Below are 115,343 nucleotides of genomic sequence, written 5' to 3'. Positions count from 1 at the left end.
TTGAATGGCGGTCTCGACGACACCGAGTGTATGGATGAAACGTTTTTCAGGCAATGTTTCCTTAATGATTCGTTTCGCTTCTTCAAGTCGCATAGAGGTTCCACTCCTCGATTAATTGTCGGACCGGTTCCGGAACGAGATAACGAATACTGCGTCCTCTCGCCACCCGTTGCCGGATATCGGTCGAAGAGACTTCAAGCAACGGCATATCGACTGCTGTGACACGCGCACCTTCCGGAATCAGATAACGACTGCCCGGACGTGCGACTGCCCCGAACTCGATTTCCTTGTACAACTCTTCCGACCGGTGCCATGTCCCTAAACTGACTAATGAATCCGCACCAATCAGGAAAAAGAATGCATGCTCGGGATAACGTCTCTTCAGTTCCCGGATTGTATCAAACGTGTACGATTTCGTTTCCCGTTCGAACTCAATCTCCGATACTGAAAAATCCTGATTGTCCCGGACGGCTGCTCGGACAAGTTCCAGACGTTTCGCCGCACTCGTCACGGTCGATTGTTTGTGCGGAGGCAGTTTTGCCGGCAAAAACCAGACCGCATCCAGTTGAAGTTGCTCTTTCGCTTGTTCGGCAATCAGCAGATGACCGATATGGGGTGGATCAAACGTTCCGCCCATCAAACCAATCTTCATCGCGGTAATTGAAGTGTCTTATTCTCTTTCGATTCCTTGTAGAGAACGATGACTTTTCCGATGACTTGAACGAGTTCTGCATTCGTTCCGTCAACGAGCTCAGCCGCGACATCTTTCGGAGCGTCGGCACAGTTTTGAAGCACTTGTACTTTCAAAAGTTCACGTTTTTCGAGTGCATCCATCAAGTCTGCACACATCGCTTCACCAACACCGTTTTTTCCGACTTGGAAAATCGGGCTTAAGTCGTGAGCCGTTGCGCGTAAATACCGTTTTTGTTTACCTGTTAACATATTATGATTCCTCCAATTGCTTTCTAATCACCTGCTCGCCGAGAGCGATGTCAGGTTTATGACCGGTGAAGCGTTCAAATGCTTCAGCCGCTTGTAGTACAAACATTAAAACACCATCAAGTGTATCAAGCCCGTTTGCGGTCGCTTCCCGCAAAAGACGGGTCGGGGTCGGTCGATAAATAATATCACAAATCAAGGCTGTCGTCGCTGTCAATTCAATTGGTGTCTGATCGATGGCAGGAGCCATTCCGACAGAAGTCGTATTGATGATGACATCATATGGCGTCAAATCAAGCGTCCTTGACCACGGAACAGCAGATTGTCCGAATTCAGCAGCCACCTGTTCAGCCGTCTGATTCGTCCGGTTCATGACAGTAACATGACCGGGAAGCATCGGAATAATTCCGCGGGCTGCTCCGCCTGCTCCAATCACTAAACTGTTTTTCGCATTCGTTCGTGTCGCAAGGGCACGGGCAAATCCGGTTCCGTCCGTATTGGCACCGACCAGTTCCTCCCCGTCCCAGTAGACGGTATTGACGGCACCGGCGCGAGCTGCTGCCGGCTCCAGACGATCAAGAAAAGGAATGATGGCCGACTTATGTGGAATCGTCACATTGATTCCATCAAACTGCCGTTTTCTTACCTTCTGAACGAACGCTTCCAGCCCGTCCCCTTCGACATCTAACGTGGTATAACAACCGAAAAGCCCAGCCGCCTTCAGCCATGTTTCGTGCAACATGGGTGAAAGCGAATGGGCAATCGGATGACCGATGACAGCAAATTGCATCAGACGAGCGCCTCACGTAATGAGACAGCGACACCTTTTGGTGCATAGGCAGCGACTCGGCCGCCTTTTCCGTGAACCGCAACCCAACCGAGTCCACTGAAAACGATATCCGTTTTCATATTGTCGCGTAGACTGAACTCGTGTCGAACGAGCGGCGGAAGCATCTCAAGCGTCTTCTCATTCGGCGGAGATAACAACTCTCCGTTATGATTCGCATACAGATCGTCTGCTTTATCGAGCTTCGTCCGGTGTACTTTTAAGTCATTTGACATATAGATGACGAATGACCGTTTATTACCCTCCATGTAGTCAAGACGTGCAAGACCACCGAAGAATAACGTTTGTTGCGGATGAATTTGGAAGACTTGCGGCTTGATTTCTTTTTTCGGCGTAATCAATTTCAAGTCTCTTGCATCCACATAATGTGCCATTTGGTGATGATTGATGATTCCCGGTGTGTCGTACAGATTACAGTTATCGTCGAGCGGAATATCAATCAAATCAAGTGTCGTTCCCGGGAAGTGGCTGACTGTGATGACAGCTTCTTCTTCTTCACCGAAACGTTTGATGACTTGGTTAATCAATGTCGATTTACCGACGTTCGTACAGCCGACGACGTAAACGTCGCGTCCTTTACGGTAATAATCGATTTTTTCCGCCAACTCATCCACACCGTGTCCTTTTTTCGCACTGATCAGATGGACATCGACCGGACGCAGACCAAGTTCTTTTGATGTTTGGCGCATCCAGTTCATCAGACGATTCGGATTAAGTGATTTCGGGAGCAGGTCGGCTTTATTTCCGACGAGCAACACATCATTTTTTCCGACAAACCGGTGTAATCCAGGTAACCAACTTCCGTTAAAATCAAAAATATCGACAATTTTAACGACTAATGCATCTTTTTGACCGATTCCATCTAAGATTTTGACAAAATCATCGTCCGTTAATGCGACGTCTTGAATTTGGTTGTAATGTTTTAGTTTAAAACAACGTTGGCAAATGACCATTTCACGGTCAAGTGCAGATTTAGGCGCATAACCAGGTGCTTTTGGATCCTCTGTTTGGATCGCGACACCACAGCCTGCGCAATTGATTTCTTCCATGTGTGTGTTGAGCCGCATCGGGACTTTCCCTTCTCTATTCAACGTAGCGCCCTGCACGCCACTCCAAGAGCGTAACTTCCGACCTTTCGCCGTACATGTTGCGACTGCTGCCTATCCTTTCATCTACCGGTATGACAGGGTCATTGCTGCTTATCTTGACGAAGCGTTTCAATCGGGTGTTTTAACGCTGCCGGATCTTCTTTGACACGTTGCGTCAATTTGTAGATGCCTTTGCGTTTCATCCGACGGAAAATCAACCGTTCCATCAAGCGATTAAATTTTGTGACGACACCGTCTGTCTTGACGACGGGTTGCACGTGGATGACTTCGATACCTACTGAATTTGCGCCTAACACATCTGTAAACAGTTGATCTCCAAGGAAGACAACTTCCTTCGCGTGATAACCAAATTCCGTCAACGCGCGTTTAAAGCCGATCGGTAACGGTTTACGTGCCGGTGCAATATAATGTAAGCCAAGTGGATCCGCGAATTTCTTGACTCGATCGCCGTTGTTATTCGAGACGATGATGACGTCAAATCCGTATTGGTTATTCACCATATCGAGCCATGACACCAATTCGTCTGGAGCATCGGCAATATTCCAAGCAACAAGTGTATTATCAAGATCCGTCAAAATTGCTTTGACACCGTTTCGTTTTAACATCTCTAAGTCGATATCATAGATCGACGCCACAAAATGTTTTGGATAAAGTCGTTTAAACAAGAATAAAACCTCCAGATAATGGTCTAGCTCTATAGTTAAGTTTAAGAAACAGTTATGTTCTTATCGTTCGATTATAGCACAATCCATTTGATAGAGCGACGACCAAAAGAAAACGAAAGAGCACGTGTCTCTTCCGTTTCGTCATTTCTGTTTAATAATAGCGGATCCATAAATAAAGTTGCGAGATAATCAGCGTCACGATGGTGATCGGCGCTCCGTAAAGCAGGAATCGTCCATACGTAAACTTCTCCCCCTGCCGCGTCGCAAGTCCCGCGACAATGACATTGGCTGACGCCCCGATCAACGTCCCGTTTCCGCCAAGACATGCTCCGAGCGACAACGACCACCAGAGGACGTCGACTTGCTGGCTGTCCGGCGACAATCCGATTCCTGCCGCAACATCGTTGATTAAAGGAATCATCGTCGCCACGAACGGAATATTATCAATCGTTGCACTGGCAACACCCGATAACCAAAGAACAGCTGTTGCCGTCGTCTGGATGTCTCCGCCTGTCAACGTAATCGTTTTCTCCGCCAGGAAACGGATGATTCCGACTTCCTGAATTCCGCCTACGAGAATAAACAGTCCGGCGAAGAAAAAGATTGTCGTCCATTCGACCCGGGCAAATACTTCTTCCAATTGATGGTTGTTTTCAATCGTCAGCAGCATCAAGACGGTTGCGCCGAGAATCGCAATCGCCGGTGCTTCGAGATGAAGACCGATTCGACTGAGCAACGGATGGATGACGAATAAGACGATCGTACTGACTAAGACAATACTGCTGCGCATGACCAGCTTCCGGCTGATGATGTAGCTGTTTTCGTCAATTTCCATTAATTTTTGCTGATCCTCCGGTTCCACGTGCAAATGTTTTCGAAAGACCAGGTACAAAATACCGATCGTCACGACGGTGATCAGCACGATCACTGGTGCAAGATTCAACAAAAAAGCATTGAACGTCAAATGCGGATTGGCTGCTCCGATCATGATGTTCGGGGGATCACCAATTAATGTTGCTGTTCCGCCGATGTTGGCAAATAAAACTTCCGCGAGTAAAAACGGGAACGGTTTGATTTTTAAGACTTTCGTAATCGAAAACGTGATGGGAACAATCAACAGAACTGTCGTGACATTGTCTAAAAAGGCAGATCCGAGTGCCGTCAATCCGGACAGTAAAATCAGGATTTTCACGGGATCTCCCTTTGTTTTCTTCGCCGCCCGAATCGCGATGTATTCAAACAGGCCCGATTGGTTGGCAATCGTCACTAAAATCATCATTCCGATCAATAAGACGATCGTTCCCCATTCGACGTATTCAAACAAGGCAGATTCCAAACGGACGATTCCGAATATCACCATTGCCAGTGCACCTAACAGGGCGACGATCGCTCGGCTGATTTTTTCACTGATGATCAAAGCATAGGTCACTAAAAAAATGAATAAGGCCCCGTAAATTTGAAGCGACGAACCCGACGCTCCCGTAAATAATAAAACCTGCATGACAGTTTCCTCCTAAGCATGACGAAACGCTCCCTTCGTGACGGGAGCGTCTTCATTCATGAATTCCAATAACCGATGCGTTGTCCCATTAAAACAGGACCTTTTATGTTCGGTTCTAACGTCATCGCATCTTTCGGGCAAATCAAAACGACTGTTGAACCAAATGAGAAATAGCCGAACTCGTCACCGCGTCTGACTTCCCGGTCTGGATTCGTCTGAACGATGGTGTTGACGTTCAAAGCACCGACCATGACATGCTCCAGTGCGTGTTTCCCGTGTGTGATGCGGGTGACCCGGCGATAGTTTCGCGTCAGCGGCCGTTTTCCGTATTCAAGTCCGAGATCATTGACCGGTGCCGAATCACGGCCGAGTGTATAGCTCGTCCGAACGGTTCCGTCGATTGGTACATGCACCCGGTGATAGTTCTGTGGACTGAGGTAAAAAATCAATACCTTTCCTCCGATGTAGTGATCGGCTTCATGGTGCGAACCGAGCAACTCAGATACCGAATACGTCTGCCCTTTGACGGTAAAATGACTGTCTTCCGTCAAATCCTCGACAACCGATAAGACGCCGTCACACGGACTGACGACAGCTTGCTCCGACTGGTCAATCGGACGAACGGTTTCCTTTAAATTCCGGACAAACAAATCATGCAGCGTCTTATACGACTCAAGCGGCTGATCCGCCTCCTGCATCTGTAAGTCATACATTTTAACAAACGGTCGAATCAGCGGACGGCTGACCGGACTCATCGCAAAACGCCGCAATTGTTTTGCGACGGCCGGATGACCGTTCAGTTCAAACAGTTGTGTAAAGAACCATTTTTTAATCATTTAAATCACCTGACGACTCTTCCTCGGAATTTTTCACGGCTTTCCCTGCGAAAAATTCTTTATACGCGTCTTCTGTCTGCTCTCCGGATACGCGGCTGACTTCTTTTCCATCTTTGAAATGAACGACAGTCGGTGTGCCTTCGATTCCAAACGTGTCCCAAGCCGACTGTTCGACAGCTAAGTCAATCTGTTCAAATGGAATATCCTGTTTTTCACCGAGTGGTACTAAGTACGGTTTTACTTTTTCACAGTGTACGCATCCTGTCTGATAAAAATACGTATAAAATTCATCACCGGACTTCAGCTTATCCGACACTTGACTCGCAGTTAGGTTTCCGTTTTTAGAGGCGGTATCCTCTCGATCCGTAAACAGTAACATCGTCGCCCCGATTAAGACGATCAGCGCAATCACACCAGCCGTAATCCAATTAGCTTTCGATTGCGGTTTTTTGGTTGATTTCACACGGTTAGATTTCTTTGACACAGTATCCCTCCGTCATTTTGGCAACAGCCATTTTTTCTGAATCATTATAGCATGCCCCTCTGCAAGAATCGTATCGATTTGCAAAGCGTCATCAATCAGTAACAGATCGGCACGTTCACCTGGTTGGATGTTCCCTCCGGAAATACCATAGGCCTCGGCGACGTTTGACGTGACCGTCTGAATCGCGTCCTTGAAATGCACGCCATGCTTCACTGCTTCACGGACCGCATCCAACATCGAGGTCGGTTTTCCGGTTTCAAGACGAAGCAGTTTCCCGCTCTCGTCAAAGGCAGGCAGGCTTGCACCGGCGTCACTGGACATCGTAATCCGGGTCAAAGGAATACCGGCAGCAAGAGCACGGTGAAGCGCCTGTCCTGCTGGAATTTCCCCTTCTTTAATGAATGCTTCCGTCGTACAGGTCGTAAAATCAATACGCCCGCCTTGTTTCGCCCAACGTAAGCCGGCTTCAAAAATCCGTTCACTACGGTTGATGTGCGTTGGCAAAAATTGGGTAATCGGAATATCCGTCATTTCGACTACTTCTTCGAGCAGAGCAAGGGCGCGTTTCCCGTCGCCGATATGGACATTCATCGTTCCCCGCACTCCTTTTAAGAGACCGGCAATCCGTGCTTGCGAAGCAAGACGTGACAACTCATGGACCGTCGGTTGGGTGGAACGATGATCATTGATCGCAATCTCACCAATTCCGATGACTTCGTTAATCAACAGAATATCTTCAGCAATCGACGGCGTAATCGAAACCGGCGGGACGGCGTAACTGCCTGACAAGAGAAAAGAACGGATTCCTTGGCTCGTATAGCCCCGCAAGTGTGCGAGCAAATCGATTCCTGTTCGTGTCCAGCCATCTGTTCCAAGCAATCCGACGACGGTCGTGACACCTGCTTCGAGAAAATCAGCGGCCGAAAGCGGAGGTGTCCGTGTTGCAAAACCACCTTCCCCGCCCCCGCCGATTGGATGGACGTGTCCATCGAGCAGACCCGGGATCAGTTGTTTCCCCGTCCCGTCAATCGTCTGAGTAATCAGCCGTTCATCCACCGTATAGGAACCGATGGCAAGAATCTTCCCCGCACCAATCAGTACATCCGTCGCTTCACCGGCTACTGTCACATTTTTAAGTATTATCATCACTTGCCTCCCAAATCATAAAAAGCGAGCCTATCGTCCAAATGACGATATCTCGCTTTTACCTTATTCTGCCTTTGTCCCTTGACCAAGACCAAGATCTTCATTGACTGCATCAAGTGCGAAGACGACAAGTGAAGTCACGACTGACATAGCTGTCGCGAATCCGAAGTTATACGTGACTGCATCGACCGCTGATACGATGAACACGGCTGTGTTCACGAGTAAGAACGACCAGAAGAATGTAACGAGAAAACGCATTCTTCCCCCTCCATTTCTTAACTTACTTTTTAATGTCCTACGTTTCGTAGTATATCATTTTTTAAGGGAACGGACAGCTTTTCTCCGATTTTTTTAAACGCTTTCCCGAATTCAAAAAGCAGACAATTTTAGATATTTTTCGATGGATTATGCTACAGTAAGCGTAATGAATCCAGAGTGGAGTGAGTATCCCATGCAACGTCATCTGATCGCCATCGATTTGGACGGCACATTATTACGCGACGACAAAACCATCAGTCAGGCCAACTTACACGCATTGAGAACGGCACGCGAGAACGGCCACGAAGTCGTCATCGCCACCGGACGTCCTTTCCGGCACGCGAAACGCTATTACGATGAACTCGGATTGACGACACCGATCGTCAATTTTAACGGCGGACTGGTTCACCATCCGCATGATCCACATTTTGAAGTCAGCCATCATCCGATTCCGCTGAAAACCGTCCAGCACATCCTGGAGTCGGTATCGGACTCGAAAACACAAAATATCGTGTGTGAGGTGACCGATCATGTTTACTTCCAAAATGATCCGGTCGGAATTTATGAATTCTATACAGATCATGCTTTATCCGTAACGACCGGCGATTTACGAAAGGTTCTGCAACACGAACCGACATCGCTCCTGATTCATGCGAAAGGTGAACATGTCCAGGACATTCGGTCCGAACTTTCAAGCATTCATGCGGAAACGGTCTTGAACCGTCAATGGGTCAAACCGGAATATATGGTCGAGGTCATGCGAAAAGGGACGAGTAAAGCAATCGGCTTACACCAAATTTCACGTCATCTCGGAATCGAACAAAAACAGATCATTGCTTTCGGAGATGAAGAAAACGACTTGGAAATGCTCGAGTACGTCGGGCATGGTGTCGCGATGAGCAACGCCATCGGAGCACTGAAACTGGTTGCCAACGGTACGACGAAATCGAACCAGGAAGACGGAATCGCTTATTACCTGAAACATGTGCTCGGCCTGATTTAATCTCATGAACAAAGCCGGCTTCTCTGTCCATCAGACAGAAAAGCCGGCTTTGTTGTTTCACCTTACCCTTTACGGAAGTAACCGACGACAGAGTCTGTCGCGACGACGTTGATGAACACCGTTTCGTCCGCATCGCGGCAAATCCGTTCAATATCGCGCAACTCATGCCGTTCGATGACCATCATCAGCGTCGACTTCTCAGCCCGTGAGTACGTCCCGATGGCCGGCATCTGAGTAATTCCGCGAATGATGTGTTGATGAAGTGCCGTCGTGATATCGTCGGCATGATTCGTAATGATGAAAATCGTCAACCGTTGATTGCTTGTATGAATTTCATCGACGACTTTCGACGTGACATAAATGAAGACAATCGTATAAAGTGCCGTCGACCAACCAAACAATGCTCCTGCAAGGATTGCAATCAAAAAGTTCAATACAAACAGGTATAATCCCACGCTCCGGTCGGAGAAACGGGCAAAAATCAATGCCACGATATCAAAACCACCCGTAGATGCCCCGAATTTAATCGTAATTCCGGTTCCGATTGCCAGTAAGACCCCACCAAATACGGCATTGAGCGTTTGATCACCCGGAATAACAGCATACTGAGGAATAAGTCCGATAAAAATCGTTGTCGCCAAAACCGATATCAATGTAATGATGGTAAAACTGCGTCCGAGCATGATCCATGCTAAAACAATCAATGGCAGATTCAAGACTAAAAACCAGACGTTTTCCCCGAAAGCAAACGCCGTCCCTTGTAACACCTGCGTTAAAATCTGGGCAAGTCCAGTAAATCCTGTCGAGTAAACACCACTTGGAATCAAGAACCAGTTCATCGCTACTGCGATGACGAACCCGCCAATCGAGGCGACAATCACTTTTAGCATACTTTCCTTTACAACCGCTGTCACACCTTGTTCTCCTCTCATTCGTAAACTATCTTGGAACACTTTAGCACATAACAAATGTGTCCGGATAGTCAAGATGATGAAAGAATTACATTTCTTTTTTTGGTAACGCTCTCATTTTCAGAAGTTGAACACATTCTTCCTCAGATGAAAAAAAGGGGCAGATTTGACATCCGCCCCCTTTTGTTTTATATCCGGTAAAAATCCGTCTTTTTTCGGGTTTTCTTAAACAGTCATCGAAGCTGGAATGGTAACCGCACCTTCTGCCGGGACTTCAACCGGTTCACCGTGAAGCTGTAACGTAAAGGCTTCACCTACGTTTTGTTCAATGCACACTTCGTTCTGCTTGACCTGAACGAGAATGTGATGTCCACGCCATTGCATCCGGAACGAATAACTCGTCCAGCCCTTTGGCAACATCGGCTTGAAGGACAATGTCCCCTGCTCGACACGCAGTCCGGCAAATCCGTGAACGATTGACATCCAGGATCCGACCATCGACGTGATGTGGAGACCATCTTCCGTATCGTTGTTATAGTTATCAAGATCGAGCCGTGCCGAACGTTGATAGAGTTCCATCGCTTTTTCTTCATAACCGACTTCAGCCGCAATGATCGAATAGATACAAGGTGAAAGTGATGATTCATGGACCGTCCGCGGCTCATAAAAATCAAAGTTTTTCTTCTTCTCTTCGATCGAGAAACGATCCGTCAGGAAATAGAGTCCTTGCAGAACATCAGCCTGTTTGATGAAGACAGAACGCAGAACACGGTCCCACGACCAATTTTGGTTTAATGGTAGGTGTTTTGGATCAAGATCCGCGACCATAATCTGTTCCTTATCCATGAAACCGTCTTGCTGCATGAATACATCCGGAACAGAATCGTCTTTCGGATAATACATTTTCTGATCAATCTCGGCCCAGTGAGCTAATTCTTCTTCCGTGAGAGCCAATTGATGCATCAATTCTTCGAGGCGTGCCGGTTCTTCCTGCTCCAGGTGACGATAGACGGTCTGCGCATACTCGAGACACCAGGCAGCCATTAAGTTCGTATACCAGTTGTTATTGACGTTATTTTCGTATTCATTTGGTCCAGTGACACCAAGAATCATATAAACATCTTTATGCGGGACATAGTTGACGCGACTCGCCCAGTAACGTGCGATTTCAACGAGCACTTCAAAGCCGTATTGTCCGAGGTAAGAGGTATCTCCTGTGTAGTTCGTATAGTTATAAATCGCATGGGCAATCGCACCGTTCCGGTGAATTTCTTCATGCGTAATTTCCCACTCATTGTGGCACTCTTCCCCGTTCATCGTCACCATCGGATATAAAGCACCCTTCATTCCGACATTTTTATCCGCATTTTCTTTTGCTTGTGGGAGTTGGTTATGACGGTACTTCAACAAATTCCAGGCAACCTCCGGCTTCGATGTCGCAAGATAGAAGTTCAGGCAATATGCTTCTGTATCCCAGTAAGTCGCCCCACCGTATTTTTCTCCCGTAAATCCTTTTGGCCCAATGTTCAGGCGGGAATCTTCGCCTGTGTACGTCTGGAACATATGGAAAATGTTAAAACGAATTCCCTGTTGGGCTTCGATATCCCCTTCAATCTTCACGTCCGCTTCTTCCCAATGCTTCAACCAGGCCGCTTCATGTGCTGCAAGCACATTGTCAAATCCGCTCTCAAAAGCGTCATTCACGCGTTTCATCGCCTGTGCCAGCAAGTCTTCAATCTCATAATCACGATTCGTGACGAGGGCCACTAACTTTTCAGCCGTCACTGCTTCGCCGGCCGGTACCTGTTTCGTGAAACGATTGGCGACATATTGTAATGTACTTTCAAGCACTTCGCATCTCGCACCTTCGACATCGGTAATCATCGCCGCCGTGACATGCCAGTCCAACTTCTTCGTTTTTGACGTGACGTAAGCAAACCGTTCTTCCACGCCGTGCTCGACCGGAAGCCAGAATTTCTCGTCATAGTTAGAATCTTCGTTTTCGACGTCGGCGTCGAGATAGGATTCTATGACGACTTCCGCATCAAAGTTGACCGGTGTGACCGTGTAACGAAGTGCAGCTAATTCCTTATCAACGATCGAGAAGAAGCGTTTCGACTCAATTTTCGTTTCCTCGATTCCGTTTCGGATCAGCATCGTCCGTGTCAGAACACCGTGTTGCATGTCGAGTTCCCGTTTAAAATCGACGACTTCCCACTCGTTTAAATCGACATTCTTGCCATTGATCGAAACACGAAGTCCCATGATGTTGACGGCATTCAAGACTTTGGCGAAATATTCCGGATAGCCGTTTTTCCACCAGCCGACCCGTGTTTTATCCGGGTAGTAGACGCCCGCGACGTACATCCCTTGATGCGTGTCTCCCGAGTAGTCTTCTTCAAAATTTCCGCGCATTCCCATATGACCGTTTCCGATCGCTGTCATCGATTCAGCAAGCCGGTTGTCTTCCGGATGAAAACCCTGCTCCGTAATTTTCCATTCATTGATATCAAACAATCGTTTCATGATTAGTCGCTCCCTTATTCTTAATCACATCGATGCTTAGGCATCTTTTTGTAAGCGTTTTAATTTTCTCTACATTCTTTATTCTACACATAATCATCGTTAATGCAATCGTTTGCACGAAAATAAAAATCTTTTTCCATTCGTCCTGTCTTTTTGGATCACGGAGAGCTTTCTTGTCCTTTTCCACACAAGAAAACACCACCTGCCGCGAACGGACAAGTGGTGTTTTCTTGAATAACATTCATTTTATTTTGCCGTGCCGCCGCAAGATTGACGAACAACTAGATAATGAGGAACGATGACACGTTTTCCATAAGGTGTCGCCTCTTCGTTCATTTGTTCGATTAGACAGTTTGTTGCTTCAAATCCTAAACCGAAGATGTTAATTTCAACGGAGGTCAACGGCGGACTGGAAAATTCTGCGATGAACAGATTGTTGAAACTGACGACAGCCATCTGATCGGGTACGCTGATTTCCATCTCATTTAACGTACTCATGACACCAAGCGCCATCATATCATCACTGACGACGACAGCCGTCGGCGGGTGCTCAAGCGACATCAATCGTTTGACGGCGTCTGCTCCTCCGGTCGTCATGAACGGTGCACTGACGATATATGATTCGTTGATCGGAAGACCTTCCTCCATCAAAGCTGTCTTGTATCCACCGACCCGTTCCTGAGTGACGGCTAAATCCTGGGATCCCCCGACAAACGCGATGCACTCATGTCCAAGTTGATGTAAATATTTCGTGACTTCGCGCCCCGCAAGATAGTTGTCGGTATCGACATAAGTGACATGTGAGGAGTCACTGAATGGTTTCCCGACAACGACGAACGGAAACTTTGAATCCTGTAAAAACTGAACGACCTTATCATCTGTTCGGGAATACAAGACCACGACACCGTCGACCCGACGACCCTGAACCATCGAGACGACACCTTCGTAGACTTCTTCTTCCGAAACCCCTGTCGTCATATACAACGAATAACCGTTTTGATGTGCTTTTGTGCTGATTCCGCGAATTACTTCCGAGAAAAATGGATTTTGCAGTGTTTTTGTTGCTGCACTGGGCATGACAAGACCGATGGCCTGAGTCGTTCGATTGGCAAGACTCCGGGCATGGACGTTCGGATAGTAGCCGAGTTCCTCCATCGCCTGACGGACACGTTCTTTTGTTTTTTGACTGATGCGCGGACTGTTGGCAATTACACGTGAGACCGTAGACGGTGCAACGTTCGCTTCTCTTGCGACATCCTTGATTGTTACTTGCATCCCTTTCACCTCATCATTTCCCTACAAATGTATTTTAGTGTGTTTCCTTTGTCCGATTGATCCGTCGTCGATGGACGAATAAAATGATTAAGGCAAGGATCGGAGCGATTGAGCCGATCGCAACGAGCGACATCCAGTTGACCTGCGAATGTTCCACGACATATCCATTGGCACTGCCCGCATCAAGCGTTACTTCATAGGCATCTCCGTCTTGACGTACGACGTCAGAGAACAATAGCCCCCGCAGACGTTGATCGTCACCGATTTCTGATGCTTTCACGCGCAATGTCGTTTTCTTTTCCCCTAAATTGATGGCATATAGGACAGACTGATCTTTGACTTTTCGTTCGAAGACCGCCATATGGTCCGTTTTAGCCACCAACCGCTGTTTCCCAGTCTCAAAAGCAGGATAGTTCTTGCGCATCTTGTTTAATGTCTGCACATATTCCTGCATCTTATCGTTTTTATCGAATTCCATCATCATTCGGTTTCCCGGATCTTCTCCACCGGGCATCGCGACTTCTGTTCCCTGGTAGACAATCGGCATGCCGGGTGCTGCATATAAAGCGAATAACGCTAAACGCAATTGTCGTTCCTCATCCGCGGCTCCACCGATTTTCGCTTCCGTAATAAAGCGTTTTAAATCATGATTATCAATAAAGTTCGCTAAGGACATCGCTTTCGGATTAAACGTAGTATCTCGATTATAAACCGAATCTAATTCTTCCGCCGAACCATTTTTCCGGGCAAACTGATCCTTGATTCCGTAGTAAAACGGGAAGTTCGTCACAGAGTCAAATCCCAGTTTCGAATAGATCGCAATCTTACGCGGATCACCGTCAAATACTTCGCCTAATAAAAAGAGATCCGGATGCTCTTTTTTGACGGCCGGGATGAATGTTTTCCAAAAAGCCGGCGGAACATGACGGACCGTATCGAGTCGGTAGCCGTCGATTCCGGTCTCATCCACCCAGTAGTTCGCAACGTCAACTAAATACTTGACGACCTCTTTATTTTCCGTATTGAAATCCGGTAAATCAAACAGCCAATTGTTCTCGACTTCCGCCTGATTGTTCCAGTTCATGATGGTCTGTTCTTTATGGAACCAGTCCGGTTTTTCTTTTACGAGTGGATGGTTCGGTCCGAGGTGATTGACGACTAAATCGAGCACCACTTTCAGATCACGTTTGTGTGCCTCTTTGACTAACGTTTTAAATTCTTCTTTTGTTCCGAAATGCGGATCGATTTCATAATAATCATCCGTCCAATATCCGTGATAGCCGTTTGGCCGGTTCTTAAAAATCGGTGTCAGCCAGATTGATGTAAATCCTTGATCCTTGATATAATCCAGACGCTTTGTGACACCTGCTAAGTCCCCGCCTTGAAACGCTTTTGGATCATCGGGATTTGCCTCTAAGTCATTACTTTTGTCACCGTTTTCAAACCGGTCGACCATGATGAAGTACATTCGTTCCTTTTCCCATCCTGCAGCTTCGCTTGTCTGTGGAAATATTCCGATAGACAAGAGAAGCGGCAAGAGGAGAAGCATCACGCCTCGTCTCATGCCGCTGATTCCCCCTTGATTGATTAACCTTTCGTTCCGCCTGCCGTCAGTCCAGATACGAAGAAACGCTGGAATGCGAAGAACAGAAGAACGATTGGTACTGCTGATAATACGGCACCTGCCGCAAACAATGTGAAGTTATTATCGAATTGCTCTGAAACCATGTTGTACAGTCCAACAGCGAGTGTCTGTTTCTCCGGTGAGCGGAGAACAAGTGACGCCAGGATGAAATCGTTGAACGGTGCCATGAAGTTGAACAAAGCGATAACCGCTACCATTGGTTTTGCAAGTGGAAGAATGATCTGCCAGAAAATCCGAAGATGTCCTGCCCCATCCATCCGCGCCGCTTCATCCAGTTCTTTTGGTATTGTATCAAAATATCCTTTTGCAAGATACGTGTTCATTGGAATCGCTCCCCCTGCATACAGAAGAATCAATGCCAAATGCGTATCAAACAATTGCAACATGTTCAACAGAACGTAAATTGCGATAATGGCAACAAATTGCGGAACCATCTGCAAGACGAGGAACAAGATCAGTGAATTCTTACGTCCGACGAACCGGTAACGTGAAAAGATGTAACCCGTCAACGTAATCAGTGCGACGGAAACGACCATCGTAATGACAGCGATTTTGATCGTATTCAGATACCACATGCCATAATCCGTTTGTGTCGCATCAAATAAATCAAAGTAATGGATCAATGTCGGATTACTCGGGAAGATGTCCGAAGTGATGCTTTTCCCCGGGTTGAGCGATGTGCCGACAACCCAAAGGAGCGGATACACGATAATTATCGAGGCGATCGTCAAAATGAGGTATGACAACGCCATATTGATTCGGTTTTGTTTTCTCATTAGATCATATCCTCATCTTTGAATGATTTTGAACGTTTAAACTGAATGACGGCAATCGTCATGATGAAGAACGACAGCACCAGCGTAATCGCGGCAGCAAATCCGTACTGCGGATTCGAACCAAGTGACAGTTTGTAAATCCAGGAGATCAGGATGTCTGTTCCACCGGCCGATTGACCCGGAACAGCCGGTCCCCCGTTGTTAAAGAGATAGATGATGTTGAAGTTATTGAAGTTGAACGTATATTGCGTAATCAAGATCGGTGCTGTTGCAAACAAGATCATCGGTAATGTAATCAGGCGGAATTTTTCACCTGACGTCGCACCGTCAATCGTTGCCGCTTCATACAAATCTTCTGGAATCGACTGCAGAATCCCTGTCGTCAATGTCATGATATACGGGAAACCGAGCCACCACTGAATACCGATTAAAGCAAGCTTCGTATAAGTCGGATCTGTCATCCACTCGAGCCCGCTGTCAAGTCCGATCGCCGGTAGCAGTGTCGTATTAAAGACACCAAACGTCTCATTGAACATGGAGCGGAAGATGAGGATTGTGATAAATGCCGGTACAGCCCAAGATAAAATCAAAATTGAACGGAAGAACCGTTTTCCTTTTAACCCTTTTTGATTCAACAAGACCGCAAGACCGATCCCGATTGCGATGACACCTGTTGTCGAAGCGACCGTCCAAACGAGTGTCCATCCGAGTACGCTGACGAACGTGTCGCGGAAGATGTCGACCGTAAAGATGTTCAGGAAGTTTTGAATCCCGATCCAGTCGACGAGTTTCGCCGGTGGCGAATTATTGAACTTATAGTTCGTAAAGGCAATCAAAAACGTGAAAATCAAAGGTAAGACGACCGTAAAGACAAGGAGAACCAACGATGGAATCAGCATCGCGTACGGGAATCCGTTATCTCGGAAGTTCCGCAACTGCATTTTCAAAGAAGGAACTTCTAATTCCAAGTCACGGAGCTTACCGATTCGATACGCATCGATAAAGTTCCAAACGTAAATGGAGATACCAAACACAAGCAGAATCAATGCAATGATTCCCTCGACCATCAAGAAGATCGAGTGATCCCCCCTTACGCCTGCTACCTCACCGAGTGTAATCAATCCCCAGATCGCTCCGCGATCTCCGGGACCGTTCCCAGCACCTTTAAAAAACAGTTCGAAGTTAACTAAAAAATACGATAGGACGACGATAAAAAATGTCGCACCCTTTAAAAATTGTTTGTTGTACAGTTGTCCCATCCCTGGAACGATCGATATCGCTGCTGCAATCGTCCGGTGATTCGTTTTTGGCTTTGGTGTTTTCGTGGGTTGTGGTGTCGCAATGGCCGCCATCGTCTGTTCTCCTTTCCAAAGGTCATGTCTGACCTCAGGCTTCTCTTCCAACCATAAAGATAAGGGGGAATCCAAGATCCCCCTTTCTTTAATTCTGTGTCAGTCATTCAGTTGATTATTGATTGTTTGCTTCGATTTGTTGCTTGATTTGTTTCACAGCGTCATCAGCTGATTTTTGTGCATCTTGTTTGTTTGTTGCAACAAGTTGAAGTGCTGCTGCCATTGGGTCCCAAACTTGACCCATTTCAGCGATGTTCGGCATTGGTACACCGTCTTTAGACTGTGCGAAGACGGCTGCTGCCACTTCGTTGTCTTTGATCGTTGCATCTTCTTGAAGCGAAGTGACCGGTGGGATCTCGTTGTATTTCTCAAACATCGCTTTCGCGTTTTCTTCACCCGTTAACGATTTGAGGAATTTTTCTGCCCATTCTTGGTTTTCCGAGTAAGCTGAAACAGCATACGTCTTCACGCCTACGAATGTTTTGATTGCTTCACCGTTTGGAAGCTTCGGAAGTGCTGAAGCACCTAAGTTAATCCCTTTTTCTTTATAGCTTGCGACTGCCCATGGTCCGTTCATGACTGCGACTGCTTTCTTGTCGCCGAACAATTGGTCCATTGCTTGACCACCGCCACCGCCGATCAAACCTTTCGGGAAGAGCCCCTCTTTATACCATTTACCGATGTAATCCATTCCTTCAACTGCACCTTTGTTGTTGAGACCGATGTCAGCAGGATCAAGTTTTCCACCGTTATCTTTAAAGACGTATCCACCGTATCCACCGATTGGACCGTGTGCGAAGTAGAAGTTATCCCATAGTGCGAGGAAACCGTATTTACCGTCTTTTTTCTGCTCTGTTGAGATTTTGTACAGGTCATCCATTGAAGCCGGTGCTTCTTTTAACTCATCTTTGTTGAAAAGAAGGATTGGTGTTTCAACTGCTTTAGGATAACCGTAAACTTTACCGTCGAACGTAACAGCTGATTTAGCTGTATCGATGAAAGGTTCGAGTGCTTTTTCACCGTCTTTGAGTTCAGCAATCAACCCTTGGTCAACAACTGTTCCGATTTGGTCATGTGGAAGAAGAATGATATCCGGACCTTTTCCTGCAGGACCGTCAAGAGCGACTTTCTTTTGTTGATCTGTCATTTTAACTTCTTTGACTTCAACTTTGACGCCTTCTTTTTCCTCAAATGCTTTAGCAGCGGCTTTAGTTGTTTCCGCTTTTTCTGTATCTTCCCAGATAACGATTTTCGTTGGTTTTTTACCGCCTTCTGAACTTGTATCAGAAGAACCTGAATCTGTTCCGCCGCCACATGCTGCAAGAGCACCGATTGCCATGACAGATACTGAAAGACCTGCTACTAATTTTTTGATTTCCATGTTCGAAAATTCCTCCCCAAGTTAACGTACGAATGATAAGTTCTGATGCACAACGTTTGCATAAAGGCACAACCATTTTCTCATGATAACAACCGAGCGGTTGTAAGCGTTTTATGAAAACGTTTGCATCACCTTTACATTTTTATTATACAATCTAAAATCCTTTTGACAAGTCCTTTTCTTTAAATATTTCCTTACATTCAAAAAAGATTTTCGAAAAGTATTCTTAAAAATCGTTCGGGCGCATTAGTTAAATGATTTTAAAAAGAAAACGTTTACATTTATCTGATTTGCACAACTAAGTGCAATCGATTGCGCTAATATAGGAGGATTCCCTGTCTCCTCTTGTTTTTTTCTGGAATTCCAATTGACTTTAAGAAAGCGCTTCACTATTCTTAGGTCGAGGACAATTATATTAGAATGCAAGCGATTGCACATAGGGAGTGACCAAAATGCTGAAAGAAGCTGTTTTCCACCGCGCGATGTCACCGTTCGTCTATAAGTATGATGACAAAACCATTCATGTTCGACTGCAGACGAAAAAAAATGACGTCGATCATGTTGATCTTATTTGGGGAGATCCGTACGACTGGCATACCGAAAACCCGGATGATGCCGATTGGAACTTTGATCCGTCCAAATCAAACTATTGGAATACTTTCGAAACCCCTATGAAACGGAGCGGGTCAGATGAGTTATTCGATTATTGGTTCATCGATGTCGTTCCTCCTTTCCGCCGACTTCGTTACGGATTCCGGCTTCACGACGGACATTCGAGTCAAGTCTTTACCGAACGTGGCTGGTTTGATGAAAAGCCGCTAGATGATACCGGATACTACTTCTGTGTTCCTTTTTTAAACAAAGTGGATGTGTTCCATGCTCCGGACTGGGTGAAGGATACAGTATGGTATCAAATCTTCCCCGACCGCTTTGCCAACGGAGATTCGACGAATGATCCGGCCGGTACCCTTCCATGGAATAGTACGGCACCTACAACGACAAATCTGTTCGGCGGTGATTTTCAAGGCGTCATTGATAAAATCGATTACTTAGTGGATCTCGGCATCACAGGCATTTACTTCTGTCCAATTTTCGAAGCCAAGTCCAATCATAAATACGACACGATTGATTATTTGGAAATTGATCCGCAGTTCGGAACTAAAGAAAAGTTTAAGGAAATGGTTGATTTACTGCATGCAAATGGAATTCGCATCATGCTGGATGCCGTCTTTAATCATGCCGGTTTCCACCATAAAGCATTCGCCGACATTCGGGAACACGGCAGCAATTCTTCTTACCGGGATTGGTTCCACCTCCGGAACTTCCCTCTCGTAACCGAGCCGATGCCGAACTATGACACGTTTGCGTTTGTTCCGGAAATGCCGAAGTTCAATACGGAAAATCCGGAAGTAAAAGCATACTTACTTCATGTCGCCCGTTACTGGGTCGAAGAATTCGGGATCGACGGCTGGCGGCTTGATGTTGCCAACGAAGTCGATCATGCCTTCTGGCGTGACTTCCGTTCTGTCGTCAAGGAAGCGGATCCGGAGACGTATATTCTCGGTGAAATTTGGCACGATTCACAGGAATGGTTGCTCGGTGACCAATTTGATGCCGTTATGAACTATCCGTTCACGAATGCTGCACTTAATTTCTTTGCACTCGATAAGACATCTGCTTCCACCTATGCCAATGACATGTCGCATGTCTTATTCTCAAACACGGTCAACGTCAACGAAGTATCGTTTAACTTAATCGGTTCACACGATACGCCGCGTGCCTTGACCCGTGCCGGAAACGACAAAAACAAGATGCGTCTGCTGCTGTTATCCATGCTGACCTTCTCCGGAAGTCCGGTTATCTATTACGGAGATGAAATCGGACTCGACGGTGATCAGGATCCGGGTTGCCGGAAATGTATGCCGTGGAATCCGGAAGAGCAGGATTTGAATCTGTTGATGTACACGAAACATCTGCTTCAGTTACGAAAGCAGCACAGGACACTTGCCAATCACGGACAGATTTCATTCGTCCATGCCGACGATGAAACCAATACCATCGTCATGCGTCGTATGAGTCAGGATGGGACGTATTACGTCTATTTCAATAACTCGAATCATCAGGCGACAATCCCTGCTCCTCAGTCCGGCCAAGGAATGGATCTCTTTTCGAACACACCACTTCCTTCATTAGAAGTGACGCTCGCTCCGTATACAGGAACTATCATTCAAGTGATTTGATTTTCAGACAGACTTTTTGCCCCTCAGCAAAAGTCTGTCTTTTTTCATTTCTGTGACAAACCCGTTAAGGTGTTTGATTTAGGGTAAAGGAAAAAGAAAGGAGGGAAAACTCTCTCATGGAAATATTTCTTTATGCGGGATTGATTCTGATCGGCTTGTTCGTCGTCAGTTATTTCAGCGAACGGTTTCACCTCCCGAGCATTCTTGCCTTTATCCTGATCGGAATCATACTTGGTCTTTATTATGATTTGCCGGAAGAATTAAAACTCGGTGGAGAAGCAGGCATCATCGTCTTGTTTTTCCTGCTCGGTCTGAAGTTTTCGGTCGCTGATTTATTAATCCAGTTTCGCAACATCTGGAAAGCGGGACTGATTGATCTTCTGTTATCGTTTGGCGGTACCTTCCTCTTGACTTTGACCTTCGGATTTTCGGTACCCGAGGCATTTTTAATTGGCTGTGTTCTGTATGCAACAAGTTCGTCGATTTCGGCCCGCCTGCTCGACCGCGAACCGGATAAACACAAAGACGTGAATCGGTTTGTTCTCTCGTTACTTATCTTCGAAGATTTAGCGGCGCCTCTCTTATTAACAAGTGCCCCCTTTGTTCTCGGAACACAAGAGTTCACCTTCGTAAAAGTCGGAACGATTTTTCTTGGATTTATTTTCTTATTCAGTGCTCTGATTTTTTTAACGGTCTTCATCCGTCAAAAATCGAGAGTCGTCGATTCTCTTTACCGTCACCCGGATGCCGGCATCGGAATCATCGGCTTAATTTTGACTTTTTCAGGAATCGGGATCATGTTTGGTTTATCCGAAGTCCTGGGTGCGTTTATCGTCGGGATTTTATTAACGGAAATTAAAGAGACACGTTATTTAAAAAGACTGGTAACGCCTTTCCAAGATTTACTTTTACCCTTGTTTTTCATCTCGTTCGGCATGTCGTTTGAATTGACGGAAGGGCTCCCCTTGGATTGGTTTTTCGTTGCCCTCGTCGTTTGGGGACTTCTTTCTAAATTCCTGGTCGGTTTTTTAGGGGGACGAGCGTTTGGTCTTTCCAACTACCATGCGATTGAGTCCGGATTCTGTTTAGGACCACGCGGAGAATTCTCTATTTTATTCATCACGCTTGCGAGCGGAGCTTTTGTCACATTGACCGGATTGTATATTTTTGTTTCCGCTTTTCTTGGAATCATGCTATTTCGAATCTCAACCGGCCTGACGGATCGTACTCATGCGACTGCTCAAAAGATCAAACAAAAAATCAAGTGAATCATAATAGGACCTTCCGGCAGATTTCCGGAAAGTCCTATTAGTCGTTCACTCTGTCATCAGCGACCGCTGAAAACGGGCGCTTTTTTTTCTAGAAATGCTTGAACCGCTTGCTGGTGATCTTCTGTCTTTCCGGCACGGGATTGATAAATAATTTCCTGAGCCAGCATATCCTCGAGTGTCGATTCGGAACTTGCTGATTGCAACTGTTTGATATATCCGATGACTTTCGTCGGTCGGCTGGCAAGAAGTTTAGCAAAAGAAGCTACTTCCTGTTCGTACTGTCCGGCGTCCACACTTTTTGTCACTAAATGATAGTCGTAGGCTTGTTGCGCGGTAATTGTTTCACCTAATAAGGCAAGCTCGAGTGCTTTAGCTGACCCGATCAACCGGGGTAAGAAGTACGGAGCACCGGCATCCGGAACCAGTCCGATATTGATGAAGCCAAGTGATAATTTCGCATCATCGCGTACGATCCGGAAATCACAGGCTAATGTAAGAGAGAGTCCCGCCCCTGCAGCCACTCCATTAATGGCAGCGATGGTCGGCTTTTTCGTCGTTGCCAATGCCCGAATGACAGGATGGTAATATTGTTTTAAGTAGTCCCCGTGGTCCATACCGGGTTGTACGGTTTTTAAATCCTGGCCCGCACAAAATCCGCGCCCGGCCCCCGTCAAAACGATGACCCGAATAGTATCATCTTGATTCGCCTCTTCGATCGACTCCGCTAGTTCGGTTAAAAGTGTTGATGTGAGCGCATTCAGCCGTTCCGGACGTGATAACGTGATGGTCGCAACCTGCTCTTCAACAGCATAAGTGATTTCAGTTTTCATTCCATTCCCCTCCATTTCAAAAATGAACATCCATTCATTATGATGTATTCGTGATGTTTTATGAAAATCCTTTTAAATACTCTCTTTTTTTATGAAAGCTTACCTTTTGCTCTTTCATTATGAAAATCGAAGGCGTATAGTTTCCAAAAGATACAGAAAGACAATACGTTTTAAGGACTTAAAGGGGAATTAAATTTATGAAAACAGTTAAACAACAATCATTATTCCAAATTACATGGCCGCTATTCATTGAAATCGCGCTTCATATGAGCCTCGGGATCATCGCTACATTGATTCTCAGTTATTATTCTGACAGTGCAGCTGCCGCTGTCGGTGTTTCCAATCAGGTGCTGAACATTTTCATCATCCTGTTTAACATCACATCCGTTGGAGCAACCATCATCATTGGTCAATACTTAGGGGCGAAACGAGTTCAGGATGCCCGCCAGACCGCACGATCTGCTTTTTCCATCAATTTATATATCGGTTTAATCATTTCCGTTCTTGTTGCCTTGTTCGGAAAACAATTACTCGGATTCTTCTCTTTAGAAGGAGAAACACTCGTATATGGCGAAACGTTCTTAAAGATTGTTGGTCTCTTCTTATTCTTGGAAGCCATCTCTCTTACACTCGGTGCCATCTTACGCAGTCACGGTTTTACAAAAAATGCTATGTACGTCACGTTACTGATGAACTTCGTCAGTGCCTTTGGTAATGTCATTGCCGTCCTCGGATTATTCGGTATTCCTGTCCTTGGAGTCGCCGGAGTCGCTTGGTCGATCGTCATTGCCCGGTCTGTCGCCGTCGCTTTACTCTTTTTCGTTGTTTACCGGAAACTTTCTTTACGATTTAAGTTAAAAGATTTGGTACAAATCAATCGACGCGATATTAAAAGTATCATGAACATCGGAATCCCTTCTGCCGGAGAAGGTGTATCGTATCAGTTTTCTCAACTGATCATTACCGGTTTCATCGCAACCATCGGAGAGTCTGCTCTCTCTGCACGCGTTTATGTCTCAAACATCACAATGCTTTGTTTCTTATTCACATTAGCCATCGCACAAGGGACACAATTATTAGTCGCCCGCCAAGTCGGGGCTCAGCAATTCGAAGCAGCACATGCACGTGCTGTAAAAACGCTGAAAATCGCTGTTTTTGCCAGTTTTGCCTCTGCTGTTGCACTGGCATCTGTCGGAACATCCATTCTGTCTATGTTCACATCAAGTCCGGAAATCATCGCCATCGGTATTCCGTTGTTATGGGCGAGTGTCATTCTTGAACCGGGCCGTGCCATGAATATCGTTCTGATGGGAACACTAAAATCAGCCGGGGACGTCCGTTTCCCTGTCGCAATCGGTATTCTCTCGATGTGGGGAATCGCTGTTGTGCTCAGTTATACACTCGGCTTGCAATATGGACTCGGTTTACTCGGTATCTGGATTGCCTTCTCTGCCGACGAGTGGTTCCGCGGTATCTTTGCCTTAAAACGTTGGAACAGTCGGAAGTGGGCTCAATATGCTGTCGTCAAAGGAGAACAACATGACCACAACGAACGTCGCGAGACTTCTAAAGCAGTCTGACATCCCGTTCGACTTGCTTTCCTATCCTGTTGATGAACAGGATTTATCCGCTCAAAATGTCGCTAGAAAGATTAATTACCCGCTTTCGTCTATTTTTAAAACATTAGTTTTAGAAACAGACGCCCATCAATATGTGTTTGCTGTCATTTCCGGCGAAGAGGAAGTCAGTTTAAAAGCAGTCGCCCGGGCGGTGTCTGCCAAGAAAACACATTTGGTGCCAATGAAAGATTTAAAGCAACTGACGGGGTACATCCGAGGAGGTGTCGCCCCGATTGGTGCGAAAAAACCTTTCCCGGTCCTTTTATCGGATTCGGCTCTGAATCAAGAATTCATCATCATTTCGGCTGGCAAACGCGGTCTGCAGGTCAAACTCGCTCCTGATGATTTTCTCCGCTTCACGAACGGGATTGTCTTCATGAACCGCTGATATCTATCAGTTGTTTATGATATGATGGATAGTATCGAAGAAGTGGCAGGAGGAATCATTTTGTGGAAAGAACGTGTGCGTAACTCTATTCCGAACCTCTTTACGTTCGGAAATTTATACTGTGGTTTTCTTGCCATCGTCATGGCGGCGCGGGGAGATTTTCAAAATGCGACCTTACTGATCGTCATCGCGATGATGCTCGACAGTTTGGATGGTCGGATCGCCCGTATGCTTGGTGTCGCTGGTGATTTCGGAAAAGAACTGGACTCACTCGCTGATGTCGTGACCTTCGGTGTCGCTCCAGCCATGATGGCCTATTACACTTATTTTTATGATTTTGGAGAAATTGGTTTGCTGATTGCGGCGTTGTTCCCTCTGTTTGGTGCATTCCGCCTGGCCCGTTTCAATCTGTCGGCCACTAATGTAGCTTCCGCCTATTTTTCCGGCGTGCCGATTACAGCAGCCGGAGGTATCTTAGCCGTCGTCACCCTGTTCAGCGGCCGTATGAATGATTTAATGGTGCCGCTCGTCTTTACGGCTCTCGCCTTCTTAATGGTAAGCCGAGTCAAAATTCCGAGTTTCAAGGATATTCCGGTACCGCGACATACATTTGTCATCACTTTTACATTGCTGTACGTAACCTACGTCATGATTGCCCGCAGCAACGAGTGGTCGACTTTCTGGTTCGTCGCCGTTCCTCTCTACATCGCCTTTTTGTTATTTTCCTTCATCAAAAAGAAAAAACAGAAAAATCACCAGATCGATTAGCAGACCGGTTCATCCGGTCTGTTTTTTTTTAACTAAATTTAGCGAGAATTCTCCCACCTCTAAGCGTACCGGGACGAAGCCAAGCGTAGGTGGGAGATGAATCGCCCGTCTTGGCAAGACTAGAATCGTTTGATACAATCAGTGTGACTAACCAAAAGGACTGATATATCAATGAAAATGGACACAAATAAACATTCAGTCTTTCTTCTGAATTATCACCTTGTCCTAGTAGTGAAATACAGACGCAAAGTGATCGATGACGCCATCTCGGACTTCGCGAGACAGACGTTCGAACGAATCGGTGCATCGTATCACATCACGCTGAACGAGTGGAATCATGACGGCGATCATATCCATGTGCTCTTCAAAGCACACCCAAACACGGAGATGTCAAAGTTTCTGAACGCTTACAAGAGTGCAAGCAGCCGACTGATCAAACGAGACTTTCCGCATATCAAGAAACAACTATGGAAAGAAATGTTTTGGTCTCGAAGTTACTGTCTAGTGACGACCGGAGGTGCGACAAGCGACGTCATCAGACACTATATCGAAAAACAAGGAAAGGAGTGATTGCTTTGCTGAAGGCGTACAAGTTTCGACTCTATCCGACGAAATCCCAACAAGAATATTTCGTGAAGACGTTCGGTTGTGTCCGTTTCGTCTACAATAAGATGCTCGAAGAGCGGATCCGATTGTATGAAGATTCGAAGCTCAATCCTGACGCGAAGCAGAAGCTCCCAACCCCGGCGAAGTACAAGCCCGAATTCCCCTTCCTCAAAGAAGTCGACAGTCTTTCTCTTGCGAACGCTCAGATGGACTTAAACCAGGCGTATCAAAACTTTTTTCGAGATCAGTCTGTCGGGTTTCCGAAATTCAAATCGAAGCACAACGACCGAGCCTCTTACACAACAAACAATCTGAAGGGAAGCATCCGCATCGAAGATCGTAAGGTGAAACTTCCTAAAATCGGTTTTGTGAAGTTGAAACAACATCGTCCGTTTGATGGTGTGATCAAGTCCGCGACGGTCTCGATGACGAAGACGCGGAAATTCTTCATCTCCATCCTTGTCGATCAAGCCGAAGAGCAATGGGTTCCAGCCCAAAATAAAGTAGGAATCGACCTTGGTTTGGAGCACTTCGCCATCCTGACAAATGATGAACGTGTTTCTGAGAAAGTTGACAATCCTCGTTTTCTTCGAAAGTCCGAAGAGCAGATAAAGAAGGCGCAACGCGCTTTGGCCCGCAAGAAGATAGGGAGTAAGAACCGAGAGAAGGCGAGGAACATCCTCGCCAAGAAACATGAAAAGATTGCACATCAACGTCAAGATTTTCTTCATAAGCTTTCGAAACGGATGGTTGACGATAACCAAGTCATCGTCGTCGAGACACTTAAATCGAAGAACATGATGAAGAACCATAAGATCGCCAAATCGATTGGAGATGTCAGTTGGTATGGGTTCGTCCGACAGTTAGAATACAAATGCGCATTCTACGGACGAACACTTATCAAGGCGGATCAATGGTACGCCTCGACCCAAATCTGTTCTTCTTGTGGAGTAAAAGGTGAGAAGAAAACGTTGGATGTGCGCGAGTGGACATGTACTTGCGGTGCGCATCATGATCGAGATATCAATGCAAGTATCAACTTGTTGCTGTTAGCAGACTGAAAACCCTTCAGGGTGGGAACCACCCGATGAGCTTGGCAAATAATCGTAGCTCTTAAAAGTACGGTCTTCCCAAGAAGCTCCCCCTTCAATTTGCGAAGCAAATAAGTGGTGAGTAGTTCACTACCGTAAATTCCACCTCCATTCTGGCTCGACGCCCTTTGCTACGGGTATACTAATATCAGAATAAAAAGAGATGGAGGACGTACTCATGATGGATCGGTTTCAAAAGAAACTCTGGTTATTCTTTACCGTCTGGTTTTTTATCGGACTGATTTTAGTCGTTTTTTCCTTACTTCCGCCTTGGCTGGAATGGGCAAACGCTGTTTTTTTATTTGCATCGGGTTTATATGCCGCGCTTTACCTGTGGGATGTCGTACCGAAAGGACGTTTCATTATTCCCGTCATTTTCTTCGGGTCCATCATCATCGAATCGATCGGTGTCCATACCGGCTGGCCGTTTGGTACATATGCCTATGAGGCCGATTTTGGCGTCCTGCTGTTTGGTGTACCGATCACGATCGGTGCTGCCTGGTTGTCTGTCATGGGAGCCAGCCTTGCTTTCTCACGACGATTCCCGATTCGTTTCAACACGGTCATTTTAGTCCCGTTGTTTGCAGTCTGGCTGGATATGGCCATCGACCCGGTGGCTGCCAACGTCAAATCCTATTGGCTCTGGCAGGACGGCGGTTTCTATTATGACATTCCGACACAAAACTTTTTTGGCTGGTATGGAACGGCACTCTTTTTCTCGCTCCTGATCGCCCGGTTTGAACAACAGTCTACCATCACAGCTCTTGAACGGAACAACCAGTATCTTTTTCTGATGCTTCATGCGCTGTTCGGTCTGACAGCAGGTGTCGCAGGACTTTACGGTGTGACACTGATCAGTCTTCTCGCTGGTATTACCTATTGGCTCACACAAGGAGGTGTGCGTTTTGCAAAAAGCAAACAAAAGCAAATGGGCTGAACACACTTTTCATTTCTACGTAAAAGAACGCTTAATCCGAAAGCAGTTTCACCGTGTCCTGTACCGGGCAGATGATTTACCGACACCCGGCTTGATGCTCGCGACGCACGGCTCATGGTGGGATGGCATGATTTTATTTCATTTGGATCAAACAGTCCTGCGTCACGACCCTTACGTCATGATTGATCAGCATGGACTGGAACGGTTTCCTTTTTTCACCCGTCTTGGAGGATTCTCGATCGATCGGAGTTCATTTGGAGAAATCAAGCAAAGTCTGCAGTATGCAAAAGAGCGGTTGGCAGACGGAAGCAGTGTCTGGATGTTCCCTCAAGGGGAGGAACGGCATCAAGAAGAGCGTCCGCTCCAACTCAGCAGCGGGGCGACACATCTTGCCAAAACAGCCCGGTCGATTTCCCTGTTTTCGTTTTATTATTCATTTGGTCACGAACAACAGCCGGACGTCTACATCCGCACCCGGACCATTGAACTGCCTGCTGCGCGTGCTTCGGAACAGTTGCGTTATCTGACGGATGCGATGACCCGGCTGTACGACGATGTCCGGACGGATGCCGTTGAAGAACGCGTTGAATCGTACCGTGTATTGACTACAAGAAAGGAGCCGCTTCCTGTGAAGACGGAACAGTGGTTACGGGCGATCCGTTCATGATCATCGTACTGTTTGCCGTTGCAGCACTTGTTTGTCTCTACACGTTCATCAATCTGTCGTTTTTACCGAAACTAAGCGAACCTGTTCTTCCGCCGAGTCTTGCAATCTGTATTCCGCTACGGAACGAAGAACGGAATGTCGAGAAACTGATTCATTCCCTCCGACAAGCGCTTCATCCGAATATGCACGTCTATTTATACGAAGACCGCTCGACTGACCGGACCCGCGATCTGTTAGTCCGGCTGGTCAGTGATGAAAATCAGTTCACGATCATCGACGGTCTCGACCTACCATCCGGATGGGCCGGGAAAGTCCATGCCTGTCATCAATTGGCACAGGCGACTCATGAAGAATACCTATTGTTCTTAGACGCTGACATCACACTGGCAGCAGACACGGTTCCCCGGCTCTACGCAACGCTTCAAAAAGAACAGGCGGTCTTCTTATCAGGCTTTCCGTCGTTCCCTGTTCCGACTTTTCTCGGAAAGTGTCTCATTCCGATGCAACATGTCTTGATCGCCCAACACCTTCCGATTGCTTTCCGGAAGGTCAAGCATCCCGCCTTTGCAGCAGCAAACGGGATGGTCGTCCTTGTTGAACGGCATGCTTATGAACAAGTCGGCGGACATCAGGCGATTCAAATGGCGCTCGTCGACGATTTGGAACTCTGCCGGACGTTCAAACAAAACGGCTTTACGACAACGCTCGTCGACGTGGCTCCTTATGTCAGCTGTGACATGTATGCGACCAACCGTGACGTCTGGCAAGGTTTCCTGAAAAACGTCTTTCGCGGTATGAATGATTCCTATATCGCCGGCAGCTATTTCCTGCTGTTTTACTTGATCCAAGCGGCCGCTTTACCGCTTGTCTTCTTTTTCCCGTCCTTTTGGACGCTCGGAGCCTTTCTTTTGATGATGATTGCCCGTTACCGCATCGATCGGAAGGCCATGATTTCTCGTGCTTGGTTTTGGCATCCTGTTGCGTCCATTCTTTATGTCGTATTACTCGCGACAGCGATGATTCGAAGACTGAAGAAAAGGGAAATCAGTTGGAAGGGTCGGACATATTCTTAAGGAGGTTTCATTGTTATGAAACATATCGCAGTCATCGGAGCGGGACTCGGCGGTTTGAGTGCCGCCATCTCACTTGCTTCAAAAGGATTTAAAGTCACCGTCATTGAACGTAATGAACACATTGGTGGAAAGATGATGCCTATCACATCAGAGGGACACCGTTTTGATTTCGGTCCCAATACGATCACAATGCCTGAAATCTTTCAATCCGTCATTTTGGAATCGGGAGCAGATCCTGATGACTATTTTACTTTTGAAAAATTGACGCGTCATACGGTCAATCATTTTCCGGACGGTCGTTCATTGACATTTGCCAGCGGCCGTGAAGCGATGCGGACTGAAGTTGACCGTTTCACGAAGGGACAACTTGCCAAAAATGATATTACGGGTTATCAAGATGAAGTCCGGGAACTGTACAATATCGCCAAACAACAATTTTTCATCAATATCGACTCTTATTTTAATTTTTCCTTATTGCGTGACATGACGAAGATCCATCCCTTTAAGACACTTCACGGGCTACACAAAAAATATTTTAAAGATCCCCAGCTGATCCAAGCACTCGATCGGTATGCGACTTACATCGGAAGCAGCCCGTTTCAAGCGCCGGCAACATTCGGTTTAATTGCCCATCTCGAGCTGAATGACGGTGTTTATTTCACACGTGGCGGAAATACCGCCATTGCCGAAGGATTTGCCCGTCGCGCCCGTGAACTCGGTGTGACGTTTCGGCTAGGTGACGAAGTGACACAGATTGAAGTGACCAATCAGTTGGCAACGGAGATCGAACTCAATCATGTCGATTACCTGTCTGTTGATTTCATCGTGTTAAATGGTGACCTGCTTACCCAATATCCACGGTTGATTTCAGAAACGGTCCGGCCTGACTTCAAAAATCCGACTCCTGCGCAAATGGAGCCGTCGATTTCTGCTTATGTCCGGTGCATCGGACTCGGACGCCGTATTGCCGGACTTGCCCATCATAACGTCTTTTTCTCTTCCGACTATGAAGCCGAATTCGAAGCGTTATTTAATCAACATCGCTATGCAGAAGAGCCGACCATCTACATCTCGAATTCCTCGGTCACGGCACCGGAAATGGGAGAAGCCGGTGACAACCTGTTTGTCCTTGTCAATGCTCCGGCTACCCACAAAGGATCTGCCGTTGATTTTGACACGTACGATAAAATCATCGATCAACGCCTTCAACAGTTCGGAATCGATATTACGTCTGACGTTTTATTCGAACAACGGATTACACCACAGGATATTGAACAGAAATTTTCAGCGTATCATGGTTCGCTGTATGGTCTTTCTTCGAATGGTACACGGGGAGCTTTCATGCGTCCAAGTAACCGTTCAAAGAATGTTCACAATTTGTTTTTTGCCGGCGGATCGACGCATCCCGGTGGCGGTAGTCCAATGGTGACGCTTTCAGGAAAACTGGCAAGCGAACGAATCGTGTCTGCAGTCGCTGCCACCCTGTGAACGTTATGTGAATTGCATATCAATTACTTGTACGGACAACTTAGATTTGATACGATTACTTCGAGTTCAAGAGGTAGTGATTGACCCCACATCCTCAATCAAGCGCATGGTGACTTCCCCGAGTCAAACGCGTTTAGGAACTTAACATATCTGTTTCGTCTGAATCATTTGTTCAAGACCCACTTGTTCAATCGATACACCACTGTAAACGGTTCGGCATGACTTACGACGTTCCCCCTTAGATCGTCTCATCCCGATTCGTTTACGGACAGCTCAATCATCATCAGATCCATCCCCGTGGATCGCGACCTGTCTTGTTGGAACTCTGTATCTGATTTTGTACAAACAGATTTTAGTTTAGACTCCCCGGTCTAAACTCCATAAAAAAAAGACCTTGGTCCCCGCCGAGGTCTTTTTTTTATGGAGTTTTTCGTCAAATCGTAGCGAGCAACTTCATCTTTTGCCATCGGCTGACATAAGCACGTTTCGTGAACACATCGTATTGATTGTCACGTGCTGCGTCGAGGATTCCCCGGTACAGTAAAGCCGCCACTTTCAGTGCACGACGGCTTTCTTTCGGATAGCGGTCAAACGAAGGCGTTGCTGCATCGTATAAATGCTCGGCTCTTAATGCCAATGCTTCCCACAATCCGGCAAAGTCGCCGGAAGGAGTTCCCGCCAACAACGATTCCGTTGTCACACCATACTGGTCCATCCAATCTTTCGGTAAATAGATACGTCCCCGCTTTGCATCTTCTCCGACATCCCGAAGAATGTTGGTTAATTGCATCGCGATTCCGAGTTGAATGGCGGACTCCCGTAAATCATTTTGTTTCGGTGCAAGAATCGGCAACAGCATCAAGCCAACCGTACTCGCGACATAATAACTATATTTCTCCGTCTCTTCCAGCGAGTGGTACCGATTTTTTTCGATGTCCCACCGCATACCTTCTGCCAGTTCTAAAAACGGCGTCTCATCCATCTCATACCGTTTAAAGACATCTGCGAGTGCAATCCATAAGGGTTTATTGATCGAGTTACCCGACCGGAATAAACGAAACTCTTCCAGGAATTCCGCTAAGCTTTCTTTTGGTGTCGCTGATTCATCCACCGTATCATCGAGATGACGACAAAACGTATAGATGGCGTAGACTGCCATCCGATCTTGCTTCGGCAGTAAAGAGAAGGCTTTATAAAAGGTTTTTGATCCACCTTGAATCGTTTGTTCACATACTAGATATGCGTTCGTCACTGTATCCATTTTTCCACCTCATCTCTTGTTCCATTCGATTGACAAGTAATGTCGCTCCCATCATAACGATCGGAACGCCTCCACACGGATGGACAGATGCGCCTACTGCATACAACCGTTCAATATCAGCATAAGGTTTAGCTTGTGTTTTTAAAGCAGCCGATTGGCGAATCGTCGGTGCGATGCCAAAACTTCCGCCTTCATACAATCCAAAATCTTGAGCATCTTGAGGTGTACGTATTTTCATTTCGGTAACTTGACTTTGGAATCCAGGAAGATGTTGCTCAATTTTGTCTAAAATCTGATCAATAAATCCGTGCGCTTCATAGTTAGCCTGATCAAATCCACGTGGTGACGGAACCAACGCATAGACGACACTAGTACCGGATGCCGTCAATGCGTCATCAATCTTACTCGGATTAAATAAATAGACGGCAGGATTTTCCGGCAACTCATTTTTCTTGAAGATGGACGTCATCAACGGTTTTAAATCACTTGGCATTAAAAAACGATGGACAGGTAAATCAACTTTTCCGTCAATCTTAAAGTACAGCAGTAATGTTCCGCCGGACGGCACATACTTTTTCGGTTGCTTGCCTTCAACCAAATATTCCATCAATGGAAACTCTCCGTTCAGGACAACCGTATCATATACGTACTCCTGTCCTGCAGCGACAAGTCCCTTCGTCTGACCTTGCTGGATCAAGACGCGGTCGACCGGTTGATTGAACTTAAACGTAACGCCCCGCTCAACTAACGCTTCATACATCCGCTCGGCTAAAGAGAAGTATCCGCCTTTAACGTACCAGACACCCTCTTCCTGTTCCCGGTAAGGAATCAATCCATAGATGGAAGGCGTCGTGTAAGGGTTACCCCCGATGTAAAAGGTCGGAAAACTGTAAGCCATTCGCAGGTGTTTACTTTTAAAGAAACGTTTTAAGTGATCATGTGCCGTTTCCATCGCATGCATCTTCACTAAGGGCGCTAACATATCCGGGTGCAACAAATCCCGTTTACGTGAATATGTCCGCTCTAAAAATTTCGATACGCTGACGTCATAATCCTTTGCTTTTTGTTGCATAAATTCTTGGAACCCGCGACCTTCTCCGAATTGACGTTCAATCGCAATCGTTTGATCAACTACATCCGCCTGTTTTGTCACAATCGTTCCGTCGTCGAAATGAAGGTCGTATAAAGGATCAATCCGTTCCAACTCAACACCTTCAAGCCCCGCTTCTCTTAATTGTTCCTGCAGTTTTCCGGGCATCAAGACAATCGTCGGCCCCTGATCAATTCTTCCGCCTGTCTCGAAATCAACGGAGGCGAGTCGACCGCCTGCACGTGACTCTTTTTCAAAAATCGTGATTTCGACTTCCGGATATCGTTTCGTTAGTAATAAAGCGGCGTGGAGTGTTCCGACACCTGCTCCGACAAATCCAATTTTCATTTTCCGACACCCACTTCACTTGTCAATAAGTCCGCCGTGATCCGAGCTGATTCAAAGATGGTCGGAAGGCCGCTTCCAGGATGCGTTCCGCCTCCAACCAGATAGACATGCTCCAATTCTTCAAACCGGTTATGCGGTCTAAAATACATCATTTGTGTTAACTGATGTCCCAAATTAAAAGTTGCTCCCTGGTGTACTCCCATCGCTTCCCAATCATCCGGTGTGAACGTCTCTTCCACTTCAATCGCTGCTTCGACACCTGTATAAGGCGAACGATGTTCCAAGGCATCGAGGACACGACGGCGTAATTTCGGTCCTTCAATCGCCCAGTCGAGTTCAGAGTAATTATTCGGAACCGGTACTAACACGTACAACGATGATTTCCCTTCAGGTGCCAATGTACTGTCGATGATTGATGGATTTTGGACATAGAATGAAAAATCATCGGATAATTCCAATGTCTGGGTCATCTCACGGACATTTTTTTCATAATCATCGGCAAAATAAATCGTATGGTGCGGAGCATCAAATGATTTATTGACACCTAAGTACAGCATAAAGGTCGAACAAGAAAACTTCTTCCGGTCAATTTTCGGACGCGACCATTTTTTCAGGACACCTTCGGGAACAAGATGATTCATCGCATGGGCAAAATCTGCTCCGACGACAACATCATCGTATAAAACATGTTCACCAGACTCGAGAATGACGCCGGTCGCAGTTGTTCCATCTAAAATCAATTGACTGATTCCTATATTGAGATGGACCGTCCCCCCGAGCTCTTCCACTGCCCGTTTCATCGCTTCCGGAATTTGATTCATTCCGCCGATCGGATGATGGACACCATATGCATGTTCCATATAGGACAGGATAGAAAAACCGCCCGGACATTCCCATGCTGACATCCCTAAATACTTCGCTTGGAAAGTAAAAGCGTACTTTAATTCTTCACTCGTAAAATAATCGGACAGGACATCGTATAACGAACGCCCGAGAGATAGACGCGGGAGCGCCGTGATGACGCGTGGAGACAGATAGTCCGTTAATTTATCGTGTTTCGTCTGCAAAATCGGCATCAGTTTTGCCAGCTTCAAGGCTTGTTCTGCCATGAAACGATCATATCCTTCCCCGTTTCCTGGGAAATGTTGCTCAATCGTCTGTTTCATCCGATCACGATCCGTTGTCATCGTAAAATGATCTTTCCCGCCGTTGAAATACAGTGTGTACATGGGATCAAGTGCTTTTAAGTCCAAATAATCCTTCATATCCAAACCGATACTCGTAAATAAGTTTTCTAGGATATGCGGCATATTTAAAAAGGTAGGACCCCGGTCAAACTGGTAATCCCCGACCTGCACGCGAGAAGTTCGCCCCCCGACAATCGGTTGTTTTTCATATACGGTAACATCTATTCCTCTGCCTGCAAGCAACATCGCACAAGCGAGCCCTCCAGGTCCTGCTCCAATAACGGCTACACGCTGCTTCACACGAATCTCTCCCTTTTTCTCTACTCGTTTTAACTATTATACTAATCACATACTACTCCCCACAAATTTGAACTGCCCTAAAACTGTAAAAACGCCAAGCTTCCCTTAGGAAGTGGCGTTTGCAGTCACAATATACCAGGCTCCTTCTTTTAAAAATGGTGAAATCGACACATTTTTAAAACCTGCAGCATGAAGTTGTTCTGTTAGTTCTTCTTTACCCGGCAACGGATAAAGATTTTCATGTAACGTCATGAACGCATTGAATGCGGCAGAGAATGGCGCACCGTGTTCACTGCCACGTAATGGCGTGACTAAAATGACCGTCCCGTCATCCTTAACGAAACGCCGGACCCCCTCGAGAAGACGAAGACGTTCTTCCTTCGGGAAATAATATAAAATATTGTTCATCATGACGCCGTCATATGTTTCTTTGACGTCATATGTTTTGATATCGCCGACGGTAAAATCAATTTCACCGGTCGTGTCCCGCCGTTTCGCTTCCGCGATGACCGATTCCTCAATATCAATTCCTGCCAGTCGCAGTTCAGGCAAAGCTTCATGAATTTTACGTAAGTAACCGCCGTAAGCACAGCCGATGTCTAGCAATGATGTCACGTTTTGACTGCGGATGATATGACGGACGGCAGGAAACGCAACGGTCTCCACTAATGCGGATGTTTCTGCCACAATATCGCCGTGTTCTTCCCCATCGAACTTTTTCTGCTGGCCATGTTCCAAAAATTGTGGATAAGAGAACAACGCAGGCAGATGCAGTTCCATCAATTCGGATAACATAAAACCGATACTTCTTTCATCTGTTTTAGATAATTCCGGCAATACGTGACGGGTCGCTGTATATCGTAAGTCTTTCTTTTTCAGATGTCCTACCGCCAATCCGACTTCAAACCAACGGGATAAGGCTTCTGTCGTCAATGGTTGCTTGAGACGAACCTGAGCCTCAGCTTGCGTCGCCCCTGATCCTAATACATCAAAGAGACCGTATTTATACCCGATGTAACCATGCCATAAAGGTAAAACAGGTTCAGCTCGTTTCATCCACTTTCTTGCCCGGAAAACTTTCGTCCATTCTTTCAACTGTGCCACAAGCGTTCCCCTCTCGACTGCGTAATATATCCCTTTTCCCAAATAACAACAGTTTGTAAACACAAAAAAACACACGTTCCTCTTTATGACGAGTAACGTGTGTGTAATCCGACCAAACGGATTGTCTGATTGATGATTGACCTGGGTCGGATTAAAAGAATTGCATACCGTACGGTAACGAATATCCAAGGAAAATCGTTACGAGGACGAGTACCGCAAATCCAAGCAGGAAACCGGAATAGGATTTCCCTTTTTTAAGACGAACAAGTGTCAGTTCTCCAAAAATCAGGACAAGCAGACCGGCTGTGATTTTCGCATGGTACAAGCCATCCGGATTAGCAGACTGTCCCATGATCGTGATGTAGAGATAAAGACCCGTCCCAAACGTCAAGAGCAATAAGAGACGGAATGCCATGTGAACGCCTTTCGCAGCACTTTTTCCGTTCTTATACATCGAGAACGCAACAAAAAATGTAACAAGCAGTAAAATCCATAATAAAACGTGTGTGTGTACAAATGCAGTAATCGGCATTTGATTTCCCCCTTTGTTCATTCTTCATTCATCGTATCTGATTTTTCACTTCAGACATAGTATTATTTTTCCGACATATCAAGTCCGTCAGGAACCACCATGTATTCCTGGACACTCTGCGGCAGCTTGACAGTAAACGTGCTTCCCTGCTTTTCGACCGACTCGACTGTAATCTCTCCATCATGTCCTTCGACGATTTCTTTACAGATAGCAAGACCAAGACCGGTTCCGCCAATTTTCCGGCTGTCCGAATTATCGACCCGGTAAAATTTATCGAATAGCTTCGCCAAGGCAGACTTCGGAATCCCGATTCCTTCATCCCGTACTGCAAACTGGACATGATGATGGTCCGCTTCCAACACGACTTCGATGTTCCCCCCGAACGGAGAGTACTTGACAGCATTGTTCAACAGATTATTCATCAGTTGCTTCATTTTTTCCTCATCCGCTTCAATCAGAGGACAAGCATCGGTCAGGGAACGGAACGTGATCGTATGATTCGTTGTCGATGCCGCGTAGAATTGCGTCGTTTCTTCTAAAAGCGGTTGTAGATTCAGTAGTCCTTTTTGATAGGATTGAATTCTCGCTTCCATCCGTTGGACATCCAAAAAATCATTGACGAGATTCGATAAACGTTCCGTTTCCGAGTGAATGGTTTTTAAATACTTATCTTGTTTCGAAAGATCCATCTTCCGATTCAACATCAGTTCCGTAAAACCGTAGATCGAGGATAACGGTGTCCGCAGTTCATGCGAAACGGTCGAAACCAATTCCGATTTCAGACGGTCCATCTCGGTTTCCTTCGTCACATCACGCAAGACAAGCATCGTCCCTTTCCGGATCCCTTCCACTTCAATCGTTTCCACATAAAATTGAATGAATACGACTTGCTGATGGATCGAAAATTGCAGACTGTCCTTCGGAACTTCCCCTCGTAAAATACCTTCCATGTACCGGGCAAAGATTTCAGGTTCATCGACAACCGCACGAATCGTATTAAGGCATCCTTGCAGCGTTTCGTTTTTGGCCGCGCCATATTGAAGCTCCGGAAATAAATCGTACAGCGGACGATTGACGAACACTTCGTCTTTTCCCGGTTCAATATAGATGACCGCTTCGCGGATTGAATCCAAAATGCGTTCGGTTTTTGTTTTTTCACGGTTCATCTCATCAAATAATCGCATTCGCAACAAGGAAAGAGACAACTGGCGTGAAAACGACATGATATCGCGCATCTGTTCATTCGTAAACTGATCCCGGTAACGGACAAGATAAATGAATGCAATGGCTTCTTCCGATGCCGGATCAAAAATCGGAACTGCCGTCTCATACATATAGTACGGATACGGCAACGGATGATCGCTCGCGACTTGCTTCGAGGAATGAACGGCTTTTTTTAATGACTCCGCACGTTTCAACAAAGACAGATCACTTCCGAGCAATCGTTCTGACAGTTCTTCCGTCATCCCGTGCGTTACGATCGAATACGCAGATCCTTCATCGACAAACACAAGGGCTCCGATTTCGGAATCCGTAATGGCAATCAGCTTTTCAATAATTTCCGGATATGCTGTCAAGGCTTCCCGAGCTGCCAACGTTTCCGTCAAATCATTGCGATATTGCAGATGTTGTTCATTCCGCATCGTTAACTCAAGCGCTTCCTCAAGTTCCTGTTGTTGCGCCTGCAGTTCTTCCTGCTGTGCCTGCAATTCTTCCTGTTGCGCCTGCAGTTCTTCATTTTTAGCCAAGAGATGCTGTTTATTATCTGAGATGGAACTTGCCATTTGATTAAATGACAAAGCTAGAATTCCGATTTCATCTTTCCGTCCGGATACTTTGACATGTTTGATATCTTCGCCGCCGGCTAGACGCTGGCTGTTTTTAACGAGTGACAACAGTTCTGCCGTAATTTTCCGGATGAACGGATAGACGAAGAAAATCAAGACCCCGACTAATACGATGATGTTCGACAGCCAAATTAGTTGGGTCGTCTGAATTTCCTGTTCCAACTGACGGCTCGTTTTTTCCGACCAGTCTTCGAGGAAGTCGCGATACCCGCCAAGCGCCAACTCGCTTTTGTTGATTTCCGATAACACATCAATGTTTCCGGAAGCGTCTAATTTGATTTGTCCATTTGCCAGCAATTCTTTACCGAGCGGCAACGATGTTAATGTCTTCCCTTCCAAAAAGGATTCCGTGACTGTTCCGGATGACTTCGCTTCCACATACGATTGAATCAACGGCAAAATCGCTTCGAAGTAATAAGCATAGAGTTCACGTGAAGAACGCGCATAATCTTTTCCTTGCTGATAAATCGCATTTTCTTCAAACCAACGTGTCTGCTCATCGATCGTTTTGCGTTGGTTGATCATCTTCTGGTAAATATCCTGATCACCAATCAGCGCATAACCCCGCATGTTGAACTGCAAATCCTGCCATTCTTCCCATAGTGCACCCGCACGGGCGCTGCGCTCTCTGATGTCTTCCAGTTTCAATCGGGTTTCCTGCAATTTTGTATCCGTATAAGTATAGACAATCAGCGAAGAAATCATAAGTGTCGTTAACACGATATAAAAGGAAGCCATTAACTGGCGTCCGATTTTTCGATTAATCCACTGGATGATCACTCAATATTCCTCCTACGACATCAATCAATTCGAGTGGACTGAATGGTTTCGAGAAGAAATAATTGGCTCCGATTTCTTCCGCCCGTTCCCGGTCAGATTGTTGACTTTTTGCTGTCAACATCATGATTTTTAAATTTTGTTTATCTGGATGACGTCGTACTTTTTCGATGACTTCGATTCCGGTCATTCCAGGCATCATATAATCCAGTAAGACAAGATCGTAATGCTGACTCATGATTTTCTGATACGCTTCATCACCATCTGTCGCTTCGTCAATCGTATACCCTTCGTCTTCTAACGTATCGAGCACCAGCATACGTAATACATCTTCATCTTCCGCTAATAAAATCCGTGCCATCTATAAAACCTCCTATGGTATCCGGTTATTCTTTTACATACCTTTTCATTTTACACAGTTCTTTCATATTTAGAAATGAAAATCGTCTGACGAATCGGTTCTGCTCACTGAATATGTGACAGAATCGATTCTTCAGACGAAAGATCATCAGTAAATTTCAATCACTTCATGAAGAGCAAACGCATAAATCAGTTTCCGGCTGATCCGGATGTGCAGGATGGCTTCCAGTGCCTCTTGATATAAATTTAACTGGGTCGCATAACGTGTCCGCAACACTTCAGCTTGATTTTGATTGTCGGTCGTTTCAAAGACCTGGTCCGATTTATAATCCAGCAGAATATATGTGTCTCCGTCTCGAATCAGGCAGTCGACAATCCCTTGCATGACGGCTTGGTCACTCGGACCGTGCCAATCGGACCGGAATCTGGCGGAATCAATCTTATAGGTGAAGGGGAGTTCCCGGTAAACTTCCCCTGCCAGAAGACGTTGCTCAAATAACTGTCCGGTATCAGAGGCAAGGAACGTCGTTAGTTCAGGAATAGCTTCCCGCATTGTCTGTGCCTCGAGACTCGAAATACGTTCCGCCTGTTCCCAGTCGAGAATCTGTTCCTCAAATGGACGACCGGATTCGTAAAGCTGCATGGCTAAATGCAGAACCGTTCCACGTTCTGCCCCGGTCAATACGGGACCTAAAAATTGCGGAGTCCGGTAATACGTCGACTGGCGATGCGTCGATTCGAAGGCCGCCCGTTCTAATTGTTCTGTCCGCTTCAACTCTGTCACAGTTTGTTTCGCCGCAGTGTCCGTTGCGACCTGATACGGATACTGATACGCAAAAGCCGCTTCAATTTGAGTATTCAGCGTCTCGTCACCGGCATGATCAATTTTTTCAAGAACACGGACGTGTTCCAGTTGTTCGACCATCTTCGTCAGTTCTTGATACGGGGCAATCTCATCGAGCGCGATGACCCGAAATGACCAGCGCGGTTCCTCTTCGCTCAACAGGAAATTGCGCAGGACGGCTGGTGCCACCCAGTCCGCATATGCCTTGGCATTCCGCCGATCCATTTCCGGCAACAACAGTTCATCGAGCGGCTGATCCTGCCATTTGATCAATTGATCTTCCAGACCTTTAATCGCTCCGACAAGAATCAGCTTTTCCTTCGCCCGTGTCATTGCGACGTAGAGAACACGCATCTCTTCCGCCTTCATTTCCCGGTCCATTTCCCGGCGGATGACTTCTTTGAGAAGCGTACCGGAACGCAGTCGTTTGACAGGATCAATGGCATCAAGGGCAATACCATACGTCTTGTGGAGCTGGATTGCCTGAATTTGATCTTGTTTATTAAACTGCTTGCCTAACTGGCTGACAATCGTTACCGGGAACTCCAGTCCTTTCGATTGATGGATCGTCATGATCCGGACGACATCTTCGTCCTCACCTAACGACCGGGCTTCCGAAAAATCTTCCCCGCGTTCGACTAAACGATGAATCAGACGCAAGAAACGGTATAATCCCCGATAACCGGACGCTTCGTACTGATGGGCGCGTTCATACAAAGCATTTAAATTCGCCTGTCGGCTCCGTCCGCCGTTCAGACAACCGACGTATTCGAAGTAGCCAGTCTGATCAAACAAGGAACGGATCAGACTTGCGAGCGACTTTCCGCGTGCTTCCGTCCGCCAGTGGTGCAGTTGATTAAGCGCTTCATCGACACGCAAACCGAGCGGTGTCTGTTCTTTCGCCACAAGTATAGCGGCTTCGTAAAACGACCCGTCTTTTGATTTAGCACGAATTCGACCTAGATCCCGATCCGTCAAACCGAAAATCGGTGACCGCAAGACACTCGCGAACGGGATGTCTTGCAACGGATTATCGATTGTCTTGAGCAGCGACATCATGATTTGAATCTCAGTTGCTTGGAAATAGCCGCCCGTTGTATCCGCATAAACCGGCAGTTCGTATTGTTCAAAAACGTCGACGAGTGCCTGAACCCGTTTTCCCCTCGATCGGACGAGGACGACGATATCACGGTATTCGCACTTCCGGAATCGTTTTTGTTTCGCATCAAAGACGAGATACGGATTCTCATCGTTTACCATCTCGATGATCCGTGTCGCTATGACTTGCGCTTCGAGTTCCTCTTTGTTTGTATCGGTCTGATCGACTAACAGTAGTTCGGGATCAACTTGAGTCGAATCAACATACCCAAGATTCCCTAACCGCAAGTAAGCCGCTTCATCATAATCAATTTCTCCGACGGCTTCGTCCATGACTTGACGGAAAATATGATTGGTTCCATCCAAGACTTCCAAACGGCTCCGGAAATTTTTCGTCAAATCAATGCGTGTCCCGACTTCGGTTTGTTGGAATCGCTTAAACTTATTCAAAAATAATCCCGGTTCGGCATGACGGAATTTATAAATCGATTGTTTGACGTCGCCAACCATAAACAGATTCCCGGTGGCTTCATCTGATTTGGAGACAAGTCGCAGGATTCGTTCCTGTACTTCGTTTGTATCCTGATACTCATCGACTAACACTTCGATGAAACGTTCTTGAAGAAGACGGGCGACATCCGTCGGCTCGCCGTTTTCTTCCAAGATGGCTAATGCAAAATGTTCAAGATCAGAAAAATCTACGATTCCCCGCTGTTGCTTCGCTTCGAGATAAGCTGCCGAGAAACTGCGGACAAGCGTAACAATCATCTCGACATGTCCCAATTGCGAACGTAAATCTTCCAGATAATCGACCCCGTCTTTCTCAACAAACAGATCCCGCATTTTTTTGAGGTCACTGACAAGACGCGTCCGCTCTGTCTGGAATTTTTTCATTTCCTCGTCTCCACGGATTCCTTTCCAACGGCCGAACTCGACAGCTTGAAAAGCCAGCGCAACGGTGGTCCAACGATCCTGTTCCGGATTAATCCGCCGGACCGGGGTGACATCCTGCACTAACAGATCTGCCATCTCGTCGTATCCGGACTGCCGCAGGCGATACGATAATTCCATATACCGATTAATGACCGGGCCGACCCGTTCCCATTCCAGTTCAAATAATCGTGTCAACAGACTGGATTCATCCGGGTCAATCGGTTGATCGTATTGAGCAATCAAATGGTCATAAAATGCATCCGGATCCGGAAGTGATCGAGAAAAACGGTATAAATTCGAAATAAGTGTCAACATCGCCTGATCGTCCCGATCCGACGTATAGCTATCGATCAGTTCATAAAATGCCGGATCTGCCGAAGCATAGAAGCTCTCAAACACTTCCTCCAACACGTCATCCTGCAACAACAACTCTGCTTCCTCGGCAATTCGAAACGCCGGATCAAGACCAATCCGGTAATAGTTTTCTCGTAAAATCGATAAACAAAAAGAATGAATGGTCGTAATTTGAGCACGATTCATCATTTGCCGTTGTTTCTTTAAATAAAGATCATCCGGGGACACTTTGATTTTCGCTTCGATGGCTTCGATGACACGCGTCTTCATCTCTTTTGCTGCCGCGTTCGTAAACGTCGCGACCAGAATTCGGTCCGCTGTCAATGGATCCTCCTGATTGATGACACGTTGCGTCAACCGTTCCACTAATACTGCTGTTTTTCCGGAACCGGCGGCGGCGGATACTAAAATATGCCCGCCTCTCGCATCGATTGCCCGTTGCTGTTCATCCGTCCACTGCACACTCATTCCGTCTCCTCCTTCAACCGTTCCAAGACTTCTTTTTCCGACAACGGATTTAATTGCCGGTAGTCGTTTCCGAGAGATTGATCAAACTGGCAGACGGAACGATACTCGCAGAATGTACAAGGCGTCCGCTCCTGGTAATCAAACGGATCAATCGCAATGTCTCCTGCATACATTGATTGACTGCTCGTCTTCAACTCATCCCAGGCATGATCCATTAATGCCGTCAATTCTTCCTCTTTGACGACACCTTTCGTATGTGACTTATGAAGACCGGTTTTGGTGAATGTTACTTTGACGAGCGGCGATTTTTTACGTTCATCGTACGCAATCTGATCCATCGCCCGTAATACTTCATCATTTTCAACGATAACCCCTTGCATTTGGTACGACTCGAGCAATAATTGGTTCCGTTCGATTTCGTCCGCCGACAAATCTCCGCGCATCATCGGATTTTTGACGTGGAAGTACAAGGCCCCAGCCGGTTTAGCCTGCTGATTAAATAGCACTTCCGACTGTTCAACGACCGTTTTTAGATATAACAACATTTGAATTGCCAACCCATAATAGATTTCGGCAAAATCCAGCTCTTTGGCGCTCGATTTATAATCGACGACCCGGACGTATAATTGATCGCCGATCGTCGCCTGATCGACACGGTCAATCCGGCCTGTAAATTCAATTTCGGTGCCGTCCGGTAAGGTAAATCGAAGCGGCGGGAACATGGCGTTCCCAAAACTGATTTCAAACAAATCAGGTTCGAACTCGGAACGTTCCGCCTGTTTAACAAGCATTTTGGCTGTCTGCTCGACGACATCCGTTAATTTTTTCTTGATGTAACCAAAACGGTTCGAACTCATCAAAATCGCATTTTGAATTTCCGGCGTCACTTTCTCGACAGCTTCTTTCGCGAGATTGCTGCACGATTGGTCATCCAGTTCACGCCAACGTTTCCCCGAGGCTTTGATGTTCATCGATAAATCATTGAGGGCTCCGTGGAACAGGTTGCCGATGTCCGGTGCTTCGAATTTATATAATTTCCGTTCTTTTAACCGTAGTCCATACCGGGCAAAATGTTTATAGGAACAGGCATTGTAGGTCTCAAAGCGGGAGACGCTGGCTTTAATCGTGTCACCGTACAGATTGCGTGCCAGATCCTCTGGCAACGGTTCTGCCTGGTTTTGATAAAACAAGGCATTGGAGAACAGGGCCATCCGTTCGCGGCCCCGTCCGTTTTCTAGCAACCGATTATACACATCAAACCAGGACGGTTGAATCGGATAACGACGTTGCAGCCGTCTCAACTCGATTGCCGCTGCCGCTGCCGCCCGTTCCGGACTCGTCACGAACTGAAGCTGATCATCCGGCGCATGATCCCCTGCTTCTGCAAAGTATGTTTTTACCGGACGATCCTGCAGCAGTTGATGTTTGATCTGCTTAACGATTGATGCCGGCTGAAGCGCCTTTCCGTCCTCATCCACAAGTGCATAACTGATATGCAAAGATTCACTTGGTGCCGTCACCCCTTGATAGAGGTAATACAATTCGTCGTCAAATACATCCAAGGATGCTTTGCCTACCGGAATGCCCTGATCATGCAGGAAGTCATGATCGCCTTCTGACAATAGTTTAGACTGGTCTTCCACAAGTGGAATCAATCCGTCATTGGCACCGAGTAAAAAGACCACTTTGACCTGTTGTAAACGCCCCCGGACGTAATCCGTTGCAATCACTTGATCGAGCGAAGGGGGAACTAGTGAGAAGCGGAGACTTTCAAGCCCGGTCTCGACCATTTGGACAAACAGTTCCGTTGTCAACGTAGCTTCAGGTGCCGCAGCTTCCAGCTGTTCAAAGAGATGCAGTACCGCTTCATACACTTGATCATGTTCACGTGCCTGACTGAGTTCGTTGACTTCAAGCGCTTGTTGCTTCCACACCGTCAACCGGTCGGTCATATGATGTTCTTCCAGGAAACGGTACAAAGCGCGTGTATATTCACTCATGGTCTTAGAGGCCTTGAATCGCTTTTCAAGCGGTTCGATCGCCTCGACCAGAAATTGACGCCATTCGTTCAGCTCGAGTTCCTCTTGTAATTCAGCATCCGTCAAACTGATTTCATCGGCTAAACGGCGCTTCAGTTGCCATGGTTTTTTCCACATCGAACCCTTGATTCCGCGCTCCAGCACAAACGTTTCCAGGCGATCAAGTGCTAACCGCGGATCTTCTGCCGGAAGTGGAATCAGTTCTGTTTTCAGCAGACGAAAAACAGATTCTTCCCGGTAACCCGTCATCACGATTTCGAGGACGGCATGGACTAATTCGACGATCGGGTGATGCACCATCGATTCCCGTTGATCCAAAAAGTACGGAATATCATACAGTTGAAAAGCGCGTTCCAAGTGATCGGCGTATGGCTCCAGGTGACGGACAAGAAAAGCGATATCCTTGAAACGATATCCGTCATGACGCACGAGTTGAATGGCTTTTCTGACGGCGGCTTCCGTCTCGACTTGACGATTGACGGCAGCAGAAACCGTCACTCCCGTCACCTCTTCATCCGTTGGCGGGTAGCCGGGCGACAGAAGTGCTTGTTCGAGCATCCGCAAGCCTGTGCTCTGAAATTTAACGGTCTGTCCATAATAAATGTCTTCATGCGCAATCTGCCGCTCTTTCATCTGTTCAATCAACTGCATGTAACAGCGTTGTGAAACTCCAAACTCAGACTGTTTCGTATAAACGTCTTCGACATCGAGTGTAAAACTCAGGTGCATATCTTTCGTCAATTCCATCAATCGGAGCAAAACTTGCTGTTCCTGTAACGAAAATTCATAAAAACCGTCCACGAATACAGAAACATCGCTTAAATCAGCTTTTGGTAACAGCTCGATCAAGGTCGTAAAATAATCGTCAGCATGAAGGGCCTTATCTGAGATTCGTTCAGTAAAACGTTCATAAATCAGGGCTAAATCATTTAATTTCGGTGAGCGTTCCGGTGACGCTCCACTGATTTGACGTAGCATATCCGGATTTACTAAAGAACGTTTAAACGAGGCAATCAATTCGTCTAATCCTTTGTAAAAGCCGGGCATATTTTTCGTCCGTTTAAAGATTTTCAACTCTTCTTCCGCCTCTTCAACAACTTGGCGTAATAGTAGTTGTGTCCCCGTTTCATCTAAAAACGGAATCACCTGGTTTCCGTAATCCCGGATCATGTGGAAGGCAAACCGGCGTAAACTCATGACTTCCATCCGGACAAGACCGGACAGCCGGGGATCCGTCGCAATACGCCGTTCCATCTCAAAGGACATCTGATCCGGTACGATGAAATAGATGGATGGACCAAGCGGTTGCTCAGCTAACTGGTCAATTACCTGTTCAATTAATGTTGTGGTCTTGCCTGTACCGGCACGACCTAAATGCATGTAATTCATTGTGTCAGATCAGCGGACACCTGTGGTTGTAACATCAGGTGGGCCGACCTTCACCTCCTTTAAATAATATCGGGGAGCTTTATGCCGCTTTTGTCCTCTCATATGAAATGAGTGCTGAAAATAACAGACCGGACCTCTCCTCCTAGACGTTATCATATGTATCATTATCTCATAAATACGAACAAACGTCCGTTTTAAATCAAGATTACATTTTTTCTTTTTGTGCTCTTTCTATTCAGTTTAAATCATTTATCAAGTGGTTCGTGTGGAGTTGCAAAAAGCGGGTAAAGACTGAGATAATGGTTGTCTTCATCAGACTGAAAAGAAAGAGGGACAGACATGCTTTATGAAGACCTTGGTCAAAAACAAGCAATCGAACAACTCGTCGCACGTTTTTATGAGCGTGTCTATACAGATCATCTTCTTCGTCCTTTATTCCCCTCCGACCGCCGGCACGTTGAACAGGCTCAAACACGATTCTTGATTCAACTGACAGGTGGTCCGAAACAATATGATGCGTATGATGAACGAATGAATCTTGCCATGATTCATCGTCTTTTGCCCATCAAAGAAGTGCATGCCATCCGGTGGATTGAACTGATGACGATGACCATCGAAGAGACCATTTCTGATTCAGAAGCCGCGACACGTTTAATCGAACGCTTACGAATCGGTGCCTTCAATGTTCTGCGGATTTGTGATGCTCATCAGAACGGATAAGGGATTTTTCTTTCTCATCGGTACATTTCAAGGTAAAATAAAAATTGGAGGCGATAACCATGACTGAAGAACAAGATAAAAAGAGTGAATTAGTAAAAAGCGCACTCGAACAGGCTGAAGCAGCCAAAGCGACAGAAGAACCGGTCGAAGAAGAAAAGTCAGACGAACAAAAACGCTTAGAACACATTCGGGCACTCGTGACGCTCGAACGTGGATCTGATTATTACCGGGTTGTCTTCTACGACGATCATAAACATTTAATTTTCAAAGAACTGGATTATGACCGGGTTGAGTTTGTCGGCCGATTCTACAATGACAGTTTCGATCCGACAAACCAAACAGAACTGGAAGAAATCTCTGAGAAGGCGCTTGCGACATCGATTCGCAAACGTTTCTTGTAAGACCTGCAGTCTTCTTCATATAAAAGCCGTGCCACCCTCATGTATTCATGGGGAGAGCACGGCTTTTGCTGTAGGCAGACAATACGTCGTCTGCTTGAGATTATAGTTGTTCTTTTGTATTTCGTTTTTTACGGCGCATGACATAAGCGAGCACTCCGCCGGCAACGGCCAGTCCTGTTGCTGCTAAAACAGGTAAAAGAACTTTTTTCGACGTTAATTTTTGTTTTACTTGCTCCAAACGAGATTCCGTCACTTCTTTTTGGGCAACCGAAGCACGACGATTGATTGTCATGTGTTTTGCAGCATCTGTTACGACGATTCGTTTCGTCACCCAGCGTCGATTTCCTGACTCGTCGACGACAAGCTGACGGGCACGTTTAATGCCTTTGATGCGTTTCCCCGGTGTATTTTCCGGTCGGACAATACGTGAACTGATGAAGCGACGTCCACCGTTTACACCAAATCCGGGTTGTAATTTTCGTCGGTTTAACCATTCATATGATTCATTCATTGTGCAGCGGTCTTTCGACCGCTTCACCTCCCTTTAATTCTCTCTCTCGCACCTTACTGTTTATTCGCTGTGTTAAGTAGTGATTCCTGTTAGAATGTTCCACTTATCGTGCTTTATTAAACGTCATCGGTCGTTCTTCCTGAAATCTCCGTTGCATTTCATACGCTAGTTCCAACGTTTTGATCCGTTGTCGTTCGATACTGTAGGCTGAGGCATCGGTATCGATTCGTTGTCCTGTTTGAAACTCCACTTGAACAGTATTCCCCTTTTTTTGAACAGTCTTCATCTGTTTAAAATTGATCCAAATACATTCCGCCTTCTCTTTTGCGGTCGTCGGGAAGAAAATCGTTTGCGCCTTCCAATCAATCAAAACCGGTGTCTTTCGATTCGGTCCCAGGATATGTCGAGCCGCTTCGATTCTTCCACGCATCGATGAACCAAAATATAAACAGGATTCTTCAATCAACTTAATCGGATGGCCTTCTAATACGACTTCCGACTGTTCTTGAATAAGTAAGGTTTGCGGTTCCCCGTATGGGCCATATTTCGGTACGAGGGCCAATGTTTCTTCTGTAATTTTATGTCGCATCCTGATTTCTCCCTTCTTGTATTAGTATCGTTATATCAAATTCCACATGACTTCGTTTGGACATTCTCATTATTTCCCAAAATAAAAAACGAGATATGACTATCTCGTTTTTTAAGATCTTATTTTTTTCCGGATGATTCTTCCTGAAAATGTCGTGGAAAATTAAATTTCACACAAACTTTATTTTGTTCATTTCCCGTAATGAGATTTTCAATCGTCACTTCTCCTTCATGCCGTTCGACAATCCGTTTGACGATATATAATCCAAGGCCAAACTTGCCTTCTTTTCCACGTGAAAATTGATGGAACAGCGGAGAAGACGCCTCTAACGGCGGACCGTCATTCAGAATTTCGACAGTGGCCGTCTGCCGGGTGCCGGAAAGGCGAATTTCAATGGTGGACTCCGCATAACGAATCGCATTATCCAGCACATTTTCCAGTGCTACACGCAATTGTTCCCCTTCCCCTAACACGATGCCCGCTTCCCCGGTGATCTTCCACGTTAACGCTTTTGTCCCGACAAACCGCTTTTGAAGCAAGTGAACCATCCGGTCCAGGTCGACATGGTCCCATGTTGAACGATCCAGTTCAAAGTAATCCAGTTTCGTTACATACAACAAGGCCGCGACTTTTTTCTCCAAGCGTTCCGCTTCCTCTTCGATGACGGAAACAGAACCTGTCAAATCACCGTCCGGATAAATTCCGTCCGAAATCGACTGGGCGTAACTGCGAATGACCATGATTGGTGTTTTCAAATCATGTGAGATATTTTGGAGCAGGGATTTTTGCGCTTTATCCTGTTTTTCCAAATCCATTCGCATCGCGTCGACTGAACGGGCCAATCGTCCAATTTCATCCCCGCGATCAAGAGGAAGAGGCGTATCCCACTTCTGTGCCGCTATCTTGCCGACTGCCCGCTCAATCTCGATTAAAGGATGGGTCAACCGTCTGGCAAGCCAAAAGGCGATGAACAAGGTCAGGATGCTGACAATCGCGACCACCCAACCGATTTTCGAAAATAACTGGGTGATCAGTTCCTGGCGATACGCATCCCAGACGTACGAAACACGGTAATAGGTCTCACCTTTAATCTCCATCTTTAAGATGCTGTAGTAGACATCCTCTTTATCCAGACGGGTCGTATATTTTTGCATTTCTTTTTCCTGGTCAATCGCATCACGATACATTTGATTGACCAGCTGTTGCGGTGCCCCGCCATAATACAACTTTCCATTTTTCGATAACAATAAGACATTGACAGAGCGTGATTCCTGTTTCCGTCGATCGAATTCGATCGGATTGTCTTGTAACATCTCGATGACAGAGGCATCTTCCGAGAAAAAGACTTCACTGTTTTCTAACGTCGCATAAACTTGCTCATCAATGAAATTACCAATCGATGAGCGCATGACGATTAATATGACAATGGAGAGTGTTGCAATGACGAGCAGGAACATCGCCCAGATTTGAAAACCCAGACTGCGGTTTTTCATGCAGCCACCAGACGGTATCCAATCCCGTAAATGGTTTCAAGTTCCAATTTGGAAAGTTTTTTTCGGACCCGTCGGACAAGGTCATCGACGACACGATCCGATCCAAAGTAATCGTCTCCCCAGACGCTCACTAAAATTTGTTCCCGCGACATCGGTGTTCCGATTTGCGTAGCAAACAGAATCAATAAATCATATTCTTTTGAGGTCAAATCAATTTCCTGACCATTTTCTTCGATGATTCGTTTTTCCGGATAAATCGTGTAGTCTCCATACCGGATGAGACCAGTTTTAGGAGTCGCATATGCCCGTGCTAAAATTTTCTTTACACGAATGACGAGTTCACGCGGCAAAAACGGTTTTGCGATGTAATCGTCCGACCCCATCTCTAGTCCGATGATTTTATCGATGTCTTCATCCCGGGCCGAGATAAAGATGACCGGTGTCGTCTCGTCGTGGGCTTTAATCCGTTTGATCAACTGGAACCCGTCAAGGTCCGGTAACATGATATCAAGGATCCATAAATCAGGTTTTTCAATGATGGCGGATGCTGCCGCTTCCCCGGACGTAAACGATTTTACTTGCCAGCCTTCCTGTTCCAAATACTTGACCAAGACGCGGTTCAAGTTCACTTCATCGTCAACTAAATAAATCGTATGCATCATCATCACTCCTGCTTAAGTTCTTTTTTTCAGTGTAACAAAGGATTTCCGCAGAATTATGGGAGAATCTAAAATTATACAAAAAAACGCTCTTTTCTAAAGAAAAGAGCGGCGTACGTTAGACTTAATTATTTTACAAGGCGCAACGATGGATATGTCGCACGTTCTACCTGTGTTTTTGTATTTGCTGATACATGACGACGTTCCGTTTTCACGATGTGTGTCAGGAACGTGACACCGCCACCAAGCAAGACGGTCACACCAGTCATTAAAATAATCTCCATTGTTTTCGCCACCCTTTTCTATCGCAATTGATAATCAGTATCATCCTCAAGATGACTATATCATGCTTGATAGAAAATGAGAAGCATTCTCAGAGAATTAATCGGTTAAAAATTTCCGCTGTTCTTCTTCATGACGTTTCCGAATGATTTCCCGCCATTGAAACTCTCCCTGTTCCAATCCGTTTATCAAAATTTCGGCGGTTCCGACATTTGTCGCAAGCGGCAAATCGTAAACATCACATAACCGGATCAACGCCGATACGTCCGGTTCATGGGGTTGGGCCGTCAGCGGGTCCCGCAAAAAAATGATGATATCAATTTCTCCACGGGCAACCATCGCCCCGATTTCCTGATCGCCGCCGAGCGGTCCCGACTTACAGCGGTGGACCGTCAATGCGGTCGCCTCCATGATCCGTTGCCCTGTCGTACCCGTGGCATATAAGGTGTTTTTGGCAAAGTAGGCTTCATATGCCCGTGTAAACATCATCATCTCGTCTTTTTTCTCATCGTGTGCAATTAAGGCAATATTCATTTGCTCTCCCCCTCTTTACCTATATGCACACAAAAAGAACTTCAGAAACCTGAAGTTCTTTTTTCTACAGTAGATTTACGAATTGGTCGGTTGTTTTTTCAAAACTGTCCGTAAAATCTTACCGGTCGTATTTCGCGGCAGTTGATCAATGAATTCAATCCGCGTTGGACATTTATACTTGGCAAGTGAAACGGCACAGAAGTCCATGATTTCCGATTCGGTCAATGGTTCGCGTACGACAACAAACGCTTTGACTGCTTCTCCCATTTCTTCGTCCGGTACACCGATGACGGCTGCTTCGACGACTTTCGGATGCTGGTACAATACTTCCTCGACTTCACGCGGATAGACGTTATAACCGCCGACGATGATCATATCTTTTTTCCGGTCGACGATATAGAAGTAACCATCCTCGTCCTGTCTCGCCAAGTCACCGGTATAGAGCCAGCCTTCTTTTAACGTCGCTTGTGTTTCTTCCGGCATTTTGTAATAACCCGTCATGATGTTTGGTCCACGGACAATCAGTTCACCGACTTGTCCGACCGGAACTTCCTGCCCGAGTTCGTCCACAACTTTATTTTCAACATTCACGATTGAAGGACCGATTGAACCCGGCTTTTGCACGCCGTCGAGCGGATTAAAACAGGTGACGGGAGAAGCTTCTGACAGACCATATCCTTCAAGGATATGACAGTTAAAGGTTTCGTCAAAGGCTTGCAATAACGGAACCGGCAGACTTGCTCCACCCGATACGAATAAGCGGATGGATTCAAATGCACTCGTATATTCCGGATGCGCCTTAACCGTCTGCAACAGGAAATTATACATGGTCGGTACACCGGCAAAAATCGTCACCTGTTCCTTTTTCGCCAGTTCAAATGTCTCCTGAGGTGAAAAACGTGAAGCGATGATAATGGCTGCGCCGTGTGCAAGCGATGCATTGACGACGACCGTCAGACAAAAAACATGGAACATCGGTAATACAGCGAGTGTCCGATCCTGTTCCGAAACATTTAAGTACTCGCCGATGGAACGGGCATTCGAAGTCAGGTTCCGATGTGATAACATCGCTCCTTTTGGTTTCCCTGTCGTCCCGCTCGTATAAAGAATGACGGCTGTCTCATCCATTTCATACGTTACTTCCTCGGTCGGATGTTCAATCTCCAACCAACGTTCAAGCGTTGTAAATTGAACAGTTCCAAGCTGTTCTTCCGGACCGACTTGACCGTTAAACGGAACGGACACGACGACGGCAAGATGCGGTAAATGAATCAATCGCTCTTTTGCCGCTTCGACAAGCGGTGCAATTCCGAGAATCCCTTTGACATCCCCGTTCATCAGAATATAACCGAGCTCATCCGGTGTATACGTTGGATTGATCGGTATCGCAATTGCCCCTTGCTTCATCACGGCATAATATCCGATCAAAAAAGTCGGACTGTTTCCAAGGATTAGAGCAACGTGATCTCCTTTTCGAATTCCATGTGATTCGAGTGCTCCGGCTGCCCGGTGAAACTTCTCAACAAATTCACGATAACTGACTGCGACATCTTCAAATACGTAGGCGATGCTGTCCGGACGTTGCCGAGCCGTTTCTTCCACCGAATGAATCAATCCCATCATAACTAGCTTCCCCCTTCGAATGAATAACCGTTCATTTTTAGCGTAAAAAAAATCCATACATGACGTGTCCGCCTGTATGGATAGTGTAGCATTTTATGGAAACGTTTTCACGTTCTTTCTTTTTAACCGTTGACGATGACGCCGCCGTTTAGATGCAAGACTTGACCCGTCATATAACTCGAATCGTTACAAGCCAAGAAGACGTAAGCAGAAGCCATTTCTGCCGGTTGTCCGGGGCGATCCATCGGCGTGTTTTTACCAAACGTTTTGACCGATTCATCCGGGAACGTATCTGTGATCAATGGTGTCCAGATTGGACCTGGGGCCACTGCATTGACGCGGATTCCCTGTTTCGCCAGGTTCATCGACAGACTGCGTGTGAAGCTGACGATGGCTCCTTTCGTCGACGAATAATCAATTAAGAGGGAGTTTCCTTCATATGCTGTCGAAGACGTCGTATTGATGATAGCTGAGCCGAGCGTCAAGTGAGGCAAGGCTGCCCGTGCTAGACGCATCATTCCGAAAATATTTGTTTTGAATGTTTTTTCCATCGATTCATCTGTGATGTCGAGCAACGAATCTTCCGGTTTTTGCATACTCGCATTGTTGACGACAATATCAAGACGACCAAAACGGTCGATGGTTTTTTTGACAAGTTCTTCACAATAGGCACCGTCTCCGATGTCTCCTTGAGACAGCAACACTTCTCCACCGAGCTCTTCAAGACGGGCTTTTGTTTCCTCCGCGCCTTCCTGATCGCCGTAGAATGCAATGACGATTTTAGCACCTTCCAATGTATAGGCGATTGAGATCGCACGTCCGATTCCTGAATTACCACCCGTTACGATCGCGACTTTTCCTTTTAATTTCCCGGCAGCGCGGTAATCATCCCGTTCATAATACGGCAACGGCTGTTGATCTTCCGTTTTTGGCAGACCTTCCGAAACTTTTTCAAAGTTGATGAAGTCGTTTAATGTACCCTCTAAAAAGTTATCTTTGTTGTAGCCCATGAAAAAAGCTCCCCCTATGCAAGTTGATAGAGAGAGTTTTCCCAAAAAAGCTTATGCTAAAACGTCAAGCACTTCGTCCAGCTCAACAGCTCCGAAATATTTCTTCAATTCGTACTGACTCAGGACTTCACGTAATGAAGAGCGGTCATACCGTTTTCCTTCCAACGCCCGAGCAATTTCCGAAGCATCCTCGACTCCGAAGAAGTCGCCGTAAATTTTCGCTTCTTCGATGATTCCCTTTTTCACATTCAGGCGGAAATCAATCGTTCCGATCGGGAAACGTTTTTTATGAATCACATCAAACTTCGGTGATTTACCGAAATTCCAATCCCAGTTTCCGTACCGTTCAGCGGAAATCGCATGGACTTTTGCCCAGTCTTCATCGGTTAAGACGTACCGCTCCATCTCTTTTCCTTCATAAATCGATTCCAGGAGATGCTCGACGAATTGATCCATCGTCAACGGTTCCGTCAAAAATTCAGAAATATTCGCGACCCGGCTCCGGACCGATTTAATCCCTTTGGAACGCATTTTTTCTTCACTGACGACCAAGGCATTGACGACTTCCTCGATGTTGGAATCAAGCATCAGTGTTCCGTGGCTGAACATCCGGCCTTTAGTCGTAAATTGGGCGTTCCCGCTGATTTTCCGGGTTCCGACATGGATATCATTGCGACCTGACAACTCTGCTTCGACTCCGAGTTTGTGTAAGGCTTGCACAACCGGTTCCGTGAACTTTTTATAGTTGTTAAATGAATCACCGTCATCTTTCGTCAGGAAGCTGAAGTTTAAGTTCCCGTGATCATGATAAACGGCACCGCCACCGGACAAACGACGAACGACATGAATTCCGTTTTCCTCAATGTATTTCAAGTTGACTTCTTCACTCGTGTTTTGATTTTTACCGACGATGATCGATGGACCGTTAATATAAAACAGGAAATAATCTTCTTCGTTGACGTTCAGATTATTTAGGATGAAGTCCTCGACAGCAAGATTGATCCGTGCATCGTGAATATCGGGATGGAAAATGAATTTCATAAGTTTCTTGTACTCCTTTAGCAATCAAATTTAGTTACAGCCGTCGACTCCACACGCGTCACCTTCAGCTACGATTTCCACTTTTTGTTCTTGCTGGATCCGTTCCAGCACTTGACTGAATGCTTCAACAGGTTGTGCGCCTGAAATGGCATATTTCCGGTCAAATACGAAAAATGGCACACCCGTCACACCAAGTTCACGGGCCATTTCTTCTTCTTGACGTACTTCATCGGAAGACTCCTCTGATGCGAGAAAAGCTTCCACAGTTGCAGGATCCAGTCCGACAGCAGTCGCGATTCTTGTCAAAATCGAGTCATCATTTAAGTTCTCACCGTTCATGAAATAGGCTTGGAATAATTCTTCTGATACCTCTCCCATTTTATCATGCTTTTTCGCAAGTTGGGTCAGGCGGTGAGCTTTAAATGTGTTGGCAGGAACAACACGGTCCATCTCATAAAACAGACCATCCGTTTTCGCGGCATCCACGACGCCTTGCGACATTGATCGGGCTTGATCGACGGATGTCCCGTACTTGGATGCCAGGATGTCGTACAATCCCATTGTCGGTGTTTCCGGTGCTGACGGATCGAGTTCAAAACTTTTAAATTCCACCTCGACATTTGTCGCTCCATTCTCCTGAATGGCTTTTTCCAAACGTTTTTTACCGATATAACAAAACGGGCAGGCATAATCTGACCAGACTTCAACTTTCATTTCGTTCCATCTCCTTCATACTAGTTATCATGTACATTTAGCATAATCGTCCGGACAGTTGCTTGCAATGAATCTGATTCCAGACGACAGCAAAAAGGGGCTGACTCAAAAAAGAAACACTCATTCTTTTACGCCTTTTCCTCAGGCGAGACACAAGCCAGTATTTCTGCCTCGTTCAGGCAAAAACCCGGGTCTTGTTTGTCTCTGAAAGCGCAAAATTGCGCTTTTCCCTGTAGGAGTGGCGTGAAAAGAGTGTTTCTTTTTTAACGCAAAAAGGGTGGCAGATTCCAATTCTGCCACCCTTTTCTTTGTAGAATCTGACTTTTGAGTCAGCCCCTTTTGTCGAACCAAGATTTATTCTGTGACGAGTGCGTGCGCCGCATCTTCGATTTCAATCTCGAGTTCTTTTGTATACTCTGCTGTTTGTGCAGCTGTCCAGTTCAAGTGACGAGCCATCTCTTTGATGACGGCTTCTTTGTGCTGACGTGCCCATGCAATATCAAAGAAGACTGCGCCGGTCCGACGGATGAAGAAGTCAATTGGACGGGCTACCATCTCGTGATTGATACCGTAATGGAGTTGTGCGTAAACATCACGCGGTAATTCTGTTTCCGCCGCATCATACTCTGCCGCATATTCCAAAACAACCGGTACGTTTGAACCGTAGCGTTTCGCAAGGAACAAGACTTCTTCCGACGTTAATCCGTTTGCCGGTGCTTGTGATTTCAAGAACTTCGCATATCCGGCTGCTCCTCCGACATGACCGCCTGAAATCGGCATGTTTTTTGTTGCACAACGGGCATACGCGACATTTTCTTCTTTTTTGAGAAGTTTTGCGACGAGATCGACGACATGCTCGCCCATTTTACGGTAGCCGGTCAGTTTTCCGCCGGCGATTGTAATTAAACCGGATTCAGACTGCCAAACTTCGTCTTTCCGTGAAATTTCAGATGGATCTTTGCCTTGTTCGTAAATCAACGGACGAACACCGGCCCAGCTCGATTCCACATCTTCTGCTGTCACTTTGACATTAGGGAACATATAATGAATCGCGTCTAAGACATAATTCTGGTCTTCGACTGTAAACTTCGGATGCGATGTATCTTTGTCGAAGAACGTATCCGTTGTTCCGACGTATGCTTTTCCGTCACGCGGAATTGCGAAGATCATCCGACCGTCCGGTGTATCAAAGTAAACAGCTTGTTTTAACGGGAATTTTGACTGATCGATGACGACGTGAACCCCTTTTGTCAAACGGAGTTGCTTTCCGACTTTTGAACCGTCTTTTTCACGCAATTCATCGACCCAAGGACCGGTTGCATTAACGACTTTTTTCGCACGAATTTCATGAACGTCCCCTGTCGCGAGATCCGTCACGCGCATCCCGACGACTTTTCCGTTTTCATACAGAATTTCTTCCGCTTTCGTGTAGTTGATGACACGTGCTCCGTGCGCAACGGCTTCTTTCATGACTTCAATCGTCAAACGGGCATCATCTGTTCGATACTCGACGTAATAACCGCCGCCTTTTAGACCGTCCTGTTTCACGAGCGGCTCTTTTGCCAATGTTTCTTTCGCTGACAACATCGAACGCCATTCCGAACGTTTGACACCTGCTAAGAAATCATACACCCGTAATCCGATTGACGTACTGAACGGTCCGAATGTACCGCCTTTGTGCATCGGTAACAACATCCATTCCGGTGTCGTGACATGTGGTCCGTTCTCATACACGATCGCCCGTTCTTTACCGACTTCAGCGACCATTTGAATTTCAAATTGTTTTAAATAACGTAAACCACCATGCACCAATTTCGTTGAACGGCTTGACGTTCCGGCTGCAAAGTCTTGCATTTCAACGAGTCCAATCTTCATGCCACGTGACGCGGCATCAAGAGCGATTCCTGCTCCCGTGATTCCTCCACCTACGACAAGTAGATCAAGTTCTTCACGCGTTAATCGATTGTAGACCTCTGCACGGTTTTTGCTTGAAAATGGTTGGTTTGCCATGAATAGTTCCTCCTGTTTTGGGTTCGAAAAAAAAGAGACCACAACAAACAGACTGACGGTGTCAACTGTTGCTGTGGTCTCTCCATATTCTCCGACCGGTTTATTAACTTGTCTTGACTATAACATATGTCACATCATTTAAACAACATTGCCGCTTGAACTGCTTTTTTCCATCCAGCGTAAAGATCTTCGCTTTCGGCTTCCGCCATGTTCATCTCAAAACGACGATCCATCTTCCAGTGTGCTGCGATCTGCTCTTGATTTTCAAAGAATCCGACGGCAAGACCTGCAAGGTACGCTGCTCCGAGAGCCGTCGTCTCATTAATTTCCGGACGTTCGACCGGTGCCTGGATGATATCACTCTGGAATTGCATGAGGAAATCATTTTTGACAGCACCACCGTCGACACGTAAAGCAGACATTTCGATTCCGGAATCCTGCTCCATCGCCGTAAGAACGTCACGCGTCTGATAAGCCAGTGATTCAAGTGTCGCCCGGATGAAGTGTTCTTTTTCCGTTCCGCGCGTCAGACCGAAGACTGCACCACGAACATCGCTGTCCCAGTAAGGTGTTCCGAGACCGACAAAAGCAGGCACGACGTAGACGCCGTCTGACGATGTCACACGTGTCGCGTAAGTTTCTGTTTCCTTCGCATCATTAATGAGACGAAGTCCGTCGCGTAACCATTGAATCGCTGAACCGGCGACAAAAATACTGCCTTCGAGCGCATACTGGACTTTACCGTCGATGCCCCATGCGATTGTCGTCAGAAGACCGTGTTCCGATGTCACGGCTTTATCACCTGTGTTCAGCAACATAAAGCATCCCGTTCCGTATGTGTTTTTCGCCATTCCTTTTTCGAAACAAGCTTGACCGAATAACGCAGCCTGTTGATCTCCGGCAGCTCCGGCAATCGGAACCGATTCACCGAAGAAGTGATAGCCAGCTGTATGGGCATAAACTTCAGAAGACGGACGGACTTCAGGAAGCATCGCTTTCGGAACATCGAGAAGCTGAAGTAATTCGTCATCCCATTTCAGTTCATGGATGTTATACATCAACGTCCGGCTGGCATTGGAATAATCCGTGACATGGGCTTTACCGCCTGACAACTTCCAAATCAGCCATGTATCAATTGTTCCAAACAACAGTTCACCACGTTCTGCCCGTTCCCGTGAACCTTCAACGTGATCCAAAATCCACTTGACCTTTGTTCCAGAGAAATAGGCATCAATCAATAAACCTGTTTTTGCCCGGAATAATTCGGCATGACCGGCACTACGCAACTCGTCACAAATCTCAGCTGTTTGTCTCGATTGCCAGACAACTGCATTATGAATCGGCTTTCCTGTCTCTTTTTCCCAGACGACCGCTGTTTCCCGTTGGTTCGTGATTCCGATCCCGGCGATTTGGGTCGCTTTAACGTTAGCTTCCGTCAAACAGGTTGCCACAACAGCAAGGATACTTCCCCAAATTTCATTGGCATTGTGTTCAACCCAACCTGGTTTTGGAAAGTATTGCGTAAACTCACGTTGTGCGGAATGAACGATTTCTCCGGCACGGTTGAATAAAATCGCCCGTGTACTCGTTGTTCCTTGATCTAATGACAAAATGTAGTTCTCCATCTCTTCCCCATCCTTTGTATCTAGTAAGTTAAGCTTAAGCTGACTTCGACTTCACTGACGTTGATTTATTCGGACGAACACCGAATTTATAGCATAAACCTAATATGACGATTGTCACAAGTCCGACAATCACAAATGCCGGTGTATCTTTCCCAGAAAAGACGGATCGGTAAAACAATCCACCGAGACTTCCGCCAAGAACCGGACCAAGAACCGGAATCCAGGCGTAACCCCAGTTAGAAGAACCTTTTCCTGCAATCGGCAGGATAAAGTGTGCAATCCGCGGACCTAAATCACGTGCCGGATTCATGGCGTAGCCGGTCGTTCCTCCAAATGACATTCCGAGACCGACAATCAAGACACCGACAACCAATGGATTCAGACCGTCTGAAAACGTATTGGCTCCGATTGATAAAATCCCGATAACAAGTAAAAATGTCGCAATCAATTCACTCATGACATTGGCAAATGTATGGGGAATCGCAGGTGATGTCGCGAACACACCCAGTTTTGCCGCCGGATCTTTTGTTTCTGCCCAGTGTGGCAGGTAATGAACGAAGACAATACTTGCTCCGGCAATTCCGCCTAATATTTGTGCCACGATGTATCCCGGAACATCCGCCCAGGAAAATGATCCGTCAAAAGCAAGACCAAGTGTGACAGCCGGATTCAAGTGAGCGCCACTGAATTGACCGACTGCATAGGCAGAGAGCGCTACCGCAAATCCCCAGGCTAACGTAATGACAATCCAGCCGGCATCTTTTGCGTAGGATTTCGTTAATGTAACACCTGCTCCGACACCGTTCCCGAATGCGACGAGAAGCGCTGTCCCTAAAAATTCTGCTAGTACCGGTGACATATGATTTCCCCCTTTGTATGTGAAAAAAGCAACAAAAAAAAGAGATTCCCGCCTCGGCTTTTTGTATGTTCTCAAAAAGCGTGAAAGCGTGAATCTCCTGTTTCTCCGTCACTTCGTATCAACTTGTTTTCACTATAACAATCGATGAAAACGCTGTCAAACGATTTACGTGATCTTTGTCATAGCGTTTTCATTTGTTTGGTTCAAAGTATTTCCACAACTCTTTATTCGAGGTCGTAATACTAGAGGCTCCCGCTGCAATCGCCTGTTCCACTTCCTCAACGGTATCAATCAATCCACCGGCGAATACGAGTTTGCCGGTTTTCCGTTTCACCTCTTCGATGTATTTCGGCATCAATCCCGGTAATACTTCGATATAATCAGGCTGCGTCCGCTCCATCAGCTGATAACTTTTTTCGAGAGAGCTTGAGTCCAACAAGAACATTCGTTGCATCGTCTTGACCTTTTTTTGACGGGCTTTTACGATGACACTGGCTTTCGTCGAAATGACACCATACGGCTTTAATTCCTGGCAGACGTATTCGGTCGCATATTCATCATTTTTTAACCCTTGGACCAAATCCATGTGCAAAAACATTTTTTTGTCATACCGGTGTGCCAATTCATAGACGGCCTTTAAGCGCGAAACATGCATCTCAAGCAGTACACCGTATTCATAAGGACTTTTCAACATTTTTTCAAAGTCTTCTAACTTTCTGACAGACGGCAGAATTTTTTGACCAAAGTACGTCATATCGCGTCCCCATTTCTTTGATTTGTCCTTAGTATGTCGTCTCGGCAATGTTTTTCGCAATCCTCTTTTTATGAAAACAAATGAAAAGAACGATTAAATTAGGGTATAGCTTAACGATACTGATTTGAAATGGAGGTGAGAAGCATAGGGGAAAGTTTCTCTGTGCCTCGCATGAGTCAATAAAAAAGAATCATCATTTATTTATTTTCAATTTTGATTAACGCCCTCGGTAACAGCTTCATGGTCACCGCGGCCATCGGAAGTGCTCCCTGGACCTCTGCCAGTGAAGCGTTGGCCCGTATTTCGCCGTTGACCGTCGGACTGGCCATCGTCGTCCTGCATGTTTTTGCGCTCGCCAGTGCTCTGCTGCTTGGGAGCCGGTTCAGTTGGTGGACGATTTTACTTAGTTTTTCCCTTGTCGTTCTGTTCGGAACGGCGATTGATTTCTTTTTGTCGATCCACCAGCTCCTCTATACACCGGTCGCCTTGTGGGCACGTATTTTGTATATGATTATCGGGATGCCGTTGATTTCGCTTGGACTGGCGCTTTACTTGCAAATCGGATTTGTCCTGATGCCGCCCGACTATTTGATGAAATCATTGATCAGCCGGTTCAAAAGTACATCCATCGGTGCAACGGTCAGCCTGGCAATTCCTTTTTTAATTGCCAGTATCTTATCGCTTGTCGAACACGAATTGATCGGGATTGGCGTCGGAACGTTTGTCTTCCTCCTCTTAAACGGTCCCCTGATTGAATTTTTCCAAAAAACATTTCCAATCACCCGTCGTGTCACCTGATGAAAAAAATCCGGTCTGCTCTGTGAATATCACAGTGGAGACCGGATTTTTTTCGATTTTAAAGATATGATTTTTTTTGGAAAATCAGGATTGATCCGCCGAATAACACCAAGATGTGTGCCAGAACGAAGAGGACGGAAAACGTCAATGTAGTTCCCATAGGTTCTGCTGTTCCGTACGTCAACGCGCCTTTGAAATACATGGACCAGTCCAGATGCATCAACACAATCCATTTCGCGATTTCCGGTTTAAAGGCAAGTAACACTGTTCCGGCAATCGACGTAAAGAACTGGGCCAGCACAGTAAATCCGATGATCATACCGACAGAACGGAAGACCAGCGAGAAGAACAGCGTCATGAAAATCGTAAAGACCGGAGTGACGAGTGAGAAGACGGTATCGCGCCACTGGATACCATCACCGGCTTCAGAAAATGCAAACGATGCGGCGTACGTAATGATAACGATGAAAATGAATTGACCAAGCATGATTAAAATCGAGAACAACAGTTTCGAGAAATAAATCGTCATCCGCGAATACGGACTCATCAGCAAATGTTTCATCGTATCATAGCGGACTTCATTCCCGACCGTCTCCGCCGTGAAAACAATCGTGATGATACCAAGCAGATTGAACAGAATAATCGTCATGAGCATATAGTAGTCACTGCGTGTAAGGTCAGCATCATTCATTTTCGCAACAACGACGACTCCGACGGCGATCAGAACGTATAGCGCCAGGACGATTTTTGATTTTTTCATCGTCCACCATTTCATCCATTCATTTTGTATGAGCGAAAGCATGTGAATCCCCCTCTTTTTTCGTCACTTGCAAGAATTGTTCTTCGAGTGTCATTCGTTTCACTGTCAGTTCATGTAAATCAGCAATCGGGACGATTAATCGGGCGATGGCCGGTGTCTCGGTTTCAGGTGCCGTGATAATGATGTGATCGTTTAAGCGTTCTGCCGGATAGTTCGCAATTCGTAATGCTTCAATCACATCACGTATATTAATTTCAGGAACACGAATCATGATTTTGGCTCCCGTCTCATTCCGAACGGATTCGACTGATTTGATGACACCTTGGTCGATGATGGCATAGCGGTCACTGATCTGTTCCATTTCCCCCAACATGTGACTGGAGATTAAAATCGCAATATCCTGCTCACGGGCCATTGCCCGGAGATATTCACGCAGTTCGGCAATCCCTGCCGGATCCAGGCCGTTCGTCGGCTCATCTAAAATCAGCACCCGTGGATTATGTAACAAGGCGCGGGCAATTCCGAGACGCTGTTTCATTCCTAGTGAATATTCTCCGACTTTTTTAGACAGTTTTCCTTCAAGTCCAACGAGTTTCGCCAGTGCCTCATAATCGACCTGAGTCAAACCCGGAATCAGATTCTTTGCATGAACCAGATTTTGTTTGCCTGTCATGTATGTGTAGAAAGCCGGATTCTCAACGATTGCTCCGATTTGTGTCAAAGCTTTTGAGCGTTCATGGACGACGTCGAAGCCATTGACGGTGACCGTTCCCTCATCTTGCTCAAGTAATCCCGTTATAACTCGGATGGTCGTTGTCTTCCCGGCCCCGTTTGGTCCAAGAAATCCAAACACTTCTCCCGGTGCCACTTCAAAGCTGACATCCTTTAAAATCTGCTCTTTGCCTAGACGTTTTGATACGTGTTCGATTTTCAGCATCTTTTTTCCTCCTCTTGCTGTTCTTCTTACTTCAGTGTACGCGATATCAATTAAAAAAGTTCCTATCCTTACAATTATGTAATCCGTTTCCAGTTTGAACTTGTATACTAAAAGAGGTGTAGGACTCTAACTGACAGGAGGAAACCCGATGCCATTGCAGTTTGTTCCGGTGACAAAAAAAGATTTTCCGATCATTCAATCGATTTTTGCTGAAAATCCGCATTATGTGCAACTCGAAGACCGAATCTATCCTTTATCGGATGACGAATTAGAAGAAGAATTTTTAAATGCTGATACGATTAGTCTGCTCTGTATTGACGGTGACGATGTGCTTGCCCTCATTGATTATTTACCGGAACATCCAACCGACCACTCCACCTGGATCGGTTTATTCATCATGCCCGAACGACTTCATCGACAGGGTATCGGTTCGATGATCTATCGTATGTTTCACGAACAGTATCTACAGGATTGTCCTGTAATCCGACTGGCTGTCCTGCCTGAAAATGTATCAGGACGTCGCTATTGGGAACATCTTGATTTCCGCTTCGAACGACAGGGTGTCTCCGACTGCCATCAACCCGTCGAAGTTTTTCTCAAAATAAATTCATCAGATGATCGTATGTTAAAATAATGAGAAGCATTCTACTTCTTGTATTAATTGAATTGGAGTTTATTACATGAAGAAATTTTCTATCCGTTTTGATGCCTTACTTGCTTTATTGATTGCCGGTCTTTTTTTCGTCATGACACTTTCTCTGACGTTTTTAATCAGTAATCGTGCAACAGACCGCCTAAAGGATGAGGTGGGAACAACCTTGTCCGCCACAGCTTATCAATTATCCGATAAACTCGATCACTACATGTGGTCCCGTACTGCCGAAGTCAATGTCTTACGGACTTTGCCAACGATTCGGGACGGGAAAAATCCAGCTGAAACACGGAATACGCTGGAGCAGTTGCAACAACAAATCCCTGACTTTTCCTGGATTGGTGTAATGAATCCCGATGGCCAAGTCATTGCTTCAACAGGGAAAATATTAGAGGGCCAATCAATCAAAGCACGTCCCGTCTTTCAGGAAGCTCAAAAAAAGCCATTCATCGGTGATGTACATGACGCTGTTCTACTGGCCAAACTGCTTCCTAACCCGAGCGGCGAACCGCTGCAATTCGTCGACATCAGCACACCGTTGTTCACGAACGGAAAAATGACTGGTGTTCTCGCCACTCACCTCAGCTTTGAGTGGGCCAAGGAAATCGAACAAAGTTTCCAAAGCTCTACGGCGCAGATTAAAGATGTCGAATTCCTCATCGTCAGCAAACAAAACCGGACCGTTCTCCTCGGTCCGAAGCAGTGGCGCGGAAAAAATTTGCCGTCTGATTGGCTAGCCGGAAATCAAAAAGGATACCGGATCTCCAACTGGGAAAATGATCAAGAATACTTAATCGGCGTCGCCGAAAGTAAGGGCTACAAAAATTACAACGGACTCGGCTGGACGGTTCTCGTCCGCCAACCGAGCCAAATCGCCTTTTCGGACGCAAGCACTTTGAGAAACTACATCCTGATTGCCGGATTAATTGCTTCTTTGTTGACGGCCATCATCGGTTGGTTCGTAGCCAGACTGTTGACCCGCCCCTTAAAGAAAATCACACTGGCAGCAGAAGCTATGCAACATGATCGGTCCAAGTCGATTCCGGCACATACCGGGATTCGGGAGATCGAAGTCCTGTCCGTCGCCTTGCGTGAACTGACGACAAAATTAACCCATACCGAGCAAGAACGGACAACGTACGAGTCACTCGCCCTTCACGATGCTTTGACCGGTCTGCCGAACCGGAATGGTCTATCGGAATATTTGGATGGGCTGTCGCGTAAAACGCACGACCAGATTTATCTGTATCTTGATTTAGACGGCTTCAAAGCTGTCAATGACCAGTATGGTCATGCCATGGGTGATTTATTGTTAATCGAAGTCGCCGATCGTCTTCAAAAATCCTTACGTTATGAAGGTCTTGTGGCACGGCTCGGTGGCGATGAATTTTTAATTATCTTGAACGAGCCGATTACGACAGAAGAAATCGACCGGTACGGAAAAGACATCATTCATACACTTTCTTATCCTTATCTTTTGAATCAACAAACTATATTGATTGGAGCCAGTATCGGCGTCGCCATCCGTTCGGCGGAAGAATCGATCGAACAGGTGATTCACCGGGCAGATATTGCTTTGTACGATTCAAAACACCAGGGCAAAGGATGCTTGACCTTCCATTACTAAGAGACGTTATTGACAAGATCACCGCTACTCCGTAATGTGAACGCATAGAAGAAGCAATCCCCAACTACTTACAACAAGGAGCTGACAACATGAATCAGTGGACACGCGAAGCACGTTATCGCCCGCTTTCCGATCTTGCACCGGAAGTGTATCAACTCATGAAAGAAGAAGTACGGAACTCACCTTGGCGGTTTTCTTTTCACATCCAACCTCCGACCGGTTTATTGAATGATCCGAACGGATTTGTCTATCACAACGGGACGTACCACCTCTTTTATCAATGGTTCCCGCTCGGCCCCGTCCACGGATTGAAGTATTGGTACCATATGACTTCAAAGGATTTAGTGCATTGGTTCGATGAGGGGGCAGCTCTTATTCCAAACGATGATCCTGATTCACATGGTGCTTACTCCGGAAGTGGTTTCGTCAAAAACGATCAGGTTCATGTTATGTATACAGGAAACAAGCGGGACGCCGAATGGAATCGCCATACGAGTCAAATCGTCGGTCACCTTCGTTCGGACGGTCGGATTGAAAAACATCTGCCTCCTGCCATTCCAGAGGTTCCGACCGGTTATACCGAGCATTTCCGGGATCCTAAAGTATTTCAGCATTATGATACATGGTATTGCATCATCGGAGCTCAACGCGATGATTTAAGCGGATGTACGGTCATGTACCAATCGCTGGATGCGGAAAACTGGACATTCATGGGTGAACTCAACACCGGATATGATCAATTCGGTTATATGTGGGAGTGCCCCGATTATTTTGAACTCGACGGAAAAGGATTCTTATTATTCAGTCCGCAAGGGATTTCTCCCGAGAACGACCGATATCAAAACATCTTCCAATCCGGATACTTGATGGGACAGCCGCTCGCCCTGCCGGAACTCACTTTCCAACATGAAGATTTTGTTGAACTGGATTTCGGATTTGATTTTTATGCGCCGCAAACAACACTGGCAGTAGACGGACGCCGGATTCTTGTCGGCTGGATGGGATTACCGGACATCTCGTATCCAAGTGACCGGTTTAACTGGGCACACGGTTTGACATTGCCCCGAGAACTGACACTCGAAAATCAGCAATTGCGCCAAAAACCGGTCCGGGAACTGATATCACTCCGTAAAGAAACGTTGTACGAACAGGAACTGGAATTGGTCGATCAACTCCTGCCTGCACAAGCAGAAATTTTCGAGCTCGAGTTGTCCCAGTTGCAACTTTCTTCTGATCAATTGGAAGTGAAGCTCCGCGTCAGTGACCAGGAACAGACGGTTCTGCGGTACGATCAACAAACGAGACGGTTTACAATGGACCGCGCGTCATCAGGTGCAGAAGTACCAGCACTCGACTACGGAACTACTCGTTCGGTCACATTGACTGAACCATTGCATACGTTACGTGTGTTCGTCGATCGTTCGTCCGTCGAAGTCTTTCTCAATGACGGAGAAGCCGTGGCTTCCGCCCGGATTTTCCCGAAGACGACGAGCCAAGGCATCGTTCTGACCGGTGACGCGACAGCGCATTTGGCGATTTACAGTCTCTAATTTAGCTCAAGACAGAAAAACACATTCCTCACAGACAATCAGCTGAGGAATGTGTTTTTTATTGCGGTGCCGTCTCTTTTTGAAGATCAAAGGCTAATATGTGTTGTTCGCCGATCGGCCCCATGACAGATTGTAAGGTATCCACGTAACCTGTTTTGAAGTACAAGGATTTTGCTGCGATATTCTTTTTATTGACCGCTAACGTAATCGCCGTCACTTCCGGAAAATGTTCGTTTACGAAGGCAGGAAGTTGCATCATCGCTTCTTTGGCATATCCTTGCTGTTGGTGTCTGGCATCAATCGAAAAAGCCCGCAACAGGACACTGCGTTCATCCGTCCGGTGGGTTTTCGGAGGATTTAAATGCAGGATGAAAAATCCGACGACTTCCGTTTCTTTTTTAATGACGACCGGAAACTTGTCTGGATTACTTAATGCTTCCGACACGACCTCGGTCGGAAATGTCGTAAATTGGATTTGTTCCTCCGGAAGAATAAACGCATCACATTGTTCATAGTGTTTGTTGGTATACATAAACAGCTTTACTTGAGACATACTTTTTCCGCCTTCCATTAGTCAAGGAGACACAACACTCCCCTTACATCTATTTCCATTTTACATGTTCTAGATGTTTTAGCCAATGCTTCAGGAACGTTCGTGTAAAAGATTTTATCTTTACTTATATTCCACTTCTTGTGTAGACTTAATCAATTGTCCGACTGAAAATGCTAAACTAAGAAAAGAAAATTGAGTTTATAAAGGTAAGAGGTGAATAAACCGATGTCCCCAGACTTTTTCGAGCGGATGGAGATCGAAACCGGAACCAAATTAAATGCGGTCCAGCGCCAAGCGATTGAGCACGATCAAGGTCCGCTCTTATTACTCGCTTCCCCGGGTTCAGGAAAAACGACAACATTAAATTTTAAAATTGCCTATTTGATCCTTGAGAAAAAGGTGAATCCCCGGTCCATCTTGGGATTAACTTTCAGTAAAGCCGCTGCTCATGAGATGGCAGAACGTTTTTATGACTGGTTTCATCATTTAATCGGAACAACGGCTTCTTTCTCGACCATCCACAGTTTTGCTTTCCAAGTCGTCCGTGACTATGGGTCAACACACCGCCTTCAGTATACGATCATCGAAGGCGCCATTGAAAAAACGGCAACACACCGTCCGGAGCAGCCGTTGCATAAACGGATGATTCTTCGCCGGATTTTCCAGGAAATCAACCGGAGTGTCATTACGGAAGATCAGATGGATGAATTGCTGCGTATGATTTCCTTCGTGAAAAACCGCTTACTGGTTACGAAGGACATTGAAACATTAAAGACGACCATTAAACATTTTCCGGAGATTTACTCCGCCTATGAGCAATTTAAGTTGCGGGATCCGCTCCATCCACTGATGGACTTCGATGATATGCTGACATATGCCAATACGATTCTTTCGCAGGATGCGGCACTACTTGCCTCGTATCAACGCCGCTTTGAATATATTTTAACGGACGAAAGTCAGGATACTTCTTTGGTGCAGCATCAACTTGTCGAAAAACTGGCATTGCCTCACAATAACCTTTGCGTCGTCGCCGACGATGATCAAACGCTGTACAGCTGGCGCGGTGCAGATGTATCAAAAATCATCCACTTTAAGGATACGTATCCCGATGCGACTGTATTGTACATGGAACAAAACTATCGTTCCTCTAAAGAGATCGTCGAAACCGCCAATCGGTTCATTCAGCGGAATAAGGTCCGTTACCCGAAGAAGATGTATACGGAAAATCCGTCTTCCCGTGCCATCACCGTTGAAACGTTACCGGCGTACGAAGACCAAACGCGGTATGTCATTCGTCAATTACGCGAGGAAACGAATTTTAAAGAAGTAGCGATTTTATACCGCAACAACTCGTCCTCGATTAATATCATGAATGCCCTTGATCTAGCCGGTATCCCTTTTTATATCAAGGACGTCGACCATAAATTCTTTAGCCATTGGGTTTTAAAGGATGTCTTACATTTTATCGAACTGGCAAACGATCCTTCTGATGTTGAGATTTTAGCGCAAATTCATACGAAATTTGCAGGGTATATCTCAAAAGTTCAATTACAGCGTCTTTATGAACTGCAGAACGGTGAAAACGTCTTTGATCTGCTGCTTCAACATGTCGAGATGAAGTTTTATCAAAAAAAACAGTTGAAAACCATTAAATCCGTCTTCGCTGCCATACAAACCGCCCGTCCGGCTGCCGCTTTGGCAATGATTCGCAATGAACTCGGTTATGAAAAAAATCTTAAAAAAATGAGTGACAGTCTTGGATTCAGCATTGATTTTTTACTCGAGATGCTCAATACGATTGAAAATGTCGCAAGTGATCTTCCGACTTCCCTTGCCTTTAAAGAGCGGATTTTACACCTCGAACAACTCATGCGTCAAGCGAAGTCGAACAAACATCAAAATGCTGTCACCTTATCGACTTTTCACAGTGCTAAGGGACTCGAGTTCGATCGTGTCTTTATGATCGATTTAATCAACGGTGTGCTTCCATCGTCGGATAATATTAAATCTTACAAAGACGGACAACTCGAAGAAATGGAAGAAGCCGTCCGTCTATTTTATGTCGGAATGACACGGGCACGTCATGATCTTCACCTGTTGTCTTACCGGTATAAGTCAAAACCGGTCGAGGAATCCTTATTCATCGCAAATATCCGCCAGATTCTTAATCCGGATCAAAAGGCACAAAAAGAAGCCCGTTATGCTTCACGTTTGAATGAAAAACCTGCCGGGCCACTTCTTCAAGTCGAGAAAAATATGCGGATCCGGCATACATCCTTCGGTGAGGGAACGATTGTTCATGTAATGGACGACGTTCTTGAGATTCAATTCGATAAAGGCATCGATAAGCAATTGTCCCTTCAAGTCTGTTCTGAAAATCATCTGTTAACGATTTTATAAAAAAAGGCGCACTTACCATCCGGATCATGTTCCGGAGTAAGTGCGTCTTTTGATTACTCATTTCATCCGTTCATTCTGTTGACGGACCAATGCATCACGGATTTCCGTGAGCAGTTTTTCTTCCGTCGTCGGAGCTGCGACTTCTTCTGTCGTCTCCTCTTTCCGGCGAAAAGCATTGATGCCTTTGACGAATAAAAATAACGCAAACGCAATCAAGATAAACTCGATGCTTGCTTGCAGGAATTGACCGTATAACAAATTAGCATTTCCGACCTCGACCGACAATCCTTTGACATCAATTCCACCAATGATGATACCGATCAATGGCATGAAGATGCTGTCGACCAGCGACTTGATGATACCGCTGAAAGCCGCCCCCAAGATGACCCCTACTGCCAGGTCGATGACATTTCCGCGAAATGCAAACTCTTTAAACGCTTTGAACATTGCCGGTTGCCCCTCTCATTTTACGTCCATGCCCGATCAGCCAACTGACGAATCGCATAGCCAACCCCATTTTCATTATTTGTTTTCGTCACTTGATGGGCAATCGCTTTTGAATCGTCATGACCATTCCCCATCGCAATCGCCATACCGGCCACTTTGAACATCGGAACATCATTCAAGTTGTCCCCGATGACGGCGACTTCTTCGATCGACACTCCAAGGTGCTTTGCCAGTGTTTTGACCGCTGTTCCTTTATCGGCACCAAGTGCCATGACTTCGATATTGTCATGCCCGGATGATGTCACGTATACACCCTCCACTTTTTGTTCGATTTCTTCCCAAATTTTCTTCATCAACTCTTGATCAAATGAGAAAGAAATGAATTTAAAGACTTGTTTGGTCTGGTTGCGGATGAACGAACGGAAACCGTCAATCATTTTGACATCTTCGTTGACATAATACCGGTCATGGAAAAATTCCAGGACATTTTTGGCCCGGTCGCTTTCCTGACTCATTTCTTTCAGCGAATCATAAGCGGCGTCAATCGTCGCCCCTTGTGCTGTGACAAGTCCTTTATCACAAAACATTTCAAAGAAAACTTCATATTGACTGATGATGCCGTAAATTTGTTGCGCCTGTTCCGTCGTCAGTGTCGTTGCACTCAGCTCTTCGCCGTCAGCAGTCAACACACGTGCTCCGTTAGAAGCGATGATCGGGCACGTAATTCCCGCCTCGTCCGTCAGTTCTTTCGCATTTAAGTAGTTCCGTCCTGTCGCAATAGCAAAATCAATGCCTTGTTCTTTTGCAGCTTCAATCGCCGCAATCGTTTCCGATTCTATTTTCTGTTTGCTGGATAACACCGTACCATCCATGTCTGAGATCAATAATTTGATTGCTTTTGCCAAAACGTTCACTCTCCTTTATCTTTTTCCATTTTACTATACCATTTTCAGCATGATATTCCTGTTCCGACCCTTTTGATGCCGCTCAAAGGATCGGAGACAACAAGCGGGAAATACTTTCTTTAAACTTAACGAACCGGGATCGTTCCGCATATTTTTCAGCGGTCAGCTGCTCACAGACAAGACAATCCGCTTCGAACAAACGGGCTAATTCTTCAGCAACATGCCGGTCGTAGACGATCGAGTTCATCTCAAAATTCAATCGGAAGCTCCGGGCATCGATATTCGTCGTTCCGACGGAGGCGATTTCCCGATCGACGACAATCGTTTTGGCATGAAGAAATCCGGGTTCATACGTATAGATTTTCGCTCCATAATCAATCAGTTCTCCGGCTGCTGCTGTCGTCGCCCAGTAAACAAACGGATGATCCGGTTTGTTCGGAATCATGATTCGGATTTCTACACCCGACAGCAATGCCATCTTACAAGCGTCCATATAACTCGTATCCGGGATGAAATAAGGTGACTGGATATAAATCGAGTGTTTCGCGGATGAAATCATTTTAATCAGCAGATTTTTGAGATGTTCCGTTTTCGAATCCGGTCCGGACGTCACAATCTGCATCGGCAATTCCTGTTCAATCGAGTGGGCGCCATAATAAAAAGCATTTTTTGCCGTATAGCTGTCGCTCGCCTGGTTCCAATCCAAGATGAATCGGTCCAGTTGATCGTGAACAACCTCTCCTTCCAAGCGGAAATGCGTGTCGCGCCAGTAGCCGAATTTTTCATCAATTCCCAAATACTCTGTTCCGACGTTAAAGCCGCCGATATAACCAATCTTCCCATCGACGATACAGGACTTCCGGTGATTCCGGTTGTTGAGACGGAAATTAATCAGACCGATTGTCGGCGGGAAAAAGGCGTACACTTCTCCGTCATGTTTCATTAATTCCTTAAAGTCGGACCGTTTTAAATCGCGGGATCCGACCGCATCATACAGCAACCGGACTTTGATTCCCTGTTTCGCTTTGTTCGTCAAAGCGGCAATCAAGGCCTGTCCCAGTGGATCCTTTTGAATGATGTAATACTGGATGTTGATTTCGTGTTCCGCGTTTAAAATATCGGTCATCATCCGATTGAATTTTTGTTCACCATCCGATAAAATCACGACATCATTATTAAAGCTGAGCAACGCATCATTTGATGTCAAATTCATCCGGATCAATTGATTGTACCGGATGATTGCTGGATGACGCTGTTGTGTCTCATGCTTGTCGAGCTCAGTCAGTTGCAGAGCAACACGACGTGACTGCTCTTGTTGCTCTGTTTGTTCGACGTGATAAAAATTCGTTTTTTTCAAAAGACGTCCAAAAAATAAGTAAATCAGGAACCCGACTAGCGGAACAAAATATAAAATCAAGACCCACGCCCACGTTGCGCCGACATCCCGCCGCTCTAAAAAAATGACGGTGATGACCGCCAATACATTCACGATAATCAAGCCGTAGGCCAATAGGACGAGCATCGTACTCAACACGTCAAGCACTGGATCTCCTCCTTTGTTTTACCTGTCACCTTTTCCCGCTGCAATGTATAAGGTATTCCTTATTTTCAAAGTAAATAAAACAAAAAAGTGCAGGAAACTCCTAAAAAAGATGGAGTTTCTTGCACTGGATAAGATTTTATGTTTCATTGACGGATTCATCTGTATGGGATTGTTCAAGTTCAATCGATTCAATCATTGTTTTCGCACTGGCTACACAATCCGGCAATCCGACCCCGTCATAGGCAAGGCCAGCGAGATAAATGCCCGGGTATTGTGCCAACACTTCTTTCCGGACACGCTGAATCCGGTCAGCATGACCGACGGTGTAAGCAGGAAGACCATCCATCAAACGGCTGATGATGACCTGCTTCGGTTCTAACGTCCGACCACAGATCTTTTCCAAGTCCTGAAGCACAGCCTGTTGCAATACCTCATCTGATTCATGAACCAGATGGTCATTACCCGGTCGTCCGACAAATGCCCGAAGGACCGTGTGATCGGGAGCCGAATGATTCCATTTTTGATCAATCGCCGTACAGGCCGTAATCGAGTACGGTGCCCGTCGATTGACGACAAAACCTGTTCCTTCAATCGGCAGCGACTCCTGTTGATCAAAAATCATCGTCACCGTTGCCGTCGAGTGGGTCGTTAACTGTTCAAGTTCCGGTAAATGAGCATCCGGTAACAGTTGAACGACTTGCGGATGCGGAATCGTCAAGAGGACATGATCGGCATACTCTGGACCGTGGTCCGTTTTCAGCCGGTATCGTCCATCTTCACGTGAGATCGCCAGTAATGGGGTTTCGAGACGAATTTCCGAGCGTTCGAGCACCTCTTCCAACCGTTCAATCAACGATTCGAGTCCTGTTTCAAGCGATAAGAACTGTCCCGTTGCCTTGATTGTTGTCTGGGGAGTTTGCGGCAATTGATCGAGCGGACGCATCAGACGCATTCCTTCAAACAATGAGCCGGCTTTTTGTTCATTTGCGACGAACTGCGGATAGGTCGCAAACGTACTCATCTGATCGATATTGCCGGCATAAATTCCGGACAGCAACGGTTCAATCAGTTTTTCAACTAATGCATCACCGAGCCGCGGACGCAAATATTCCCCGAGCGGAATGTCCTGTTCCGGAATCCTCAGACTGTCAGACGGATGCAACAGCAAGTCTGCGACTTCCTGTTTCTCCTCTTCTGTCAGTAACGTCGTTTGCCGAAACAAGTCAAGATCCGTCGGAATTCCCATGACAGCGCCTTTCGGAATCGGATGAAGGCCACCCGTATCCAAAATGAACGCTTGGGATGTATTGTTTCGGACCAGTTTTTCACCAAGTCCGATTGCTTCAATCAAATCCGTCAAAATGTGTTTGCGGGCGACGTAAGAATCCGGTCCACGCTCAATCGTAAAACCGTCTTCCCGGTACGTCGCGATCTTCCCGCCAAGACGTTCTCCGGCTTCAAGCAATGTAATGTTCAAATCGGGAAAGGCACGTTCTGCGTAATAGGCAGCGGCAAGACCAGTAATACCACCGCCGACGATGACGAGACGTTTACTTGACATAACTGCCGACCTGTTTTGAAACAGCCTCAGTGACCGCTTTCATGAAGGCAGGATCTGCGTTCGGCATGATCGGACGTGCGTAATGGATGCCCAGTTCGTCACAGACGACTTTACACTCATAATCATTGTCGAACAGGACTTCCAAATGATCGGCGACGAATCCGACCGGAACGTAGACGAATGCTTCGTATCCTTCTGCTTCATAGACGTCACGCGTCAAGTCTTGTACATCTGGTCCGAGCCAAGGTTCTGGCGTTTGTCCGGCTGACTGCCAGCCTGTGATCATATGCTTGACACCGGCGCGGGCCGCAATCAAATCTGCTGTCTCTTTTAATTGTTCCGGGTATGGGTCACCGTTCGCAATGATTTTTTCCGGTAAACTGTGGGCTGAGACGACAAGGACTGCTTTATCTTCCGGTACCGGTAACGCATCAAATGTTTTCCGGATTTCCGTGCCCCACCAGTCGATGAAAGCTTCTTCTTTGTACCATGACTCAACAGAAGCTAAATGGATGCCGTGTTTGTCTGCTACTTCTTTTGCACGACCGTTGTATGAACGGATGCTGAACGTCGAGTAGTGTGGTGCCAGTACAACCGTGACCGCTTCCGTGATACCGTCTTTCGCCATTTGTTCCACGGCGTCTTCGACGAATGGTTCGATATGCTTCAGACCGAGATACAGTTTGAATTCGATTTCGCCTGCATATTTTTCAGTCAGTTGGCGGTGCAGTTCTTCCGCTTGATCAATCGTGACTTGTGCCAGTGGTGAAACACCACCGATTGCTTCATACCGCTCTGTCAGTTCAGCCAATGCTTCTGGAGACGGTTTCCGCCCACGGCGAATGTGTGTGTAATACCGTTCAATGTCTTCCGGTTTGTACGGCGTACCGTACGCCATGACGAGTAATCCTAGTGTTTTCATTTCGCTACCTCCATTTTTTCTTTCGAGTAATCATGGATATATGCAGTGAGACGTTTTAAGACTTCCGGATCCACTTCCGGGAAGATACCGTGCCCTAAGTTAAAGATAAAACCAGGGCGTTTCATGCCCATATCAAGGATTTCTTTTGTTTTGGCTTCAAGAATCTCCCATGGAGCGAGCAGATAAGATGGATCAAGATTTCCCTGCAAGGTTTTTGTCAGTCCGCGTTCACGTGCCGCGTCTACCGACAAACGCCAGTCGAGTCCGACGACATCAAGCGGAAGATCATGCCATTCTTCTGCCAAGTGACTTGCTCCGACACCAAACATGATCATCGGAACGCCTGTTTCTTTTAATTCCGTGAAAATACGTTCCATCGTCGGTTTGATGTAAAGGACATAATCGTTGCGACTCGTCGTACCGACCCACGAATCGAAGATTTGAAACGCCTGGATACCGGCATCAACTTGTGCTTTGATATAATCGATGACCATATCTCCGAGTTTCTCCATTAAAGCATGCCAGACATCAGGGTGACCATACATCAATGCTTTCGTCTTATGATAACCTTTTGACGGTCCGCCTTCGATCATATAGCTTGCTAATGTAAACGGCGCTCCCGAAAAACCGATCAACGGTACTTCAAGACGTTCGCGCAATAATTTAATCGTCTCGAAAATGTAGGGAATATCTTCTTTTTTAAAGGTTTGGAGCGCTTGAACATCATCCATTGTCCGGATTGGATTAGCAATGACAGGACCGATGCCGCTTTTGATTTCGACGTCGACACCCATTGAAGGCAAGGGCGTCATAATATCTTTATAAAGGATTGCTGCGTCGACTCCTAACTGTTTGACCGGCAGTTCTGTCACATAGGCGCACAACTCAGGATCATGTGTAATCTCAAAAAGTGTCCGTGTCTTCTTGATTTCACGATACTCGGCTTGATACCGACCTGCTTGCCGCATATACCAGACCGGTACATGGCTTACTTCTTCGCCACGAATGGCCCGCAAAAATGTATCATTAAAGTTTTTCATCATAACTACCCCTTTTACTCGTTCTAACGCCCCAAAATAACACACGATAAGTTTGTGAACACAGAAACATTATATCTGAAATTCAGAACGGTGTGCCAATAAATCGTTTACAAAATTACAGTTCTGTTACCCGTTCATCAAATGTTCACCGTTTCTTGTAAAGTCCGAAGGCAGCATTCAACTGTCCACGAATTAAATCCGAACGTTGTTGTTCTGTTACTTTTCGTTCCTTTTCACGGATTTCGTGTGTCCGCCACCCGTCTTCAATCTTTTCTGCGACTTCTACCAGTCGCTCGATATCTGTAAAGGAATACTTTCGGGTTTTTCCGTTCGTCCGCTCCGGAAAAATCAATTTCCGTTCTTCGTAGTAACGAATTTGCCGTTCCGATAAACCGGTCAATTCGCAGACAATCCCAATCGTCATCACCTTCTTCTCCCGGTAGTTCATCTTCGTCACTCCTTTCCTTCAAAATACCATGTCAGATTTTCTGACACAAGACGTTTCTTGGAAGGGATTTCCGTCTAAAGTAAACACATACTTTAAATTGATAAAGGAGGAACGACGATGAAATTAGAAGAAATGTTAGTTTCGGTCGATACGTTTTATGTCTTATTCGCTACTTTATTAGTCTTTACGATGCAGATTGGATTTTTATTACTCGAAACAGGCATGTTACGGGCGAAGAATGCCGGACACGTTGCGGTTAAACAATTAATCAGTTTTTCCGTTGCGGCTCTTGCCTTTTGGGCAATCGGCTTTGGACTGACGTTCGGAGACGGACCCGGTTTGATTGGAACAGAAGGATTTTTCCTTCATGGCGGATTTTCAAGCCTTGACTGGTCAAATGTAACCATCGATGTCAAATTCCTCTTCCAGTTATCCTTTGTCGCAGTATCACTTGCGATCGCTTGGGGCGGTTTTGCGGAACGGGCAAAATTGTCCGTTTACCTATTGTTCGGAACATTCTTCGTCGCTGTCATCTATCCGATTATCGCCCGTTCCGTTTGGGCAGGCGGTTTCCTCGGTTCCCTCGGGATGCAGGATTTTGCCGGATCGACAGTCGTCCACTTACAAGGTGGAATCGCTGCTCTCGTCGCTGCTTTAATCTTGAAAAAACGGATTGGAGCAGAAAAAACACCGTTACTTGGTCATAACGTCATCTATTCCGTCGTCGGTGCGTTTATCCTTTGGTTATGTTGGTTTGGATTCAATGCCGGCTCGACGTTAACGATTGCTGACGGATTCTTCAGTTATGTCGCCTTGACGACTTTACTTGCGACCGCTGCCGGTGCGCTTGGTGCACTCGCCATTTCCTTCTGGCATCGTCGGGTCGCAGATATCCCGTCGATCATCAACGGCGTCCTGGCTGCTCTCGTCGCCATCACAGCCGCTTGTGCTTTCGTCGAACCGTGGGGAGCCGTCGTAATCGGTTTCCTGGCCGGAGTCATCACGTACGGAACAAGTATCCTGCTCGCCCGTCGCGTCGATGATCCGTTGTGTGCGTTCTCGGTTCATGGTGTTGCCGGGATTTGGGGCACACTTGCTACCGGATTCTTCGCTTCACCGAGACTCGTTGAAATTACAGGCATCGGACAAGCCGGATTATTTTACGGCGGCGGTTTTACACAACTTGGGGTGCAAGCACTCGGCGTCGTCTTTGCCGTCGTCGTCGTCAGTGTCCTAAGTTATGTCTTCCTCAAGTTACTCGATGTAACAATCGGTCTCCGGATTACACGTGAAGATGAACTCCGTGGACTGGACGTTGCCGAGCATGGACAAGCTTCTTACGACCTCCCTGCACCGGTCAGCAAAGAGTTGCATCCTACGTATGAAGAAGAATCGACTGAAAAGGTCAACTGAATTTCACCGTCAAACACCCCTTCGCCGTGATGAACTGAACCAAAAAAGTTAGACAATAAATAATTTGTCAGGCGACCTTTAGGACCTGAGTCCGGTATTCCACCGGGCTCAGGTTTTTTAGTCGTCTCTTGATACGACGATGGTTATAGTACTCGATGTAACGCTCGAGCTCACATTTGAAGTGGTCCATATCATCGAACTCCTTGAGATACAGGAGCTCTGATTTGAGCACAGCGAAGAAGCTTTCGATGGCTGCGTTGTCGAGGCAGTTGCCCTTACGGGACATACTTTGCGTGATGCCATGCTCGTGGAGCGTACCAGTGAACGCTTTGTATTGATAATGCCACCCTTGATCGGAATGAAGGATTGGGCGTGCCTCTCCGTCGAGCTTCCCGATTGCCTGATCCAACATGTCGCCAACGAATCGATATGTAGGGCGGTTTGATATGGTATAGGCAATGATCTCACGGTTTCCCAAGTCCATCATCGGCGAGAGATAGAGCTTCTCCCCGAACAGGTGAAATTCAGTGACGTCAGTCACCCATTTCTGGTTCAGACCGGTGGCCTTGAAGTCCCGTTGGAGAAGATTCGGTGCGACCTCTCCGACCCGTCCTTTATAGGAGCGGTATCGCTTCATGCGGACGAGACATTTGAGACCGAGCTCGTTCATGAGACGGCGCACAGTCTTCGGATCGTGCCGGAAGCCCTGGCGTTCGAGAAGTGCGTGGATGCGACGATAGCCACATCGTCCCTCGTGTTCGTGGAACAAGGTATGGATGGCTGCCTTCACCTCCGCATACTTGTCTTCGCCCGTCAGACGGGTCCGCCAATAGCAATAGACGCTCCGCGCCATACCGAGCACGCGGAGGAGTCCCAGAACGGGATAGATTGATCGCAATTCGTCGATTACTTGTGCCTTGATCCGGTTCGTCGCGCATTCTCTTCTTGAACCAAGGCTTTCAATTTTTTTAACGCAGCGTTCTCCATCTCGAGATACTCGATCCGCTCTTTGAGCTTCTCGACTTCTGTCATCTCTTCAAAGTCCTTCTTCTTGCGTCTCGCCATCGGGGCACGTCCTTTCGGTTTGGCGACCAGACCTGCGGTCCCTTCCCGTTCATAGGTCGATCGCCATCTCGAGATCATCCCTGGGGAGGAAATTCGGTATTTTACGGCCGCCTCTCTATTGGACAGCCTGTTAGTCGCCATGTCGTTTAATACCTCCAGTTTAAATGCCGGCGAGTGTGTTGTATAGGAAGGATCGAAGATCGTTTCCCCCCAACGCTCATAAAGACGTGACCACTCACGGATCAGGTCACGCGCTATCCCGAACTCTTTCGCTACACCTCGGTATCCGTCTCGTCCCGTCAGATAACGCTCAGCGACCTGGACTTTAAACGCCTTCGTATATTTGACCATAAAAAACACCCCATAAAAGTTGGATTTTTATGTCCAACTTTTATGGGGCAGTTCAGTGACGGCGAAGGGGTGTTTTGTCTTTGATTCTACGGTTACTTTTTCCTCGCGTAATATTCCGCGATGACGAGTGCTAAAACAGCGCCTGCGATAACAGTCGGAAAACCGCTGATCACATACCCGATTCCCGTTAAAACCATCACTTGTAAAAATGAAGTGGTTCGAAGGACTTTCCGTTTTGATGCCGTTGCGTCTCCAAACGGCAACAGGCGGGTCAACAGATGGGAATCGATGGCCCGGGTGAATGGCGCCAATTGAAAGCTGGTCAATCCACTGAAGGCGGGTACGGCAAGCACCACTAACCATTCATTGTCTTTACCAAGCCACATGAAGACGGCGCCGATCAGTGTCAAACGAACGATTAAACCGATTCCATCCGTACTTCGAATGAATTGTTTCATGTACAGGTAATCAAACGTCCGGTTCCGGTCGAATCCGATTTTTTCGACGAGATGACTCAAAAGTCGTCGCCGTTTGTATGTCGTCGACAGGCGTGGTACATCAACAAACCAGTTTGCAATCCGGTAAAAGCGATCCCGCGATTCCTGTTCCAGCGCAATCCACTCCATCAACGGTAACTGATCCTGTTTCTTCAAATGAAGCGTCAACAACAGAAGACCCGTAACCACGATGCTGAATGAACCCATTCCGAGCATAACAAGAATTCCGGCACCGGTTGCGTATAAGAGGACCAGTCGATGACCGACTCCTTCAAGTTTTGATAAATTGGCAGCCGCACCAATCATGCTTAAGGCGACAAACAGAATGAACAATCCGATGGGTGAAGTTTCTTCTGTCCGCACATATAATACAGCAACCGCGAGAAACGGAATCACTGCCCGGATCATACCAAACAGAGCGTTATATACCCTGATTCGCTTCATATACCCTGCAAGGTGCGGCAGACTTGGAAGCAGGAAGACTTGGTCCGCCTCGGTCAAAAACGTCCGTGTCGAGCGGTAAAACGCCAACAAGATGAACAGGCTGCCCATGACCAGATTTCCCGGAAACGATGGATCGAGCTGATCCAAAAATCGACCGTACACGACAAGACCGTATAAGACGACGAAATAGACCGTAAACAGCAATCCGCCGTTCGCCATATACCGGGTATACTTCGTCATCTCCGCCATGGCAGCCTGGTATCGTGTACGCCATAAAACAGAACTTGTCATCGTTCTGCCTCCTCGATGGCAGCGACGTAAATGTCATCAAGGGAACCGTCCATCAAATCGTAGCGATTTCGAAGATCTTCCGTCGTTCCCTCCGCTGCAATCCGTCCTTCATGCAACAAGATGAACCGATTGCAATGACGTTCTGCCGTCTCTAAAATATGGGTCGACATCAAGATCCCTTTCCCGTCCGCTTTCAATTCACTGAAAATCGTCAACAGTTCCCGAATCGCAAGTGGATCGAGTCCAACAAACGGTTCGTCGACGATCAGCAACTCACTGCCTGTCACCAAAGCGCAGAGAATCATTGCTTTTTGTTTCATCCCTTTGGAAAAAACACTCGGAAACCATTCCAACTGTTTTGTCATTCGGAGCCGTTCTGCGTAATGATTCATTCGTTCTTGCGCCTGCTTCTCCTCAACGGCATACCCTTGCGCCATCAAACGCAAATGCTCGCGTAAAGTCAATTGTTCATATAACATCGGTTGTTCCGGAATATAGGCGACCTGTTTCCGATATGTTTGTTCATCCTGTTCCAAACTGACTTCGTTGATCAAAACTTCTCCCGACTTGACCGGCAACAAACCGAGGATATGTTTAATCGTCGTCGACTTACCCGCACCGTTTAAACCGATTAATCCAACAAGTTCTCCTCTATTTACCGATATCTTAATGTCATGGAGAACTTTTTTTGCTCCATATCCTCCAGATAAATCATTTATTTTTAACAACATACTCATCGACTCCCTTCATTAACCATCCTAGACAATTCATTCTCACTTTTCTAGTTTGAGTCATTTTTTTATGAAGAAAAGGTTTGAATACATCTTTTTACGGTAATTACTCTAAGTGTAATCGTTACATCAATATATGAAAACGACTTACAAAAATTGAAAGTAGCATTTTAAACACGAGTTTCGCTAAGAGGTAACTGGTATAATCGTCTAGCCATTTTAATTTTAATGTTTTTACCTCACTGGTTGAAATGATTATTTAAAGGCTTTCATCTTTCAATGTGTTTACAACTGCCTGAAAACAGGTAAATCTAAAGTAAGAAAAGGAGGGTTCCAAATGGGATTCTTATGGGCTTTAATCGTCGGTGGATTAATCGGTTGGGTAGCTAGTCTCATCATCGGGAAAGACGTACCAGGCGGCATCATCGGTAACATCGTTGCCGGGTTTGTCGGAGCAATGATCGGTCAAGCAATCTTCGGTACAATGGGACCGGATATCGCTGGTTTCGCAATCATTCCAGCTATCTTAGGTGCTATCATCTTAATCTTCATCGTGTCATTGATTCTTCGTTCAGTACGTCGTAAATGATTTATTGAAATAATGATCAGTACGTAAATTTTATTAAAGGAGTGTTTTTAAATGGGATTCTTATGGGCTTTAATCGTCGGTGGATTAATCGGTTGGATCGCTAGTCTAATTATTGGTAAAGATGTACCAGGAGGTATCATCGGTAACATTATCGCAGGTTTTGTTGGTTCAATGATCGGACAAGCTATTTTCGGTTCAATGGGACCTACTATCGGCGGATTTGCAATCATTCCAGCTATTCTTGGTGCAATCATCTTAATCTTCATCGTATCGTTGATTCTTCGTTCAGTACGTCGCAAATAATCTAAACTACTAAAACTAAAAGGAGTGTTTTAAATGGGATTCTTATGGGCTTTAATCGTTGGTGGTATTATTGGTTGGTTAGCAAGTCTTATTCTCGGTAAAGATGTACCAGGTGGAGTTATCGGTAATATCATCGCAGGTTTTGTCGGTTCAATGATCGGACAAGCTCTTTTCGGAAGTTGGGGACCGTCAGTTGCCGGTTTCGCAATCGTACCAGCTATCCTTGGTGCAATTATCTTAATCTTAATCGTTTCGTTCATCCTTCGTGCGGTCAACAAACGATAATCTGATTTACTGCAAAAAACCACTAAAGACGTCATGTCTCTAGTGGTTCTTTTGTTTGATCTGCGGATTTTTTTTTAGTTACGTAACTCCAACCACATTTTACCTGATCGTTCAATGACACGTTTTTCTGACTTGATATTCAACCACCCTAACAAATCGTCAAAAAAGCTTGATGGATATTTCCAGACCGTCCCGACTGATTCGGTCGATTTAGATTCCGGCTTGCCGGCGACTGCTTCGAGCTCAGACGTTGTTTTATTCAAATCAATTAAGATACTTTTGACTTCCTGATTCTCATACACCATTTCAAATCCGTCATATATCGTTTTGTTGGCCATTTGGTTTGTCGGAGGGCCAAATGATTTTTCTACTTCGGATTGGCTTCGGCCGATATAATCCGTCATCTGTTCGACCGTCTTACCGGTTCTTGCCTTCACTTCCGCTTCGAGCAGCTTCTCGATATCGACACCGTATTGTTCCTTCTTATCCGGTGCAATCTGTTGTGCGAGTTTAAAGACAACCGTCGTCGTTCTCTGATCTCCTATTTGAACGGTCTCAGTCGCCTGTCCCGTCTTCCCGTTCGCTTCCACGCGTGCTGACACCTCATACTCGCCCGGAAAACGTTTAATGGTTAAGGGAGCCTCTTGATCCGCATTACCTGCTGGCGCATCATCGATTGAAATGGACGCCGTTTCCGTATCAACCTTCACTTCCAATGTCTGTTTATTCAAATGCAAAGTGTACGTGTCGAACCAAAATCGTCCCGGCTGTTTTTTCAATGAAAATAAATCTTGTTGCTTAGTTCGTTTTGTTTCTTTCGGATAATTGTTTTGATCAGATTTAATTTCGGCTACAGTTCGTTCAAGCCGTTCCGGGTCTGCCTTAAACCATTTCATGAGCTGATTTGTTTCCGCAAGCTTTAACGGTTTGTTGTTGAGATACACTAATTGTTGAAACGTTTCCCGGTCTTGTTCCTGTACCGTCTTTTGAAACACTTGATCTGTCTGTTGCCGTTCGGCAGCCGGTTTGATTTGACTCCATCCAATCCAAGCAATCAGACCAGCGAGTACAATAATTCCCACGATGAGTCCGATTCGCTGATTTCGTCTTTTCTTTTTTTCATATACAGTGATGCGAGACGGCATCTTCGTTTCCCCTACCTTCTTTTTTAGGATTTCCTTTAGTTTAGAAACCCTTCATATCCTTGTCAATTGCCCGCAAGACCGATTCAGTCGAGTATACTGAAGCTATATCCATCTGAAGGAGTGAGTCCATTGCAAAAAGAAAACTGTATTTTCTGTAAGATTGCCAACCATGAGATCCCAAGCCATAAAGTTTTTGAAAATGAAGAAGTTTTGGCTTTTCTCGATTTATCACAAGTAACGAAAGGTCATACGCTTGTCATTCCAAAACAGCACGCTGATAACGTCTACGATTTATCCGCAGAAAGTGCACAGGCTGTTTTTGCAACCATTCCGGAAATCAGTCGTGCTTTACAACAGGAAACAGGTGCTGCCGGAATGAACCTTTTATCGAACACCGGGAAAGTTGCCGGACAATCTGTTTCTCACTTCCATCTCCATCTCATTCCGCGCCACGACAAACACGATGGCTTTGGTGCGAAATGGGAAGTGCACAATGAAGAGTATACGGCTGAAGAATTGGCAACAATCGCCGAATCCATTAAAAATCGTCTCTGACGGTACCCAAAACCGTTCAATTACTGACTCATTTTAAAAATATTGCCGAAATAGGTTTCTAATATCGAATTTTCGGTAAAATAATATGAAACAAATATTTTAATATCAAAAGGAGGTAAAACTATGTCGAAGCGTCCCCATCGTAACTGGGTCGCTTTTGGTGCTACGCTGTCGCTTGTGACTTTTTACGGTTTGAAGGCGCTTCGCCAAGGTACTAAAAGTGACTCTTCGAATGGTAAACAACGTCGAAATTCTTATTCTACAATCGTAACGAACGTGCAGGATTTGACGCAAGAGGGAAAGAATCTAATAGAGACAGCCAAACTTTCTGGTACGACTTTTAAAGAGGAAGTTACAAAAGATGTCTCCCAGTATCAGTCAGAGGTTCAAGAATCACTCGCACGTCTTCAGAAATTTGCTGATGAGGCAAAACAAGACGTCGATCATCTTACTCCCCAACAATAACGGTCCGCTGCTTCGATTTGTTTTTGTATAGTTTGCATTTTGCGCGTTTGAGCCATTGTCACCTTTCGAAAGGATGAGTCAGATATGGAACACGAAAAATTATATCCTGGACAAGAAGCACTGTTATACAGTCATAAAATTGTCCAATTGAGCAAAGCACTATGGAAAACGGTAGAAAAAGATTGGCAAAATTGGATCAAACCCTTTGATTTAAATATTAATGAACACCATATTTTATGGATTTCCCATGCGCTGGGTGGTGCCTCGATTTCTGAAATCGCCAAATACGGTGTGATGCACGTCTCGACTGCGTTCAACTTCTCTAAAAAATTAGAAGACCGTGGACTTTTGACGTTTTCAAAAAAAGAGACGGATAAACGAAATACCTATGTCCAACTGACCCCGGAAGGCGAAAGTCTGTTACTTGAGACGATTCAAGCATTCCGCCCAGAAGAGAACGGTGTTTTCCGTGCTTCGTTACCACTCCAGGAACTTTACGGTAAATTCCCAGAGCTGACAGACATATCAGCAATCGTTCGCCGTCTTTACGGCGACAGCTTCATGGACATTTTTGCCGAGACATCAAAAATGATTACAGAAGAAGCAGACCGGCGTCCACAAGACCCTGTGATCGACTCGATCAAAAAAGCATGACCTTTGCATGAATTCTTCGAGTTAACGTTCTAAGCCTTGAGGCCTAGGACGTTTTTTCTGTCTTTTGAAAGTAACGTTCCCTTTACCGTTCTGTCTCAAAACGTTGCGATGCCTCACAATTTCCCACAAAAATAGTCCTCCCCTCCTGTACTTGATGTGATAGCATGGTGTAAGAGCAAATCACTTTCGATTTTGCGGAAAGCTGTCAAGATAACGAAGATATGATATGATAGAACGGTTGAAATAAATGGTAAATTAGGGGTGTATGTATGAAAAAGAAACTTTTAAGTGTAGCAGCAGTGGCAAGTGTATTCACATTAGCAGCATGTGGTTCAAATGACGAAGCTGTCATCAACTACAAAGGTGGAGAAGTCAATAAAGCGGACGTCCAAGACGAGGCGTACCAAAAAGCAGGCGCACAAATTGCTTTCCAACAAACGATGAACAAACTGCTTGAAAAAGAATACGGTAAAAAAGTAACAGATAAAGAAGTAGAAGCTGAAGTCAAGAAAACAAAAGATCAGTTCCCAGATAAAGAACAGTTCAATACGACACTTCAAACAGCCGGTATTAAAAGCGAAAAAGAATTCGAAAAAGTGCTTCGGACACAAATGCTCTTAACAGAAGCAAAATCAGCAAAATCAAAAGTTACGGATAAAGAAATCGAAGAGCGTTTCAATCAGGAAAAAGTGGAAGTAAAAGCGAGCCACATTCTTGTTGAAAAAGAAGCAGATGCAAAAGCAATCAAGAAACAACTTGATGAAGGCGGCGATTTTGCTAAAATCGCTAAAGCTAAATCAACGGATACTGGTAGCGCAACAAAAGGTGGAGATCTTGGATACTTCACAAAAGGTAAAATGGTCGAGGAATTCGAAAATTATGCGTTCAAGGATGGCGTTGAAGGTAAAATTTCTGACCCGATCAAAACACAATTCGGATATCACATCATTAAAGTAACAGACCGTAAAGAGAAAAAAGACTTTACGCTCGAAAAAGAATCCGACCGAATCAAAAAGGCATTAGCTGAAGAAAAAGCAGCTCAAGTCAATCCAAACGACATCTACCGTTCATTGATGAAGAAGTATGACGTTAAAATCGAGAACAAAGACTTCAAGGATGCGTTTGACCTCGATAAGCAAGAACAACAACAAATGCAACAACAGATGCAACAGCAACAACAATAAGCGTAAAAAATCCCTGCTTCCATCATGGAAGACAGGGATTTTTTTAGCTCTGCTTCCTATTCTTTTTACCGAATCGGAGCCCGTTCATATTGTTTTGGTAAACTGATCTCATCTTTAAGTTCCGCTGCCGCATGATAAACCCAATACGGTTGACGCAGAAGTTCACGTGCAAGCAGGATGACGTCCGCCCGTTCGCTGCGGATGATTTCTTCCGCGAGCGTTGCCGTCGTAATCAATCCTACCGCCCCTGTCTTGATGCCGGTTGCCTGTTTGATTTCCGCTGCATACGGTACTTGGTAGCCGGGATAAACTTCCGGAACGGCATTGGCAACAACGGCTCCTGAACTGCAGTCCAGCAAGTCGATGTTCCGCTTTAACAATTCCTCGGCCAGCGGGATATAATCCGCCGCCGTCATTCCACCCGGTGCATGGTCTGCTGCCGAAATCCGGACCCATAATGACAGATCTGACTTCTCTTGAATGGCGTCAATGATTTCAAGCAAGAAGCGCATCCGGTTTTCCATCGATCCACCGTACTGATCCTCACGTTTGTTGGATAACGGGGACAAAAAGGTATTAATCAGATAGCCGTGTGCTCCGTGCAATTCGATGAAATCATAGCCCGCCTGTTCAACGCGAAGTGCCGCCTCGACGAATTGTTGTTTGATGACATCAATTTCTTCCACTGTCAGTTCATGCGGATGATCATATGAATCATCGAATCCGATTGCTGATGGTGCGACAGGCGGTTTAGCCGTTGTGCTTTTCCGTCCGGCATGCGCCAGTTGGATTCCCGCTTTTGCACCGGCTGCTTTTACTTGATCGGCAATGCGGCGAAGTCCGTCAATGTGATCATCCGACCAGACGCCCAAATCACCGGCTGAGATTCGACCGTCCGGTGTGACAGCTGTTGCCTCTAAGATGACACCACCGACACCACCGACTGCACGTGAGGCGTAATGCGTGACGTGCCAATCGGTTACGAGTCCATCTTCTTTTGCACTATACATACACATCGGTGCCATGATGACACGATTCCGGAACTGAAGTCCCCCGATTTGGATTGCTTCGAATAGTTTGGTTTTCATGAATTCCACTCCTCTGATCAATTTCAAATCCTGTTGAATCTTTTTACGTCATCTTTTTACAGCTTGGGACGATAAAATGAACGATTATCCAATGCGAACGATCGTTCAGAAAATTGTCCGGGCTCGACATACTCAAGCAAACGGTCCATCATCGTCATTCTCGCATCCAGATTATCAATCAAAAATAATACTTCGGCTTCACGCATCTGTGGTGCGACAGCCGATCCCCACTCCGGACGGCCATGGTGACTCAGGACTAAATGTTGTAAGACCGTCAACACTTCTGCATCGATGTGTAACTCCGCCCCGACTTTTTCCAGTTCTGCGACCATTAATGAGATATGTCCGACAAGCTTTCCGGGAAGCGTGTATTCCGGTGTCACAGGATCAGACAGCTCCTTGATTTTTGCGTAGTCATGCAGGACGACACCTGCAATCAACAAATCACGATTTAATGTAGGATACAGACGGGCAATTTGATCCGCCAGTTTTAACATCGACAGGACATGATAGGATAAACCAGAATAAAACGCATGATGGTTTTTGACCGCTGCCGGATGTGTGAAATACGCGTCGAAATCTTTGATGACAAGATGTTTGACCAGCTTCTTCATCTCGGCATGTTGAATCGATTCGATGAAACCGAGTACTTCCGTTTCAATCTGTTCCCGCGGAAGTGGTGCCGATTGAATGTAATCTTCTACATTCGTTTCGTCCAACACGGTGATTTGCTTCAATTTTAATTGTGTCCGTCCCCGGTAATCCATCACTTCACCAGCTGCATGGACGATGAATTTAGGAGCATATTTTTCAAGATCACTCGTGTCCCACATCTTTGTTTCAATTTCTCCCGTCTTATCTGCTAAAATCAATGTCAGATAAGGTTTTCCGTTTGCGGCGATTCCTTTTAATGCCTGCTTGATCATGACTCGTTGATCGAGCATTTCACCAATTGCCAACTGACCGATACCTTTCATTTCACAACACATCCTTTTTATTTATCTGGACTCATTTTGATTAGAACTGTTTACATATTTCTCTGACTGTCAGACGTCACTCTACCATTCTACTATATAGGAGCTCAAAACATGGAATCCGACTCACTCTTTAGCTGGCATCGTTTTTTAACGCTTGCCGAATTTGAAGAATATTTTCATTCTCAAACACCGACCGACGCTTTTAAACTGGATTGGCTGAATCAACTGTCTACTAAAGATATGAACTTCACACGGGTCGAACTTGATTTACTGTACGGCTCCATCGTGACTTGGCAAAATCCGGCTGATAAAAGTGACCGCCGTTCCATCGGCTATTATCTTTCACCGACGGAACTGATTACAATCGGCTTATCGGAACATGTCGTTTCCTTAATCGCACCTTTTGAAACGACGACCCCTTTCGAAGCTTTTTATGCGCTGTTATCTCTGCAAATGAATACTTACTTCTCGGGAATCGATGCTTTTGAAACCGAACTGTTTTTAAGACAGGATGAGCTTCGGGGAAGTATCGATGAGAATTCTCTCGACAGCATTTTCGGCCTGCGGGATACGATCGAAAATTGGTCGGATCTGATTGTCCCGTTCCGTGAGCTTGTTTTAGCAGGTCCCGAAGCTTTCGTTCGGCAAAATACGTATACGGAGGCTTTACCTTACCAACTGGCTGAAAAACGGGTGCAACGTCTATTGATGCTGATTGAACACTATCAAAAAGATATTGAAGTATTGCTCGATCTGTCGACAACCGTTTCGAACATCAGAGGAAATGAAATCATGAAAGCTTTGACGATTTTCACAGCCGTCGCCACACCGATGATGGCGCTCGGTGCGATTTGGGGAATGAATTTTAAAAACATGCCCGAACTTGACTGGAAATACGGATATGCCAGTGCCCTCTTTTTGATTTTCCTTACGACCGGCGGAATCTTTTATTGGATGAAACGCCGCGGCTGGTTAGGAGCGCTCGTCCGGATGCCGAATAAAAAATCGCGACTAAAAAATAGATAACAGAACGTAAGTTCGTTATACTAAGTGTAACGAATTAACGGATTGAAAGAAAGGAGGAGACGATGATGGGACGAAAAATCATTCATGTCGACATGGACGCGTTTTATGCTTCTGTCGAACAGCGCGATCGACCACATTTAAAAGGTGTTCCTGTCATCGTCGGTGGTCCTCCACATGCGCGGGGTGTCGTTGCGACCTGTTCGTATGAAGCACGCAAATACGGCATTCACAGCGCGATGCCATCACGGCGAGCGTTTCAGCTCTGTCCGCGGGCCGTTTTTCTGCGTCCCCGTTTTGAAGTGTACCGTGCGGTCAGTGCCCAAATCATGGAGTTGTTTCTTGAGATCACACCTCTTGTCGAACCGCTGTCGTTAGATGAGGCCTATCTGGACGTCACAGAAAACAACCTGCAGATGACAAGTGCGACGCATATTGCCCAGTACATCCTGGCTGAAATCAAACGACGGACAGGTTTGACTGCTTCCGCCGGCGTATCAAACTCAAAGCTTGTCGCTAAAATTGCTTCCGGCCATCAAAAGCCAAACGGATTAACCGTGTTGCCTCCGGATGATGTTTTACCTTTTTTATCCGGATTAAAGATCGGGGATTTACACGGAGTCGGAAAAGTCACGGAGCAAACACTTCAGAAACATGGTTTCCAAACGGTCGCAGATATTCAACAATCGCCGATCGCTGAACTGCGGGGATTACTTGGTCGGGACCGGGGAACGGAGTTGTATACGATGGCACACGGTCAAGACGAGCGAATGGTCCGCCCGCACCGGGAACGAAAATCCATCGGCTCCGAAAGTACATTCGAAGAAGACACAGAAGATATCGATACCATTTTCGAAACGCTGAAACGGGAAGCGCTGTCCGTCGTCAAGACACTGAACCAAAAAGAACTGGTCTGTCGAACTGTTACGATTAAATGGAAGACGGAAGATTTCCAGTCGCGTTCTAAACGTTATACGTTTTTAGAAGAAACGGCTGATGAAGAAACGTTACTCCGGGTGACGACCAAACTGTTTAATGAAATTGAATTTAAAGGTCCGATCCGCCTGATTGGTATGAGCGTCAGTCATCTTGAAACCCCACCCCTCTCCAAACAGTTAACGTGGCAAGACATTGATTCCTACTTGTAAAATGAATATCTATTCATTACACTTAAGTTAGTCATTTCGGATAAGGAGGAATCAGCCATGCTTTATACGATTACCGCATTTTCAGATCGAGGACAAACGTTACTGGATGATACCTTTGACGCTCCCTCCGATTCTGAGGCACGTCAAGAAGGTATCCGCCGCCTGAAAGAAGCAGACTTGGAGCACCGCGGGGCACGTGTGACCCGCGCCGGACAACTGATTCATTTTGAACGGGCTTACCTCCCACGCCTGGTTCCAACGGAAAAAACATTATAAAAAAAGCCTCGTTCCGATGAAACGGAAGCGAGGCTTTCTCATGATGTTACTGAACGTCGTCTTGATTTTGTTCCATCATCGGTGCGTACAGCTCTTCTAGCGGTTTCATGATGATTTGTGTCACTTCCGTCAACATCGTGTGCATACGTTGTTCTTCCTGCATCAGTTGACCAATCAATGGATTGTTTTGGACTTCCAGCATCTTCGCTTGTGCCGATGCCATATCCTCAGGTGTGATTTCTTCACCTTGCATTTGTTTTTGTTGTAACTCAAGTTGCACGTTGCGGAATGAAGCGAATAGCTCATTTGACATTGGATCCGCATTGACTTGCGCGTACAAATCCTTCAGTGTCGTGTATTCTGATGTTTCGCGTAGTGCACGTTCTAGCGTGTAAGCATGATCGTATAAGTTTGTTTCAGACATCTTTGAACCCTCCAATTTTGTTAAACGATAAGAAGTATCGCTTGTATCATTCCAATTAAACCACCTAATAGTCCTCCAAGCCAAGTGATAGCCCGGAATTCTCTTCTTGAAATCGACAAGACGATTTCTTCCAGATACGCGGTATCGAGTAAATCGACTTCCTCCCGAACAATCGTTTCGAGATCAAGTGTCGCCATGATTCGTTCGACTTGTTCGACTAGACGGACTACCACTTGTTTAGAAAGCATCGGAACCATTTCTTGACTGATCCGGGCTTCAAGCGGTTGCAGTAGTTGATATAATTGCGTATCCCATAATTTCGTCAATGGAATACGCGTTAAGATCTCTGATTTCATCCGCTCGATGATTTGTCGTTCCGTCTCCGCTCCAAGCAGTTCTTCAACCGGCCGCTCTAGTAACACACTGATTTCTTGTTCGACCATTTCACTGATGAACTGGTGTGTCGACTTTCCTTGTATTACCCGTTTGAGTTCCGGTTGAATCATTTCCACGAGATTGACATTAGCCAGCAACATCCCGAACATGCCTCCGCCTAATTTACTTTGAATGAACTGAGCGACTGTTTCTTCCAGTTTCATTCTTCCGGCAGGACTGTCAAAGTACTGTTCGGTCTGGTGAAGTAATGCTTCAACAATCCCGGGAACCGCTGCCTTGATTTTTGTCGTTCCGCCATCCCCGATGACTTCTGTTAAACGTGCTGTTTTAATCGAAACAGCCATCGTTGCTAGTTCCTGATCAATCCGCTGTTCCATTTGATGTTGTAACTTACCTTCCGGATTCGTGACAAATCGTTCAGCAATTTCGCGAATCGTTTTCGTCGAGCGCGTCCACTTCTGTAACTCCTGCTGAATCATCCGGGTAATGGCTTCATATACGACCGGTTGCTGAAGCCGCTTGCTGATTCCTTCCGGAGTCAATAAATGTTTGACGACTGTTCGTCCGAGATTCGCCGCTAGTTCGTCACGACGTTTTGGAATTAAACCCGGTGTAAATGGAATGCGGTACTTGCCGATATACTTTGCTTCAAGCGGACGAAATAACATCCGGATTGCAAGATGATTGGTGATTGCTCCAATCAATGCTCCAATGATGATCATTCCAATCATCTTCATGACCAAATCAACTTCTACTTGCATAGATCCTCGTTCCTTCCGATTTTGGTATTGTGGTAAAGTCTTAGTAGAACTTTTTAGGGAGGCGCCTCGTATGTTACATCAATTAACCGTCTTATTTAAGGATCATCTCTCCACCGATCCTACCGTGTACTGTACCGATAAGTATACCGTATATCAGTTAGCCGATGGACTTCGTTTCGGGATTGAAAATATGATTCTTACCCCTCGTGAACTCGACTTACTCGACCTGATTGCAGAACGGGTCGTTACGTCTGATTCCGATCAGATTGTCACGTGGCGTCATCGGTTGGAACAACAGCACAGTGAAGAAGCAGACCCGTTTCGGATGATTCATTTCTTATTTGAACAACTTGACGTCCGGACCGGCGAAGATTTGCAACAACTGCTGACTTCTTTTTTTCATCCGTCGAGTTGGATCATCCCGTTAACATCCAATCGTCTTGTCGTCATTGAACGGGAAGAGTCTGTCACAGAAAATGATTTACATGATTTTTTTACAGCTCTCCAGTCTGATTTTCTGATGGACGGCAAGGTCTTGATCGGCCAACAACGCCAATCCGGAGACCTGGCAACTCAATTCCGGTTAGAGCAGGCTGCTTTACGTGAACTTCCCTTATTACACATTGAACGGTTCCTGCCTGCCTTGATGCGTTTGACGTTACTGTCAAACGAAGTTCGTGACGATTTGATTGAACGGTTTATCACACCGCTCGAACGCGAATCACGCGAGACGATTGATGCTTTTTGCCGCGCCAACTTAAATGTTTCCTTGACGGCTAAACATCTCTTTTTACATCGAAACAGTCTGCAGTACCGACTCGATCGACTGACGGAACAGACGGAAATCGATATCAGGTCATTTGAAGGAGCCATGTTCCTTTATACGTTGCTTCTCGTAGCATAGTGACCAAATGATAACGGTTACATTCAGTCATGTTGTCCATATGATTTTCATCCTGTATCTCCTATACTGAATCTTGTAAGCGTTATATTAACCGATTACTTAATTTACAGGAGGATGTACACATGGCAGATATTCGTCTTGAGCATATTGATAAAGTTTATTCAGGAACAGCAAAAGCAGTGGATGATTTTAACCTTCATATTAAAGATAAAGAATTCATCGTCTTCGTCGGACCATCAGGTTGCGGTAAATCGACGACATTACGAATGATCGCCGGTCTTGAAGAAATTTCGGGCGGAGATTTTGTCATCGACGGAAAACGCATGAACGACGTAGCGCCTAAAGATCGTGATATTGCGATGGTCTTCCAAAACTACGCCCTCTATCCACATATGAACGTCTTTGATAACATGGCATTTGGTCTGAAACTTCGGAAGTTCCCGAAAGACGAAATCAAACAACGTGTCGACAATGCAGCACGTATTCTCGGACTTGAAGAATATTTGGAGCGTAAACCGAAAGCCCTCTCTGGTGGACAACGCCAGCGTGTCGCGATCGGCCGTGCCATCGTTCGTGATGCAAAAGTCTTCTTGATGGATGAGCCGCTCTCAAACTTGGATGCAAAACTCCGTGTTCAAATGCGTAAGGAAATCATTCAGTTGCACAAACGTCTTGAAACGACGACGATCTATGTGACCCACGACCAAACAGAAGCGATGACACTTGCAACACGAATCGTCATCATGAAAGCCGGTCTGATTCAGCAAGTCGGAACTCCAAAAGAAGTATACGATCACCCGGATAACATGTTCGTTGCCGGTTTCATCGGTTCTCCGTCGATGAACTTCCTGACAGGTAAACTCGCGGAAGACGGTCTCTTCCATGTCACAGGTACAGAAGAGAAATTTGAAGTTCCTGAAGGTAAGATGAAAGTCCTCCGCGAACGTGGCTACACAAGTAAAGATCTTGTTCTCGGAATCCGTCCGGAAGATATTCATGCTGAATTGATCTATCAAGATACAAAAACAGCACACCGTTTCCCGGCCCATATCGAAGTATCCGAGCTTATGGGAGCCGAATCTTACCTCTACTCGAAAGTCGGTAATCAAGCGTTCACAGCACGTGTCGATTCGCGTTCACACGTCGAGATGGGTTCAGATTTAGACCTCTTCTTCGACATGACAAAAGCACATTTCTTCGATGCGGCAACAGAAGCAACAATCCGTTAATTTTTAAACGTTCAGTAACTGCAGTCAGGCTGTCCATTTATGGGCAGTCTTTTTTATTGACAGACGTTCCTGTAACTTTGTATGATACTGCTTGTAGTCTTAAATTAATCCTATTCGAAAACTAGGAATTGAAATCATTTATTCATTTAAAGGAGAGAGCGCTATGAAACACGGACTAAAGCTAGCAGTAGCAGCACTATCAACAGCGGGGGTGTTAGCGGCGTGCGGCGCTTCTAACGAAGAAGCAAACAAAGATGAAAAAGTCGTAACGGTCGGAACAGAAGCAACTTACCCACCATTTACGTATAAAGAAAAAGGTAAACTAACAGGTTATGATATCGATGTCATGAACGAAGTCGCAAAACGTGCCGGCTATAAGGTCGAGTACAAAGCAATGGACTTCAAAGGTTTGATTCCGGCACTCGATTCAAAACGAATTGACGTCATCGCAAACCAGATGGGTATCACAGATGAGCGGAAAGAAAAATATGCGTTCTCTGATGCCTACACAGTTTCCGGTTCAACAATCATCGTCAATAACAAAACAAATGACATCAAGACGCTTGAAGACTTAAAAGGAAAAACTGTCGGTTCGACACAAGGTTCGCTCTACGCGAAAACAGCAGAAGAAGCCGGTGCGAAAGTCAAGTACTACAAAGGCGCAAACCAAGTCTTGAAAGATCTTGAAGCAGGACGTGTCGACGCTGCCATGAACGATCGTCTGTTTGTCCTGACAGAACTTAAAAAAGCAGGATACAAAGTAAAAGCTGTCGGTGAGACGTTTGATAAAAACGAATCAGGTCTGATGATGGCAAAAAACAGCAAGTATGCTGAAGACTTCAACAAAGCACTCGCAGAGATGCAAAAAGACGGTACACTCGCAGATCTCGGGAAAAAATACTTTAACGAGGACATCAGCAAGTGATGGATTTGTTTACAATCGTCCGCGATAATGCGGACGTTTACGGAAAGGCGATTGGCACTACACTTCTTGCAAGTGGATTTGCCATCGTCTTTGCGCTTTTTCTCGGTCTGATTCTTGCCGTCATGCGGGATAGCCGTTTTGCCGTCTTAAGCGGTTTCGCACGATTGTATGTTTCTTTTTTCCGGGGAACTCCACTGTTGCTGCAAATCTTGATTCTATATAATGGTTTGGTCGTCCTGCAATTGACGGGCTTCCAGGCGTTGGCATTCGGTCTGTCGCTTCACTTCTCCGCCTATATCTCGGAATCCTTCCGGGCAGCGATTTCGTCTGTCGATCGCGGACAATGGGAAGCAGCAGATTCACTCGGCATCCCGCGCCGGAAGACGTTTAAGGACGTCATCCTTCCGCAAGCTCTTTCACGTGCCATTCCGCCCCTGTCGAACTCGGTTATCGATATCATCAAATCGACTTCGCTCGGGACAATCGTTGCCGTTGAAGAACTGACGTATGTGTCCGATCAAATTTCGGCGACGACGTATCTCGTCATGCCGTTACTGCTGTTCTCAGCTGCGATTTATTGGATTATGTCGACCTTAATTCAAGGGGTACAACATCGTCTCGAGGCACGATTCAGTATTCCGGAATAAAATTAAGGACACTTGGAATGACGACACATTCCAAGTGTTTTTTTTAATCTTTTTCAGGTTTAATACTAGCCAGCACGGGAATAATAAAGTATACTAATAAAAATCAGAATTATCTGATAACTTTAAAAGGAGCGTGGCCGAGATGAAACAAGTAATTGAAGCTTTCCGTAGACAAGATGCAGAGCAGCGGATTCCAGTGCTACGCCTCGAAATCGATTATGAGCTCAGTACGCTCTTCGATGCTATCCAAGTCCATGATCAAGCAGCTGTCACTGCCAGTAAAGAACGCTTAGATAAATATCGTCAGGAAATGCTTCGTCTCGAAGCATGACCCTATAGATACTCCCATCTCAACTCCCCCTTGAGATGGGACTTTTTTTTGTAAAAAAATAGCCCGAAGGCTATTTTTCAATCGACGTCCCGTCCACGGGAAGCTTTCAATATTTCAAACCACTGTTCACGTGACAGTTCAAGACGCGTCGACCGGACAGCTGATTCGATGCGATCAATTTTTCCGGAACCCACGATCGGCATGATACGCGCCGGATGTTTCAACAACCAGGCGTAAGCGACTTCATCGATGGTTTCTGCACCGATATCACGTCCGATTTCCTCAAGTTTGTCGCGAAGCGGAGCAAACTCCTCGTCTTTGAACAATCGCCCTCCGGCAAGCGGACTCCACGCCATGAGCGGCATTTCATTTTCGTGGCACAGATCAACAGAACCATCTTCGAAGTGCTTCAGTTCGGCGACAGACAGTTCGAGCTGGTTGGTGACGAGCATGAACGGCAGTCGTGATTGGATGAGGCTTTGCTGAGCCGGTGTATGGTTCGATAAACCAAACGTCCGGACTTTACCAGACTCCTTCAGTTCAACGAATGCTTCTGCAATTTCGTTAGGGTCCATCAATGGATCCGGACGATGAATCAATAACGTATCAATGTAGTCGACACCAAGCTCCTTTAATGAACGTGTCGCATGTTCAATGATATGTTCTTTTGTCGTATCGTAAAATGACAGTTTTTGATCAGAGAAATGGTTGCCCTTCATCTTGATGCCTGTCTTCGTAACGATTTCCATCCGTTCACGCAGTTCCGGTTTTAATGCCAGTGCTTCGCCGAACAATCCTTCATTCGTATAGTCGCCGTAAATATCAGCATGATCAAACGTCGTAATGCCTAGTGCTAAACATTGCTCAATTAACTCCAGTCGCTCTTCAACCGTCATGTTCCATTCGTTTAGCCGCCACAGACCGTGTATGACTCTTGAAAATGAAAGATCTTCCGTTAAGTGTATGCGTTCCATCATTACTCATCTCCCTATCTCTGTATGGTGCTTCAACGTTCACTTTACATGAATTTGGTAACGGTTGCACGATTTACGTCTTTCTTCCTGACGGGTACTAAAAAACGGCAGAGCATCAATCATGCTCTGCCGTTTTCCACTTTCAGTTTTAATGCTTATTGAATTTGTTCGACTTCTTGCATTACTTCATCTTCAATCATCTGACGTTTACGTGTTGTTTCTGCAGCGTCAGGTGATGTCACGCTGAAATAGAATTTGATTTTCGGTTCAGTCCCTGATGGGCGGAGGCAGAACCACGAACCGTCTTCCAACGTGAATTTCAAGACATTAGATTTCGGCAGATTGATCGGTGACGGCTGATGCTTCACCAAATCATGCGAAATGCTTGCATCGTAGTCTTCAAATAAGACGACTTTTTCACCCGCTACTTGTTTTGGCGGATGCTCGCGGAACGTATCCATGATCCGGCCGATTTGCGCGACACCGTCTTTCCCTTTGAGCGTCAACGAACGGAGTGATTCTTCAAAGTAACCGAACTGCTCATAGATGGCTTGTAATGCCTCGTACAGCGTCCGTCCTTCTTTCTTGTGATACGCTGTCATCTCGGCAGCAAGCAGGCAGGCTTGGACGGCATCCTTGTCACGACAGAAGTCGCCGATCAGATAACCGTAGCTTTCTTCATAACCAAACAGATATTCATATTCACCGGATTCATTGTATTGTTTGATTTTTTCACCGATGAATTTAAATCCTGTTAATGTGTTTTCAACGTGTAAGTCATAATGTCTTGCAATCAAGGCTCCGAGTTCCGATGTAACAATCGTTTTTGCTACAAAACCGTTTTTCGGCAATGTGCCTTGAGCCGCTTTTTGTGACAAGATGTAGTCGAGCAGTAACGCGCCGGTCTGGTTCCCTGTAAGAACGACCCACTCTCCGTCCGCATCACGTGTCGCAACACCGACACGGTCGGCATCCGGATCCGTCGCGAGTAATACATCTGCATCGACACGGTCTCCGTATTCGATGGCTAACTTAAATGCTGCATGTTCTTCCGGATTCGGAGAAGAAACAGTTGGGAACGCGCCATCCGGCTTCGCTTGTTCTTCGACGACCGTCACGTGTTCAAACCCGTAACTCTTCAATCCGACTGTGACCGGTACAAGCCCTGTCCCGTGAAGCGGAGTAAAGACAATTTTCAGCGGTGCCGTTAACTCGTCTTGAATCGTCGGTAAGACACGAATCGTTTTCAATTGTTCCTGGTATGCGTCATCCAGCTGTTCGCCGACACGTACGATCAATCCATTTGCACGCAAGACTTCTTCTGCTTCCAGTTCAATTGAAAGTTCATCTGCCACTTGATCGACATAAGAGACGAGGTCGTCCGCTTCTTTCGGCGGTAATTGGCCGCCGTCATTCCCATAGACTTTATAGCCGTTATATTCCGGCGGGTTATGACTGGCTGTAATGACGATTCCCCCTGCTGCCCGAAGTTCACGCACGGCAAATGACAGTTCTGGTGTTGGACGAAGTCCGTCGAACAAATAAGCTTTGATTCCATTACTGGCAAGCGTCTTCGCTGCTTCTAATGCAAACTCCGGAGAGTAGTGACGGGAGTCATGGGCGATGACAATCCCTTGCGCGACCGCTTCATCGCCTTCCGCCTTGATGAAGTCAGCAAACCCTTGTGAGGCTTTACGTACCGTGTAGACATTCATCCGGTTCGTTCCGACACCGATTTCCCCACGCATACCGCCTGTCCCGAATTCCAACTCTTTGTAAAAGGCTTCCTCGGCTGCTTTATCGTCGTTCGCGAGTGCCGTCAACTCTTCTTTTAGTTCCGTTTCCAGGCCTGCAAACTGATTCCATTTTTGATAGGTCTCTTTCCATGACATATAGTGTCCACTCCTTTAAGTTTGTCTGCATGAGATATTTGTTACGACTTGCGATAAAACGGTACCTTTCATATGATTACCTTAGAAAGGGTCAAGGTGATGTTCATGTTTCCAACCATTCAAATGACTGACTTGCAGCAACTTGTCCATACGGATCAGATTCGCTGGTTTGATTGTCGCTATGATTTGCAACATCCCGATTATGGTCGTGACGCGTTTAAGGTAAGCCATGTCGCGGGCGCACAGTATTTAGATTTATCAACTGATTTATCCGGACCGCGTTCTAAAACAGGCGGACGTCATCCACTCCCGTCCAAGGAGCAGTGGATCGGCACATTAGAGTCGCTCGGGGTCGAACGTGATGATTTTATCGTCCTGTATGATGACGGCTTCCCTTACGCCGCTCGTGCCTGGTGGCTCTTTAAATGGGCCGGACACGAACGTGTCGTTGTTCTCGAGGGCGGACTGTCGTCTTATCTCGCGTTCGACTTCCCCATGAGTACGGAATCAACGGTGTTTGAAAAGTCCACTTATCAAGCCGACTTTAAAGATGACATGCTCGTTCAGTATGAAGAAGTTAAAAATCGATCGGCAGAAACGTATCTCGTCGATTCCCGCTCACCCGACCGGTTCCAAGGTCAAAACGAAACGATTGATCCGGTTGCCGGTCATATCCCGGGTGCCGTGAACTGTTTCTTTGAAAATGCGATTTCACCCGACCGCCGCTTAAAAGATGCGGAAGATTTGAAAGAACTGTACGCTGATTTGCTAGAAGCGGATTCACCGATTCTTTATTGCGGCAGCGGTGTGACGGCTTGCGTCAATGTCTTAGCCCTGCACGCTTTAGGTAAAACCGATGTCCGGCTCTATGCGGGTTCTTACAGCGACTGGATCAGTCAAACCGATGAGGTCGCACGATAACGTACACGAAAGTCCGATTCTCATCGGACTTTTTTTTAGATTTGGACCGGTTTAATGTTCCAAATCGCATTCGCGTACTCTTTAATGGTCCGGTCGCTCGAGAAGACACCGGATTTCCCGATATTCATGATGACCATCTTGTACCATTTTTCAGGATCCTGGTAAGCCCGTCCGATTCTTTCCTGTGCTTGTTGGTAAGACAAGAAGTCTTTTAAAATCAGATATTCATCATTGTACGTCAACAGAGAATCATAGATGGCCTGGAACTCGCCTGTCGGGAAGAGCGAACCGTCCACCAGTCCGTCAATGACGCGACGCAGTTCAGGCTGTGCGCTGTATTGATCGTAAGCACTGTATCCGCCGTATTTTTTATAGTTCATGACTTCTTGCGGTGTCAGACCGAAAATGAAGATGTTCGGGTCTTCGACTTCATCCCGAATCTCGATGTTCGCACCGTCCAGCGTGCCGACCGTCAATGCCCCGTTCATCATGAATTTCATGTTACCGGTTCCTGACGCTTCATAACTTGCTGTCGAAATCTGTTCACTGACATCACTGGCAGGGAAGATTTTTTCTGCAAGCGAAACACGGTAGTTCTCAAGGAAAACGACTTTCATGTAAGGACTGACATCCGGATCCGAATTAATCAGATTCGCGAGAGCATTGATATAACGGATGACCTCTTTTGCATAATGATAACCAGGAGCCGCTTTCGCACCGAAAATAAACGTCCGCGGTGTCATCTGGAACGATTGATCTTCTTTTAGACGGTAGTACAAAGAATGAATATGAAGCGCGTTAAGTAATTGTCGTTTATATGCATGAAGCCGTTTGACTTGGACATCGAAAATCGAATGCGGATCCACAACGATTCCCGTCTCGTTCTCAATCAACTCTGCCAATTCCTTTTTACTCGCCAGCTTAATCGCCTGGATGTCCTGCTGAAGCGTACGATCCTCTGCGAATTTCGTCAGCTTTTGTAAATCGGACGGATGATTGATCCAGCTGTCTCCGATTGCTTCCGTCACACGGTTGGCAAGTGCCGGATTCGATAACAGGAACCAGCGGCGGTGTGTAATCCCGTTCGTTTTATTGTTAAAGCGAAGCGGGAACATCTCGTAAAACAACCGCATTTCGCGTTGCTTGAGAATTTCCGTATGGATTTGAGCTACACCGTTCGTTGAATGGGTACCGACGACAGCCAAATTCGCCATGTTGATCATCCCGTCTGCGATGATGGCGATTTCGCGCATGTTCGCTTCCAGATGCGGATAGTTATCAAGGACATCCTTACAGAATCGACGGTTGATTTCTTCGACGATCAGGTAAATACGCGGCAATAGATTGCGGAACAGATCAACCGGCCAGCGTTCCAATGCTTCCGAAAGCAACGTATGGTTCGTAAAGGACATGACACTTTTCGTGATCCGCCATGATTCTTCCCATGAATATTCTTCTTCATCAATCAATATCCGCATCAATTCAGGAATCGCAACGACAGGATGTGTATCGTTGATATGAATCGCGATTTGATTTCCCAGATGTTTCAGCGACGTATTTCGTTTTTTATGTGACAACAGGATACTCCGGAGTCCTGCCGAGACGAAGAAGTATTGTTGTTTCAGACGTAAGACTTTCCCCTCATATGTCGTATCATCCGGATATAAGAATTCGGAAATCGTCTGGATTGCCTGTTTATGGCTCAGCAGGTCTTTATAGTTACCTCGGTGTTGGCTTAACAGTTCATCATCGTCATACGGTGATTCAGCACTCCACAGACGCAAGTTATTGACGATCCCGTTCTGATAACCGACGATCGGCATATCATACGGGACAGCACGAACGATTTCTGCCGGTTCATGATGGACACGATACTTACCGCTTTCGACTTCCTCAAGCCAGACGTTTCCGCCAAACGGAATGTCGACCGCTTTGTCCGAACGGCGGATTTCCCACATGTTGCCATTCTTCAGCCAGTTATCCGGAAGTTCGACTTGGTAACCGTCGATGATTTTTTGTTTGAACAGACCATACTGGTAGCGGATACCGTTTCCGTGCCCCGGCAAGCCGAGTGCTGCAAGTGAATCGAGGAAACAGGCTGCTAAACGGCCCAGCCCTCCATTCCCAAGACCCGGTTCCGGCTCTTCTTCCGTCAAATCAGCCAAATCATAGCCGAGTTCCGTAAGACCGCTTCGTACTTCTTCCAACACATCGAGACTCAACAGGTTATTGTAGAGGAATCGACCGAGTAAAAATTCAAGTGAAAAATAATAGACTTGTTTACTTTTTTTGTGGATGTAGGTTTCTTTCGTCCGCATCCAGTCCGTCGTGACGTATTCCCGCACCATATAGGCCAATGTTTGGTACACATCATTTTCCGTCGCATCTTCAAGTGCCTTGCCATGCATGGAAATAAACCGTTCATTAAACCTCTTCTTGAACTTCTCTTTGTCTTTAAACATCCCAAAACCCCATTTCCCGTAATCTCCTTCAGTCAGCAGACGGTGCGATTAAACGATAGAGCGCCAAATATTCATCAGCGGATCGAATCCAGCTAAAGTCTTCTTGCATTGCTGTCTCAATCAGATGCTTGAATACAGGTTTATCATGATACGTCTCAATCGTCCGTTTAATGGCATCAAGGAACTCTTGCGCATTATAATTCGAGAACGAGAAGCCGTTTCCCTCTAAAGTGAACTGATTAAATGGTTGAACCGTATCACGCAAGCCGCCGGTTTCGCGGACGATCGGCAATGAACCGTACTTCATCGAGATCAATTGACTGAGACCACACGGTTCGAAACGTGACGGCATCAAGAAGGCGTCACTTCCGGCGTAAATCCGTTGAGCGAGTCCGACATCAAAACCGATGTAGGAAGCTACCTTATCCGGACGAATTGTTGAAGCATGCCGGAACAACCCTTCGTACTCCGCCTCTCCCGAACCCAAAATGATGAACTGGGCATCCAGTTCAAACAGATCCGGCAAGATATGGGCGAGTAAATCGATCCCTTTTTGGTCGACAAGGCGCGAGACAAAGCCGAATAACGGCACATCCGGATTGACCGGTAAGCCAAGTTCCTGTTGTAAGGCTGCCTTATTGGCTGCTTTTCCTTCTTCAACCGTCTTCACATCATAGTTCTCTACCAGATGTTCATCCGTCTCCGGACTGAACTGCCGGTAATCGATGCCGTTCAAAATCCCCCGGACATCGACGGCACGGTGTTGCAAGACGGGTTCGAGTGTTTCGCCGTAGTATGGATCCATGATTTCATCGCGGTAAGACGGACTGACGGTCGTAATTTGGTTGGCATGGACAAGTCCTGCCTTCATGTAGTTAACGAGTCCGTTATGGGCGATACCTTCTGCCGTAAAGTGTTCATGGCTGAGCCCGAGCAGGTCGCCAAGTACTTCTTCCGGGAACACCCCCTGATATTGCAGGTTATGGATCGTAAAGACCGTTTTGATTTCCTGATACCGGTTGAGGTGCTGGTAATGAATCCGCAGGAAGGCCGGCAGGACACCTGTCTGCCAATCGTGACAGTGAATGACATCCGGGACTTCTTCTGCGTCGACACGCTGAATCATTTCAAGGACGGCTCTTGAGAAATAGGCAAAACGCTCCGCATCGTCATAATGTCCGTAAATGACCCCATCACGCTTGAAGTAATATTCATTGTCGATGAAATAAAACGTGACGCCATCTTGTTTTAGACGCAAGACTGCTCCAAACTGCTGACGCCATCCGACCGGAACGATGAAATCAAATAAAAATTCCATTTCCAGTTTGTATTGTTCTTTAATTTGACCGTAGTTCGGTAAAATGACCGAAACTTCCGCACCCTCTTCAGCAAGCGCTAAAGGGAGCGAGCCGACGACGTCAGCTAGCCCCCCTGTCTTGATGAATGGTGTCGCTTCTGTGGCAGCAAACCATACCTTCATGATGACATCCCCTTTAAACGATTGTTTGTTTTTTAATGACAATCGGTTCTTCCGCAGTTCCGCGGATGACTTGTCCGCGCTTCACTGTTACCTCTTTGTCAAGGATCGCGTATTCAACGACTGCGCCTTCTTCGATGACTGATTTTTGCATAATGATCGAGTTTTTGATCCGCGCATGTTTCCCGACTTTGACGCCACGGAAAAGGATACTGTCCGTTGCTGTTCCTTCTAGCTTACATCCGTTTGCGACAAGCGAATTCTTGATGGTCGATCCCGGTAAATAACGTGTCGGCGGTTCGTGTTTGATTTTCGTATAGACGTGTTGGAAGTCATTGATGGCTCCCCACTGCTCAAGCAACAGCATGCTTTCACGGTAATACGAGCGAAGGGAATGAATCACCTGTGATGTCCCTGTGTATTCATAACCGTGAACATGAAGTCGGTTTAACTGGGAACGGATGATGCTTTGCAGCAAATCATATTCCCCGCGGCCGATTGCTTCGTCAACGAGACGGACAAACAAGTTTTTCGACAGGACAACCGTTTCCATGTAAAATGTCTCGTCCGATGGTTCGTATCCGCGTGAACCGATTGCCGTCACGCGATTTTGATCACTGAACCGAATTGGACGGCAGTAGTTACACGGCAAGTCGCGTTTAGTGTAAACAACCGTAATATCAGCGTTGGATGCTTTATGTTCACGCAAGACATCGCGATAATCGACCGCAGATAAAATATTTGATCCTGAAATTACGACATAGTTCTCTTTACTGCGTAAAAAGAAGTCGCGATGTAAATGGAAGTTTGACAAATCACCACGGAATTCATGGGCATCTTGCGATAAAGCCGGCGGGAAGATATAGAGTCCTCCGTTTGACCGGTCCAAGTCCCATTCTTTGCCGGATCCAAGATGATCCATCATGGCGCGGTATTTCTCAAGTGTAAAGACACCGATATTCGCAATCTCATTTTGAACCATGTTCGTTAATGTGAAATCGATGAGTCGATATCGACCTGCGAATGGTACGGCAGCCAAGTTGCGGTGTTCCGTCAATTCTTTAAAGAATCCTTCTTCACCGCTCAGATTGATGACTCCTAGTAAATCTGCTTTCATCGGTACTTCCCCCTTATTGGATCGCTTCTTTGACGACTTCATTTTTTGGAATGATACTGTTTGCTTCGATGACGAAGACTTCACCGTCCGGTGTTCCGATTGTTGCTCCGTCTTCCACGACGACACCGTCTGCAAGGATTGCCCGATGGATCGTGACATCTTTACCAATCTTCACGTTCGGGAAGATGACCGAATCCTTCACGAGAGAGCCTTCTGCGACGTCAACGCCGTAAAAGAGAACCGAGTGATTGATTTCGCCTTCGATATGGCATCCTTCGTTAATGATTGAAGTATCGATCGAAGCATTGTTCCCGATATATTGCGGCTGTTGGTTTGGATTGACAGAATGTACTTTCCAAGACGGTTCGTACAAGTCGAACTCCGGATCTGCTGCAAGTAAGTCCATGTTGGCTTCCCAAAGCGACTGGATTGTTCCGACGTCTTTCCAGTACCCTTTGAATTTGTAGGCACGAATGTTTAAGTTTTCAAACAACATGTTCGGAATGATGTTTTTCCCGAAGTCAAAGCTTGATTCTGCGTCCCCTGCATCCTGAATCAGGTGGCGTTTCAAGACATCCCAGTTAAAGACGTAAATCCCCATCGAAGCCAGGTTCGATTTCGGATTTTCCGGTTTTTCTTCAAATTCATTGATTCGAAGATCATCGTCCGTATTCAGGATACCGAAGCGCGGTGCTTCTTCCCAAGGAACTTCACGAACAGAAATTGTGACATCTGCTCCCCCTTGACGATGTTCCTCAATCATTTTTTCGTAATCCATCTTGTAGATGTGATCCCCTGACAAGACAAGCACGTAATCTGGATCGTATTGGTTGATGTAACTCATATTACGGTAGATGGCATTTGCCGTTCCTTCATACCAGTTTTTCCCGTTTTGAGCTTGGTATGGCGGCAGGATCGTTAATCCACCGTTACGGCGGTCAAGGTCCCAGGCACTTCCGATTCCAAGATAGCGGTTCAGTTCAAGTGGTTCGTATTGCGTCAAGACTCCTACTGTATCGATTCCTGAGTTCGTACAGTTGGATAACGGGAAATCGATGATTCGATATTTCCCTCCAAACGCGACCGCTGGTTTTGCTGTGTGTTTCGTAAGTGCTCCTAGACGTTTTCCTTCTCCGCCAGCAAGCAACATCGCGACGACATTCTTTTTAGCCATTTCGTCCCCTCCAGTTTGTGCTCTTTTTTTACATCAATCATGTGCTCTAATTTATACAGATACTCTTATATACCCACCTTTTCTCTTTTTAATATAACATTCCTGCAAAATAGGTTTATTAAAATACAAATTTCTTAAATTTTTCTACTGTTTTCTCCAAAAAAGACCGATAATAGGAATGAAATGCCGTTTGAAAGGAGTTTTCATGAGAATCACGACAGGATATGCCCTAGTGTTGGCTTTAGCTTTTAGTTTAGTACTAACACTTTTTTCAGTGCGTAATCAGTTGGATCTTGCACAGGATTTGTTCAGTTGGGCAGATCAAAAAACGACTGAACGTCCCCTTGCTTCCTATCAACCGATTACTGTCACGTACCAAAAAGAGCGCCTCGAACTCTATGACGGAATGCGCCGGAACGATTTGAAGGCAAGTGCTCTGCCGCCAAAGGTAGCGCAGGCTTTCATCGCGATTGAAGATCAGCGATTTTATCAGCATGACGGTTATGATATCACCGGTATTTTGCGAGCGTTTACAGAAAACCAGTCCGGTGACAACAAAGGTCAAGGGGGAAGCACCATCACCCAGCAATTGGCACGGATGACTTATCTTTCCACCGAGAAAACCTATACTAGAAAAATAAAAGAAATCTTAATTGCAATGGAACTTGAGCAAAAATATTCTAAAAAAGAGCTTTTAACCGCATATGTCAATCAAGCCTATTTCGCGAATAATATTTACGGTATCGAGCTCGCAGCCACATCATATCTCGGAAAACATGCGGAAGATTTAAGTTGGGCGGAGGTCAGCTATTTGGCTGCGATTCCAAATAATCCGTCCCTTTACAATCCGTTGCGGTTTCCGAAAAACACGGGCAAACGTCAACAGCGTATCTTAAAAGCGTTGCAACAGACACAGGACATTCCAAATAAAGTCCGAAAACAGTCCATCAACGTTTCATTCCATAAGCCGATCATCCGTTATCCTGATTACATCGATGCCAGTGTATCGGAAGCAATCCGCCAGACAGCTGACTTAAAAAATTTGAACATGTCACAGGCTGAGCAGTATTTACATCAACACGGTGCCGTCATCCAAACATATCTTGATCCCGCAGAGCAGACTCGGGCCAAACAAGCGATTCAACGACTTCCCCGGCCGATTGAAGGCGCTTACGTCGGAATCGACGGGGATACACGCGGTGTGACGGCACTGGTCGGTAATAAATCCAATGTACCGGGTCAGCTCAATCGGGCGGTTCAATCTTATCGTCAGCCCGGCTCCACCTTAAAGCCGTTGCTTGTTTATGGTCCTTACCTCGAAAAGACCAAAAAAACGTTAACGAGTCGACTGGATGGAAGTCCTGTTTGTTTTGACGGATACTGTCCGCAAAACAGCAGCAACCGGATTCTTGGCAGCGTGACGATTGCCGATGCGATTGCATACTCCTACAATACACCGGCCTTACGTGCTTTTTCTGTTTCGTTCAACGAGGGATTAAAGACCATCCGACCGTTTCGATTCAGTCAGTGGACCGAAGAAGATAATTCATACAACAGTGCGCTCGGCGGGCTAAAATACGGTGTCAGTCCACTTGAACTCACCAATGCCTACACCACCCTTGTCAATGATGGACTGTACAGTCCCTCCTCGATGATCCGCACCATCACGACGGATCAGGGAACCCTTTACCGTCATGTGATGTCAACGGACCGGATTTGGTCGAGTCGAACAAACCAGTTACTGCGTAAAGGGCTCCATAACGTCATGACATACGGTACAGGGCGGTTGGGTTACGATCCCGCCCCGGCTTATATCGGAGGCAAGACAGGTACGACGAACGACAATAAGGACATGTGGTTTGTCGGTATGAAAAATCAACATGTCGGCGGAATCTGGATTGGGGCGGACATCCCCCGTGCCTTCCCGAGTGAAGCCAACAGTACGTTACAAGTCAGGACATGGGCTTCGATCGTCCAGTGACTTATTTCGGGAAAAGAACAGCCTGTCCAAGCGAATTAAACAGGCTTAGTCCGACCCATGCCAGTCCGGCAAGTAACATGCCCCATGCCAGGAAAAGAAAGACGACTAATCCGATGGCCCCTGCAGAGGAAGTCATTTTACTGATTTGAAACACGTAAAAGAAAAAATAGATTAAAAAAGAACCGGCCAGTACGAGACAGACTAACGGAAAAGATGTCATGAACGCAAAACTAATGCATCCTCCAACCAACAGGAGAATACTGCCGGGACGTAACATACTCAACGTCGTTCCGACCTGTTCTTTAATGAAAAACGCAAACCCAAGCTGATTAATCGTGTCTGAAATCAGTTTCAAGGAACTGAAAATCATAAAATAAATGATTAAAAAGCCGAGCCATACGAGTAACTTCGTGTTACGTGCACTGAGTATTTGCAGTAACTCGTCGTAGACCCCGACGTTGTTCAGCCATGTCAGTGCAAGCTCTGACGTAGCAATCGCAAGAGACGTACTGAACAGCAGGATGCTGATCAGCGGGGCATAACTCAATAAGTAGACGTTCGTCCGCATTTCGAATCTCCATTCATAGAAATTTCATATGTAGCACACAATTACACTAGCAAGTATACTATAATAGATTATATCGGTTATTGAGACTAAAGGGGGAAGCAAAAATGGCATTTATTTTAATGGTAGGCGTTAGTCTCGCTTTCTTGACAGCGATTTTCACTGCAGGCTACAATAAAAAACCTGAAGGTAACGAATAAAACAAATCCCCCTGCCCGGTCATTCGGGTCAGGGGGATTTGTTGTTTTACAATAGATTGGCATATCCTTGTTGTCGGAGCGCTTCATACACGATGATTGCGGCCGTGTTCGAGACATTAAGCGAACGTACAAGATTCGATTGCGGAAGACGGATGCATCGTTCCAGATTCTCATCGATGACGTTTAACGGCAATCCTTTTGTTTCCCGTCCGAAAACGAAAAAGTAGTCTTCTTCAACGTTCGACAAATCGACTTGGCTTGGATATTTCTCTCCATACTTCGTAATATAGTAGAACGTCCCATCCGGATGTTTATCCCATAATTCTTCTAACGAATCATGATACCTGACATCAACAAACTCCCAATAATCAAGACCTGCCCGTTTCAACTGTTTATCATCCGTTGAAAATCCAAGCGGTCGGATTAAATGCAAGACGGAATGCGTTGCTGCGCATGTCCGTGAAATGTTACCTGTATTTTGCGGAATTTCTGGTTGATACATAACGACGTGAATAGCCATATTAATTCTTCTCTCCTAACTCATGCGCAAGCAGCGCTTCTTTATGGGCAATACCGCTGGCAAACCCCGTCATTTTACCGGATGCCCCAATAATCCGGTGACACGGATAAATCAAAGCAATCGGATTCCGGTTCAAGGCCCCACCGACGGCACGGGCCGCCTTGTCGGAACCAATCATTCGTGCAAGTTGTCCGTAACTGGCTGTCTGTCCGAACGGAATCGATCGTAAAGCCTCCAAAACACGGTGCTGAAAAGCAGTCACTTCCAGGCGACAAGAGATGGTATTCAATGCTTCCGGCTGTCCCTGTTCATAGGCATCCAGTGCGTCGGCCAGAAAATCAGGCAACGATGCCTCATAGTAAGCAGCCGGATCAAGATACTTCTTCAGACGAGCCATATCATGTCCAAAATCAAGATAGACGACTTCCTCTTCTTCCCAACCGATGACCAACTCACCAAACGTATATGACATCTTTTTATATGGCATGTCCGTTCCCCCATTCCTCAAGCAAACGGTTCCCTTCCACTTGAACATCTTCAGCAGAATCCGTCAACAGTCGTTTTTGAATGTAGTCTTCCGCTTCTTGACCGGCAATCCGACCGACAGCCCAAATCGCAAGCGCCCGCATATCTTCGCGCTGATCGGTTTCGGCCATCAACCGTAAAGCATCAAGTGCCGTCCGGTCCTGGTAATGAACGAGCGCACAGACGGCATTCCGTTGAATCGGTTTTTTTCCGCGCCATGCGCCCGACAATGAACCGAACCGTGATTTAAATTCGCGATTACTGAGTGAAAGCAACGGAATCAATAACGGTTTGACCTGTTCCGGATCGGGTTGCAGTTCGCTGTGCTGTGTCGCATTTTTCTTGCGGTTATAGGGACAGACTTGCTGACACGTGTCGCATCCGTATAGACGATTCCCTAAAGCATATCGGAAATGCTCGGGAATGAGTGTCTTCGTTTGTGTAATAAAGGAGATACACCGTTTTGCATCGATGACACCCGGTTCAATCAGTGCATCCGTCGGACAGGCATCAAGACATTTATTACACGAACCGCACAGTTCTTCCACAGATTCATCCGGCGGCAGATATTGATCTGTAATCAGTTCCCCGAGATACAGATAAGAACCATGCTCCTCACTGATGATGGAACAGTTTTTCCCGCTGAAGCCGATACCGGCCCGTTCTGCGACTGCCCGGTCCACCAGTTCCCCCGTATCGACCATCGAACGGGACCGGGCTCCGGGTGACAGCTCCTGAATTTTTTCTTCGAGCAGCGTCAAACGCTGTTTTAAAGCTTGATGATAGTCAAGCCCCCAGGAAGAGCGTCCGAAGATCCCGCGCCGTTCTCCTTCTTTTCCGCGTGGTGCGTCTTTTAGTTTACTGGGATAAGCAACAGCAATCGCAATGATGGAGACAGCATCTTCAAGCAATAATGCAGGTGTCGTCCGACGTTCGAGATCCGGTTCTTCAAACCCGGAAGCATATCCTTTTTCTTGCTGTTCCATGAGCCGTTGCTTCATGACTAAAAATGGATCGGCTGTCGTCACTCGAAACTCATCAATTCCGATTTCTTTTGCATACGCTTGTAACTCTCTTTTTAACATGTCTCCACGCATCTGATCTCTCCTTTCCCTTATTGCTTTGAATAATATAATGGCTAAACAAAAAGAGCAAAGTGTCAATTAAAACGACACTTTGCTCTTTTCAGGTAAGCGGGTGAAGAGAATCGAACTCTCATCATCAGCTTGGAAGGCTGAGGTTTTACCACTAAACTACACCCGCATAATCAGATAATTCTTGAATGATATTGTAAAAAGGTAAAAGCGGGTGAAGGGAATCGAACCCTCATCATCAGCTTGGAAGGCTGAGGTTTTACCACTAAACTACACCCGCAAGATACCGGTGGTCGGAATCGAACCGACACTCCAAAGGAACACGATTTTGAGTCGTGCGCGTCTACCAGTTCCGCCACACCGGCACAATCTCTTGCAAAACTATTTAATTAAAAATGATTGGAGGCGCCAGTCAGAATCGAACTGACGATAGAGGAGTTGCAGTCCTCTGCCTTACCACTTGGCTATGGCGCCATTTATTGGAGCGGAAGACGGGATTCGAACCCGCGACCCCGACCTTGGCAAGGTCGTATTCTACCACTGAACTACTTCCGCACAAAAAGCTGGGCTGGAAGGGATCGAACCTTCGCATGCTGGAATCAAAATCCAGTGCCTTACCACTTGGCCACAGCCCAATAATAAAAGGGCGACTGATGGGAATTGAACCCACGAATGCCGGAATCACAATCCGGTGCGTTAACCACTTCGCCACAATCGCCATAATAAAACAGGGGCAGCAGGAATCGAACCCGCGCTGACGGTTTTGGAGACCGTAGTTCTACCGCTAAACTATGCCCCTAAAGTGGTGGGGGGGGGCGGATTCGAACCGCCGAACCCGAGGGAGCGGATTTACAGTCCGCCGCGTTTAGCCACTTCGCTACCCCCCCACAAATGGGAAAACATTTAAAAATCATATGGTGGCTTTGGACGGAATCGAACCGCCGACACGAGGATTTTCAGTCCTCTGCTCTACCGACTGAGCTACAAAGCCTTAACAATGGCGGTCCTGACGGGATTCGAACCCGCGATCTCCTGCGTGACAGGCAGGCATGTTAACCGCTACACCACAGGACCGTATGTAATAATTGCGGGGGCCGGATTTGAACCGACGACCTTTGGGTTATGAGCCCAACGAGCTACCAGACTGCTCCACCCCGCGATGATAAAAAATGGTGACCCGTACGGGAATCGAACCCGTGTTACCGCCGTGAAAGGGCGGTGTCTTAACCGCTTGACCAACGGGCCATCTTAATAATTAAAAATGATATGGCGGAGAGCAAGGGATTCGAACCCTTGAGACGCTTATGACGCCTACACGATTTCCAATCGTGCTCCTTCGGCCACTCGGACAGCTCTCCATTGCATGTGGTGAAGAAGTAATTAATGGCTCCGCAAGTAGGATTTGAACCTACGACCTACCGGTTAACAGCCGGTTGCTCTACCACTGAGCTATTGCGGAACGATCGCCTGGCAGCGTCCTATCCTCACAGGGGGAAGCCCCCAACTACTTTCGGCGTTCAAGTGCTTAACTTCCGTGTTCGGCATGGGAACGGGTGTGACCACTTGGCTATCGCCACCAGACATCTATTATCTTAACATTATGTTTCCATAACGTCAAGCATTTTTTTGAAAGGCTCGCGCCCTCAAAACTGAAGTCATCAACAATGCATCTGCTAGAACAAGGCCTCGACCGATTAGTATCACTCAGCTCCGCATGTCGCCATGCTTCCACCCGTGACCTATCTACCTCATCGTCTCTGAGGGGTCTTTCTTGATTACTCAAAGGGAAATCTCATCTTGGAGGGGGCT

107 protein-coding genes, 15 tRNA genes and 2 rRNA genes (1 of these 124 running past the window's edge) are annotated in these 115,343 nt (G+C 46.2%); 37 read left to right on the top strand and 87 right to left on the bottom strand.

What is annotated here, in order from left to right:
• From yqeK to KNP91_RS00570, 11 genes are all read right to left on the bottom strand, one after another.
• Positions 1–93, bottom strand: the 5' end (the start) of a protein-coding gene (gene yqeK / locus KNP91_RS00620; protein WP_214765558.1) for a bis(5'-nucleosyl)-tetraphosphatase (symmetrical) YqeK. 483 nt of this gene lie to the left of the window's left edge; 93 of the gene's 576 nt are visible here — the first part of the coding sequence; it begins with the start codon at positions 91–93; its stop codon lies beyond the left edge, outside the window.
• A complete protein-coding gene (nadD, locus tag KNP91_RS00615; RefSeq protein ID WP_114596449.1) occupies positions 83–652 on the bottom strand; it encodes a nicotinate-nucleotide adenylyltransferase in 570 nt (189 codons plus the stop codon). The genes yqeK and nadD overlap by 11 nt, the downstream gene beginning before the upstream one ends.
• On the bottom strand, positions 649–942 hold the full coding sequence (gene yhbY / locus KNP91_RS00610) for a ribosome assembly RNA-binding protein YhbY (protein WP_012369671.1): 294 nt from the start codon (positions 940–942) through the stop codon (positions 649–651). The genes nadD and yhbY overlap by 4 nt, the downstream gene beginning before the upstream one ends.
• 1 nt (position 943) lies before the next feature.
• Positions 944–1,729, bottom strand: coding sequence for a shikimate dehydrogenase (gene aroE, locus KNP91_RS00605; protein ID WP_214848167.1), 786 nt, complete (start codon positions 1,727–1,729; stop codon positions 944–946).
• A complete protein-coding gene (gene yqeH / locus KNP91_RS00600) occupies positions 1,729–2,835 on the bottom strand; it encodes a ribosome biogenesis GTPase YqeH (protein WP_026829033.1) in 1,107 nt (368 codons plus the stop codon). The genes aroE and yqeH overlap by 1 nt, the downstream gene beginning before the upstream one ends.
• Positions 2,836–2,975: 140 nt before the next feature.
• Complete coding sequence (locus KNP91_RS00595) at positions 2,976–3,560, bottom strand: YqeG family HAD IIIA-type phosphatase (protein WP_026829034.1); 585 nt, start codon at positions 3,558–3,560, stop codon at positions 2,976–2,978.
• A 151-nt stretch (positions 3,561–3,711) separates the two neighbouring features.
• A complete protein-coding gene (locus KNP91_RS00590) occupies positions 3,712–5,061 on the bottom strand; it encodes an ArsB/NhaD family transporter (RefSeq protein WP_214765564.1) in 1,350 nt (449 codons plus the stop codon).
• A 56-nt stretch (positions 5,062–5,117) separates the two neighbouring features.
• Positions 5,118–5,897, bottom strand: a complete 780-nt coding sequence (locus KNP91_RS00585; protein ID WP_214765567.1) for a phosphatidylserine decarboxylase — start codon at positions 5,895–5,897, stop codon at positions 5,118–5,120.
• Positions 5,890–6,381 (bottom strand): thioredoxin family protein, encoded by a 492-nt coding sequence (locus KNP91_RS00580; protein WP_012369665.1) that lies wholly within the window; start codon positions 6,379–6,381, stop codon positions 5,890–5,892. Before KNP91_RS00580 ends, KNP91_RS00585 begins: the two co-directional genes overlap by 8 nt.
• A 12-nt stretch (positions 6,382–6,393) precedes the next feature.
• Positions 6,394–7,527 carry a beta-aspartyl-peptidase gene (gene iadA / locus KNP91_RS00575; protein ID WP_214848163.1) on the bottom strand — a complete coding sequence of 378 codons (1,134 nt, stop codon included), beginning with the start codon at positions 7,525–7,527 and terminating at the stop codon, positions 6,394–6,396.
• A gap of 63 nt (positions 7,528–7,590) precedes the next feature.
• The gene (locus KNP91_RS00570) at positions 7,591–7,785 is read right to left on the bottom strand and encodes a YjzD family protein (RefSeq protein WP_012369663.1); all 195 of its coding nucleotides are present in this window, start codon (positions 7,783–7,785) and stop codon (positions 7,591–7,593) included.
• Positions 7,786–7,978: 193 nt separating this feature from the next.
• Here KNP91_RS00570 and KNP91_RS00565 point away from each other — a divergent pair, with 193 nt between their 5' ends.
• Complete coding sequence (locus KNP91_RS00565) at positions 7,979–8,788, top strand: Cof-type HAD-IIB family hydrolase (RefSeq protein WP_214765573.1); 810 nt, start codon at positions 7,979–7,981, stop codon at positions 8,786–8,788.
• A gap of 62 nt (positions 8,789–8,850) precedes the next feature.
• Here the strand turns inward: KNP91_RS00565 and KNP91_RS00560 are convergent, their stop codons facing one another.
• The 7 genes from KNP91_RS00560 to KNP91_RS00530 all read right to left on the bottom strand — a co-directional run bounded on the left by KNP91_RS00560 (position 8,851) and on the right by KNP91_RS00530 (position 18,648).
• The gene (locus KNP91_RS00560) at positions 8,851–9,702 is read right to left on the bottom strand and encodes a YitT family protein (protein ID WP_012369661.1); all 852 of its coding nucleotides are present in this window, start codon (positions 9,700–9,702) and stop codon (positions 8,851–8,853) included.
• 222 nt (positions 9,703–9,924) lie between these two features.
• Positions 9,925–12,225, bottom strand: a complete 2,301-nt coding sequence (locus KNP91_RS00555) for a glycoside hydrolase family 65 protein (protein WP_214848160.1) — start codon at positions 12,223–12,225, stop codon at positions 9,925–9,927.
• Between the two features lie 246 nt (positions 12,226–12,471).
• Positions 12,472–13,500 carry a LacI family DNA-binding transcriptional regulator gene (locus tag KNP91_RS00550; RefSeq protein WP_012369659.1) on the bottom strand — a complete coding sequence of 343 codons (1,029 nt, stop codon included), beginning with the start codon at positions 13,498–13,500 and terminating at the stop codon, positions 12,472–12,474.
• 34 nt (positions 13,501–13,534) lie between these two features.
• Positions 13,535–15,064, bottom strand: coding sequence for an alpha-amylase family glycosyl hydrolase (locus KNP91_RS00545; protein WP_012369658.1), 1,530 nt, complete (start codon positions 15,062–15,064; stop codon positions 13,535–13,537).
• Positions 15,065–15,087: 23 nt separating this feature from the next.
• Entirely contained in the window at positions 15,088–15,921 is an 834-nt protein-coding gene (locus tag KNP91_RS00540) for a sugar ABC transporter permease (protein WP_012369657.1), read from the bottom strand.
• The gene (locus KNP91_RS00535) at positions 15,921–17,273 is read right to left on the bottom strand and encodes a carbohydrate ABC transporter permease (RefSeq protein WP_214765583.1); all 1,353 of its coding nucleotides are present in this window, start codon (positions 17,271–17,273) and stop codon (positions 15,921–15,923) included. Before KNP91_RS00535 ends, KNP91_RS00540 begins: the two co-directional genes overlap by 1 nt.
• 115 nt (positions 17,274–17,388) lie before the next feature.
• Entirely contained in the window at positions 17,389–18,648 is a 1,260-nt protein-coding gene (locus tag KNP91_RS00530; protein WP_261966309.1) for an extracellular solute-binding protein, read from the bottom strand.
• A 458-nt stretch (positions 18,649–19,106) separates the two neighbouring features.
• Between KNP91_RS00530 and KNP91_RS00525 the strand changes: the two genes are divergently transcribed.
• Together KNP91_RS00525 and KNP91_RS00520 are read left to right on the top strand one after the other, a co-directional pair.
• Positions 19,107–20,894, top strand: coding sequence for a glycoside hydrolase family 13 protein (locus KNP91_RS00525; protein WP_214765589.1), 1,788 nt, complete (start codon positions 19,107–19,109; stop codon positions 20,892–20,894).
• A 116-nt stretch (positions 20,895–21,010) separates the two neighbouring features.
• Positions 21,011–22,162 (top strand): cation:proton antiporter, encoded by a 1,152-nt coding sequence (locus tag KNP91_RS00520; protein ID WP_214765591.1) that lies wholly within the window; start codon positions 21,011–21,013, stop codon positions 22,160–22,162.
• Positions 22,163–22,221: 59 nt separating this feature from the next.
• On the opposite strand, the gene KNP91_RS00515 is transcribed toward KNP91_RS00520, so the two are convergent.
• Positions 22,222–22,995, bottom strand: a complete 774-nt coding sequence (locus KNP91_RS00515; RefSeq protein ID WP_214848157.1) for an enoyl-CoA hydratase/isomerase family protein — start codon at positions 22,993–22,995, stop codon at positions 22,222–22,224.
• A 197-nt stretch (positions 22,996–23,192) separates the two neighbouring features.
• Here KNP91_RS00515 and KNP91_RS00510 point away from each other — a divergent pair, with 197 nt between their 5' ends.
• The 9 genes from KNP91_RS00510 (at position 23,193) to KNP91_RS00470 (ending at position 31,632) form a co-directional block, all read left to right on the top strand.
• Positions 23,193–24,575 carry an MATE family efflux transporter gene (locus tag KNP91_RS00510; RefSeq protein ID WP_214765597.1) on the top strand — a complete coding sequence of 461 codons (1,383 nt, stop codon included), beginning with the start codon at positions 23,193–23,195 and terminating at the stop codon, positions 24,573–24,575.
• Positions 24,535–25,002, top strand: coding sequence for a Cys-tRNA(Pro) deacylase (gene ybaK, locus KNP91_RS00505; RefSeq protein WP_214765600.1), 468 nt, complete (start codon positions 24,535–24,537; stop codon positions 25,000–25,002). The genes KNP91_RS00510 and ybaK overlap by 41 nt, the downstream gene beginning before the upstream one ends.
• A 21-nt stretch (positions 25,003–25,023) precedes the next feature.
• The gene (pssA, locus tag KNP91_RS00500; RefSeq protein ID WP_012369649.1) at positions 25,024–25,770 is read left to right on the top strand and encodes a CDP-diacylglycerol--serine O-phosphatidyltransferase; all 747 of its coding nucleotides are present in this window, start codon (positions 25,024–25,026) and stop codon (positions 25,768–25,770) included.
• A gap of 171 nt (positions 25,771–25,941) precedes the next feature.
• Positions 25,942–26,340 (top strand): IS200/IS605 family transposase, encoded by a 399-nt coding sequence (tnpA, locus tag KNP91_RS00495; protein ID WP_012369648.1) that lies wholly within the window; start codon positions 25,942–25,944, stop codon positions 26,338–26,340.
• Between the two features lie 5 nt (positions 26,341–26,345).
• Positions 26,346–27,437, top strand: a complete 1,092-nt coding sequence (tnpB, locus tag KNP91_RS00490) for an IS200/IS605 family element RNA-guided endonuclease TnpB (RefSeq protein ID WP_214848153.1) — start codon at positions 26,346–26,348, stop codon at positions 27,435–27,437.
• A 208-nt stretch (positions 27,438–27,645) separates the two neighbouring features.
• On the top strand, positions 27,646–28,404 hold the full coding sequence (locus KNP91_RS00485; RefSeq protein WP_251135827.1) for a carotenoid biosynthesis protein: 759 nt from the start codon (positions 27,646–27,648) through the stop codon (positions 28,402–28,404).
• Entirely contained in the window at positions 28,373–29,071 is a 699-nt protein-coding gene (locus KNP91_RS00480; RefSeq protein WP_214765606.1) for a lysophospholipid acyltransferase family protein, read from the top strand. The genes KNP91_RS00485 and KNP91_RS00480 overlap by 32 nt, the downstream gene beginning before the upstream one ends.
• Positions 29,068–30,144 (top strand): glycosyltransferase family 2 protein, encoded by a 1,077-nt coding sequence (locus KNP91_RS00475; protein WP_214765609.1) that lies wholly within the window; start codon positions 29,068–29,070, stop codon positions 30,142–30,144. Before KNP91_RS00480 ends, KNP91_RS00475 begins: the two co-directional genes overlap by 4 nt.
• Before the next feature lie 15 nt (positions 30,145–30,159).
• On the top strand, positions 30,160–31,632 hold the full coding sequence (locus KNP91_RS00470) for a phytoene desaturase family protein (protein ID WP_214765612.1): 1,473 nt from the start codon (positions 30,160–30,162) through the stop codon (positions 31,630–31,632).
• A gap of 433 nt (positions 31,633–32,065) precedes the next feature.
• On the opposite strand, the gene KNP91_RS00465 is transcribed toward KNP91_RS00470, so the two are convergent.
• The 9 genes from KNP91_RS00465 to addB form a co-directional block, all read right to left on the bottom strand.
• Entirely contained in the window at positions 32,066–32,893 is an 828-nt protein-coding gene (locus tag KNP91_RS00465) for a phytoene/squalene synthase family protein (protein WP_012369642.1), read from the bottom strand.
• A complete protein-coding gene (locus KNP91_RS00460; RefSeq protein ID WP_012369641.1) occupies positions 32,859–34,331 on the bottom strand; it encodes a phytoene desaturase family protein in 1,473 nt (490 codons plus the stop codon). The genes KNP91_RS00465 and KNP91_RS00460 overlap by 35 nt, the downstream gene beginning before the upstream one ends.
• Complete coding sequence (locus KNP91_RS00455; protein ID WP_214848149.1) at positions 34,328–35,818, bottom strand: phytoene desaturase family protein; 1,491 nt, start codon at positions 35,816–35,818, stop codon at positions 34,328–34,330. The genes KNP91_RS00460 and KNP91_RS00455 overlap by 4 nt, the downstream gene beginning before the upstream one ends.
• A gap of 105 nt (positions 35,819–35,923) precedes the next feature.
• Positions 35,924–36,922: a class I SAM-dependent methyltransferase gene (locus KNP91_RS00450; protein WP_214848146.1), complete on the bottom strand. Its 999-nt coding sequence runs from the start codon at positions 36,920–36,922 to the stop codon at positions 35,924–35,926.
• 151 nt (positions 36,923–37,073) lie between these two features.
• Complete coding sequence (locus tag KNP91_RS00445; RefSeq protein ID WP_012369638.1) at positions 37,074–37,454, bottom strand: DUF1516 family protein; 381 nt, start codon at positions 37,452–37,454, stop codon at positions 37,074–37,076.
• A 62-nt stretch (positions 37,455–37,516) separates the two neighbouring features.
• Positions 37,517–40,081 carry an ATP-binding protein gene (locus tag KNP91_RS00440; RefSeq protein WP_214765618.1) on the bottom strand — a complete coding sequence of 855 codons (2,565 nt, stop codon included), beginning with the start codon at positions 40,079–40,081 and terminating at the stop codon, positions 37,517–37,519.
• Positions 40,062–40,439 (bottom strand): response regulator, encoded by a 378-nt coding sequence (locus KNP91_RS00435; protein WP_012369636.1) that lies wholly within the window; start codon positions 40,437–40,439, stop codon positions 40,062–40,064. The genes KNP91_RS00440 and KNP91_RS00435 overlap by 20 nt, the downstream gene beginning before the upstream one ends.
• Before the next feature lie 147 nt (positions 40,440–40,586).
• Positions 40,587–44,135, bottom strand: coding sequence for a helicase-exonuclease AddAB subunit AddA (gene addA / locus KNP91_RS00430; RefSeq protein WP_214848143.1), 3,549 nt, complete (start codon positions 44,133–44,135; stop codon positions 40,587–40,589).
• Entirely contained in the window at positions 44,132–47,563 is a 3,432-nt protein-coding gene (addB, locus tag KNP91_RS00425) for a helicase-exonuclease AddAB subunit AddB (RefSeq protein ID WP_214848140.1), read from the bottom strand. Before addB ends, addA begins: the two co-directional genes overlap by 4 nt.
• A gap of 339 nt (positions 47,564–47,902) precedes the next feature.
• Here addB and KNP91_RS00420 point away from each other — a divergent pair, with 339 nt between their 5' ends.
• Positions 47,903–48,283, top strand: a complete 381-nt coding sequence (locus KNP91_RS00420) for a truncated hemoglobin (RefSeq protein WP_214765627.1) — start codon at positions 47,903–47,905, stop codon at positions 48,281–48,283.
• Positions 48,284–48,342: 59 nt separating this feature from the next.
• Positions 48,343–48,684, top strand: a complete 342-nt coding sequence (locus KNP91_RS00415; protein WP_012369632.1) for a hypothetical protein — start codon at positions 48,343–48,345, stop codon at positions 48,682–48,684.
• A 100-nt stretch (positions 48,685–48,784) separates the two neighbouring features.
• On the opposite strand, the gene KNP91_RS00410 is transcribed toward KNP91_RS00415, so the two are convergent.
• From KNP91_RS00410 to KNP91_RS00345, 14 genes are all read right to left on the bottom strand, one after another.
• Positions 48,785–49,195, bottom strand: a complete 411-nt coding sequence (locus KNP91_RS00410) for a hypothetical protein (protein ID WP_214765630.1) — start codon at positions 49,193–49,195, stop codon at positions 48,785–48,787.
• Positions 49,196–49,298: 103 nt separating this feature from the next.
• Positions 49,299–49,784 (bottom strand): competence protein ComK, encoded by a 486-nt coding sequence (locus tag KNP91_RS00405; RefSeq protein WP_012369630.1) that lies wholly within the window; start codon positions 49,782–49,784, stop codon positions 49,299–49,301.
• 119 nt (positions 49,785–49,903) lie between these two features.
• Positions 49,904–51,277, bottom strand: coding sequence for a sensor histidine kinase (locus tag KNP91_RS00400; protein ID WP_214765633.1), 1,374 nt, complete (start codon positions 51,275–51,277; stop codon positions 49,904–49,906).
• Entirely contained in the window at positions 51,274–51,939 is a 666-nt protein-coding gene (locus tag KNP91_RS00395; RefSeq protein ID WP_012369628.1) for a response regulator transcription factor, read from the bottom strand. The genes KNP91_RS00400 and KNP91_RS00395 overlap by 4 nt, the downstream gene beginning before the upstream one ends.
• 125 nt (positions 51,940–52,064) lie before the next feature.
• Positions 52,065–52,220 (bottom strand): hypothetical protein, encoded by a 156-nt coding sequence (locus KNP91_RS00390; RefSeq protein ID WP_167315838.1) that lies wholly within the window; start codon positions 52,218–52,220, stop codon positions 52,065–52,067.
• Positions 52,221–52,317: 97 nt separating this feature from the next.
• Positions 52,318–52,752: a methylglyoxal synthase gene (locus tag KNP91_RS00385; RefSeq protein ID WP_214848137.1), complete on the bottom strand. Its 435-nt coding sequence runs from the start codon at positions 52,750–52,752 to the stop codon at positions 52,318–52,320.
• Between the two features lie 75 nt (positions 52,753–52,827).
• Entirely contained in the window at positions 52,828–54,372 is a 1,545-nt protein-coding gene (locus tag KNP91_RS00380) for a fatty acid--CoA ligase family protein (RefSeq protein WP_214765731.1), read from the bottom strand.
• A gap of 125 nt (positions 54,373–54,497) precedes the next feature.
• Positions 54,498–55,385: an SDR family oxidoreductase gene (locus KNP91_RS00375; protein WP_012369624.1), complete on the bottom strand. Its 888-nt coding sequence runs from the start codon at positions 55,383–55,385 to the stop codon at positions 54,498–54,500.
• A gap of 51 nt (positions 55,386–55,436) precedes the next feature.
• The gene (lplA, locus tag KNP91_RS00370; RefSeq protein WP_012369623.1) at positions 55,437–56,426 is read right to left on the bottom strand and encodes a lipoate--protein ligase; all 990 of its coding nucleotides are present in this window, start codon (positions 56,424–56,426) and stop codon (positions 55,437–55,439) included.
• A 30-nt stretch (positions 56,427–56,456) separates the two neighbouring features.
• On the bottom strand, positions 56,457–57,140 hold the full coding sequence (locus KNP91_RS00365; RefSeq protein WP_214848134.1) for a DsbA family oxidoreductase: 684 nt from the start codon (positions 57,138–57,140) through the stop codon (positions 56,457–56,459).
• A 354-nt stretch (positions 57,141–57,494) separates the two neighbouring features.
• A complete protein-coding gene (locus tag KNP91_RS00360; RefSeq protein WP_214848131.1) occupies positions 57,495–59,150 on the bottom strand; it encodes a glycerol-3-phosphate dehydrogenase/oxidase in 1,656 nt (551 codons plus the stop codon).
• Between the two features lie 134 nt (positions 59,151–59,284).
• Positions 59,285–60,775, bottom strand: coding sequence for a glycerol kinase GlpK (glpK, locus tag KNP91_RS00355; RefSeq protein WP_214765641.1), 1,491 nt, complete (start codon positions 60,773–60,775; stop codon positions 59,285–59,287).
• A 34-nt stretch (positions 60,776–60,809) separates the two neighbouring features.
• Positions 60,810–61,634, bottom strand: coding sequence for an MIP/aquaporin family protein (locus KNP91_RS00350; protein ID WP_214848127.1), 825 nt, complete (start codon positions 61,632–61,634; stop codon positions 60,810–60,812).
• A gap of 190 nt (positions 61,635–61,824) precedes the next feature.
• On the bottom strand, positions 61,825–62,388 hold the full coding sequence (locus tag KNP91_RS00345; RefSeq protein ID WP_214765647.1) for a glycerol-3-phosphate responsive antiterminator: 564 nt from the start codon (positions 62,386–62,388) through the stop codon (positions 61,825–61,827).
• A gap of 189 nt (positions 62,389–62,577) precedes the next feature.
• On the opposite strand from KNP91_RS00345, the gene KNP91_RS00340 reads away from it, so the two are divergent.
• The gene (locus KNP91_RS00340) at positions 62,578–63,186 is read left to right on the top strand and encodes a YczE/YyaS/YitT family protein (protein WP_483297810.1); all 609 of its coding nucleotides are present in this window, start codon (positions 62,578–62,580) and stop codon (positions 63,184–63,186) included.
• Between the two features lie 58 nt (positions 63,187–63,244).
• Here KNP91_RS00340 and KNP91_RS00335 read toward each other — a convergent pair whose 3' ends face one another.
• Both KNP91_RS00335 and KNP91_RS00330 read right to left on the bottom strand, forming a co-directional pair.
• Positions 63,245–63,988: an ABC transporter permease gene (locus tag KNP91_RS00335; RefSeq protein ID WP_214765650.1), complete on the bottom strand. Its 744-nt coding sequence runs from the start codon at positions 63,986–63,988 to the stop codon at positions 63,245–63,247.
• Entirely contained in the window at positions 63,966–64,883 is a 918-nt protein-coding gene (locus KNP91_RS00330; RefSeq protein ID WP_214765652.1) for an ABC transporter ATP-binding protein, read from the bottom strand. Before KNP91_RS00330 ends, KNP91_RS00335 begins: the two co-directional genes overlap by 23 nt.
• Positions 64,884–65,031: 148 nt before the next feature.
• Here KNP91_RS00330 and KNP91_RS00325 point away from each other — a divergent pair, with 148 nt between their 5' ends.
• The 3 genes from KNP91_RS00325 to KNP91_RS00315 all read left to right on the top strand — a co-directional run bounded on the left by KNP91_RS00325 (position 65,032) and on the right by KNP91_RS00315 (position 68,712).
• Positions 65,032–65,517 carry a GNAT family N-acetyltransferase gene (locus KNP91_RS00325; protein WP_214848124.1) on the top strand — a complete coding sequence of 162 codons (486 nt, stop codon included), beginning with the start codon at positions 65,032–65,034 and terminating at the stop codon, positions 65,515–65,517.
• Positions 65,518–65,563: 46 nt separating this feature from the next.
• Positions 65,564–67,162, top strand: coding sequence for a sensor domain-containing diguanylate cyclase (locus tag KNP91_RS00320; RefSeq protein ID WP_214848121.1), 1,599 nt, complete (start codon positions 65,564–65,566; stop codon positions 67,160–67,162).
• An 89-nt stretch (positions 67,163–67,251) separates the two neighbouring features.
• Entirely contained in the window at positions 67,252–68,712 is a 1,461-nt protein-coding gene (locus KNP91_RS00315; protein ID WP_214848119.1) for a sucrose-6-phosphate hydrolase, read from the top strand.
• Positions 68,713–68,770: 58 nt separating this feature from the next.
• Here the strand turns inward: KNP91_RS00315 and KNP91_RS00310 are convergent, their stop codons facing one another.
• Entirely contained in the window at positions 68,771–69,265 is a 495-nt protein-coding gene (locus KNP91_RS00310) for a GNAT family N-acetyltransferase (RefSeq protein ID WP_214765665.1), read from the bottom strand.
• A 225-nt stretch (positions 69,266–69,490) separates the two neighbouring features.
• Here KNP91_RS00310 and KNP91_RS00305 point away from each other — a divergent pair, with 225 nt between their 5' ends.
• Positions 69,491–71,665 carry an ATP-dependent helicase gene (locus tag KNP91_RS00305; protein WP_214848116.1) on the top strand — a complete coding sequence of 725 codons (2,175 nt, stop codon included), beginning with the start codon at positions 69,491–69,493 and terminating at the stop codon, positions 71,663–71,665.
• A 57-nt stretch (positions 71,666–71,722) separates the two neighbouring features.
• On the opposite strand, the gene mscL is transcribed toward KNP91_RS00305, so the two are convergent.
• The 7 genes from mscL to KNP91_RS00270 all read right to left on the bottom strand — a co-directional run bounded on the left by mscL (position 71,723) and on the right by KNP91_RS00270 (position 78,531).
• On the bottom strand, positions 71,723–72,112 hold the full coding sequence (gene mscL, locus KNP91_RS00300) for a large-conductance mechanosensitive channel protein MscL (RefSeq protein WP_012369609.1): 390 nt from the start codon (positions 72,110–72,112) through the stop codon (positions 71,723–71,725).
• Positions 72,113–72,132: 20 nt separating this feature from the next.
• Complete coding sequence (locus KNP91_RS00295) at positions 72,133–73,026, bottom strand: Cof-type HAD-IIB family hydrolase (RefSeq protein ID WP_353048705.1); 894 nt, start codon at positions 73,024–73,026, stop codon at positions 72,133–72,135.
• 73 nt (positions 73,027–73,099) lie between these two features.
• Positions 73,100–74,560, bottom strand: a complete 1,461-nt coding sequence (gene cls, locus KNP91_RS00290) for a cardiolipin synthase (RefSeq protein ID WP_353048704.1) — start codon at positions 74,558–74,560, stop codon at positions 73,100–73,102.
• Between the two features lie 136 nt (positions 74,561–74,696).
• Entirely contained in the window at positions 74,697–76,121 is a 1,425-nt protein-coding gene (gene hemG / locus KNP91_RS00285; protein ID WP_214848110.1) for a protoporphyrinogen oxidase, read from the bottom strand.
• The gene (gene hemH / locus KNP91_RS00280) at positions 76,111–77,043 is read right to left on the bottom strand and encodes a ferrochelatase (RefSeq protein WP_214765673.1); all 933 of its coding nucleotides are present in this window, start codon (positions 77,041–77,043) and stop codon (positions 76,111–76,113) included. Before hemH ends, hemG begins: the two co-directional genes overlap by 11 nt.
• Entirely contained in the window at positions 77,040–78,086 is a 1,047-nt protein-coding gene (gene hemE / locus KNP91_RS00275) for a uroporphyrinogen decarboxylase (protein WP_012369604.1), read from the bottom strand. The genes hemH and hemE overlap by 4 nt, the downstream gene beginning before the upstream one ends.
• A 142-nt stretch (positions 78,087–78,228) precedes the next feature.
• Positions 78,229–78,531 carry a MerR family transcriptional regulator gene (locus tag KNP91_RS00270; RefSeq protein WP_012369603.1) on the bottom strand — a complete coding sequence of 101 codons (303 nt, stop codon included), beginning with the start codon at positions 78,529–78,531 and terminating at the stop codon, positions 78,229–78,231.
• 117 nt (positions 78,532–78,648) lie between these two features.
• Here KNP91_RS00270 and KNP91_RS00265 point away from each other — a divergent pair, with 117 nt between their 5' ends.
• On the top strand, positions 78,649–79,944 hold the full coding sequence (locus KNP91_RS00265; protein ID WP_214765675.1) for an ammonium transporter: 1,296 nt from the start codon (positions 78,649–78,651) through the stop codon (positions 79,942–79,944).
• A gap of 67 nt (positions 79,945–80,011) precedes the next feature.
• On the opposite strand, the gene KNP91_RS00260 is transcribed toward KNP91_RS00265, so the two are convergent.
• The 3 genes from KNP91_RS00260 to KNP91_RS00250 all read right to left on the bottom strand — a co-directional run bounded on the left by KNP91_RS00260 (position 80,012) and on the right by KNP91_RS00250 (position 83,329).
• Positions 80,012–81,360 (bottom strand): IS3 family transposase gene (locus KNP91_RS00260; protein WP_483297782.1). Its coding sequence is split into 2 segments (ribosomal slippage): positions 80,012–80,919 and positions 80,919–81,360, totalling 1,350 coding nucleotides; the frame shifts between segments, so codons are not numbered across the junction.
• Between the two features lie 92 nt (positions 81,361–81,452).
• Positions 81,453–82,592 (bottom strand): ABC transporter permease, encoded by a 1,140-nt coding sequence (locus KNP91_RS00255; RefSeq protein WP_214765681.1) that lies wholly within the window; start codon positions 82,590–82,592, stop codon positions 81,453–81,455.
• Complete coding sequence (locus tag KNP91_RS00250) at positions 82,589–83,329, bottom strand: ABC transporter ATP-binding protein (protein ID WP_214765684.1); 741 nt, start codon at positions 83,327–83,329, stop codon at positions 82,589–82,591. Before KNP91_RS00250 ends, KNP91_RS00255 begins: the two co-directional genes overlap by 4 nt.
• A gap of 331 nt (positions 83,330–83,660) precedes the next feature.
• Here KNP91_RS00250 and KNP91_RS00245 point away from each other — a divergent pair, with 331 nt between their 5' ends.
• Genes KNP91_RS00245 through KNP91_RS00235 form a run of 3 tightly spaced genes read left to right on the top strand, consistent with a single transcriptional unit; the run spans position 83,661 to position 84,500 of the window.
• Positions 83,661–83,912: a GlsB/YeaQ/YmgE family stress response membrane protein gene (locus KNP91_RS00245; RefSeq protein ID WP_026829092.1), complete on the top strand. Its 252-nt coding sequence runs from the start codon at positions 83,661–83,663 to the stop codon at positions 83,910–83,912.
• 51 nt (positions 83,913–83,963) lie between these two features.
• Positions 83,964–84,215 carry a GlsB/YeaQ/YmgE family stress response membrane protein gene (locus KNP91_RS00240; RefSeq protein WP_012369598.1) on the top strand — a complete coding sequence of 84 codons (252 nt, stop codon included), beginning with the start codon at positions 83,964–83,966 and terminating at the stop codon, positions 84,213–84,215.
• 33 nt (positions 84,216–84,248) lie between these two features.
• A complete protein-coding gene (locus KNP91_RS00235) occupies positions 84,249–84,500 on the top strand; it encodes a GlsB/YeaQ/YmgE family stress response membrane protein (RefSeq protein WP_012369597.1) in 252 nt (83 codons plus the stop codon).
• Between the two features lie 74 nt (positions 84,501–84,574).
• Here KNP91_RS00235 and KNP91_RS00230 read toward each other — a convergent pair whose 3' ends face one another.
• Positions 84,575–85,645 carry a TcaA second domain-containing protein gene (locus KNP91_RS00230; protein ID WP_214765687.1) on the bottom strand — a complete coding sequence of 357 codons (1,071 nt, stop codon included), beginning with the start codon at positions 85,643–85,645 and terminating at the stop codon, positions 84,575–84,577.
• A gap of 129 nt (positions 85,646–85,774) precedes the next feature.
• Here KNP91_RS00230 and KNP91_RS00225 point away from each other — a divergent pair, with 129 nt between their 5' ends.
• The 4 genes from KNP91_RS00225 to KNP91_RS00210 all read left to right on the top strand — a co-directional run bounded on the left by KNP91_RS00225 (position 85,775) and on the right by KNP91_RS00210 (position 88,503).
• A complete protein-coding gene (locus KNP91_RS00225) occupies positions 85,775–86,200 on the top strand; it encodes an HIT family protein (protein WP_131503865.1) in 426 nt (141 codons plus the stop codon).
• 123 nt (positions 86,201–86,323) lie between these two features.
• Positions 86,324–86,665 (top strand): hypothetical protein, encoded by a 342-nt coding sequence (locus KNP91_RS00220; RefSeq protein WP_214765690.1) that lies wholly within the window; start codon positions 86,324–86,326, stop codon positions 86,663–86,665.
• A gap of 84 nt (positions 86,666–86,749) precedes the next feature.
• Entirely contained in the window at positions 86,750–87,319 is a 570-nt protein-coding gene (locus KNP91_RS00215; protein WP_012369593.1) for an HTH-type transcriptional regulator Hpr, read from the top strand.
• Between the two features lie 269 nt (positions 87,320–87,588).
• Complete coding sequence (locus KNP91_RS00210; protein WP_131503863.1) at positions 87,589–88,503, top strand: peptidylprolyl isomerase; 915 nt, start codon at positions 87,589–87,591, stop codon at positions 88,501–88,503.
• Positions 88,504–88,568: 65 nt separating this feature from the next.
• Here KNP91_RS00210 and namA read toward each other — a convergent pair whose 3' ends face one another.
• Both namA and KNP91_RS00200 read right to left on the bottom strand, forming a co-directional pair.
• Positions 88,569–89,591, bottom strand: coding sequence for an NADPH dehydrogenase NamA (gene namA / locus KNP91_RS00205; RefSeq protein ID WP_214765696.1), 1,023 nt, complete (start codon positions 89,589–89,591; stop codon positions 88,569–88,571).
• A 56-nt stretch (positions 89,592–89,647) separates the two neighbouring features.
• Positions 89,648–90,568, bottom strand: coding sequence for an HD domain-containing protein (locus tag KNP91_RS00200; RefSeq protein WP_214765699.1), 921 nt, complete (start codon positions 90,566–90,568; stop codon positions 89,648–89,650).
• Positions 90,569–90,679: 111 nt separating this feature from the next.
• On the opposite strand from KNP91_RS00200, the gene KNP91_RS00195 reads away from it, so the two are divergent.
• The 3 genes from KNP91_RS00195 to KNP91_RS00185 all read left to right on the top strand — a co-directional run bounded on the left by KNP91_RS00195 (position 90,680) and on the right by KNP91_RS00185 (position 93,015).
• Positions 90,680–91,594, top strand: coding sequence for a magnesium transporter CorA family protein (locus KNP91_RS00195; RefSeq protein ID WP_214848105.1), 915 nt, complete (start codon positions 90,680–90,682; stop codon positions 91,592–91,594).
• A gap of 65 nt (positions 91,595–91,659) precedes the next feature.
• On the top strand, positions 91,660–92,739 hold the full coding sequence (dinB, locus tag KNP91_RS00190; protein ID WP_251135825.1) for a DNA polymerase IV: 1,080 nt from the start codon (positions 91,660–91,662) through the stop codon (positions 92,737–92,739).
• 57 nt (positions 92,740–92,796) lie between these two features.
• Positions 92,797–93,015, top strand: a complete 219-nt coding sequence (locus tag KNP91_RS00185) for a YhzD family protein (protein ID WP_131503858.1) — start codon at positions 92,797–92,799, stop codon at positions 93,013–93,015.
• A gap of 46 nt (positions 93,016–93,061) precedes the next feature.
• Here the strand turns inward: KNP91_RS00185 and KNP91_RS00180 are convergent, their stop codons facing one another.
• Both KNP91_RS00180 and KNP91_RS00175 read right to left on the bottom strand, forming a co-directional pair.
• A complete protein-coding gene (locus tag KNP91_RS00180) occupies positions 93,062–93,439 on the bottom strand; it encodes a YlbF/YmcA family competence regulator (protein WP_012369586.1) in 378 nt (125 codons plus the stop codon).
• A 20-nt stretch (positions 93,440–93,459) separates the two neighbouring features.
• On the bottom strand, positions 93,460–94,596 hold the full coding sequence (locus KNP91_RS00175; protein ID WP_214765705.1) for a DUF445 family protein: 1,137 nt from the start codon (positions 94,594–94,596) through the stop codon (positions 93,460–93,462).
• 70 nt (positions 94,597–94,666) lie between these two features.
• Between KNP91_RS00175 and KNP91_RS00170 the strand changes: the two genes are divergently transcribed.
• The 5 genes from KNP91_RS00170 to KNP91_RS00150 all read left to right on the top strand — a co-directional run bounded on the left by KNP91_RS00170 (position 94,667) and on the right by KNP91_RS00150 (position 98,632).
• Entirely contained in the window at positions 94,667–95,500 is an 834-nt protein-coding gene (locus KNP91_RS00170) for a PucR family transcriptional regulator (RefSeq protein ID WP_214848103.1), read from the top strand.
• Positions 95,501–95,622: 122 nt separating this feature from the next.
• Positions 95,623–96,729, top strand: coding sequence for an ABC transporter ATP-binding protein (locus tag KNP91_RS00165; RefSeq protein WP_012369583.1), 1,107 nt, complete (start codon positions 95,623–95,625; stop codon positions 96,727–96,729).
• Between the two features lie 163 nt (positions 96,730–96,892).
• Entirely contained in the window at positions 96,893–97,654 is a 762-nt protein-coding gene (locus KNP91_RS00160; RefSeq protein WP_012369582.1) for a transporter substrate-binding domain-containing protein, read from the top strand.
• Entirely contained in the window at positions 97,654–98,301 is a 648-nt protein-coding gene (locus tag KNP91_RS00155) for an amino acid ABC transporter permease (RefSeq protein WP_012369581.1), read from the top strand. The genes KNP91_RS00160 and KNP91_RS00155 overlap by 1 nt, the downstream gene beginning before the upstream one ends.
• A 142-nt stretch (positions 98,302–98,443) precedes the next feature.
• Positions 98,444–98,632 (top strand): hypothetical protein, encoded by a 189-nt coding sequence (locus tag KNP91_RS00150; RefSeq protein ID WP_012369580.1) that lies wholly within the window; start codon positions 98,444–98,446, stop codon positions 98,630–98,632.
• Positions 98,633–98,709: 77 nt separating this feature from the next.
• On the opposite strand, the gene KNP91_RS00145 is transcribed toward KNP91_RS00150, so the two are convergent.
• Together KNP91_RS00145 and KNP91_RS00140 are read right to left on the bottom strand one after the other, a co-directional pair.
• A complete protein-coding gene (locus KNP91_RS00145) occupies positions 98,710–99,606 on the bottom strand; it encodes an aldo/keto reductase (RefSeq protein ID WP_214765740.1) in 897 nt (298 codons plus the stop codon).
• A gap of 155 nt (positions 99,607–99,761) precedes the next feature.
• Positions 99,762–101,498 carry a phospho-sugar mutase gene (locus KNP91_RS00140; protein ID WP_214848100.1) on the bottom strand — a complete coding sequence of 579 codons (1,737 nt, stop codon included), beginning with the start codon at positions 101,496–101,498 and terminating at the stop codon, positions 99,762–99,764.
• Between the two features lie 99 nt (positions 101,499–101,597).
• Here KNP91_RS00140 and KNP91_RS00135 point away from each other — a divergent pair, with 99 nt between their 5' ends.
• The gene (locus KNP91_RS00135; RefSeq protein ID WP_214765714.1) at positions 101,598–102,419 is read left to right on the top strand and encodes a sulfurtransferase; all 822 of its coding nucleotides are present in this window, start codon (positions 101,598–101,600) and stop codon (positions 102,417–102,419) included.
• Positions 102,420–102,454: 35 nt separating this feature from the next.
• Here KNP91_RS00135 and KNP91_RS00130 read toward each other — a convergent pair whose 3' ends face one another.
• The 4 genes from KNP91_RS00130 to KNP91_RS00115 are packed head-to-tail and all read right to left on the bottom strand — an operon-like array spanning position 102,455 to position 108,649.
• Entirely contained in the window at positions 102,455–104,881 is a 2,427-nt protein-coding gene (locus tag KNP91_RS00130) for a glycogen/starch/alpha-glucan phosphorylase (RefSeq protein WP_012369576.1), read from the bottom strand.
• Positions 104,882–104,909: 28 nt separating this feature from the next.
• Positions 104,910–106,361, bottom strand: coding sequence for a glycogen synthase GlgA (glgA, locus tag KNP91_RS00125; RefSeq protein WP_214848098.1), 1,452 nt, complete (start codon positions 106,359–106,361; stop codon positions 104,910–104,912).
• A gap of 13 nt (positions 106,362–106,374) precedes the next feature.
• Complete coding sequence (gene glgD / locus KNP91_RS00120) at positions 106,375–107,475, bottom strand: glucose-1-phosphate adenylyltransferase subunit GlgD (protein ID WP_012369574.1); 1,101 nt, start codon at positions 107,473–107,475, stop codon at positions 106,375–106,377.
• 13 nt (positions 107,476–107,488) lie between these two features.
• Positions 107,489–108,649, bottom strand: a complete 1,161-nt coding sequence (locus KNP91_RS00115; RefSeq protein ID WP_214765718.1) for a glucose-1-phosphate adenylyltransferase — start codon at positions 108,647–108,649, stop codon at positions 107,489–107,491.
• Positions 108,650–108,854: 205 nt separating this feature from the next.
• Between KNP91_RS00115 and KNP91_RS00110 the strand changes: the two genes are divergently transcribed.
• Positions 108,855–110,630 carry a transglycosylase domain-containing protein gene (locus tag KNP91_RS00110; protein WP_214765722.1) on the top strand — a complete coding sequence of 592 codons (1,776 nt, stop codon included), beginning with the start codon at positions 108,855–108,857 and terminating at the stop codon, positions 110,628–110,630.
• 1 nt (position 110,631) lies between these two features.
• Here KNP91_RS00110 and KNP91_RS00105 read toward each other — a convergent pair whose 3' ends face one another.
• From KNP91_RS00105 to KNP91_RS00005, 21 genes are all read right to left on the bottom strand, one after another.
• Positions 110,632–111,198 (bottom strand): DUF5366 family protein, encoded by a 567-nt coding sequence (locus KNP91_RS00105; RefSeq protein ID WP_012369571.1) that lies wholly within the window; start codon positions 111,196–111,198, stop codon positions 110,632–110,634.
• 243 nt (positions 111,199–111,441) lie between these two features.
• Positions 111,442–111,915, bottom strand: a complete 474-nt coding sequence (gene trmL / locus KNP91_RS00100; protein WP_012369569.1) for a tRNA (uridine(34)/cytosine(34)/5-carboxymethylaminomethyluridine(34)-2'-O)-methyltransferase TrmL — start codon at positions 111,913–111,915, stop codon at positions 111,442–111,444.
• Position 111,916: 1 nt separating this feature from the next.
• A complete protein-coding gene (locus KNP91_RS00095) occupies positions 111,917–112,402 on the bottom strand; it encodes a methylated-DNA--[protein]-cysteine S-methyltransferase (RefSeq protein ID WP_214848096.1) in 486 nt (161 codons plus the stop codon).
• Positions 112,392–113,537, bottom strand: a complete 1,146-nt coding sequence (gene queG, locus KNP91_RS00090; RefSeq protein ID WP_012369567.1) for a tRNA epoxyqueuosine(34) reductase QueG — start codon at positions 113,535–113,537, stop codon at positions 112,392–112,394. The genes KNP91_RS00095 and queG overlap by 11 nt, the downstream gene beginning before the upstream one ends.
• A 95-nt stretch (positions 113,538–113,632) precedes the next feature.
• Positions 113,633–113,703: transfer RNA gene (locus tag KNP91_RS00085), tRNA-Gly, on the bottom strand.
• Between the two features lie 40 nt (positions 113,704–113,743).
• Positions 113,744–113,814: transfer RNA gene (locus KNP91_RS00080), tRNA-Gly, on the bottom strand.
• 4 nt (positions 113,815–113,818) lie between these two features.
• Positions 113,819–113,899 (bottom strand) — tRNA-Leu (locus tag KNP91_RS00075).
• A gap of 35 nt (positions 113,900–113,934) precedes the next feature.
• Positions 113,935–114,008: transfer RNA gene (locus tag KNP91_RS00070), tRNA-Cys, on the bottom strand.
• Between the two features lie 6 nt (positions 114,009–114,014).
• Positions 114,015–114,089 (bottom strand) — tRNA-Gly (locus KNP91_RS00065).
• An 8-nt stretch (positions 114,090–114,097) separates the two neighbouring features.
• Positions 114,098–114,169: transfer RNA gene (locus KNP91_RS00060), tRNA-Gln, on the bottom strand.
• A 10-nt stretch (positions 114,170–114,179) separates the two neighbouring features.
• Positions 114,180–114,252 (bottom strand) — tRNA-His (locus KNP91_RS00055).
• Between the two features lie 10 nt (positions 114,253–114,262).
• A tRNA-Trp gene (locus tag KNP91_RS00050) sits at positions 114,263–114,333 on the bottom strand.
• A gap of 4 nt (positions 114,334–114,337) precedes the next feature.
• Positions 114,338–114,421 (bottom strand) — tRNA-Tyr (locus KNP91_RS00045).
• Between the two features lie 28 nt (positions 114,422–114,449).
• Positions 114,450–114,525, bottom strand: a tRNA-Phe gene (locus tag KNP91_RS00040).
• A 7-nt stretch (positions 114,526–114,532) separates the two neighbouring features.
• Positions 114,533–114,608 (bottom strand) — tRNA-Asp (locus KNP91_RS00035).
• A gap of 11 nt (positions 114,609–114,619) precedes the next feature.
• A tRNA-Met gene (locus KNP91_RS00030) sits at positions 114,620–114,693 on the bottom strand.
• Positions 114,694–114,704: 11 nt separating this feature from the next.
• Positions 114,705–114,779: transfer RNA gene (locus KNP91_RS00025), tRNA-Glu, on the bottom strand.
• 22 nt (positions 114,780–114,801) lie between these two features.
• Positions 114,802–114,892 (bottom strand) — tRNA-Ser (locus tag KNP91_RS00020).
• Positions 114,893–114,918: 26 nt separating this feature from the next.
• Positions 114,919–114,993 (bottom strand) — tRNA-Asn (locus KNP91_RS00015).
• A gap of 6 nt (positions 114,994–114,999) precedes the next feature.
• A 5S ribosomal RNA gene (rrf, locus tag KNP91_RS00010) occupies positions 115,000–115,115 on the bottom strand.
• Between the two features lie 93 nt (positions 115,116–115,208).
• Positions 115,209–115,343: ribosomal RNA gene (locus KNP91_RS00005) — 23S ribosomal RNA — on the bottom strand; the annotation flags it as partial.

This window comes from Exiguobacterium sp. s138, assembly GCF_018618775.1.
GTDB classification, from domain to species: domain Bacteria; phylum Bacillota; class Bacilli; order Exiguobacteriales; family Exiguobacteriaceae; genus Exiguobacterium_A; species Exiguobacterium_A artemiae.
Note: the sequence above shows the minus strand (reverse complement) of the source record. Positions and strands in the feature narration are given on the sequence as shown.

What these genes read in the sequence shown, in the direction of transcription:
- KNP91_RS00590 (WP_214765564.1), bottom strand. Translation starts at nt 5,061, where the DNA reads ATGCAGGTTTTATTATTTACGGGAGCGTCGGGTTCGTCGCTTCAAATT.
- glpK (WP_214765641.1), bottom strand. Translation starts at nt 60,775, where the DNA reads ATGGAGAACTACATTTTGTCATTAGATCAAGGAACAACGAGTACACGG.
- KNP91_RS00545 (WP_012369658.1), bottom strand. Translation starts at nt 15,064, where the DNA reads ATGAGACGAGGCGTGATGCTTCTCCTCTTGCCGCTTCTCTTGTCTATC.
- KNP91_RS00390 (WP_167315838.1), bottom strand. Translation starts at nt 52,220, where the DNA reads ATGGAGATTATTTTAATGACTGGTGTGACCGTCTTGCTTGGTGGCGGT.
- queG (WP_012369567.1), bottom strand. Translation starts at nt 113,537, where the DNA reads ATGCGTGGAGACATGTTAAAAAGAGAGTTACAAGCGTATGCAAAAGAA.
- KNP91_RS00465 (WP_012369642.1), bottom strand. Translation starts at nt 32,893, where the DNA reads ATGGATACAGTGACGAACGCATATCTAGTATGTGAACAAACGATTCAA.
- KNP91_RS00115 (WP_214765718.1), bottom strand. Translation starts at nt 108,649, where the DNA reads ATGGCTAAAAAGAATGTCGTCGCGATGTTGCTTGCTGGCGGAGAAGGA.
- KNP91_RS00405 (WP_012369630.1), bottom strand. Translation starts at nt 49,784, where the DNA reads ATGCGACATAAAATTACAGAAGAAACATTGGCCCTCGTACCGAAATAT.
- addA (WP_214848143.1), bottom strand. Translation starts at nt 44,135, where the DNA reads ATGAGTGTGCAGTGGACGGATGAACAGCAACGGGCAATCGATGCGAGA.
- KNP91_RS00380 (WP_214765731.1), bottom strand. Translation starts at nt 54,372, where the DNA reads ATGGGATTGATTCATTCGGTGGAAGAAACGGCTCGGCAACGTCCGGAC.
- KNP91_RS00485 (WP_251135827.1), top strand. Translation starts at nt 27,646, where the DNA reads ATGATGGATCGGTTTCAAAAGAAACTCTGGTTATTCTTTACCGTCTGG.
- KNP91_RS00420 (WP_214765627.1), top strand. Translation starts at nt 47,903, where the DNA reads ATGCTTTATGAAGACCTTGGTCAAAAACAAGCAATCGAACAACTCGTC.
- KNP91_RS00400 (WP_214765633.1), bottom strand. Translation starts at nt 51,277, where the DNA reads ATGAAAAACCGCAGTCTGGGTTTTCAAATCTGGGCGATGTTCCTGCTC.
- KNP91_RS00195 (WP_214848105.1), top strand. Translation starts at nt 90,680, where the DNA reads ATGGAATCCGACTCACTCTTTAGCTGGCATCGTTTTTTAACGCTTGCC.
- KNP91_RS00315 (WP_214848119.1), top strand. Translation starts at nt 67,252, where the DNA reads ATGAATCAGTGGACACGCGAAGCACGTTATCGCCCGCTTTCCGATCTT.
- mscL (WP_012369609.1), bottom strand. Translation starts at nt 72,112, where the DNA reads ATGTTCAAAGCGTTTAAAGAGTTTGCATTTCGCGGAAATGTCATCGAC.
- KNP91_RS00460 (WP_012369641.1), bottom strand. Translation starts at nt 34,331, where the DNA reads ATGAAAATTGGATTTGTCGGAGCAGGTGTCGGAACACTCCACGCCGCT.
- KNP91_RS00335 (WP_214765650.1), bottom strand. Translation starts at nt 63,988, where the DNA reads ATGCTTTCGCTCATACAAAATGAATGGATGAAATGGTGGACGATGAAA.
- addB (WP_214848140.1), bottom strand. Translation starts at nt 47,563, where the DNA reads ATGAATTACATGCATTTAGGTCGTGCCGGTACAGGCAAGACCACAACA.
- glgA (WP_214848098.1), bottom strand. Translation starts at nt 106,361, where the DNA reads ATGAAGGTATGGTTTGCTGCCACAGAAGCGACACCATTCATCAAGACA.
- KNP91_RS00240 (WP_012369598.1), top strand. Translation starts at nt 83,964, where the DNA reads ATGGGATTCTTATGGGCTTTAATCGTCGGTGGATTAATCGGTTGGATC.
- KNP91_RS00350 (WP_214848127.1), bottom strand. Translation starts at nt 61,634, where the DNA reads ATGTCACCGGTACTAGCAGAATTTTTAGGGACAGCGCTTCTCGTCGCA.
- iadA (WP_214848163.1), bottom strand. Translation starts at nt 7,527, where the DNA reads ATGATAATACTTAAAAATGTGACAGTAGCCGGTGAAGCGACGGATGTA.
- KNP91_RS00105 (WP_012369571.1), bottom strand. Translation starts at nt 111,198, where the DNA reads ATGCGGACGAACGTCTACTTATTGAGTTATGCCCCGCTGATCAGCATC.
- KNP91_RS00135 (WP_214765714.1), top strand. Translation starts at nt 101,598, where the DNA reads ATGTTCATGTTTCCAACCATTCAAATGACTGACTTGCAGCAACTTGTC.
- KNP91_RS00435 (WP_012369636.1), bottom strand. Translation starts at nt 40,439, where the DNA reads ATGGCACGGATTTTATTAGCGGAAGATGAAGATGTATTACGTATGCTG.
- KNP91_RS00210 (WP_131503863.1), top strand. Translation starts at nt 87,589, where the DNA reads ATGAAAAAGAAACTTTTAAGTGTAGCAGCAGTGGCAAGTGTATTCACA.
- nadD (WP_114596449.1), bottom strand. Translation starts at nt 652, where the DNA reads ATGAAGATTGGTTTGATGGGCGGAACGTTTGATCCACCCCATATCGGT.
- yhbY (WP_012369671.1), bottom strand. Translation starts at nt 942, where the DNA reads ATGTTAACAGGTAAACAAAAACGGTATTTACGCGCAACGGCTCACGAC.
- KNP91_RS00155 (WP_012369581.1), top strand. Translation starts at nt 97,654, where the DNA reads ATGGATTTGTTTACAATCGTCCGCGATAATGCGGACGTTTACGGAAAG.
- KNP91_RS00535 (WP_214765583.1), bottom strand. Translation starts at nt 17,273, where the DNA reads ATGGCGGCCATTGCGACACCACAACCCACGAAAACACCAAAGCCAAAA.
- KNP91_RS00255 (WP_214765681.1), bottom strand. Translation starts at nt 82,592, where the DNA reads ATGACAAGTTCTGTTTTATGGCGTACACGATACCAGGCTGCCATGGCG.
- KNP91_RS00515 (WP_214848157.1), bottom strand. Translation starts at nt 22,995, where the DNA reads ATGAAAACTGAAATCACTTATGCTGTTGAAGAGCAGGTTGCGACCATC.
- lplA (WP_012369623.1), bottom strand. Translation starts at nt 56,426, where the DNA reads ATGAAATTCATTTTCCATCCCGATATTCACGATGCACGGATCAATCTT.
- KNP91_RS00245 (WP_026829092.1), top strand. Translation starts at nt 83,661, where the DNA reads ATGGGATTCTTATGGGCTTTAATCGTCGGTGGATTAATCGGTTGGGTA.
- KNP91_RS00585 (WP_214765567.1), bottom strand. Translation starts at nt 5,897, where the DNA reads ATGATTAAAAAATGGTTCTTTACACAACTGTTTGAACTGAACGGTCAT.
- KNP91_RS00345 (WP_214765647.1), bottom strand. Translation starts at nt 62,388, where the DNA reads ATGACGTACTTTGGTCAAAAAATTCTGCCGTCTGTCAGAAAGTTAGAA.
- KNP91_RS00520 (WP_214765591.1), top strand. Translation starts at nt 21,011, where the DNA reads ATGGAAATATTTCTTTATGCGGGATTGATTCTGATCGGCTTGTTCGTC.
- KNP91_RS00510 (WP_214765597.1), top strand. Translation starts at nt 23,193, where the DNA reads ATGAAAACAGTTAAACAACAATCATTATTCCAAATTACATGGCCGCTA.
- dinB (WP_251135825.1), top strand. Translation starts at nt 91,660, where the DNA reads ATGGGACGAAAAATCATTCATGTCGACATGGACGCGTTTTATGCTTCT.
- namA (WP_214765696.1), bottom strand. Translation starts at nt 89,591, where the DNA reads ATGAAAACCAAACTATTCGAAGCAATCCAAATCGGGGGACTTCAGTTC.
- KNP91_RS00555 (WP_214848160.1), bottom strand. Translation starts at nt 12,225, where the DNA reads ATGAAACGATTGTTTGATATCAATGAATGGAAAATTACGGAGCAGGGT.
- KNP91_RS00565 (WP_214765573.1), top strand. Translation starts at nt 7,979, where the DNA reads ATGCAACGTCATCTGATCGCCATCGATTTGGACGGCACATTATTACGC.
- KNP91_RS00470 (WP_214765612.1), top strand. Translation starts at nt 30,160, where the DNA reads ATGAAACATATCGCAGTCATCGGAGCGGGACTCGGCGGTTTGAGTGCC.
- KNP91_RS00095 (WP_214848096.1), bottom strand. Translation starts at nt 112,402, where the DNA reads ATGCCATATAAAAAGATGTCATATACGTTTGGTGAGTTGGTCATCGGT.
- KNP91_RS00270 (WP_012369603.1), bottom strand. Translation starts at nt 78,531, where the DNA reads ATGAACTACCGGGAGAAGAAGGTGATGACGATTGGGATTGTCTGCGAA.
- hemG (WP_214848110.1), bottom strand. Translation starts at nt 76,121, where the DNA reads ATGTCAAGTAAACGTCTCGTCATCGTCGGCGGTGGTATTACTGGTCTT.
- KNP91_RS00140 (WP_214848100.1), bottom strand. Translation starts at nt 101,498, where the DNA reads ATGTCATGGAAAGAGACCTATCAAAAATGGAATCAGTTTGCAGGCCTG.
- KNP91_RS00320 (WP_214848121.1), top strand. Translation starts at nt 65,564, where the DNA reads ATGAAGAAATTTTCTATCCGTTTTGATGCCTTACTTGCTTTATTGATT.
- KNP91_RS00165 (WP_012369583.1), top strand. Translation starts at nt 95,623, where the DNA reads ATGGCAGATATTCGTCTTGAGCATATTGATAAAGTTTATTCAGGAACA.
- KNP91_RS00110 (WP_214765722.1), top strand. Translation starts at nt 108,855, where the DNA reads ATGAGAATCACGACAGGATATGCCCTAGTGTTGGCTTTAGCTTTTAGT.
- KNP91_RS00525 (WP_214765589.1), top strand. Translation starts at nt 19,107, where the DNA reads ATGCTGAAAGAAGCTGTTTTCCACCGCGCGATGTCACCGTTCGTCTAT.
- KNP91_RS00145 (WP_214765740.1), bottom strand. Translation starts at nt 99,606, where the DNA reads ATGGAACGCATACACTTAACGGAAGATCTTTCATTTTCAAGAGTCATA.
- KNP91_RS00310 (WP_214765665.1), bottom strand. Translation starts at nt 69,265, where the DNA reads ATGTCTCAAGTAAAGCTGTTTATGTATACCAACAAACACTATGAACAA.
- KNP91_RS00540 (WP_012369657.1), bottom strand. Translation starts at nt 15,921, where the DNA reads ATGAGAAAACAAAACCGAATCAATATGGCGTTGTCATACCTCATTTTG.
- KNP91_RS00150 (WP_012369580.1), top strand. Translation starts at nt 98,444, where the DNA reads ATGAAACAAGTAATTGAAGCTTTCCGTAGACAAGATGCAGAGCAGCGG.
- pssA (WP_012369649.1), top strand. Translation starts at nt 25,024, where the DNA reads ATGATGGATAGTATCGAAGAAGTGGCAGGAGGAATCATTTTGTGGAAA.
- KNP91_RS00385 (WP_214848137.1), bottom strand. Translation starts at nt 52,752, where the DNA reads ATGAATATTGCCTTAATTGCACACGATGAGAAAAAAGACGAGATGATG.
- hemH (WP_214765673.1), bottom strand. Translation starts at nt 77,043, where the DNA reads ATGAAAACACTAGGATTACTCGTCATGGCGTACGGTACGCCGTACAAA.
- KNP91_RS00445 (WP_012369638.1), bottom strand. Translation starts at nt 37,454, where the DNA reads ATGCCGATTACTGCATTTGTACACACACACGTTTTATTATGGATTTTA.
- KNP91_RS00220 (WP_214765690.1), top strand. Translation starts at nt 86,324, where the DNA reads ATGTCGAAGCGTCCCCATCGTAACTGGGTCGCTTTTGGTGCTACGCTG.
- yqeH (WP_026829033.1), bottom strand. Translation starts at nt 2,835, where the DNA reads ATGGAAGAAATCAATTGCGCAGGCTGTGGTGTCGCGATCCAAACAGAG.
- KNP91_RS00180 (WP_012369586.1), bottom strand. Translation starts at nt 93,439, where the DNA reads ATGTCTGAAACAAACTTATACGATCATGCTTACACGCTAGAACGTGCA.
- KNP91_RS00235 (WP_012369597.1), top strand. Translation starts at nt 84,249, where the DNA reads ATGGGATTCTTATGGGCTTTAATCGTTGGTGGTATTATTGGTTGGTTA.
- ybaK (WP_214765600.1), top strand. Translation starts at nt 24,535, where the DNA reads ATGACCACAACGAACGTCGCGAGACTTCTAAAGCAGTCTGACATCCCG.
- KNP91_RS00170 (WP_214848103.1), top strand. Translation starts at nt 94,667, where the DNA reads ATGTTACATCAATTAACCGTCTTATTTAAGGATCATCTCTCCACCGAT.
- KNP91_RS00365 (WP_214848134.1), bottom strand. Translation starts at nt 57,140, where the DNA reads ATGAAAGTTGAAGTCTGGTCAGATTATGCCTGCCCGTTTTGTTATATC.
- KNP91_RS00185 (WP_131503858.1), top strand. Translation starts at nt 92,797, where the DNA reads ATGCTTTATACGATTACCGCATTTTCAGATCGAGGACAAACGTTACTG.
- KNP91_RS00325 (WP_214848124.1), top strand. Translation starts at nt 65,032, where the DNA reads ATGCCATTGCAGTTTGTTCCGGTGACAAAAAAAGATTTTCCGATCATT.
- hemE (WP_012369604.1), bottom strand. Translation starts at nt 78,086, where the DNA reads ATGATGAAAAACTTTAATGATACATTTTTGCGGGCCATTCGTGGCGAA.
- KNP91_RS00130 (WP_012369576.1), bottom strand. Translation starts at nt 104,881, where the DNA reads ATGTTTAAAGACAAAGAGAAGTTCAAGAAGAGGTTTAATGAACGGTTT.
- KNP91_RS00570 (WP_012369663.1), bottom strand. Translation starts at nt 7,785, where the DNA reads ATGCGTTTTCTCGTTACATTCTTCTGGTCGTTCTTACTCGTGAACACA.
- trmL (WP_012369569.1), bottom strand. Translation starts at nt 111,915, where the DNA reads ATGGCTATTCACGTCGTTATGTATCAACCAGAAATTCCGCAAAATACA.
- glgD (WP_012369574.1), bottom strand. Translation starts at nt 107,475, where the DNA reads ATGAAAGCAGATTTACTAGGAGTCATCAATCTGAGCGGTGAAGAAGGA.
- KNP91_RS00200 (WP_214765699.1), bottom strand. Translation starts at nt 90,568, where the DNA reads ATGAAAGGTATCGGTCAGTTGGCAATTGGTGAAATGCTCGATCAACGA.
- KNP91_RS00215 (WP_012369593.1), top strand. Translation starts at nt 86,750, where the DNA reads ATGGAACACGAAAAATTATATCCTGGACAAGAAGCACTGTTATACAGT.
- KNP91_RS00330 (WP_214765652.1), bottom strand. Translation starts at nt 64,883, where the DNA reads ATGCTGAAAATCGAACACGTATCAAAACGTCTAGGCAAAGAGCAGATT.
- tnpA (WP_012369648.1), top strand. Translation starts at nt 25,942, where the DNA reads ATGAAAATGGACACAAATAAACATTCAGTCTTTCTTCTGAATTATCAC.
- KNP91_RS00265 (WP_214765675.1), top strand. Translation starts at nt 78,649, where the DNA reads ATGAAATTAGAAGAAATGTTAGTTTCGGTCGATACGTTTTATGTCTTA.
- KNP91_RS00230 (WP_214765687.1), bottom strand. Translation starts at nt 85,645, where the DNA reads ATGCCGTCTCGCATCACTGTATATGAAAAAAAGAAAAGACGAAATCAG.
- KNP91_RS00375 (WP_012369624.1), bottom strand. Translation starts at nt 55,385, where the DNA reads ATGGGCTACAACAAAGATAACTTTTTAGAGGGTACATTAAACGACTTC.
- KNP91_RS00250 (WP_214765684.1), bottom strand. Translation starts at nt 83,329, where the DNA reads ATGAGTATGTTGTTAAAAATAAATGATTTATCTGGAGGATATGGAGCA.
- KNP91_RS00360 (WP_214848131.1), bottom strand. Translation starts at nt 59,150, where the DNA reads ATGGCAAACCAACCATTTTCAAGCAAAAACCGTGCAGAGGTCTACAAT.
- KNP91_RS00475 (WP_214765609.1), top strand. Translation starts at nt 29,068, where the DNA reads ATGATCATCGTACTGTTTGCCGTTGCAGCACTTGTTTGTCTCTACACG.
- KNP91_RS00550 (WP_012369659.1), bottom strand. Translation starts at nt 13,500, where the DNA reads ATGCAAGTAACAATCAAGGATGTCGCAAGAGAAGCGAACGTTGCACCG.
- KNP91_RS00305 (WP_214848116.1), top strand. Translation starts at nt 69,491, where the DNA reads ATGTCCCCAGACTTTTTCGAGCGGATGGAGATCGAAACCGGAACCAAA.
- KNP91_RS00395 (WP_012369628.1), bottom strand. Translation starts at nt 51,939, where the DNA reads ATGATGCATACGATTTATTTAGTTGACGATGAAGTGAACTTGAACCGC.
- KNP91_RS00410 (WP_214765630.1), bottom strand. Translation starts at nt 49,195, where the DNA reads ATGAATGAATCATATGAATGGTTAAACCGACGAAAATTACAACCCGGA.
- KNP91_RS00415 (WP_012369632.1), top strand. Translation starts at nt 48,343, where the DNA reads ATGACTGAAGAACAAGATAAAAAGAGTGAATTAGTAAAAAGCGCACTC.
- KNP91_RS00160 (WP_012369582.1), top strand. Translation starts at nt 96,893, where the DNA reads ATGAAACACGGACTAAAGCTAGCAGTAGCAGCACTATCAACAGCGGGG.
- KNP91_RS00175 (WP_214765705.1), bottom strand. Translation starts at nt 94,596, where the DNA reads ATGCAAGTAGAAGTTGATTTGGTCATGAAGATGATTGGAATGATCATC.
- aroE (WP_214848167.1), bottom strand. Translation starts at nt 1,729, where the DNA reads ATGCAATTTGCTGTCATCGGTCATCCGATTGCCCATTCGCTTTCACCC.